At 52.4% G+C, this 115,343-nt stretch carries 91 protein-coding genes and 1 other RNA gene (1 of these 92 running past the window's edge); 43 read left to right on the top strand and 49 right to left on the bottom strand.

Features of this window, described 5'->3' with window-relative positions:
• Positions 1–105: 105 nt before the first annotated feature.
• From AYI87_RS06885 to AYI87_RS06820, 14 genes are all read right to left on the bottom strand, one after another.
• Complete coding sequence (locus AYI87_RS06885) at positions 106–555, bottom strand: Mor transcription activator family protein (RefSeq protein WP_144200711.1); 450 nt, start codon at positions 553–555, stop codon at positions 106–108.
• 55 nt (positions 556–610) lie between these two features.
• On the bottom strand, positions 611–1,120 hold the full coding sequence (locus AYI87_RS06880; protein WP_144200709.1) for a hypothetical protein: 510 nt from the start codon (positions 1,118–1,120) through the stop codon (positions 611–613).
• On the bottom strand, positions 1,117–1,746 hold the full coding sequence (locus tag AYI87_RS06875; protein ID WP_144200707.1) for a gp16 family protein: 630 nt from the start codon (positions 1,744–1,746) through the stop codon (positions 1,117–1,119). The genes AYI87_RS06880 and AYI87_RS06875 overlap by 4 nt, the downstream gene beginning before the upstream one ends.
• Before the next feature lie 155 nt (positions 1,747–1,901).
• Positions 1,902–2,144, bottom strand: coding sequence for a hypothetical protein (locus tag AYI87_RS06870; protein WP_144200705.1), 243 nt, complete (start codon positions 2,142–2,144; stop codon positions 1,902–1,904).
• Between the two features lie 7 nt (positions 2,145–2,151).
• Positions 2,152–2,222: hammerhead ribozyme type II (locus tag AYI87_RS06865), an RNA gene on the bottom strand.
• Positions 2,223–2,224: 2 nt separating this feature from the next.
• Positions 2,225–2,674, bottom strand: coding sequence for a hypothetical protein (locus AYI87_RS06860; protein ID WP_144200703.1), 450 nt, complete (start codon positions 2,672–2,674; stop codon positions 2,225–2,227).
• Positions 2,674–2,907, bottom strand: a complete 234-nt coding sequence (locus AYI87_RS06855; protein WP_186300570.1) for an ANR family transcriptional regulator — start codon at positions 2,905–2,907, stop codon at positions 2,674–2,676. The genes AYI87_RS06860 and AYI87_RS06855 overlap by 1 nt, the downstream gene beginning before the upstream one ends.
• Positions 2,908–2,943: 36 nt before the next feature.
• Positions 2,944–3,564, bottom strand: coding sequence for a DUF3164 family protein (locus tag AYI87_RS06850; RefSeq protein ID WP_144200699.1), 621 nt, complete (start codon positions 3,562–3,564; stop codon positions 2,944–2,946).
• Positions 3,565–3,581: 17 nt separating this feature from the next.
• Positions 3,582–3,860, bottom strand: a complete 279-nt coding sequence (locus tag AYI87_RS06845; protein WP_144200697.1) for a hypothetical protein — start codon at positions 3,858–3,860, stop codon at positions 3,582–3,584.
• Positions 3,861–3,865: 5 nt separating this feature from the next.
• On the bottom strand, positions 3,866–4,072 hold the full coding sequence (locus AYI87_RS06840) for a hypothetical protein (RefSeq protein WP_313955030.1): 207 nt from the start codon (positions 4,070–4,072) through the stop codon (positions 3,866–3,868).
• Entirely contained in the window at positions 4,062–4,607 is a 546-nt protein-coding gene (locus tag AYI87_RS06835; protein WP_144200693.1) for a transcriptional regulator, read from the bottom strand. Before AYI87_RS06835 ends, AYI87_RS06840 begins: the two co-directional genes overlap by 11 nt.
• Positions 4,597–5,172 (bottom strand): hypothetical protein, encoded by a 576-nt coding sequence (locus tag AYI87_RS06830; RefSeq protein ID WP_144200691.1) that lies wholly within the window; start codon positions 5,170–5,172, stop codon positions 4,597–4,599. The genes AYI87_RS06835 and AYI87_RS06830 overlap by 11 nt, the downstream gene beginning before the upstream one ends.
• A gap of 39 nt (positions 5,173–5,211) precedes the next feature.
• The gene (locus tag AYI87_RS06825; RefSeq protein WP_144200689.1) at positions 5,212–5,940 is read right to left on the bottom strand and encodes an AAA family ATPase; all 729 of its coding nucleotides are present in this window, start codon (positions 5,938–5,940) and stop codon (positions 5,212–5,214) included.
• Positions 5,941–6,010: 70 nt separating this feature from the next.
• Positions 6,011–8,236: a DNA-binding protein gene (locus AYI87_RS06820; protein WP_144200687.1), complete on the bottom strand. Its 2,226-nt coding sequence runs from the start codon at positions 8,234–8,236 to the stop codon at positions 6,011–6,013.
• 436 nt (positions 8,237–8,672) lie between these two features.
• Between AYI87_RS06820 and AYI87_RS06810 the strand changes: the two genes are divergently transcribed.
• Positions 8,673–9,395 (top strand): S24 family peptidase, encoded by a 723-nt coding sequence (locus AYI87_RS06810; protein ID WP_222116770.1) that lies wholly within the window; start codon positions 8,673–8,675, stop codon positions 9,393–9,395.
• Between the two features lie 293 nt (positions 9,396–9,688).
• Here the strand turns inward: AYI87_RS06810 and AYI87_RS06805 are convergent, their stop codons facing one another.
• From AYI87_RS06805 to smc, 7 genes are all read right to left on the bottom strand, one after another.
• Entirely contained in the window at positions 9,689–10,321 is a 633-nt protein-coding gene (locus AYI87_RS06805; RefSeq protein ID WP_144200681.1) for a thiol:disulfide interchange protein DsbA/DsbL, read from the bottom strand.
• Positions 10,322–10,515: 194 nt separating this feature from the next.
• Complete coding sequence (locus AYI87_RS06800; protein WP_144200679.1) at positions 10,516–11,415, bottom strand: SDR family oxidoreductase; 900 nt, start codon at positions 11,413–11,415, stop codon at positions 10,516–10,518.
• A gap of 63 nt (positions 11,416–11,478) precedes the next feature.
• Positions 11,479–12,687, bottom strand: coding sequence for an HD-GYP domain-containing protein (locus AYI87_RS06795; protein WP_409928965.1), 1,209 nt, complete (start codon positions 12,685–12,687; stop codon positions 11,479–11,481).
• Positions 12,688–13,186: 499 nt separating this feature from the next.
• Positions 13,187–13,657 carry a DUF2919 domain-containing protein gene (locus AYI87_RS06790; protein ID WP_011866173.1) on the bottom strand — a complete coding sequence of 157 codons (471 nt, stop codon included), beginning with the start codon at positions 13,655–13,657 and terminating at the stop codon, positions 13,187–13,189.
• Between the two features lie 161 nt (positions 13,658–13,818).
• Entirely contained in the window at positions 13,819–15,828 is a 2,010-nt protein-coding gene (ligA, locus tag AYI87_RS06785) for an NAD-dependent DNA ligase LigA (RefSeq protein WP_144200675.1), read from the bottom strand.
• Between the two features lie 68 nt (positions 15,829–15,896).
• Positions 15,897–16,907, bottom strand: coding sequence for a cell division protein ZipA (gene zipA, locus AYI87_RS06780; protein WP_144200673.1), 1,011 nt, complete (start codon positions 16,905–16,907; stop codon positions 15,897–15,899).
• A gap of 23 nt (positions 16,908–16,930) precedes the next feature.
• The gene (gene smc / locus AYI87_RS06775; protein ID WP_144200671.1) at positions 16,931–20,356 is read right to left on the bottom strand and encodes a chromosome segregation protein SMC; all 3,426 of its coding nucleotides are present in this window, start codon (positions 20,354–20,356) and stop codon (positions 16,931–16,933) included.
• A 188-nt stretch (positions 20,357–20,544) separates the two neighbouring features.
• On the opposite strand from smc, the gene cysZ reads away from it, so the two are divergent.
• On the top strand, positions 20,545–21,318 hold the full coding sequence (cysZ, locus tag AYI87_RS06770; RefSeq protein WP_144200669.1) for a sulfate transporter CysZ: 774 nt from the start codon (positions 20,545–20,547) through the stop codon (positions 21,316–21,318).
• Positions 21,319–21,507: 189 nt separating this feature from the next.
• Here cysZ and AYI87_RS06765 read toward each other — a convergent pair whose 3' ends face one another.
• Positions 21,508–22,785, bottom strand: a complete 1,278-nt coding sequence (locus AYI87_RS06765) for an RDD family protein (protein WP_144200795.1) — start codon at positions 22,783–22,785, stop codon at positions 21,508–21,510.
• A 263-nt stretch (positions 22,786–23,048) separates the two neighbouring features.
• Here AYI87_RS06765 and cysK point away from each other — a divergent pair, with 263 nt between their 5' ends.
• The gene (gene cysK, locus AYI87_RS06760) at positions 23,049–24,017 is read left to right on the top strand and encodes a cysteine synthase A (protein ID WP_144200668.1); all 969 of its coding nucleotides are present in this window, start codon (positions 23,049–23,051) and stop codon (positions 24,015–24,017) included.
• Between the two features lie 62 nt (positions 24,018–24,079).
• On the opposite strand, the gene AYI87_RS06755 is transcribed toward cysK, so the two are convergent.
• Positions 24,080–24,736, bottom strand: coding sequence for a TetR/AcrR family transcriptional regulator (locus tag AYI87_RS06755; protein WP_144200666.1), 657 nt, complete (start codon positions 24,734–24,736; stop codon positions 24,080–24,082).
• Positions 24,737–24,992: 256 nt separating this feature from the next.
• Here AYI87_RS06755 and AYI87_RS06750 point away from each other — a divergent pair, with 256 nt between their 5' ends.
• Positions 24,993–26,060, top strand: coding sequence for a methyltransferase (locus AYI87_RS06750; RefSeq protein ID WP_144200664.1), 1,068 nt, complete (start codon positions 24,993–24,995; stop codon positions 26,058–26,060).
• 1,109 nt (positions 26,061–27,169) lie between these two features.
• The gene (locus AYI87_RS06745) at positions 27,170–29,785 is read left to right on the top strand and encodes a TonB-dependent receptor plug domain-containing protein (RefSeq protein WP_144200662.1); all 2,616 of its coding nucleotides are present in this window, start codon (positions 27,170–27,172) and stop codon (positions 29,783–29,785) included.
• Positions 29,786–29,857: 72 nt separating this feature from the next.
• On the opposite strand, the gene yfcC is transcribed toward AYI87_RS06745, so the two are convergent.
• Complete coding sequence (gene yfcC, locus AYI87_RS06740) at positions 29,858–31,387, bottom strand: putative basic amino acid antiporter YfcC (RefSeq protein WP_144200660.1); 1,530 nt, start codon at positions 31,385–31,387, stop codon at positions 29,858–29,860.
• A gap of 343 nt (positions 31,388–31,730) precedes the next feature.
• Here yfcC and AYI87_RS06735 point away from each other — a divergent pair, with 343 nt between their 5' ends.
• On the top strand, positions 31,731–32,645 hold the full coding sequence (locus tag AYI87_RS06735) for a LysR substrate-binding domain-containing protein (protein WP_144200658.1): 915 nt from the start codon (positions 31,731–31,733) through the stop codon (positions 32,643–32,645).
• 300 nt (positions 32,646–32,945) lie between these two features.
• Here AYI87_RS06735 and focA read toward each other — a convergent pair whose 3' ends face one another.
• Complete coding sequence (gene focA / locus AYI87_RS06730; RefSeq protein WP_144200656.1) at positions 32,946–34,472, bottom strand: formate transporter FocA; 1,527 nt, start codon at positions 34,470–34,472, stop codon at positions 32,946–32,948.
• A gap of 961 nt (positions 34,473–35,433) precedes the next feature.
• Here focA and AYI87_RS06725 point away from each other — a divergent pair.
• From AYI87_RS06725 to pflA, 3 genes are all read left to right on the top strand, one after another.
• Positions 35,434–36,966, top strand: coding sequence for a DUF3360 family protein (locus AYI87_RS06725; RefSeq protein WP_144200654.1), 1,533 nt, complete (start codon positions 35,434–35,436; stop codon positions 36,964–36,966).
• A 564-nt stretch (positions 36,967–37,530) separates the two neighbouring features.
• A complete protein-coding gene (pflB, locus tag AYI87_RS06720; protein ID WP_144200652.1) occupies positions 37,531–39,813 on the top strand; it encodes a formate C-acetyltransferase in 2,283 nt (760 codons plus the stop codon).
• A 103-nt stretch (positions 39,814–39,916) separates the two neighbouring features.
• Positions 39,917–40,657, top strand: coding sequence for a pyruvate formate lyase 1-activating protein (gene pflA, locus AYI87_RS06715; RefSeq protein ID WP_144200650.1), 741 nt, complete (start codon positions 39,917–39,919; stop codon positions 40,655–40,657).
• 6 nt (positions 40,658–40,663) lie between these two features.
• On the opposite strand, the gene yfbV is transcribed toward pflA, so the two are convergent.
• Entirely contained in the window at positions 40,664–41,107 is a 444-nt protein-coding gene (gene yfbV, locus AYI87_RS06710) for a terminus macrodomain insulation protein YfbV (RefSeq protein ID WP_011866189.1), read from the bottom strand.
• 195 nt (positions 41,108–41,302) lie between these two features.
• On the opposite strand from yfbV, the gene ackA reads away from it, so the two are divergent.
• The 4 genes from ackA to AYI87_RS06690 all read left to right on the top strand — a co-directional run bounded on the left by ackA (position 41,303) and on the right by AYI87_RS06690 (position 46,452).
• Positions 41,303–42,499, top strand: a complete 1,197-nt coding sequence (gene ackA / locus AYI87_RS06705) for an acetate kinase (RefSeq protein WP_144200648.1) — start codon at positions 41,303–41,305, stop codon at positions 42,497–42,499.
• 96 nt (positions 42,500–42,595) lie between these two features.
• Positions 42,596–44,734: a phosphate acetyltransferase gene (pta, locus tag AYI87_RS06700; protein ID WP_011866191.1), complete on the top strand. Its 2,139-nt coding sequence runs from the start codon at positions 42,596–42,598 to the stop codon at positions 44,732–44,734.
• A 326-nt stretch (positions 44,735–45,060) separates the two neighbouring features.
• On the top strand, positions 45,061–45,492 hold the full coding sequence (locus AYI87_RS06695; protein WP_144200647.1) for a hypothetical protein: 432 nt from the start codon (positions 45,061–45,063) through the stop codon (positions 45,490–45,492).
• Positions 45,493–46,227: 735 nt separating this feature from the next.
• Positions 46,228–46,452 carry a hypothetical protein gene (locus tag AYI87_RS06690; RefSeq protein WP_011866193.1) on the top strand — a complete coding sequence of 75 codons (225 nt, stop codon included), beginning with the start codon at positions 46,228–46,230 and terminating at the stop codon, positions 46,450–46,452.
• Positions 46,453–46,526: 74 nt separating this feature from the next.
• Here AYI87_RS06690 and AYI87_RS06685 read toward each other — a convergent pair whose 3' ends face one another.
• Positions 46,527–47,450: a class I SAM-dependent methyltransferase gene (locus tag AYI87_RS06685; protein WP_144200646.1), complete on the bottom strand. Its 924-nt coding sequence runs from the start codon at positions 47,448–47,450 to the stop codon at positions 46,527–46,529.
• Positions 47,451–47,514: 64 nt separating this feature from the next.
• On the bottom strand, positions 47,515–48,645 hold the full coding sequence (locus AYI87_RS06680) for an AI-2E family transporter (protein ID WP_144200645.1): 1,131 nt from the start codon (positions 48,643–48,645) through the stop codon (positions 47,515–47,517).
• Between the two features lie 75 nt (positions 48,646–48,720).
• Between AYI87_RS06680 and folX the strand changes: the two genes are divergently transcribed.
• Entirely contained in the window at positions 48,721–49,086 is a 366-nt protein-coding gene (gene folX, locus AYI87_RS06675) for a dihydroneopterin triphosphate 2'-epimerase (protein WP_144200644.1), read from the top strand.
• Positions 49,087–49,182: 96 nt separating this feature from the next.
• On the top strand, positions 49,183–50,112 hold the full coding sequence (locus AYI87_RS06670) for a TIGR01777 family oxidoreductase (RefSeq protein ID WP_144200643.1): 930 nt from the start codon (positions 49,183–49,185) through the stop codon (positions 50,110–50,112).
• Between the two features lie 127 nt (positions 50,113–50,239).
• On the opposite strand, the gene AYI87_RS06665 is transcribed toward AYI87_RS06670, so the two are convergent.
• Positions 50,240–52,690: an ABC transporter permease gene (locus tag AYI87_RS06665; RefSeq protein ID WP_144200642.1), complete on the bottom strand. Its 2,451-nt coding sequence runs from the start codon at positions 52,688–52,690 to the stop codon at positions 50,240–50,242.
• Positions 52,690–53,430, bottom strand: a complete 741-nt coding sequence (locus AYI87_RS06660) for an ABC transporter ATP-binding protein (RefSeq protein WP_144200641.1) — start codon at positions 53,428–53,430, stop codon at positions 52,690–52,692. The genes AYI87_RS06665 and AYI87_RS06660 overlap by 1 nt, the downstream gene beginning before the upstream one ends.
• Positions 53,431–53,464: 34 nt before the next feature.
• Here AYI87_RS06660 and AYI87_RS06655 point away from each other — a divergent pair, with 34 nt between their 5' ends.
• From AYI87_RS06655 to AYI87_RS06645, 3 genes are all read left to right on the top strand, one after another.
• Positions 53,465–54,046 carry an arylesterase gene (locus AYI87_RS06655; RefSeq protein WP_144200640.1) on the top strand — a complete coding sequence of 194 codons (582 nt, stop codon included), beginning with the start codon at positions 53,465–53,467 and terminating at the stop codon, positions 54,044–54,046.
• A 584-nt stretch (positions 54,047–54,630) separates the two neighbouring features.
• Positions 54,631–57,282: a parallel beta-helix domain-containing protein gene (locus AYI87_RS06650; RefSeq protein ID WP_144200638.1), complete on the top strand. Its 2,652-nt coding sequence runs from the start codon at positions 54,631–54,633 to the stop codon at positions 57,280–57,282.
• Positions 57,283–57,333: 51 nt separating this feature from the next.
• Positions 57,334–58,569 (top strand): SO2930 family diheme c-type cytochrome, encoded by a 1,236-nt coding sequence (locus tag AYI87_RS06645; protein WP_144200636.1) that lies wholly within the window; start codon positions 57,334–57,336, stop codon positions 58,567–58,569.
• On the opposite strand, the gene AYI87_RS06640 is transcribed toward AYI87_RS06645, so the two are convergent.
• From AYI87_RS06640 to AYI87_RS06630, 3 genes are all read right to left on the bottom strand, one after another.
• Positions 58,566–59,579, bottom strand: coding sequence for a helix-turn-helix transcriptional regulator (locus AYI87_RS06640; protein ID WP_144200635.1), 1,014 nt, complete (start codon positions 59,577–59,579; stop codon positions 58,566–58,568). The two genes, AYI87_RS06645 and AYI87_RS06640, sit on opposite strands and share 4 nt — an antisense overlap.
• 138 nt (positions 59,580–59,717) lie before the next feature.
• A complete protein-coding gene (sohB, locus tag AYI87_RS06635) occupies positions 59,718–60,749 on the bottom strand; it encodes a protease SohB (protein WP_144200633.1) in 1,032 nt (343 codons plus the stop codon).
• A gap of 128 nt (positions 60,750–60,877) precedes the next feature.
• Positions 60,878–63,364 (bottom strand): VolA/Pla-1 family phospholipase, encoded by a 2,487-nt coding sequence (locus AYI87_RS06630; protein WP_144200631.1) that lies wholly within the window; start codon positions 63,362–63,364, stop codon positions 60,878–60,880.
• A 260-nt stretch (positions 63,365–63,624) separates the two neighbouring features.
• Here AYI87_RS06630 and AYI87_RS06625 point away from each other — a divergent pair, with 260 nt between their 5' ends.
• Entirely contained in the window at positions 63,625–64,362 is a 738-nt protein-coding gene (locus AYI87_RS06625; RefSeq protein WP_144200629.1) for a YciK family oxidoreductase, read from the top strand.
• A gap of 202 nt (positions 64,363–64,564) precedes the next feature.
• On the opposite strand, the gene fabB is transcribed toward AYI87_RS06625, so the two are convergent.
• A complete protein-coding gene (fabB, locus tag AYI87_RS06620) occupies positions 64,565–65,776 on the bottom strand; it encodes a beta-ketoacyl-ACP synthase I (protein WP_011866207.1) in 1,212 nt (403 codons plus the stop codon).
• A 355-nt stretch (positions 65,777–66,131) separates the two neighbouring features.
• Between fabB and mnmC the strand changes: the two genes are divergently transcribed.
• Positions 66,132–67,955: an FAD-dependent 5-carboxymethylaminomethyl-2-thiouridine(34) oxidoreductase MnmC gene (gene mnmC, locus AYI87_RS06615; RefSeq protein ID WP_260865093.1), complete on the top strand. Its 1,824-nt coding sequence runs from the start codon at positions 66,132–66,134 to the stop codon at positions 67,953–67,955.
• A gap of 82 nt (positions 67,956–68,037) precedes the next feature.
• Here mnmC and AYI87_RS06610 read toward each other — a convergent pair whose 3' ends face one another.
• The 6 genes from AYI87_RS06610 to prmB form a co-directional block, all read right to left on the bottom strand.
• Positions 68,038–68,562 (bottom strand): RNA methyltransferase, encoded by a 525-nt coding sequence (locus AYI87_RS06610; protein WP_144200625.1) that lies wholly within the window; start codon positions 68,560–68,562, stop codon positions 68,038–68,040.
• A 2-nt stretch (positions 68,563–68,564) separates the two neighbouring features.
• Positions 68,565–68,846 carry a YfcL family protein gene (locus tag AYI87_RS06605; protein WP_144200623.1) on the bottom strand — a complete coding sequence of 94 codons (282 nt, stop codon included), beginning with the start codon at positions 68,844–68,846 and terminating at the stop codon, positions 68,565–68,567.
• Positions 68,847–68,868: 22 nt separating this feature from the next.
• Entirely contained in the window at positions 68,869–70,020 is a 1,152-nt protein-coding gene (locus AYI87_RS06600; protein WP_144200621.1) for an ATP-NAD kinase family protein, read from the bottom strand.
• Positions 70,021–70,043: 23 nt separating this feature from the next.
• The gene (locus tag AYI87_RS06595; protein WP_144200619.1) at positions 70,044–71,231 is read right to left on the bottom strand and encodes an MFS transporter; all 1,188 of its coding nucleotides are present in this window, start codon (positions 71,229–71,231) and stop codon (positions 70,044–70,046) included.
• Positions 71,232–71,406: 175 nt separating this feature from the next.
• A complete protein-coding gene (gene aroC / locus AYI87_RS06590) occupies positions 71,407–72,501 on the bottom strand; it encodes a chorismate synthase (protein ID WP_144200617.1) in 1,095 nt (364 codons plus the stop codon).
• Positions 72,502–72,632: 131 nt separating this feature from the next.
• Entirely contained in the window at positions 72,633–73,577 is a 945-nt protein-coding gene (prmB, locus tag AYI87_RS06585) for a 50S ribosomal protein L3 N(5)-glutamine methyltransferase (protein WP_011866214.1), read from the bottom strand.
• Between the two features lie 79 nt (positions 73,578–73,656).
• Between prmB and smrB the strand changes: the two genes are divergently transcribed.
• The gene (gene smrB / locus AYI87_RS06580) at positions 73,657–74,184 is read left to right on the top strand and encodes an endonuclease SmrB (protein WP_144200615.1); all 528 of its coding nucleotides are present in this window, start codon (positions 73,657–73,659) and stop codon (positions 74,182–74,184) included.
• 173 nt (positions 74,185–74,357) lie between these two features.
• Here smrB and sixA read toward each other — a convergent pair whose 3' ends face one another.
• On the bottom strand, positions 74,358–74,828 hold the full coding sequence (gene sixA, locus AYI87_RS06575; RefSeq protein ID WP_144200613.1) for a phosphohistidine phosphatase SixA: 471 nt from the start codon (positions 74,826–74,828) through the stop codon (positions 74,358–74,360).
• Between the two features lie 211 nt (positions 74,829–75,039).
• Between sixA and AYI87_RS06570 the strand changes: the two genes are divergently transcribed.
• The 3 genes from AYI87_RS06570 (at position 75,040) to AYI87_RS06560 (ending at position 83,550) form a co-directional block, all read left to right on the top strand.
• Positions 75,040–77,829, top strand: a complete 2,790-nt coding sequence (locus AYI87_RS06570) for an insulinase family protein (protein ID WP_144200611.1) — start codon at positions 75,040–75,042, stop codon at positions 77,827–77,829.
• Between the two features lie 637 nt (positions 77,830–78,466).
• The gene (locus tag AYI87_RS06565; RefSeq protein ID WP_144200609.1) at positions 78,467–82,735 is read left to right on the top strand and encodes an EAL domain-containing protein; all 4,269 of its coding nucleotides are present in this window, start codon (positions 78,467–78,469) and stop codon (positions 82,733–82,735) included.
• Positions 82,736–82,884: 149 nt separating this feature from the next.
• A complete protein-coding gene (locus tag AYI87_RS06560; protein ID WP_144200607.1) occupies positions 82,885–83,550 on the top strand; it encodes a hypothetical protein in 666 nt (221 codons plus the stop codon).
• A 417-nt stretch (positions 83,551–83,967) separates the two neighbouring features.
• On the opposite strand, the gene AYI87_RS06550 is transcribed toward AYI87_RS06560, so the two are convergent.
• The 3 genes from AYI87_RS06550 to fadI form a co-directional block, all read right to left on the bottom strand.
• Positions 83,968–84,168 (bottom strand): hypothetical protein, encoded by a 201-nt coding sequence (locus tag AYI87_RS06550; RefSeq protein ID WP_258406413.1) that lies wholly within the window; start codon positions 84,166–84,168, stop codon positions 83,968–83,970.
• Between the two features lie 164 nt (positions 84,169–84,332).
• The gene (fadJ, locus tag AYI87_RS06545) at positions 84,333–86,453 is read right to left on the bottom strand and encodes a fatty acid oxidation complex subunit alpha FadJ (protein ID WP_144200603.1); all 2,121 of its coding nucleotides are present in this window, start codon (positions 86,451–86,453) and stop codon (positions 84,333–84,335) included.
• 4 nt (positions 86,454–86,457) lie between these two features.
• Positions 86,458–87,768, bottom strand: coding sequence for an acetyl-CoA C-acyltransferase FadI (gene fadI, locus AYI87_RS06540; protein WP_144200601.1), 1,311 nt, complete (start codon positions 87,766–87,768; stop codon positions 86,458–86,460).
• A gap of 408 nt (positions 87,769–88,176) precedes the next feature.
• Here fadI and AYI87_RS06535 point away from each other — a divergent pair, with 408 nt between their 5' ends.
• The 19 genes from AYI87_RS06535 (at position 88,177) to AYI87_RS06445 (ending at position 110,676) form a co-directional block, all read left to right on the top strand.
• Entirely contained in the window at positions 88,177–89,133 is a 957-nt protein-coding gene (locus AYI87_RS06535; RefSeq protein ID WP_144200599.1) for an AAA family ATPase, read from the top strand.
• Positions 89,133–90,062: a DUF58 domain-containing protein gene (locus tag AYI87_RS06530; protein WP_144200597.1), complete on the top strand. Its 930-nt coding sequence runs from the start codon at positions 89,133–89,135 to the stop codon at positions 90,060–90,062. Before AYI87_RS06535 ends, AYI87_RS06530 begins: the two co-directional genes overlap by 1 nt.
• Entirely contained in the window at positions 90,063–90,557 is a 495-nt protein-coding gene (locus AYI87_RS06525) for a DUF4381 domain-containing protein (protein WP_144200595.1), read from the top strand.
• Complete coding sequence (locus tag AYI87_RS06520) at positions 90,545–91,564, top strand: vWA domain-containing protein (RefSeq protein WP_144200593.1); 1,020 nt, start codon at positions 90,545–90,547, stop codon at positions 91,562–91,564. Before AYI87_RS06525 ends, AYI87_RS06520 begins: the two co-directional genes overlap by 13 nt.
• On the top strand, positions 91,561–93,633 hold the full coding sequence (locus AYI87_RS06515; RefSeq protein WP_144200591.1) for a VWA domain-containing protein: 2,073 nt from the start codon (positions 91,561–91,563) through the stop codon (positions 93,631–93,633). The genes AYI87_RS06520 and AYI87_RS06515 overlap by 4 nt, the downstream gene beginning before the upstream one ends.
• Entirely contained in the window at positions 93,627–95,267 is a 1,641-nt protein-coding gene (locus AYI87_RS06510; RefSeq protein WP_144200589.1) for a BatD family protein, read from the top strand. Before AYI87_RS06515 ends, AYI87_RS06510 begins: the two co-directional genes overlap by 7 nt.
• Before the next feature lie 84 nt (positions 95,268–95,351).
• A complete protein-coding gene (locus AYI87_RS06505; protein ID WP_144200587.1) occupies positions 95,352–95,915 on the top strand; it encodes a sigma-70 family RNA polymerase sigma factor in 564 nt (187 codons plus the stop codon).
• Entirely contained in the window at positions 95,908–96,612 is a 705-nt protein-coding gene (locus tag AYI87_RS06500) for a DUF3379 domain-containing protein (protein ID WP_144200586.1), read from the top strand. The genes AYI87_RS06505 and AYI87_RS06500 overlap by 8 nt, the downstream gene beginning before the upstream one ends.
• Positions 96,613–97,007: 395 nt before the next feature.
• Positions 97,008–98,459 (top strand): sodium/proline symporter PutP, encoded by a 1,452-nt coding sequence (gene putP / locus AYI87_RS06495; protein ID WP_144200585.1) that lies wholly within the window; start codon positions 97,008–97,010, stop codon positions 98,457–98,459.
• Between the two features lie 381 nt (positions 98,460–98,840).
• The gene (locus AYI87_RS06490; protein WP_144200584.1) at positions 98,841–100,157 is read left to right on the top strand and encodes an OmpP1/FadL family transporter; all 1,317 of its coding nucleotides are present in this window, start codon (positions 98,841–98,843) and stop codon (positions 100,155–100,157) included.
• 105 nt (positions 100,158–100,262) lie between these two features.
• Positions 100,263–100,649, top strand: coding sequence for a VOC family protein (locus AYI87_RS06485; RefSeq protein WP_011866234.1), 387 nt, complete (start codon positions 100,263–100,265; stop codon positions 100,647–100,649).
• Between the two features lie 74 nt (positions 100,650–100,723).
• Positions 100,724–101,434: an SIMPL domain-containing protein gene (locus AYI87_RS06480; RefSeq protein WP_144200582.1), complete on the top strand. Its 711-nt coding sequence runs from the start codon at positions 100,724–100,726 to the stop codon at positions 101,432–101,434.
• Between the two features lie 114 nt (positions 101,435–101,548).
• The gene (locus tag AYI87_RS06475; protein WP_144200580.1) at positions 101,549–102,565 is read left to right on the top strand and encodes an efflux RND transporter periplasmic adaptor subunit; all 1,017 of its coding nucleotides are present in this window, start codon (positions 101,549–101,551) and stop codon (positions 102,563–102,565) included.
• Positions 102,566–102,595: 30 nt separating this feature from the next.
• Positions 102,596–105,850 (top strand): efflux RND transporter permease subunit, encoded by a 3,255-nt coding sequence (locus tag AYI87_RS06470; RefSeq protein WP_144200578.1) that lies wholly within the window; start codon positions 102,596–102,598, stop codon positions 105,848–105,850.
• Between the two features lie 11 nt (positions 105,851–105,861).
• Positions 105,862–106,074: a DUF2892 domain-containing protein gene (locus AYI87_RS06465; protein WP_011866238.1), complete on the top strand. Its 213-nt coding sequence runs from the start codon at positions 105,862–105,864 to the stop codon at positions 106,072–106,074.
• A 92-nt stretch (positions 106,075–106,166) separates the two neighbouring features.
• On the top strand, positions 106,167–106,481 hold the full coding sequence (locus tag AYI87_RS06460; RefSeq protein ID WP_398351624.1) for a rhodanese-like domain-containing protein: 315 nt from the start codon (positions 106,167–106,169) through the stop codon (positions 106,479–106,481).
• A 712-nt stretch (positions 106,482–107,193) separates the two neighbouring features.
• The gene (locus AYI87_RS06455) at positions 107,194–109,605 is read left to right on the top strand and encodes a S8 family serine peptidase (protein ID WP_144200574.1); all 2,412 of its coding nucleotides are present in this window, start codon (positions 107,194–107,196) and stop codon (positions 109,603–109,605) included.
• 99 nt (positions 109,606–109,704) lie between these two features.
• Positions 109,705–110,055: a VF530 family DNA-binding protein gene (locus tag AYI87_RS06450; RefSeq protein ID WP_144200793.1), complete on the top strand. Its 351-nt coding sequence runs from the start codon at positions 109,705–109,707 to the stop codon at positions 110,053–110,055.
• A 144-nt stretch (positions 110,056–110,199) separates the two neighbouring features.
• Positions 110,200–110,676: a hypothetical protein gene (locus AYI87_RS06445; RefSeq protein WP_144200572.1), complete on the top strand. Its 477-nt coding sequence runs from the start codon at positions 110,200–110,202 to the stop codon at positions 110,674–110,676.
• 126 nt (positions 110,677–110,802) lie between these two features.
• On the opposite strand, the gene ribA is transcribed toward AYI87_RS06445, so the two are convergent.
• The 5 genes from ribA to AYI87_RS06420 form a co-directional block, all read right to left on the bottom strand.
• Positions 110,803–111,420, bottom strand: a complete 618-nt coding sequence (gene ribA, locus AYI87_RS06440) for a GTP cyclohydrolase II (RefSeq protein ID WP_011866243.1) — start codon at positions 111,418–111,420, stop codon at positions 110,803–110,805.
• Between the two features lie 234 nt (positions 111,421–111,654).
• Positions 111,655–112,011, bottom strand: a complete 357-nt coding sequence (locus AYI87_RS06435) for a YibL family ribosome-associated protein (RefSeq protein ID WP_144200570.1) — start codon at positions 112,009–112,011, stop codon at positions 111,655–111,657.
• A gap of 158 nt (positions 112,012–112,169) precedes the next feature.
• The gene (gene nrdG / locus AYI87_RS06430) at positions 112,170–112,643 is read right to left on the bottom strand and encodes an anaerobic ribonucleoside-triphosphate reductase-activating protein (RefSeq protein ID WP_144200568.1); all 474 of its coding nucleotides are present in this window, start codon (positions 112,641–112,643) and stop codon (positions 112,170–112,172) included.
• A gap of 121 nt (positions 112,644–112,764) precedes the next feature.
• A complete protein-coding gene (nrdD, locus tag AYI87_RS06425) occupies positions 112,765–114,882 on the bottom strand; it encodes an anaerobic ribonucleoside-triphosphate reductase (protein ID WP_011866246.1) in 2,118 nt (705 codons plus the stop codon).
• Between the two features lie 250 nt (positions 114,883–115,132).
• Positions 115,133–115,343, bottom strand: the end of a protein-coding gene (locus AYI87_RS06420) for a hypothetical protein (protein WP_144200566.1). It continues 524 nt past the right edge of the window; 211 of the gene's 735 nt are visible here — the last part of the coding sequence; its start codon lies beyond the right edge, outside the window; the stop codon is at positions 115,133–115,135.

Here is a 115,343-nt window from a genome sequence, read left to right as displayed (position 1 = left end):
CCCCAACATACAATTTATTGACTATTTTTAAAATCCCTCTCCCCTGTAAAAACAAAAAAACCGCGATATGTGTCGCGGCTTTTAAACATTTATCAAACGGAAGTTTCAAAACAGTCGCCTCTGCTTTCTTGCCACAAACGCCGCCCTTTGCTCGGCAATGATCTGACTCACTCGGCGTTCAGTCAGACCATAATCACGTGATAGCTGCTCTAGGTTATTGCCTTTAAACTCACGCCAGATGCGAATATCACGCAGGGCATCTTTGAGGCGATCACCGTTGGGGATATAGATATCACGACCACCGAGATAAGTACTTAACGTAGTGGCAAGGGCCTCGCTGATCTGCACACTATTACTAACGTCCTGCCCTTCCAGGGTGACACGCATCAGTTCACAAAGGCTTTGCAACGTCGAAGGCCAGCGTTTGATAAAATCTTCTCGCTCATCAGGCTTCAGGTTTTGCAGGGTTTCAAGCGCTTGCTCTAGCTCCTGGTGGCTGGTTTGAATCAGATCCATCTGCGCTTCATGCGACACGTGACCTCTCATATTACTCATGCTCTGCCCCTCCATAGGCTAATACTCACTATAGCCTCAATTTGAAATAGTTCCATCAGTCTGCCTCCTTCGGTGCCATGGCTTTGCCTGGGCGCAACTTGGCCATTTGAGCTTCCCACTTAGCCTGACTTTCGGCCTTAGTTTCCACATGACCAGTGCTCTTTATCTCCAGCGTTGGTTTGGCCTTTGCAGGGGTGGCCGGGGCCACCACGGCCTGCTCATCAATACTACTCAGCACCTTTTTAAGGTAGTTATGGTTAGTCAGCGGCCTCGGCTGCCCCGAGGTTCTGGCGGCGCGCAATGAGGCCACGGTTTGCGACAGTGCCACCCTTAACCAGTCGCGGTTATTGCTGAGCGCCAGCGTTTCGTTAGCTAGCTTAAGTGCCCGGCTAAAGCTGAGGTCACTTTTAGCAGGGCGAAACAGGCCGATATAGGCGACTAACGCTCGTCCTAAGCCACCATCAAGCGGCGCTATTAACGCCAAAAGCTCACTGGCTGCACCATCATTGACCAGCGCATCAAGATGTAGGTTGCTGTGACATACAGGACAACGACTCAATTTCATCGACTTTCCTCGCAAGAAGCAGCCTCACGGGAACAGCCCTCATACTGAGCGACGATCACGTCATAGCCTGCAGGCCGCGTGTTCTTGTCGTTCATCTTTAATCGCTCACCACGGGCGATGATGCGCTCAACCAACACCCGCTTGTGCCAGTTTTTCAGGCTTTCCAGTACCCGCTCGGCTTGTTGTTCAGTCAACCAGGCAGCTGCATCAACGCCTTGATTTTGGCTACGGCAGGTCATACGGCGCACATAGGTATCGAGCGCCGACTCGCTGCTATCTCGAATTACCAGGTGATGGCCCATGGTGATCCAGATGGCGCGGATTTTGTCGATTTGTGCCACCTTGGCACTGCCTGCCTTGGGGCTTAAACGGCGTTTAACGCCAGTTTTACTGGCACCTGAATGCTGTTTGTTCGCCACGGGTTTAAAGCCTTTTTGTTTGAAGGCTTCTAGCGCTTGTTCCAGCTCTCCTACGTTCATGGCCCTTAACGAGTCTTTACCCGTGGCCGCTTTCAGCATGGGGCGATAGACCTCATCATCCAGGCCCAGCTGACCTTTGGCGATATTAATCAAGGTGATCAAGCGCTTCTTGTGAGCGTTAACCTTGGTCGCCGTGTTAGTTTGCATTGCGTTTCCCCCTCTTACTCTGTAGCCAATTAGGGCAGTTTTGATTTAACCAGTCTGTGGCCAGTTCCTGTTTACGATCCAAGCTAGTACGCGGCGGCGCTATCCAGTCCATCACGTACTGCAGCAATTCCCTTTGGCGCTTAGTCTGGCGAGCTCTAGTTTTCATCGACCAACAGATCCTTGTCTTGGGTGATCACCAACTGCACCTGGGTAAGTTCACGCATTCCATCTACAAAAGAGCCCAACCAGATAGCCTCATGATCCTTCGCTCTCCACTTCCGATTACAATCTCGTTTAAAGTCTAAAACTTCCCCCCTTACCAAAGCGGCAAAGGTCGGCGACTCCTTGGCGATTTGCTCTAATAGTTCGTTGTCGTACTCACTATCACTAAATTCCATAACCGCTCCTTAGCTGCTCATCAGTGCCGGCCACTACACCAGGCAGACCAACCGACACGAATGCCGGTGGTTTCGCTTAATCAACTCACCACGGGTTCGCGAAGACATTGCGCCTTAGTCAGTTCCAGTCCCTCTAATTTCTTAAACTGGCGACAGAGCACTGAGGCTTTAGAAAAATAGGGCACTAAGTACTCAATCCTGCTATGCAAATCTGGATACTCTTTTTTAGCGCGGCGCTTACCCCAAATTTTCTCAATATCTACAATGGACTTACGCTTGTAACGCGCCATTGATTTAATAACCCAGACCTTGGGCAAAATAGTCGGCGCATCGACTGGTAGGTCTTTCACCTGACACATCCAAGCACCTTTGATCACCCCATCGAGATAAACCGACAGCACAGTTGTCGACTCACTCCTTCGCTCACGGCGTATTGATAATTCAACCCCTTGATAGCGAAAGGCGACATTAACCCAACTACCTGCAAGTTCATCCTCTACCTGCTGCCATTGTGCTTTGCTGATCGCCATTACGCCGCCCTCATTGCTTGTTTGCCAGCCAGTTCAATGCGCCGTCCAAAGTTGCGGCAAAAATCCTCCCTGAGTCTGGCCCAGGCTTGATTTTCAAAGGTATTGGCGTTCTGACGCGCCACATTCCAAAACTCAGCCGCTTGTGTGTAGCTCCCCTCACGTTCCAACTCTGCCGCTTTTGCAGCCGGTTCCTGGTAGCGGTGATTCTCTTTAAAAGCATTGGTCTTAAACACGATTTAATTCCCCTTAAAACTATGTTGAACTTGCGATTAAAGGCTGCTGATATCCATTGAGATTTGGACGTACTTGCCATTGGGCTGGCGCTCATACAGGCGCAAGTATTCACTGGTACCAGTGATCTGAATGGCATCAGCAATGGCGTCCATGGCTTGCTTCCAGTTGTCATCATCGATGTCGAGCTGTCGTAAACTGAGCACCTGATTGACGTTAATGCGACCCTGCTGGTCGACGCGAAACGCATGCTCGACCATAGCCATTAGGCGAGTATCTGCCCCACCCGACCAGGAGTGGATGCACTCATCGATTAGGGTCTTAGCGGTTTGGATACGTTCATCAAAAACGCGATGCTCGCCCACTGCGCGGCGCACCTGGTACTGACCATCGAAACTAGTCAGTGCCACATTGCCTTTTTTACCGCCATACTTGGCCCCATACTCACTGGCTGACAACTCGACGAAGTCTGAGATCTCTCCCATGGTGGCCAACTTAAAATCCAGCATGGCCTGACGAAGCGCTTTGGCCTTAGTGACGACATTACCCACCACTTCGTCTCGCAACTTGTCCACCGGCTTAATGCGTTCTTCTGCCACCAGATCACCGATGGCGTTACGACGATAACCAGCAGGAATAGCGTTTGTTTGATTATTCATATTCAGTTCACCCTCAATTAATGCATTTTTCTTGATGCTTTATGTTTGGCTAAGGCCTCAGCCAAAGATTGCCCTTGCACGACTTCGGTGTTTACAACCTGGCGATCACCTGCTCGCTCTACGATGGTTTTGGTGATTTCAGGTACAACCGACTTCATGCTCTTCGCCAGCGTTGCAACAACCGCATCTGACAAGGTGCGCTTATCTTCAGCCGCCACCTCAGTCTTCATGTTGACTTCAAACACACCGACATTGCCTGCATCTGCGTCGTTGATTTCTATAATGAGTTTTGCCATCGAATTTACTCCTCATTCCAGCGCACGGTGACGCCATGAAATTGCACCGCGCCAGAGCGACGGCGAATCCCTTTAATGTTCTCGATGATGTCTACCGCCATGGCCTTAAGCTCTTTGGTTGGGCGGTCGATATGTATCACCTTGTTTTTACGACTCAGCACCTTCATACCGCGCAGGCGAAGGGCACTAACAACATTTATGTTATTGGCCATTTTCATCACTCCCATTTGCTTGCTGTCGCAGCAGCTTGTTGTATCTCAGCCCTAGCGCCTGTAATTCGTCCTTTAATAAAGAGCAAAGCTGACTTAGCCCCCCACCATCACTTTGTGATTGACGCTCAAGGCGATTAAAAACAGCATCAGCGCTGTATCGCTTAGGAGCGTTATTGGATGAGTAGTCACTATTAATGGCTATACGCTTGAACTGCTGTATTTCAGGCTGTGTTGAATGAGGGCAACCACCTCGACACGCCCGATAGATACGCAACTTAATGGGGTTGCTAGTTACAGTGTTGTTTTGGTGCTTATCGCATTGATGCAAAGGTATCTCCCCCATAATTGGGCAGATCACAGTGCTATGCATGTAAGCTCCTTCCACCAGTTTTTGCATACGCTGCATATCACCTGGGTAGCACTGATTAATCAGCTGACTAATCACGGTTTTTGATACACCAAGCGTATTGGCTACACGCTTTTGCCCCTGTTCCTTAGCTTTTTCTGCCAGTATCTGCTGCCACTTACTCATCATTCAGCTCCTTGAATGGGTAGAAGGTTTGACTATTTTGATCCCACACTCCCTTAGGTTGTGTCGTGGGGTACAGGCGACCTAAATCTTTAACGAGAATGTATTTCACGCATGAATAGCCATTAGGGTTTAGAAACCGTCCCTGCTTTCGGATCACACCACTTTGCTCTAAATGCCACAGGTAGCTGTGAATTAACGCCAATGAAGCATCAGTGGTCGTTTGTAACAGCTCGACATTAAAGGTCCGGTGAATCCTGATGGTGTTCCATACTTGCTGTGACCGAGTACCGTTTTTTACCCGTCGATCCTTTCGGCGATGGGCCATAGGCAACGGTAATTTCAACGCGCTACGCGCGATACACACTCGATAAAGCGTGCCTTGATATTTGTTCCGCTTATCAACAACCTCAATGGCTTGATTTCGAACTAATGTGCGGGTAAAACCCACAATTTTATGAGTATTGATATTTAAAACTTGCGCAATTTCTTTACAGCAAAATGTTTGCCTACTGCACATCAACCCCCAAGCTTGATGCCTTATAGAACCTTGGGTGACAGGGCTTTTCATAGGTTATCCTTATAATTCTAAGTAGCGCACAAACGAATATTAACGACGGCTATGATTAAGGAATAACTGACCGTCACCCCATACCTCTCGATCGACATAGTCGAGGTCGTTAGATAGAGCGAAGCGTTCAATTTTGTCGAGTGCAATGAGCGTTCGGCGCACCTCTCCACCGCTGCGTTGACGTATGTAATCAAGCATGTCTTCACCGACCTCGATATCGTTTTCAAACAGCTCAGTGGCAAACAAATTAACGTCTTCGATATCCGCTGGCAGAAATTCCACCCACTCGCTAATACGGTTGAACAGTTGTTTACGGTGGCTGATGCGACGGGCTATCTCCTCCATACCAACCAGCACAACTGGCAGCTCGGTGGCGTCATAAATATCGCGAATGGTTTCCATCGTTTTAGACTGACCAACAATATGATCTGCCTCATCAACAAACAGTGCTATTTGCTGCTCGTTCATGGTGTTGATGATGTAGTCGAGCGACTTACGTAGCGGAAATATAGGCTCGCTGCCCAGCTCCTTAGTCACTCTGGCTAAGAAGCTGCTAGGAGTATCGGTTGCACAACAACGAACAAATGCGGGTAAGCTTCCCATGTTGGTGAGCTGGTTCACCATGTAAGTGACTGTGGTGGTTTTACCAAATCCGCTCGCACCGTGAATCAAACCAATACCTGGTGTGATATCGCTACGGCTCTGCAAATTAGCAAACATGTCTAAGGTTCGTAGGACATTTTTTACTTCTACTGTTTTACGCTTCATAATGACATTCCTTTGGTTTACTAGGTGTTGTTAATAAGGCCTGTTAGCCTTGGGTTTGAAAGCTGGGCAGCTATTTCACTTGGCGGTGTGGCTGCTCAGCTTTTTTCAAAATTCTGTCCAATCTATTACGCTGCAATACGTTGTTTAGGCGGTACTTCTTAAGCCACTCCAGCTCTTTTTCGGTTAACGCTCTAAGGAGTGAACTTTCGGTAAGGAGTACGGCTTTTTCATGGTCGCTACGCACGATGCGCGACTCTTGACCTGCCATCGCTTCTTTGCGCTTGGCAAGGGCTTCACGCTGACGCTCGATAGCGGCTAACTCAACCTCGCTCAATTGATGCTGCTTATCGCCTGTCGCGGCCTCCAGCCCAGCTATAGCGCTATTGTTGTGCCCGGCAGTACGTTCGAGATAACTGAGGCTGGCGCGCTGTAACTTTTTCTGAGCCAACTCATCGGCGTACAGAGAATCAATGCCAAACTCTTCCTGCAGGCGCTTGGCCGACTTGCGAAATGCAGCAAGCTCTTTCTGGGTCTGTTTACGGCGCTCACGAAACTCGGTAGGTGCAATGCCTCGATTGACCAAGTCCATGTTGACTGCGTCAACATAGGTATCCCAGGCATCAATGGGATACAGCGTCGCGCGGCCGATATCGCAGGGGTCGATAAACACCCGCACGGTTTGACGCTGCCAGGCTGCCTCCATCAGCTCGGGCGCTGTGTATTGCACCCCATCAGCCTTGACGCTACCGCGAACCACTTTGGCGGTACCGATAAAATTGAGTAGATGATCGAGGGTATGTGTATTTACAATCGTGCGCTTGCGATAACCTGAACTGGCATAGAGTTCAAACGGGGTTTTGCCCGTTTTATCGTGTGGTACATGGTTATAGTCGAACTCAAGGTAATCGTTCAGCGCCTGCTGCAACTGCTCTGGGGTTAATGCCAGACTCAGGCGCTCAGCCTCAGCCTGCTTCTTGCCCTCACCTATGCGCTTGGCGAAGTTATACATGGCTTCGATTTGCTGGCGATCGCTGATGCTATGGCCTATATAGCCAGGCATTTTTTCCATTAACACCCGACTCATGGTGCCGAAAAAACGCTCAATAAAGGGCTTTTCCCAGCCGCTAAAAGCGTTGGCTTTAGATATGTCTAAATCCAGCAGGTTAAAAATGGTGGTTGTACGATTGGACACATAGTCGCTACCGTTGTCGGTACGCATAATCGCGCCCTCTTCTGGCAACCCCCACTCCAGCAGGGTTTTACGCAGCAACAGGCAGATAGCCTCACTGTTAGAAGTGGGGGCCACAATCAACTGTACACGACGGGTAAAAGCATCGATCACTGCAACGATACTGTGACGCTTGAGCTTACCGTTGACGTTTAGCTCTACATCCGTTGGCGTAGAGTCGAACTCCCACACCTGATTAGGCCCATCAATATGCGGATACATACGCGCAAACAGCGGGCGGTATTTATCTGTGTACTGCGTTGGATTAGTGGTAAAGGCATGCTCAACCTCAAACTTAACCGCATACTGTGTTAACCAGCGTTTAAACGAGCTGATTGACGGCAGTTCCCAACCATAATCAGCTGCACGCACCAGTGCCAAATCGCGAACCTTATTGGCCTGTTTGAGCAGGTGTGGCTTTTTGGTGATCAGAGCAGTTAAAAACTCATTGAGGCGAGGCTGTTCGTCTATTTTTGACTGTTTAACGGCCTTGTACTGATCAACTAAGCCGATAATCCCTTGCTCATGATAGGCTTTGGCCCAGTAGTAAACCGATGTTTTTCCCAGCTGTTTAATGTATTGACGAACATGCATGTCAGTCAGAATTAAACTGGTGTTAAAAGCCCGAATAAAAGCATTATTACCATCGGTTTTATTGCCCGCATCAGCATAAGGACCGATGAACTCTTCATAGGCGACCACTACTGATTCACGCGCTTTAGCTTTAGCCTGCTTAGCTTCACTTAAACACATGAACTGCGCCATGCCGTCGGCTTTAGTGGTGATCCGTTGACTACGAGTCTTGCGCTGTTCTGCTTCAACCTGTTTTATCGCCGACTTGGCGGCAACAACTGCAGTGGAGGTACTTTGCTCTACCAATTGAGCTCGAAGATAGGCTTGGGTTTCGATGGGTAAGCTATCGATGTGGTATTCAAAGCCTTTGCCTTTAGAACGTTTCTGCTTTTCCCATGCTTCCTTTTCTGCCTTAATCCTGACATTTCTATCGTTATTCGGAGTATGAGGAAGATCAGCAATTTCTTTCGCTGTAAACCACAATTTAGCCTTCATTACGAGTCTCCACTAGCTGCACACCAAGAGTCTCAGATAGGTCATTCATAATTGAGTTAGCGAGCTTGCGCTTAGGTTTCCTTCCTGTATTTGGAGCAAACCACTGAATGCATTTTTGAACAGTCCTTGGGTTGTACCCATGAGAAATAGCCCACGATCTGCAGCTCATCCCCTTTAAAAGAAGAGCCGCATGAATATGATTTGCTTTTTCTATCTGCATAGATAAATACTCGTGTTACTATAAAAAGTTACGCACCACGAACACTTTTTGGGTACGCTATAAGTTACGCACTGCGTAACTTATTGAGCATGATAGATCCGTTTATTACGCAGTGCAACGTTTTTTACGCGATCCGATACCGTTTTTTACGCACCCATTTAGAACCAAATTTCAAGGCATTGATTTTATTAACAATAAATTCAAATGGATCTACGTATGACTAATAAGATCAATGATCCGTTGTCCCAAAAGGGAACCGGATCCATTGCAGAAAGAGTTGACGAGGCAATAAAACCTCATAGCATCAGGTTGTTTGCGTCAAAAATAGATGTTTCAGAGGGGACTTTGCGTAGAATTTTAAAGGGCGAAGATCCTAAACTGAGTGTTACTGTTAAAATAGCTGAAGAGTCAGGCGTTCTTCTGAACTGGCTGGTGACAGGTGAAGGCCCTAAACATCCAGGTGAAGATCACAAACAAGTGTCATTAGAGCCTGTTGTCGTCCGTTGCGACGAATTCACTGAGGAGTTTGCCCTAATCCCCGGCTATCACATTAGCGCGAGTACTGGTCATGGCGAACTCAACCGTGGTGAGCAAGTAAAGCGCCACCTTGCATTTAGAAAGAAGTGGTTAAATTTCCGTGGGCTTTCACCCGATAAGCTAGCAGTTGTGTTCGCTCACGGTGACTCTATGGAGCCAACCATTCATAGCAACAACTCGCTTTTAGTAAATACTGCGGACACTAAACTAACTGATGGTTCCATCTTCGTCTTGCGTTTTGGTGACGAACTCTACGCCAAGCGCCTGCAAAAACGCTTTGATGGCGATATCAGGCTAATTAGCGATAACAAAGAGTATGAAGATCAGATAGTAAAGGCAGATGAAATCAGCCAACTGAACATCATCGGTAAGGTAATCTGGATAGGAAAAGATCTTTATTAACGAATGGGTCATGCAGGCCCATTCACATTTTCAAAACTAAGCGACTTCTCAAGTAAAGGTGCGGGGAATTTTCAAAATCTAACGATTTTATGATTTTTGACTTTATCTCTCTTCCCAAAATCGCAAACCCGCGCCCAGCCTGAATTTCTCAGCAAATTTTATCTGATCTCGTCTATTCTCGGTTTGATCATCAATATTCAATACCTAACGACTGGTTACAAAAGCCGCCAAGTGGCGGCTGATGGGATAGAGAGGCTTCCCTGTTGAGAGGCCTCACTAATGAGAAGAGTGACCTATTTCAGAGTCGAAAGATAGGCAAGCAGATCGGCCAACTCATCGGCGCTGCGCTGCTTATTGCTCACCAGATATTTACCGTTCACCAGCAACGAAGGCACCCCGCGGATCCCAGATAATTGCGCCTGAGTATCATAGTCGGCGATCGCCAACTTGTTATCTACCGACGCTAGCGCCTTGTCGACCTCTGCCTTAGACAGGCCCTGCTCGACGAAAAACTGACTCAGCTCCTCCTGACGCTTAAAGGCGCCGTTACCCTCATGGATCCGCTTAAACAGATTGCCATGGGTCTGTTCGGTCACATGGAACTTCTTCGCTAGGTAGTAGGCTTCCTGGCTCAGCTGCCAGGCCGCGCGGCCGCCCGCCACCGGTGTGCGCTCAAATGCCAGCTTATCACCCAAATCGGCCTTTAACTTGGCCACGGCCGAGGTGATCAAGCCATCCTGACGATAACAGTGGGGGCAGTTATAGGAGAAGAACTCGCGCACCACAGGCTGATTCACCTCAGGGATCCCCGCCACCTTCACATAATCGACCCCTTCGACATACTTAGCCTGAGCGCTAACCTGAAAGGCGGCCAGGGCGATAAATAACAGACTCACATAACGACATAGATTCACGACTCTTTTCATAACCAACTCTTCTTATTATTGAAAAATGTTTGCTCCCCAGGCTTAGCTGAGGCTATTTATCTTGCAATCTTCTCTTACCATCTTCTCTTACCAGGGCCTGGACTCATAAATTCAATCAAATACGCTTCGGCCTTTTGGACGCTAATCTTCAGGAACATTAGGCTTCACAAACACTGGCTTTCACAAGCATTAGCCTAGCAATGGGCCAGCATAACTAAGGGATCGGTAAACTTATACTGATAGTTTAGCTCCCGGGTGATAAGGCCTCCATCGACGCGTTTATCTTCAGCTAAGTCTCCCTCTATAAAGCTTGGCGGCGTGAGCCCCAACTGAGTCGCCGCCTTTTGATAAAATTCCGCCTTGGTGGGATGCAGCGGCGCGCAGAGATTATAGGCTGGCGATAAAGGCCCCTCAGCTTTCAGCAGCGAGGTCACGGCACCAATACAATCATCGAGATGCACCATATTCACCGCCAGGTTACCACCAGGCACATTCTCTCTTCCCGCCAGGAATCGCCCTGGATGCCTTTTGGGACCTATGAGGCCGGCGAAACGCACGACGACGCAGTTATTGTTAGACTCGCTACCAGCAGAGTGATTGTTAAACACGCCACCTGCGGAGTTAGCACCAGAGAAGAGTACCTCGGCGGCCAGCAAGGTCTCACTCGCCGGGCTGTGGGCCTTAGCATCGTTCTCGACGCAGCCACTGCCTGAACGGTCGCCACCGGCAGGATAGACACCAGACGTGCTGATAAAAATGATGCGCTGATATTCGTGGGTGCCCATTAACACCTTGAGGCGCTTGAGGCGATCCAGATAGCCGTTATCCCCACGGCGAAGTCCGGGGGGAATGTTGATCACTATGGCATCGCAAGCGAGGCCTTGGGTTATCGCTTCACGGGTCTGAGAGGACAAACCCTCACTCTCGAGTGCTTCTAAATCCAGCGCAAAGCCTGCGATTCCATCGGCTGATAAGGCCTCGGCCTCCTGTGGCGAGCGTTTGGAGCCCGTGACCTTTAATCCTTGGCTCACTAACTCCTTGGCCAAAGGCAGACCAAACCAGCCGCAGCCGACGACGGCAACAGAAGTTATCATCTTGAATGCTCTAAATTAAAATATTTTGACTTGAAACCAGACTTCTAAAATAACGCAAGGGGACTAGGGGGTGCCAGCAAAATAAAAACTAATTCCACTGTCGGCCTGTAACACGCGCATTGCACCTTCGGTTAATTCTTCAAGCTTAAGCACACTATCGACAAACACCTCCTCCTGACTGAGGAAACGCAGGCCCGGCTCGCTGCCGTCGGGATGACAGGCCCACACCTGAGGCTGTTTCACCGATTGAGTGGTGACCATCACCTTGCCGACATCGCCATCGCTGAGACGCACCAGAGTGCCCGGCGGATAGATCCCCAGCAATTTAACCAACACGGCGATCAGCGTCTCCGAATGTTTCCCCGCATGGTTCTTAAACAGATAACCCAGGGCTATCTGAGGCGAGCGACTCTCTTCGGCCCACAGCTGACCGTCATAATCGTTCGCCAGGCTCACCAGCTGGGTGATGATGGGGATCTTCTTCTCTGTCAGGCCGTCGGGAAAACCAGAGCCATCGATAAACTCGTGATGATGCAAGACAATACTGAGCACCGCCTTATTAAACAGGCCCGTCTTGTTGAGCATCTCGTAGCCAAAGTTGGGGTGCATCTTGAGGAAATTGGCTTCGGAGGCCGTTAACGGTGTCTTCTTGCGCCGGATAGACTCGGGTACCTTGAGCTTTCCTATGTCGTGGAACAGACAGCCCAGCGCTATGTCGCGCATATCCGATTTTGGCAGCTCCATGGCCCTGGCGATCATCAGCGCCAATACCGCCACCGAGATGCCGTGTTGGGTGACGCTATTGTCACTCTCACCTGCGGTCACTAACGCCAGGTGGGTCTGCTCATACTCAAACATATGCTCGATGAGCGACTCCACCAGCGAGGCGGCCTCACGATAGGCGCCCTCGGGATCGCTGGCTATCTTGCTAAAGGTCGAGCGGCACTCGTTGACACAATCGATGAAGCGTTTCTGACTCAGACGCAGGGATTTACGCACATTGCGTTTGGCTTCTATGATGGGATCCACCACCTCTTCTGCCTTTTCAGCCTGCTCGTCCCCCTCATCATTCTCCTCTTCCAACAGTTCTTCGCCCGACACCAACAGAACATAGGGCACGCCAAGACTCTTGATCAGCTCTATCTGCGCCTCTTCTTCAATCTTGATGCGGTTAAAAAGGAACGGATGGTTTTTCCAAGACAAGGGTAACTTAACAGTGATACCTGTTTGTAACTTAGACAGGGGTAATTGTATCGGCTCAGTTCTGGCCACTCGAAGCAACTCCATTGATTTTCCCCATACCCATTGGGTCCCCTGCTCCAGATCTGGATGCGGGACGATCCCCTAAGAATATGAAAAGCAACCTAACTTTAATAACATAACTATAGTCAATAGCAACTCAATTTGTACAATCTGTCATTAAATTGACCACTTACGCACAGATTGACGCCAAAGTGCACCGAGAGACAATTAGCTGCTGGTTATAAGATATGCAAAAAATCTAAACTAAGATTGAAATTATTTATTGTATACAATATTCAATTGATGTTAGTATGCTTCTGTTCTTTAGAGATACGTAGCAACCCCGGATTATGTTTCTTTAAAGAGTGTTGCTGTCAATTGTCCTTAATATAAGTCCTGTGAATTTGTTGTTTTTCACATTGATTTATAAGGTATTTTGTAACATTCCGATATCTTGAGACTGAATTTTCATTCAATAGAGATATGCTTAGCGCTGCATCTTGCAGCGCTTTTTTTTGGCCGGGACTCACTAATCCGTCTGATTGCGCCAATCCTGCAGGTAGTATTTAAGGTGCTTCGACTTGGCAATATAGAGCAGGCTCCAGAAGAGAAACAGCGCGTCCAGGCCAAAGCTCCAGCTATAGAGAAAATGGTTATGAATCAGGCGCTGCAACAAAAGGCCAGCATCTACCATCAAAAGCGCGATCAGCAGAGGTTTAAGTTGATTAAAGGCGGGTCTTAACCAGAGTGGAGCGCGTTTACGCTCGGCGATCACTAATCCATAGAGAAATAAGCCACCGACGCCTGCGGCCAAGGCCATCAGAAAGTCAGACTTTTGCGGATAGATGAGGGCGACCAAACCGGCTCGATCGCTGGCCTGAGTCAGGGAGGCGATAAACACGCACCATCCCCGGGCGATAAAGGCCAGCATCAGGTACAACATAAGCGGCGGCTTAAAGTGTCCCTTATCGTCTAACCAATTAATATGTCCAAAATTCAATAGTGTTCTCCCTCCCCCGTTTCTCTCTATATGGTGATGATGTCGCGGATTTCAACATCTGATAACAATTGGTGGCGGTGAACGATAAAAAAAGCGCCATCTCTCGATGACGCTCTCGTTTAACTTCGACCTAATTTAGTCGGCTAATTCACACAGCCAATTTAAGAGCCTAGGATTGCCAAGAGCTCGGCCTCATCGATCACCTTCACCCCAAGCTCCTGCGCCTTGGTCAACTTTGAGCCAGCAGCCTCTCCAGCAACCAAGCAATCGGTATTTTTCGAGACGCTGCCTGCCACCTTGGCACCTAATGCCTGCAGCTTAGCCTTGGCATCGTTGCGGTTGAGTTGCGTCAGGGTGCCGGTTAATACCCAGGTCTGCCCCTTCAGGGAGAGCGCCTCTTCAGCAACCTCTTCGATGTCGGGCCAATGCACACCGGCCTGCAGCAGGCCGTCTATCACCTCAAGGTTATGGGGCTGCTCGAAGAAGTGCACCAGATGCTGGGCGACAATCACCCCCACATCGTCAACCTTCATAAAGGTCTCGGCGTCCGCCTGCTTGAGATGCTCAAGAGTCTTGAAATAGTTAGCCAGGTTGGCGGCGGTGGCTTCACCCACCTCCCTGATCCCCAGCGAATAGAGGAAACGGGCAAAGGTGGTTTGCTTGGCCGCTTCCAGGGCATTGACCAGATTGGTAGCCGACTTCATCCCCATACGATCCAGCATAGTGATCGCCGAGGCGGTAAGCTTGAAGAGATCCGCAGGGCTGGCCACCAGCTCCTTATCGATCAGCTGGTCCACCACCTTATCGCCCATGCCATCGATATCTAACGCCTTGCGAGAGGCGAAGTGCTTGATCGCCTCCTTACGCTGGGCCTCACAGTAAAGGCCGCCGGTACAACGGGCAACCGCTTCACCCTCGACGCGCTCCACGTCGCTGCCACACACGGGGCATTGCGGCGGAAACTGAATCGGCTGGGCATCGCTCGGGCGCTTCTCGGGCACCACGGCAACGACCTGAGGGATCACGTCACCGGCGCGGCGGATGATCACGCTATCGCCTATCATCACCCCGAGACGGGCGATCTCATCGGCGTTATGCAAGGTGGCGTTGGAGACGGTAACCCCGCCGACAAAGACAGGTTGCAGGCGCGCAACCGGGGTCACGGCGCCGGTACGGCCCACCTGGAAGTCTACCCCTTCGAGCAGGGTGATCTCCTCCTGGGCCGGAAACTTATAGGCGGTGGCCCAGCGAGGCGCCTTAGCCACGAAACCAAGAGTCTGCTGCTGGGCGATATCATTCACCTTAAGCACCACGCCGTCTATCTCATAGGCCAGCTCGCTACGACGGGTCAGTATATCCTGATAATAGGCCAGCACGGTCGGGATATCCGCACATACCTTGACTTCACTGCTCACCGGACAGCCCCACTCTTTAAGCTGCATCAACTGTTCGAAATGACTAGCTGCCAGCGGCCAGGTTTCCGGCTCCACCACGCCCAGAGCGTAGGCATAGAATGCCAAGGAGCGACTGGCGGTGATCTTGCTATCTAACTGACGCAGGCTACCGGCGGCGGCATTACGCGGATTGACGAAGAGCTTCTCGCCCTTGGCGCGGGCCTTGTCGTTGACCGCCTCGAAGGCCGCCTTAGGCATAAAGACTTCGCCGCGCACCTCGAGTAGTGGCGGGAAACCGCTGCCTCTGAGTCTCAATGGCACAGATTTGATGGTGCGTACGTTCTCGGTGATGTCTTCACCGACGGTGCCATCACCGCGGGTGGCGGCGCGCTCAAACACGCCATCGCGATAGAGGATACTCACCGCCAAACCATCGAGTTTAGGCTCACAGCAAAATGCCGGCGCCTCCGGCAGCTTATCGCCGACACGCTTATAGAAGGCGTTGAACTCCTCTTCGCTAAAGACGTTATCCAGGCTCAACATGGGCTTGAGGTGAGTCACCTGATTAAACTTGCTCAGGGCCTCGCCGCCGACTCTCTGGGTTGGCGAGTCGGCCAGCGCCAGCTCGGGATGCTCGGCCTCCAGCTCCTGCAGGCGACGCATCAGACGGTCATATTCGGCGTCGGGAATTGAGGGCGCGTCATCGACATAGTAGCGATAGTTGTGCTGATTAAGCTCGTCGGTTAACTGTTTAATCTCGTCTTGTATGGCTTGCATGATTTCTTATCCAGTTTAAGCAACAGAGGCCGCTCATGCGGCCTCTATCTTGAATATCCGATTAGGTATCACATCTGCGCGCGAATGCGCTGCAGGTAAGACTGTTTGGTCTGCTCGCTCCAGGCGCCACGACCACCGTCGAGCACTTCGCCGCCGAGATCGTCGGCAAGCTGATGGGCCGAGTTAAGCATGATGGAGAAATTCATCAGAGGATCGCCATAGCAAGGCAGCGTCATAAACAGCACTATGCCCTGAGTGGTAAACTGCTCCATCTCATCTGGGTTGAATACCCCAGGCTTAACCATGTTAGCCAATGAAAACAGCACCTTGCCTGTGCCAGCATTATCCTCATGACGATGGAAAATATCCATGTCACCAAACTTGAAGTTAAGGGTCAACAGGCTAGGTAGTAGCTCGGCGCCATTGAGGGCCTCGCCCTCTTTAGCCACCACGTGCAGCACCAGTACATCCTGTGGATCGCCAAGCGGCGCCTCTTCGGCCACTTCTGGCGCTGGCTCTGGTTCAACAGGCACTGGCTCTACAGACGCAGGCGCTACTGACTGAGTCGCTTCGACTCTCGGCGCGGGGCGCACTGCTTCCTGCTTACGCTCGGTAACTGGGTCTTCAAACAGCGAAGGCTGCGCCGGGGCCTGACCCAGGCCAAGCTCCATCTGCTCGAGATGGGCGTCGCCAACTTCCTCGTTAGGAGTGGCCGACATCACCGGCTCTTGACGTGAACGCGGCGCCTTCTGCTTAGGCTCATCCGACAGGGAGAAACTTGGCGAGACCTCTGCTGGCTCGCTCTCTTGCGCGCGAGCACCGGCAGGTGTGGCACGGCTGGTCGAGGTGGCCTTAGGAATGCTGCGATCTTCGCCGTTATTTTTAATGACTCTTACAGGGCCAACGCCATCGGCGTCGAAACCGTCACTGTCACGTGTCTTATCTGTGTATAGCCCTGTCATGGGCGATTCTTTTAATGATTTAGGTTGCTGCCGCCTAATGGACCAAAAACCATGCACAAGTACCGCGATAATGGCTACCGCGCCTAACACGAACAATACCAGTTGCAAATTTTCCATTGATTACCCTGTTTTTCCCAAAATTATACTGCGTCGGCTAATGCCACCGCCTCATCGATATCGACGGCAACTATGCGTGAAACCCCTGGCTCGTGCATAGTGACACCTATTAGTTGATCGGCCAATTCCATGGTGATCTTATTGTGACTAATATAAACAAATTGCACACTCTGAGACATCTCTTTTACCAGTCGACAGAACCTGTCTACATTGGCATCATCGAGCGGCGCATCGACCTCATCCAACATACAAAATGGCGCCGGATTCAGCCTGAAAATCGCAAATACCAATGATAAAGCGGTTAATGCTTTTTCTCCACCCGAAAGCAGGTGAATCGTACTATTCTTTTTCCCCGGCGGCCTGGCCATGATGGTGACCCCTGTCTCCAGCAGATCATCATCGGTCAGCGCCAGATAGGCACTGCCGCCGCCGAACACCTTAGGAAACAGCACACCAAGATCTTGGTTGACCCTATCGAAGGTCTCCTTAAAGCGCGTCTTGGTCTCGCGGTCGATCTTGCGAATCGCCTCCTCCAGGCTGCCGAGGGCCTTGGCCAAGTCCGCATCCTGACTGTCGAGATAGGCCTTGCGTTGACTCTGCTGTTCGAACTCTTCAATCGCCGCCAAATTTATCGCGCCAAGATGTTCGATCTGCGCCTTTGTGCGCTCAAGCATCTTCTGACGATGGCTCAGGCTCACCGTCAGATCCAGGGTTGCCTGCACCTCGGCGATATCCACCTCCTGGCCCCTGATCTGGGCTAACTGACTGTCAATTTGACCTTTTATCCCTTCGCGACGTAACTTTAACGCGCTGATGGCTTGAGTCAAGTGCTCTAACTTGCCAACTTGTTGTTTTTGCTTGGCGCCGATCTCGTCTGCTTGATTTTGCAGCTCAGCCTGCTGCAGACGCAGGGCATCGAGCGCCGCCTGCGCCTCCCCCTGACGCGCCAGGGCATCATTGAGCTGGGCCGTCATGGCATCGGCTTGCTGCTTACCATCTAGCTTATCCTGCCCCTCGAGTTGCCCCTGAAGCTCGCTCAGCTCTTGGGCCAGCTCCTTCATCTGCCGCTCGAGCTGCTCCCCCTGCTGACGGCTAAGCGCTTGCTCGGTATTGATCGCCTGCAGCGACTGCTGTAGCTGCTGGGACTGCTGCGCCAACGCCTGACGCTCGCGGCCCAGCGCCTTATGCTGGGCGCGGCGATCGGCAAGTCCTGCCACCTGGCTGTCGGCTGAGCGCATCAGCTCAGTCAGCTGCGCCTCGTCTTGATCGCGACGACTTGTCAGCTCACTAATGCTTTGCTCCACGGCTACTAGCTCGCCGCTCTGCTCTTCGAGCAAGGCCTTCAGCCTGGCTTGCTGCTCACCTTGCCGGGCGATACGCTCCTGGGTCGCCTGAGCCTGCGCCATCAGGCGTTCACGCTCAAGCTGCGTCCCCTGCAAGCTGGTATTAAGCTGGGTGAACGCCTCACGCTGCTCATCCAAGGCCTGATTGACCTCGGCCAGCACCGCCCTACGCTCATCGATCGCCTCGACACTGGCCGCTATGCTGAGCTCAAGCGCCTGCTGCTCGGCCTTAAGCTGCACCAGCTGGCTGCCCTGCTCGGCCTTTTGCAGCACAAAGCCGTTACCGACGATGTAGCCATCGGCAGTGACGATGCGCTCGTCATCCTCAAGTGATCCCAGCATGGCCTTAGCCTGACTCAGGCTATCGACCCAGCTAAGCCTGGACAGCCAGGGCGCCAGGTTGACCTCGCTGCTAAGCCCGGTCCACTGCTGAGATCTACTTAACTCAAAGCCGCTCTCATTCTCTGTTTCCTCTGCGCTTGGCTTGTCACTCACCTTCTGGGTGAGCAGACCGTCGAGCAGCAGGTCTACCGCCGCTTCCCAACCGGGCGTGACCTGAATCGCCTGCCAGAGGGCGCGGCCCTGAAGCGCATCTTCCTGAGGTAAGATACGCTTGACCACCGCCAGACGTCCCCGCTCCTCGGCCAGGGACTGCGACAATGCGTCGACCTGGGCCTGGGTCTGGCGCGCCTGCTCTTGTAACTGAGACTGAGTGGCAGCCCCCTGCTCGATCTCGCCCTTAAGCTCATCGACCCGCTCGGCGAGCCGTTCACACTGAGCATGTTGCAGCGCAAGATTGGCGGTTTCATCCTGATGGGATAGCTGCTCAAGCTGGCGTAACGCGCTCTGATGTTGCGACTTTAGCTTAGCCAGGACGCTCTGCTTATGCTTGAGCTCCCCCTTGGTGAGTTCCAGGCGTAGCTGACATTGGCTAGCCGCCTGCTTGGCCTGACTCTCAGCTTCCTGAGCCTGCTCCAGGGATAACTCGACCTCGCCGAGCTGCTCATCGAGTAACTCGAGCTGCAGCTGCAACGCCTGATGGGCCTCCCGGGCACCGTCCTGACGCTCATCGAGATCGCCGCGCGCTAATATGAGCGCCTGATCCTGAGCCTTTAGCAGTGCCAGCTTCTCTTCGTCCTGCTTGATACGCTGCTTGAGATGCGCATCTTGCTGCTGACGATGCTTGACCTCCTGTTCGAGCTTAGCGATCTGATTACCGTTAAGATAGAAGGCCTCGACCTGTTGCTGCTCCTGGCGCTCAAGCTCATCGAGTTTGAGCTTAAGTTCGGTCAAATTGCGCGACAGAGCTTCTCGTCCGGCATCACCCTCGCTCTGGGTCAGCGTCTTGGCTTCTATCTCCTGGGATAACTTATCAGACTGGGCGCTCAGCTCCAGATATTTGGCCACCTCGAGCTGAGCCTGTTGATCCCGCTCCGTCTGCTTCAGCGCCCGATATTGACGCGCCGCCTCTGCCTGCTCGGCCAACTTGTCTATCTGTCGGCCCAGCTCCTGACGGATATCCCCTAAGCGTTCGAGGTTCTCTCGGGTGTGGCGGATGCGGTTTTCCGTTTCGCGTCGCCGCTCCTTATAGCGGGAGATCCCCGCCGCCTCTTCGATGAAGACCCTCAGCTCCTGAGGCTTAGATTCGATGAGACGTGAGATGGTGCCCTGCTCGATAATGGCGTAGCTGCGTGGACCTAGGCCCGTGCCCATGAAGAGATCGGTAATGTCCTTGCGGCGGCACTTTTGGCCATTGAGAAAGTAGCTGGATTCACCTTCGCGACTCACCTGACGTTTTACGGCAATCGCCTGATAGCTGGCGTACTGACCGCCCAGACGGCCCTGCTGATTGTCGAAGCTGAGCTCGACACTGGCCACGGAGACGGGGCGTCTGGCCGAGGAACCGTTAAAGATAACGTCAGCCATGGAGTCGCCGCGCAGGTGTTTGGCAGAGCTTTCGCCCAGCACCCAGCGCACCGCATCGATCACATTGGACTTGCCACAGCCATTGGGGCCGATAATGGCCGTAAGCGGTTGGTTAAAAGGGATTTTAGTGACATCGACAAACGACTTAAATCCAGCAAGTTTTATCTGTGTGAGTCTCATTGTGCCAGTTTGGTCGTCTATTGGGAGGCGCGCTTGGTATCGCTGTTATTATTGCTAGCCACTTTATCAAAGCATGCCGCATTTTGTAACGTTTTTTCTGTTACGTGGCGTGATTTCACCCTTGTTTTTACAACAGGGCTGACACACAATCGGCCTTAAGCACGAAATAAGGATATTCAGATAAGACTATGAATCAAAAAGCAAGCAAGCCCGCTAAGAGTGGCGTGAACTATTTTCTCGACGGCTTTCGGCTGATCAAACAGCCCGGCCTGAGACGCTTCGTCTTCATCCCGCTGAGCGTCAACCTGGTGCTGTTTGCGGCGGTGATCTACTTCGCCATCGGCCAGCTGGAACAGGTGTTTCAATGGATCAATGGTCAACTGCCAGAGTACCTGAGCTGGCTGAACTTCCTGCTCTGGCCGCTGGCGGTGCTTACCCTCTTGGTGGTGCTCTCCTTTATCTTCAGCTCTGTGATGAACTGGATAGCCGCCCCCTTCAACGGCCTGCTGGCTGAGAAGGTTGAGCAATATCTCACCGGCAAAGACCTCAATACCGGCGGCACCATAGATCTGATTAAAGATCTGCCGCGCATCCTGGGGCGCGAGTGGATGAAACTGAAATATTACCTGCCCAGAGCCATACTGTTTCTCATTTTGTTCTGGGTGCCTTTCATCGGCCAGACCGCCGCGCCTGTGCTCTGGTTTCTGTTTAGCGCCTGGATGATGGCGATTCAATATTGTGACTATCCCTTCGATAACCACAAGGTGCCCTTTAATGATATGAAGTTTGCCCTCAATCAGACCAAGGGCAGCAGCTTTAGCTTCGGCGCCGCAGTCACCCTGTTTTCGATGATCCCCATCATTAACTTTATCGTAATGCCGGTTGCCATCTGTGGCGCCACCTCTATGTGGGTAGACAAGTACCGCGCCGCCTACCGCAACGCGCAGATTGCGCCGGAATAGTGCTCACCTCAAGTCTCTTAAACGCAACGACGTTATGAAAATGACTTCAATAAAAAAGGCCTGCAATTGCAGGCTTTTTTAATGGCTTAACTCGACTCAGTCGACTCAGTTATCCCCGGGGCTGCCAGCAGCTTTCACAGGCAACAATTGGCTTATTGGCTAGGCGATAACCCTTACCTAAACAGTTACCTATACGATTGCCTCGGCGGGCTCTTCTCTAGGCATCTCTTTAGGCAGTTCTCTGGGTTTAGAGAGATCGATCACCACTGTCTCGGAGATCTTATCTTGAATCGCCTGACGGTTAGCATCCCAATATATCTGTAGGAATCCGAGTAAACCTGTGGCGAAACCGGCGCCATAGCCGCCATATCGTCCAAAGGCATCCCATAGCGAGATAGACGATGCATCCAGCGGCACCACCCGAATGTTGAGCAGCTTCTTACCCAGTGTCTGGCCATCGAACCAGGCGGTAAAGATAGTGAAGTAGAAGGCGGCCCAGCCAAAGCCGAGCCCGAGATCGTTTAAGATGCCTTTGGCCCATTCCAGCAGGCTGTAGGGCGAAGGCTTATCTTCCTCCTCATCAAGTTTGTCCGGGTCAATCCCTAGCGCTGCTGGCTCATCCATTAAGGCTTGTTGGCTTGGCTCGGCGACCTTGCTCACTTGCTTGTCCAGCACTGCTTCAGTCCCATCTAGCTCCGCCTTAGGCGCCGGGCTTGACTCGCTAGCTTCTTGCTCCACCACCTCTTGCTTCACTGTCTCTTGCTTCAGTGCTTCTTGCTTCATCGCTTCTTGATTTACTGCGTAAGCATTGGGATAGGCCTGGTTTAGGCGCTGCATCAGTGCTTGTTTTTCCTGACTCGGCAGAGACAGCTCGTCGATCAGCTGAGATGCCAGCGCCACTTTCTCCCTGTCGCTTGCCTTTAAGCTGTCCATCGCACCAAGCAGCTTGGTTAACTTCTCGTCGGCGCAGCTTGCCTCCTCACACAGACTAAGGGCTAAGATCTGCGGCATGACCTTTAGTGCATTCAAGGACTCCGCCTGTTGGCCTGTGGTCTGCGCCACTTTCTCCCCGTCCTTGCCTTTATCTGAATCGCCGTAGGAGATGATATTGTCGCTGGTGACCCAGATTGTCATCAAGAGCATGGCAAGATAGAGGCCCCACTTCAGCGCCTTGCCCAGTTGATGGCTGCGACGCTCAATGACTAAGGTTAAGCCGACCAGGAGAATAAACAGGGCGCCGGCCTGCTCGGCCAACACGCTAATCAGCAAACCATCGATCAGCATCGCTAGGCCGCGCTTGAGTGGCGAGGCCAGCGGGGTATAGAGCAGCTCTGGCGCCACATGAAAGGCGAAGGGGGTGACTATTGTCTTAGGGTCTTTGGTCTTAGGAGCTTTCGTTTTAACATCTTTGGTCTTAGATTTTTTAGCTGACTCAGGGCTCGCAGATTGATGCGCTGTGCTCGGCATATTCGCCGCATCCCCTATCCTATCGTTTGTGCTGCTCACTCATCTGCTCCCTGCGAATTATTCTGATTATTTTGGCTAGCGGGCCTGATACATTTCGCTAAGTTATCAATAGGATCCCCATTAGACCAGCCCCCTTAGCGATGTAATTATGATATAAGTGACAGCTTTTATAACAGAAAAGAATAACGAAGATGAAACTATCATTTCTAATGCGCCCAAACCACACTATGATTTAGCTGTATACATTAAGGAGCAAGTAATCCATGAGTAAAATTTTCGAAGACAATTCATATACCATAGGTAATACACCTCTTGTTCGCCTAAATCGCGTCAGCAAGGGAAATGTGCTCGCCAAGGTTGAGGCCCGTAACCCTAGCTTTAGTGTAAAGTGTCGTATTGGCGCGAATATGATTTGGGACGCCGAAAAGAAGGGCTTGCTCACTAAAGACAAAGAATTGATCGAGCCAACCTCAGGCAATACAGGTATTGCACTGGCCTATGTCGCAGCGGCACGTGGTTATAAGCTAACCCTGACCATGCCAAACACCATGAGCCTCGAACGTCGCAAGCTGCTTAAAGCCTTGGGTGCCAATCTTGTGCTGACCGAAGGTGCCAAGGGTATGAAGGGCGCCATCGACAAGGCTGAAGAGCTGCGTCAATCTGCGCCAGAAAAATACCTGATCTTAGGTCAATTCGATAACCCAGCCAACCCTGAGATCCACGAGAAGACCACAGGTCCAGAGATCTGGAACGACACAGACGGTGAAGTCGATGTGGTTATTGCGGGCGTGGGTACCGGCGGCACCATTACCGGTGTAAGTCGTTACATCAAGCAAACCCAGGGCAAGGCGATCACCTCGGTTGCGGTTGAGCCTGCAGACTCTCCTGTCATTGGCCAGACCATGGCCGGTCAGCCTGTACAGCCTGGTCCACATAAGATCCAAGGTATCGGTGCCGGTTTCATCCCAGGCAACTTGGATCTCGACGTAGTCGACCGCGTAGAGGCCGTGACCAACGAAGAAGCGATCGAGATGGCCCAGCGTCTGATGAAAGAGGAAGGTATCCTGGTAGGTATCTCTTCGGGTGCAGCAGTTGTTGCGGCTAACCGTATCGCCGACTTGCCAGAGTTTGAAGGCAAGAATATAGTGGTGATCCTGCCATCTGCGGCCGAGCGTTACCTCTCTTCTGTCCTCTTCCAAGGCCAATTTGGCGACGCGGAAAACGTTCAGTAAGACTCGCCTAATAAGGCAAGTTAACTAACTCGAGGCCCCAATAGTTTTAAACTATTGGGGCTTTATTTTATGGCGCGCAGGATCTTGTCGATACAGGCGCCAAGGGTCTGCTGTAGGAAGTCACTATCCAGATTGCCACTGATAATACTCTGATACTCTACCCAACGAATCAGCCCCAAAAGCTGATGGGCATCGGCATTGGCCGTGGTAGATCCTAAGGCGGTAAAAAACTGCTCGATAGTGCAGACAAAGCCATTGTCCAGCAGCTGAATCGCCTCGGCTAGCGAAGGATTGCGCAGCGCCTCTTCGTGAAACGCCACCTCGAGAATACGATCATCCCTGTGACTCACCTGGGTTTGAATATGTTCACAGAGAAATTCGGTCAGATGCGCCGCCACCTTATCCGGGGCCATCTGGTGACGGTCTGCCTTAAGCGCCTCAAGCAACTGAAAACTCTTCTGCTCCAGAGTGTTGTTCATCCACAGAGTTTTTTCGGCAAAGTAGGTTAAGGCGTCGCTGATCAGATCTTTGATATCTTTAAAGTAATAGGTGGTCGAGGCAAGCGGTACCTGCGCCTCGGTTGCCACGGCGCGATGACGCACGCCGCGAACCCCCTCCTTGACGATCAACCTTAGGGTTGCCTCTAAGATGGCCACGCGCCGCGCCTCACCATCGGCCCTGTGGGTGATACGTCCAACATAACTAAGAGGTTGCTGCATTAATTATATCCTTATCGATCTATGCCGTCGGCGACAGAGCTCGTGCTATGTTAACACCTGAGTAACACTTGACCTAGCACAGCGTCGTTACACGCCCCTTCTCAGTGACCAATAACGCCTTGTATCGTCGATAATTTTGGCTATCTTGGGACTGTTTTCGCGAGCCAGGTCGATAAAACGACATAGACTTGATGTTCTCTGCAGGGGATCGGGCTAGAGTGGATGGCATTTCACTCACTCAAACGTCAGGACTCTGATGGACTTTTACCAATCGCCGAAACAGATATCGGCATTTGATGCCAAATTTGAAGTACAAAAAATCGCATTCGCTCCCATAACCTTCCAGGTTGCCCGTTGCCTGCTGAAATTTGATCTATTAGCCCAAATCGAAGCTAAACCTGGCTCGAGCCGCGCACAGCTCGCGAGCCAGGTTGAACTTTCAGACTATGGCGTTGGCGTCCTGCTGGATATGGCCCTGAGCATGGGACTCGTCTGGCAAGATGATCAAGGCTTCCACCTGGACAAGATAGGCCACTTCCTGCTTCACGATGAGATGTCCAGAGTCAACCTCAACTTCAACCATGACGTTTGTTATCAAGGCATGTTCGAACTCGACAAGGCATTGGAGAATGGCGAAGCCAGTGGGCTTAAGGTGTTTGGCGATTGGCAGACCATCTACCCTGGTTTAAGCCAGCTGCCACCGGCGGCCAAGCAGAGCTGGTTCGAGTTCGACCACTTCTATTCCGATCACGCCTTTGGCACTGTGCTGCCACTGATCTTTAAGGCCAAGCCGAAGACACTGGTAGATATCGGCGGTAACACGGGAAAATGGGCCCTTGCCTGCACCCGCTACGATGCCGAGGTCGAAGTCACCATCATGGATCTCCCCGGTCAGCTGAAGGTCGCCATGGAAAATGCCAAGGACAAGGGCTTGAGTGACCGTATCCATGGCTTCGAATGCGATCTGTTAAAGGCGGATACGCCTTTCTTTAAGGGGGGAGATCTTTACTGGATGAGTCAGTTCTTAGATTGCTTCTCCGAGGAGCAGATACTGACCATATTAAAACTAGCCGCCGCCAATATGGCTTCCCATAGCGAACTCTGTATCTTAGAGACCTTCTGGGACAGACAACCCTGTGAAGCCGGAGCCTATTGTGTCAATGCCACCTCGCTCTACTTCACTGCCATGGCAAACGGCAATAGCCGCATGTACCACTCGAAAGATCTGCTTAAGCTGATCTCATCGGCAGGCCTCTATGTCGACGAGGATATTGATAATATAGGATTGGGCCATACCTTGCTGCGCTGTCGTAGAAAGCCTTGATACTTAAACCTAAAGTCTTAAATCTTTAACCTTAAATCTATAACCTTAAATCTTAGGTAGACCGATGATCTCAGGCATGCGGTCTACCTAGCTCTCTCTGCTCTCCCCTCTTTCGGCTGCCTATGCTCTGTAGTGCGGAGTGTACTCAGGTTCATTAGCGTTAGGTTCATTAGCGTTAGATTAATAAGCGCTTGGTGAATGTACATTAGCCTAACGCCAAATCCGGCGAAGCCACCTGAGTGTCGCTAAGCTCCTGCTCAGCCAACAAACCGTCGCCTGTGAAGGTTACTCCTGTTGCTCTTCCCCTTGCCCCGGTATTTGTCCAGATGTTTGCTCTCGAATAAGACTGTTCGTACTGTTAGTTGGCACAATTCACACACCAACTTTCAAAGCTTGATAATGTTTTTGCCATCGCCATTTTCGCTACTATGTACACTTTCATACATGCAATTAGCCAAGTCAAAAATATCAACACAAATTTAACAAACACATCCCTCAAGCTAAATAAGAACGACTTATCACTGGCGTAAAATAGATCATAAAACCAGGGAAACAGCGCATCTTTATAGTAGCAACTAATAGTCCCGCACTTTTAACTTAACAATAAATCAACAATAAAATAGGTACAAACAGAGGTGATTTTGCTCACAAACAAATCATTTCCACAATATTTTTCATATTTTTTGTATTTTTTTTAAATAACAAACAGCACAACCGTAAAACAAATAGCAACAAAAATAAAAACAAATCAAAAACAATTAAAATCACAAGAGTTAACAACAAACAAACATCTGCGCGCAAAATTAAACATTGTGGCGAATCTTGAAATAAATCGCTTAATTTTTACACTTCGACCGAGGTTATTTGTATATAATTTGTTAATTAAAGGATAAAGAACCAAGCAAGTGAATGAGCGTATCAGCTGTAGCCACCATGTTGCAGTTGTTATCTCTCTATGATTATATCGAGCACGAGGTAAAGATTTATCAATATAAGTAAATATTTGAAAAGTTTTTACTAAATAAAGATCGACACTCAGATCGAATAAAAATCGATCAGTCCATAAGTGTACATATCAAAAATTAAAATAAGTCTCAGGGAGAAACATAATGCAGCCTAATTCTATATTGGCTAAAGCTGTCCGTTTCGCATTAATTGGTGGTGCCGCGACGGCAGCACTAAGCGTACCAGCCGTTTATGCGGCAGACGAAGATAGCGTAGAACGTATCGAAGTCACAGGTTCACGTATTAAGCGTACCGACCTAGAAGGATCTTCACCAGTTACAACTATTAGTGCTGCTGATATTGAAAAAACAGGTGAAATGTCTGTAGCTGACGTTCTTCGTCGTAGCAACATCAACACCTTTGGTTCTTACGCTGAATCTTCAGGCAGTACTTGGCAGAGCCAATCAAACATCTCACTACGTGGTGCTGGCGCAGACCGAACTCTTGTCCTGCTCAACGGCAAGCGTATGCCTGGTTCACCTACTTTAGGTGGTACAGCAGTAAACTTGAACACCATTCCTACTGCAGCTATCGAAAGAATCGAAGTTCTTACTGATGGCGCTTCAGCTGTATATGGTTCTGATGCGGTAGCTGGCGTTGTTAACATCATCTTAAAGAAAAACTTCGATGGTCTTGAGTTTTCTGCAACTGGCACCAACCCTCAACAAGCTGGTGGTGAAGAGTGGAAAGCACACGTAATTGGTGGCGTAACTGGTGACAAAGGAAGCATGACTTTCTCTATGGAGCACCAGAACCGTGAAATCATTTATCAACGCGATCGTTGGTTCTCAAGCTCAACAAACATATTAGCGGACAAATATGCGGATACTACAGGTGTATCTCCATACGCTCGTAACTTCCTGAATATGACCACAGGTCAATTCAGACCTATGGCGGCTTGTAACAACGACAAGATGGTCGGTGGCGGTCATATTTATGACTACGGCGATGGCGACTACATCTGCGGCTATGACTACACCTCTGAAGCGGCAGATCACGCCGCACGTAAATACACCGCAGGTTACATCAATGCCGATTATGAAATTTCTGATGAAGTACGCTTCGAAGGTCAAGGTCTGTTCTCTCGTAACGAAACTTTTGGTCGTTACGCACCAGCAGCTGGTTGGTTCAACGTAGAAGCTGGTCAAGTCGACATCCAAAACATCGATGACAATGGTAACAGCACTGGTACAAGCAAGAACCCTGATGCGGGTCGCGTATATTATCGCTTCACCGATGTTGGTACTCGTGACTCAAAAACTATCGACTACAGCACCGACATCCAGCTAGGTCTGGTTGGCGAACACGACAGCTTCGGTTGGGATTTCACCTACCACTATAACCTAGCTGAAAACAGCAACTACGGTTCTGGTTATGTACACCGCCCAACTGTAGAAAACTTAGTTAAGAGCGGCGACTTTAACTTCGGTCCAGAAGGTAATAGCGACGCAGTTGTTGCGGCGATTAGTCACGACACATTGAAGCAAGACATTATGGAATTCCATAGTGTGAATGCTGGTGTTAACTTCGAGGCAATCGAGCTACCAGCTGGTGATATCGGTTGGTATTTTGGTACTGAGTTCATGCAATACAAGTATGAATCACGTGTCGATGCAGAATCTTCTGCTGGTGAAGTCATTGGTTCATCAGGTAATGGTTCAGCTGGCGATCGCGATGTTTTCGCAGTCTTCGGTGAATCTATTATCCCAGTAACCGAAGCTTTAGAGCTTAACCTTGCCTTCCGCTACGATAACTATTCAGACTTCGGTTCAGCGACAACTCCTAAGGTTGCTCTACGTTATCAAGTTCTAGATAACGTGGTACTGCGCGCTTCATGGGGCCAAGGCTTCCGCGCACCGTCACTATCTGACTTATATGCGGCAGACTCATTCAGCGCGGATAGCGCCACTGACTATCACTACTGTGAGATTCAAGGCACATCACCGTCTGATTGTAAGTCAAAGCAATACGACGTAACTCGTAAGGCAAACCCTAACCTAGATCCGGAAACTTCAGATTTCTATAACCTAGGCGTGATCTGGAACATCACAGACAACTTCAGCACTAAAGTTGAATACTACAACCTAAGCATTGAAGACGTGATCACCTTTGTTTCTCTAGACTCATTGCTAAAAGAAGAGAAGAAAGTGGGTTACGGCAACTTAGCACTTGGTGATATCAAGCGTGTTGGTGATGATCCAAACGGCAAGATCCTGTCAGCTACGACTCCACAAGTTAACGGTAATGGTTTCGACACTTCTGGTATCGACTTTAACCTGACTTATACCGGTCTAGAGACAGCTGTGGGTGACTTCGGTTCTACCTTCGACCTAACCTATGTTATTGACTACAACGAAGAAGAATACTTCGATGGCCCAGTCAACAACAAGATTGGTCGTAACGGTATGCCAGAATTCCGCTTTACATGGGTGATCGATTGGACATATGGTGACCACAATGCGTCACTGTTGACTCAATACATCGATGGTCAGGCAGAAAAGACTGATCCAAATACCTACGAGCAAATTGGCTCGCTATCGTCTCAAACTACGTTTGATGCGACCTATAGCTACAATGCTCCTTGGAATGGTAAGTTCACCCTAGGTGTTCGTAACATTACTAACGAAGACCCAGTGTTAGATTCAAACCTGGAATATGATTCTTCACTGTACAACCTGTATGGTCGTACTTATACAGCATCGTATACTCAGAAGTTCTAATATCACTGAACTTTAATGAAAAAACGGCATCCTAGGATGCCGTTTTTTATTGCCAAAATTAAAGGCTTATTCTTAGACGAAGCCGAGATAGTGAGCAGCAACCACTACAAGGCTAGATACCAGAAACAGCGCCAACATGAAACGCCAGATAAACTTGACCCAAATGCCCCAATCGACGCGACATACACCTAATGTAGCCATCAATGACGCCGACGTCGGTACCAGCACATTGGTAAAACCATCCCCCAACTGAAAGGCCAATACGGCCACCTGGCGGGACACACCGACGATATCGGCAAGAGGAGCCATCAGAGGCATGGTCAACGCCGCCTGACCCGACCCCGAGGTCACAAAGAAGTTGAACACCGACTGAAACAGCAACATAAACCAGGCCGAAGCGACCGCAGGTAACTGGCCAATCAGTCCGCCTGCGCTATTGAGTAAGGTGTTGAGTACGCTTGGTTCATCAGGCTTGCCGCCACCGAGAAGCAGCAAGATCCCCGAGGCGCAGCCAACCAGCAGAGCTGGCTCGAGCATGGTGCCAGCGCCTTGTTTGAAGCTGGTCGCCATACGATTCAGCGTCATACCATTGAGCCCGAAGATCACCGCAATCATCCCCACGACAATCCCCATGGCAAAGAACTGACTGGCAATTTCAGGAATAAACCAGGCGTTAGCGACAACGCCCCAAATCACCCAGATTACCGTGAGCAAGATGGTGAGCAGCACCAGGCTATCGCCAAGGTTAAACCGGCTCTGTAATTCGCTCGCGGCATGATGCTCGCGAAAATATCTGTCCGACTCATAACAGAGTGAGCTTTGGGGATTGGCCTGGATCTTGGCGCCGTAGCGCATGGTAAAGATCACCCCCATCAGAGTGAAGCCTGCCCACATGAGGCCCCTTACCCCAGCGCCCGACAGCACGGGAATGCCGGCGATGCCCTGGGCAATCGCCACGCTGAAGGGATTCATCCAGGAGCTGGCAAAGCCCACCTGAGTCGCCACATAGGTCACCATCACAGTGGTGATGCCATCGAAGCCTAAACGTATCATCAAAGGGCAGATAATGATGGCAAAGGCGATCGCCTCCTCCCCCATACCAAACACGGCGCCACCAAGGGAGAACAGGATAAAGAGCGCGGGAATGAAGAGGCGCTCATTGCCCTGGGTCTTATCAATAAGCCTTATGATGCCGTTATCTATGGTGCCGGTTTCCATCACTATGCCGAAGGCGCCGCCTATCACCAGCATAAACATGATCACCCCAATGGCGGTGCCCCATTTAGAACCCGAGGTTAAGCCTTCGAAGGCAAAGTTAAAGAAACCTACGCCTCCGCCTCCCTCAAACAGGGCGACCGGCAGCTTGAGATGCTCTCCGGCCTCATCCAGGCTAAAGCGAAACGAGTTCGGGTCGACCACACTACGCTGTTTTTCTACGCCATCGGCAAGATAATGGATCTCCTGGGTCTCGAAGGAGCCGACGGGTACTAGATAGGTTAGCAACATGGCGGCCAGGGCCACGAAGAAGATGATCACTAAGGTATCGGGTAAATGAATTTTCTTTTGCGGATTCGCCGCCGGGGAAGGCGCTTGATTTGCCATTGCTTTTCCATGGTTATTCTTGGAATCTAAGTTATTGCCCGCCAATATAAACCAATTCCCTTTTCACTGCACAAGAATCCCCCTTACCAGCGAATAAGGGATAACGCTCAGACCAGGCGACCATAATGACTCAAGCATCCCTAGATAGGATTCACGTATTGGCAAGAAATGTCATGGGGCGCACAAGACGCGGGCAAAGAGTGAGGCAGGTCGAGTAACTTAGATAAAATCAACGCTTTACTTGTGAAAGCACCCGGGCACTCATACAATCAATATCACACAAGCATCAATTTTATTGATAGTTTTCTTTATTGTTCAAATCAGTTAGGACGCCACAAGGTCGATGAAGTACTCACTAAAACAAATCATGGTGTTCGATGCCGTAGCCAGCCTGGAAAGTGTGAGTGCCGCGGCGCGAAAACTGTCGATGACACAGTCTGCCGTCAGCATGTCCCTTGGCCAGCTGGAGAACCTGCTCGGCCGCCCGCTGTTTATCAGACAGGGCAATCGCCTCACCCTCAGCCACTGGGGGAACTGGTTGCGCCCAAGGGCAAGACGCCTGCTGCAAGATGCACAACAGATCGAATTAGGCCTTCACGAACAACACCTTATAAGTGGTCGTTTTCGTTTATGCTCGAGTCAAACGGCCGCCGAACATCTGCTGCCTGAGCTCATCAGTAAAATCGATACCGATTTTCCCGAACTTAGGATCGAGCTCACAGTGGAGAATACTGAGAACGTGGTCGAGGGCTTACTTAATTACGAATATGACTTTGGCATCATAGAAGGCCGCAACGACGACAGCCGTCTCTATCAGGAGCAATGGTTAGACGATCATCTGGTGGTAGTCGCCTCGCCTCACCACCCCTACGCCAAGCAGACCAATATCAGCCTGGCGCAGCTTGAACAAGCAAGATGGGTGCTGCGCGAACAAGGCGCCGGGACCCGCCGCATCTTCGAGGGGGCGATCCATGGCGTCATCGAAAAGCTCAACGTATGGAAAGAGTATGAGCATGTCTCCCTGCTCAAGGCCTTGGTGAAAAATGGCCCCTATCTGAGTAGCCTGCCTTTCTTGGATGTGGAGAAAGAGGTCGCCGCCAGCGAGTTGGTTATCTTACCGACACCGCAGCTCAACATGCAGAGGCACCTCTCCTTCGTGTGGCGCTGCGATTCAGGCGAGAATCCGCTACGTGACTGCGTGATCACCGAGGCCAGACGCCTGAGCAAACATCGCCAGCACGCCAAAAGCAATAAGTAGAGAATTAGGATTAGTTGCCCAACTCACTGCCTGCTTAACTGACAGGTAAAATGAGTCGGCAATTGAAAAGGCAATTGAACTGCAAATCAAACAGACAATTGAGCCAGCAATTCAGTAGACATTAAAAAGGGGCATTCGCCCCTTTCTTTTTGTCGTCTGCATCTGGCCTTATGAGCTATTCAGACAAGCTCGCTATCAAGGCTAGCCCTTTAATATCGAGCGAACATCAGCTTCCGACCTGGCTAATTTCAACCGAAGTCAGATGCTAATCGAATGAAATGCTATTCGAGTGAGACGACACTATTCGTAGATGGCGCATACCTTAGCTACGATGGACTCTCGGTTAATCACCCCAACTAACTTGCCTTCACTGATCACAGGAAAACAGCTGGGCTTACTCGCGCTGGCGTGACGCAGTCGCTCCTCGTAACTGGCATAGGTATGGCCGGTCAGCACGCCCATGTCACTCACGGGAAACAGCTTGTCACGATCTACCACCATCACCTCTATCAGATCGGCCACCGCATCATCAGGGGTTACCGTCAACACACGGGTCTGCATCAGATCGGCCACCTTGTAGCTAATGCCACGGATAAACTCTTCTGACCATAGGCTACGCAGCAGATCTTGCTGGGAGACAAACCCCAGCAGGCGTTGCTTAGCATCAACCACGGGCGCGCCGCGTAGCTGCTTCTCGTTGAGCTGCTTAAGCCCCTCATACACAGAGAGCTCAGGTGCTAGGGTAAAAGGTGTCTGCTCCATCAGCGTACTGACATTTAATTTTTGAATCGATTTAGGCATTTGGGTCTCTCCCCTACAAGCTTTACTAGATAATATTGAGATTGAATGTGCAGCGAGCTCGCTGCCGTTGTCCTGTCTGTTACTCTGATCACTGCGGTTTAACACAGGCTCGAGATGCACCGCCATAGATGTCACCTGAGCGAGTGGGCCAACATGTGCCTTACTTGAATCTATCCACCAGTAACCCAGCCCCACCACTAGGCCACCGCCGACGATATTGCCCGCGGTCACAGGGATCAGGTTATTGGTCAGAAAATGAAGCAGCGTCAGATCACTAAATTGCTGGGCGGTAAATCCGGGGATCTGATACCAGTCCAAGATGGCCAGCTGCTTGATGGCGATCCCCAGGGGCACCATAAAGAGATTGGCTATGCTGTGCTCGAAGCCACTGCTGACAAACATCGCCACAGGTAGCATCAACAAGATGGCCTTAGTCAGCGCCTCCTTACTGGCGAAGGTCATCCAAACCCCCAAACAAACCAGCATGTTACATAAGATGCCCAAGGCGAACGCCTGGCCCCAGGAGTGGTGCAGCTTATGTTGGGCGACCTTCAAGGCATTGAGGCCCCATAACCCGCCATCTAACAGGTACATCTTGGCACCGAGGATCAATGCCAGCATGAACATGGCGCCGCAAAAGTTACCCAGATAGACGCGTCCCCAACAGGCCAGCAGCTCCTGCGTGCTGACACGTTTCTGCGCCCAGGCGACACTGCTCAGCACGCTACTGGTAAACAGCTCGCCACCACAGATCACCACCAACATCAGCCCGAGGCTAAAAGCCAGGCCGCCAACGAGCCGTACCATGCCCCAATCGCCGGACGCCCCCGTAGTGACGGTGAGATAAAACACGAAGGCGAGCGCGATAAAGGCGCCGGCAAACATCGCCTGACCGATAGACTGCATCGCCTGCTTAGTCACCTTCTCCTGACCATAAGTCGCGGCGCGTTGACACAGGCTAGGCTCGCTCGAAGGCGCTGGCTCGATCCGCCTGGCTGCTAATGGCACTAGATTAGGTATCGTCATGGCGCGTCCATCTCCAGCCGAGCGTAAAAGAGGGGTGAAATTTCATTAACGTCATCTCCGCAAGTGCCAAGTCCCGAAAGACGGCTATTGATTAATAAATGTTTTTACAAAGAGTTAGCCTATTGCCTCACTCTCTGATGCCGAGATTAGCCATTAAAAGGAGGGAATAAAATTTGATAATAATGAATGAGACAATCAGTAAAATTGATAACAAAACCTGGAGGTAAGCAAGTTGTTAAATCAGCAACAAACAACCTTTAAACCAAATAAATACAATAATTTATAAGGAGAAAAATGTTACTTAGGAAAATAGAGATAGAAGCGCCCATGAGATGTAAAGGCGTGCGACTCACCAGGGCAAACTGGCAACTAATCACCTATTGCCTAAGCTATAAGGCATCTTGATTAACATCCCTGGCGAGTCCTTTGTGTGGGTGCGCTGGAGACGAAGCGGCAGACCCAGATGAGCATTTGTGAGATACAGAGCACATCGCACAAGCTTTATGTGAGGTCGACCCCAGCCAAAAATATGAGCCGTGCGAGGCATCTCTAATTTGCCGAGAATGGGGGGAGTGGCTCCCAAAAGTGACAAAAGGCGCGATCCATATCCAAACGCAATATATATGCCTAATGTAAAAATTGATCTGAAATGGCGATACAAGATGTTAACTAGCTCCCAAATCATCTAATCACCAGTTTCAAGTTTATTGATAGTTAATGTCAGGTGAAATTCACTATGTTAAGATTTATGAGGTAAATTGGTCAGACCAATTTAAAACAGCGTTAGGGATGCAACTGCTCGCCGGATTTAGGGTGTTTTATCCATTCTAGGGGGCGGACAAGTTACTCGAGTGGCACCTGGGGGTTTTTCAACAAACGACACTCGCTGACTTGCAAGGATTACCTCTAAGTCTTCATCGAATTGATGAGTCAATAAGTTCTTTTCGGAGAATGAGAAATTATGTCAGAAACAGTCAAAAAAGAAGAGATGGAAGCCTCTGAGCTGACTTACAAGGCGCTTCACCGTCCTGCCAGCGAGTTTGCCACTCGTGAAGAATATTTAGACCACGAATTACAGATCATGAAGCCCAGACGTTGGGGCCTCAACCTGCCGGGACGCGACTTCCGCTTCGAGTGGGAAGACTTGGTACCCGCCATTGCTGGTACTATCGGCATCACGGTAATGTATTCCGCCGTAATGGCCGCCTGGGCTTCGGGCCTGAGTGAGCGCTGGGAACACATCAACCTAGGCGCCGAATTCGCCATTCAGGTAGTTCGCGTCGAAATGCTCATCCCCGCCCTGCTCTTCTGTATCATCAGTTCCGGATTTATCAACCCTCGCGCTAACCTTGGCGGCAACCACGGCCCCATGATCCCGCTTATCGGTACCATCGCCTTAGCTGGCGCGCACCCGTTAGCGCTTGCGATCCTTCTGGGTATCTTTGGTCTGCTGCTTAGTTACTTTAAAGGTGGCTCCAGGTTGGTGAACCTCACCTCCAGCGGCGTCGCGGGGGGCCTCTTGGTCTTCCTGGGCTTCATGGGCGCCAAGAGTCAGATCACCTCGCTGTTTGACTGGGCCGGTGGCCTGCAGGCCAAGCACGCCCTGGACTATAGCCTGGGCTATGTTGCCTTCTTCATCCTTTTGGTGAACGTCGTTCTCTACGCCTATCTGGCCAAGGTGGGTAAACGCTGGCTGGCTATTCCGCTTTGTTCTATCGCGGCAATTGCGCTGGCCTTCGCCCTCGGCGCCGGCTTAGATCTGCAATTTGTTACCGCGCCTGGCATCCCTAACCTGAACCCAGCGTACTGGTGGGGCTCTACGGAATACGGCTGGCAGCTAGGCTTACCTAACTTCGAGCACTTCATCGCATCACTGCCTTTCGCCATCCTGGCGGTTGCTATGTGGTCACCAGACTTCCTCGGTCACCGTATCTTCCAGGAGCTGAACTACCCTAAAGGCACAGAAAAAGTGCTGATGGATGTGGATGACACCATGACCACCTGTTCGCTACGTCAAATTGTGGGCACAGCTGTGGGTGGCGGTAACATCACCTCTTCATGGGGTACCTACATGATCCCGGCGGCAATCGCTAAGCGTCCTATTCCTGCCGGCGCCATCTTGCTGGGCAGCCTGTGTATCATAGTCGCGGTACTGGGTTATCCAATGGATGTCACCGTATGGCGCCCTGTGATGTCAATCGCCTTGCTGGTTGGCGTATTCCTGCCACTACTGGAAGCCGGCATGCAGATGGTGAAAGACACCCAAAGCAGCCAAGCGGCGGGGATCTGTATCTTCGCCTCATTCGTTGCCAACCCTGTGCTAGCCTGGGCACTCACCATGCTGCTAGATAATAACGGCCTGATTGGTGATAAAGAACGTGCCGCTAGCCTGAGTCTAGCCGACAGACTGATCATTCCGGGTCTGGCTTTTGTTATCTGTCTCGCCGCCATGTTGGCAGTGGGAATGATTCAAGGGATCCCAGCGCTACTTTAATCGCGCAAACGACGACGAAGAGGGCTTAGGCCCTCTTCATTTTTATCTCCCCTATACTTACATCAAACTTGCTGATAACAGGCATCAATATGCCCTATGGGCATGGCGCTCATAACGCCGGGGAATCACCCTTATCATCGATGTCACAGGTTGTCAGACAAAGGTGTGAACCACCTCGCGCAAATAACCGACTCTTAGGTGAGATGCAAACGAAATTTTGCGCCAAAAATGATAACCCGATAGCAATTTTGGCATTAACTCGGGCAAAAGCAGACCGATTCAGATGCAGCGCCTAGGGAGATATGGTACTATGCATATGGTTAATTGGTCTTACCAATTTAACGATAACCGAATCGATTTAGACAGTGAGTGTCAAATGGCTTCGGATATCGCGTAAAACAGATTTAAATCGACACGGTTTACCGGTTCGATAATTCAGTTCCCATCATCCGGGTAATACATTGAAGGGAGCTGCGAAGAATAGCTATTGGTGTATCGCAACGTCTGCAGTGACAGCCTCTCGATAACCAATAACCTTTATCTCAAACAGAAGGTATTAGTACGATGACCGAAAAAACTGAGCTGTTCACCAAAGCGTGGGAAGGTTTTACTCCTGGTGATTGGAAGTCTGAAGTAAATGTACGCGACTTTATTCAAAAGAACTACAAGCCCTATGAAGGAGACGAATCTTTCCTAGCCGGCCCCACCGAAGCGACCAGCGCGCTTTGGGACAAAGTGATGGAAGGTATCAAACAGGAAAACCGCACCCACGCACCTGTTGATTTCGATACCGACAAAGTCTCTACCATTACCTCTCATGCAGCAGGTTACATCGACCAAGATCTTGAAACCATTGTCGGTCTACAAACAGACGCGCCACTTAAGCGTGCCATGTTACCCAATGGCGGTATCCGCATGGTCGAAGGTTCATGCGCTGCCTATGGTCGTGAACTGGATCCAAACATCAAGTATGTCTACTCAGAACTCCGCAAGACTCACAACCAAGGCGTATTCGACATCTACACCCCTGAGATCATGCGCTGCCGTAAGTCTGGCGTACTGACTGGTCTGCCAGATGCTTACGGCCGTGGTCGTATCATTGGTGACTACCGTCGTATCGCCCTGTACGGTATCGATTACCTGATGCAGGAAAAATTTGCCCAGTTCAGCTCACTGCAAGCGCAGTTTGAAGCGGGTGAAGACCTTTCAGCCACCATGCAGCTACGCGAAGAGATCGCCGAGCAGCACAAAGCTTTGGGTCAGATGAAGCAGATGGCGGCCAGCTACGGCTGTGACATCTCAGGTCCTGCAACCAACGCTAAAGAAGCGATTCAGTGGACTTACTTCGGCTACCTGGCCGCAGTGAAGAGCCAAAACGGCGCCGCCATGTCTCTTGGCCGTACCTCTAGCTTCCTGGACATCTACATCGAGCGCGACATCAATAATGGTGTCCTGACCGAGCAGCAAGCTCAGGAGATGGTTGACCATTTCGTGATGAAGCTACGTATGGTGCGCTTCCTACGTACCCCTGAGTACGACGAGCTATTCTCTGGCGACCCAATCTGGGCTACCGAGTCTATCGCAGGTATGGGTCTTGACGGCCGTACACTGGTGACTAAGTCTAGCTTCCGCTTCCTGCACACCCTATACAACATGGGTCCAAGCCCTGAGCCAAACATCACAGTGCTTTGGTCAGAGAAACTACCACTTAACTTCAAGAAGTACTGCGCTAAGGTGTCTATCGACACCAGCTCTATTCAGTACGAAAACGATGACCTGATGCGTCCCGATTTCGATTCTGACGACTACGCCATCGCCTGTTGTGTGAGCCCTATGGTTGTTGGTAAGCACATGCAGTTCTTCGGCGCCCGCGCTAACCTGGCCAAGACCATGCTTTACGCTATCAACGGCGGTGTGGATGAGAAGCTTAAGACTCAGATCGGTCCTAAGTTTGAGCCAATCAAAGATGAGGTACTGGACTTTGACGATGTGATGGGCCGCCTGGACACCATGATGGAGTGGTTAGCGACTCAATATGTGTCTGCGCTAAACGCGATTCACTTCATGCACGACAAGTACTCTTACGAAGCGGCTCTGATGGCGCTACACGACAGAGACGTACGTCGCACCATGGCTTGTGGTATCGCCGGTCTGTCTATTGCTGCCGACTCACTGTCAGCCATCAAGTTTGCCAAGGTTAAGCCAATTCGTGACGAAAACGGCATCGCTGTCGATTTCGACATCGAAGGTGAATATCCTAAGTTTGGTAACAACGATGCACGCGTCGATGACCTGGCTACCGAGCTGGTTGAGCGCTTCATGGCTAAGATCCGTCACAAGAAGATGTACCGTAACGCGATCCCGACCCAGTCTATCCTCACCATCACCTCAAACGTGGTTTATGGTAAGAAGACAGGTACTACGCCGGACGGTCGTCCAGCAGGCGCGCCATTTGCACCGGGCGCAAACCCAATGCACGGCCGTGACGAGAAAGGCGCTATCGCCTCACTGACTTCAGTTGCCAAGCTACCATTTGCTCACGCACAGGACGGTATCTCTTATACCTTCTCTATCGTGCCAAATGCCCTTGGTAAAGATGACGACGGTCGCCGCGCTAACCTGGCTGCGCTGATGGATGGTTACTTCGCTCACAACGAGACCCGCGAAGGTGGTCAACACCTGAACGTGAACGTAATGAACCGCGAAATGCTGGAGGATGCCGTGGTTAACCCAGACAAGTATCCACAGCTGACTATCCGTGTATCTGGTTACGCCGTGCGCTTCAACGCACTGACACCAGAGCAGCAACAGGACGTCATTACACGTACTTTCACCAAAGGGATGTAATTTCCGTCAATCGAGCGGTCAAACGCTAGATTTTTGGTGAATATAAGCTAGGCTGTGCACTAATTTAGCACAGCCTACTTTAATTGAAGTTTTCGGAGTCACAATGACAGTAAAAGGGCGGATTCACTCACTGGAATCCTTTGGCACAGTTGACGGTCCCGGCATTCGGTTTATCACCTTTATGCAAGGCTGTTTGATGCGCTGCCAATACTGCCATAATCGTGACACCTGGGATCTTCACGGTGGACGTGAAATCGAGGTCGACGAGCTGATGGAACAGATCATCAGCTATCGACCTTTTCTCGAGTCCAGCGGCGGAGGCGTCACCGCCAGTGGCGGCGAAGCCATACTGCAAGCCGAATTTGTTGCGGCCCTGTTCAAGGCCTGCAAAGCGCAAGGGATACACACCTGCCTAGACACCAACGGCTTCGTCCGTAAATACACCCCAGTTATCGATGAACTCCTCGATAACACAGACTTGGTACTGCTCGATATCAAACATATCGATGACGACCAACACATCGCCTTAACCCATGTCAGCAATCATCGCACGCTGCAATTTGCCCAGTATCTCCAAAAACGCCAACAAAAAGTGTGGATACGCTATGTTGTCGTGGGCGGCTATACCGATGATATTGCTTCGGCACAGGGCTTGGCAGAATTTATTAAACCTATGACCAACGTGGAGAAGGTGGAGCTACTGCCCTACCACGAACTAGGAAAACACAAATGGGAAGCCATGGGCGAAGAGTACACCCTCAAGGATATCTCTCCCCCATCGCGCGAAACCATGGAACAGATTAAACAGGTGTTTGTGGAAGCCGGCATAACTGCCGTGTACTAACAAAGATTAGAGCGCTTCCCAGTAGTGTTTATCGAGACGCTCGAAGGCCATCTTCAAGATGACCGCCATGTCCAGATAACAGGCACTGGCACCTAGCGGGGGACAAGCCACCCCCATCCCCTGGAGCTTGGCGGACAAATTATTGCCCCAATCCAGCAGAGAAAGTGGCAGCGGATGCTTAGCTCGCCAACCGAGCCAAAGCAAGCCTTGAATAGGCAAGCTGATAAAGAATAAGGCGATGGTAATAGCCTGAGGTAACCAGGCCCAGCCATACAGATAGAGTTGACTGCCGCCAGCCAGCAGGGCCAGCAGCGGCATCAAGCGAATCGCCAGAGCCGTCGCGCGGATCACGCGATACTCTGGAAAATAAAAACTAAGTTGTCTAACCATAGGCCAGGTCTTCATATAGCGACGACCGACCCCTAAGGTTTTTAACACTTGAACAGTCAATGATGACACCTAACACTTAAGAGACTGTCTTTACCATAGCACAAGGCGAGCGTCAGCCCCAAGCGGCATCGCCTTGGCAGAGACCGAATCTTAATCTCAGGAACGAGAATTTAAAGCGACACCGGCCCTAGGCTTTGTGGTCATTTAATTTTGGTGAATGCCAGTCATTCACTCACTTTGCAAAAGGTTTTAAACATGTCTAACAAACTGGTTTTGGTACTAAACTGCGGCAGCTCATCACTGAAGTTCGCCATTATCGACGCGCTTACGGGTGACGACCAGATCTCAGGTCTAGCAGAGTGCTTTGGTCTGGAAGATTCACGCATCAAGTGGAAAGTCGATGGCAACAAATTCGAGTCTAAGCTAGGGGCCTTCACCGCCCACCGCGAGGCGGTCGAGTTTATCGTTAAAGAGATTCTGGGCCAGTATCCTGACGTCGCCGCCCAGATCCAGGCGATCGGTCACCGCGTGGTTCACGGTGGTGAAAAGTTCACCCATTCGGTGGTGATCGATGACAGCGTGATCGCGGGTATCGAAGATTGTGCCGCCCTGGCACCGCTACATAACCCTGCGCACCTTATCGGTATTCGCGCCGCCCAGGCCTCTTTCCCTGACCTGCCACAGGTCGCCGTGTTTGACACCGCCTTCCACCAAACCATGCCAGAGCGCGCCTTCGTGTATGCCCTGCCCTACAAGCTCTATCGCGAACACGGCATCCGTCGCTACGGCATGCATGGCACCAGCCACCTGTTCGTGAGCCGCGAAGCCGCCAAGGCGCTGGGTAAAGAGTTAGCCGACACCAACGTCATCTGTGCCCACCTAGGTAACGGCGCATCTGTCACCGCGGTTAAAGGCGGTAAGAGTGTCGATACCTCTATGGGTCTGACACCGCTCGAAGGTCTGGTCATGGGTACCCGCTGTGGTGACATTGACCCATCTATCATCTACCACCTGGTAGATCGTCTGGGTTACACCTTAGATGAAGTCAACAACCTGATGAACAAGCAGAGCGGTCTGCTGGGCATCTCTGAGCTGACTAACGACTGTCGCGGCATCGAAGAAGGCTACGCCGAAGGCCACAAGGGCGCGACACTGGCGCTAGAGATCTTCTGCTACCGTCTGGCTAAATATATCGCCTCTTACACTGTACCACTGGGTCGTCTGGACGCCTTGGTATTCACAGGTGGTATCGGTGAGAACTCAGATCTTATCCGTGAGAAGGTGCTTAACCTGCTCGCCATCTTCAACTTCGAAGTGGATCCAGCGCGTAACCAGGCCGCACGCTTTGGTAACCAGGGTCAGATCACCACAGACAATGGTCCAGTTGCCATGGTGATCCCAACTAACGAAGAGTGGGTGATCGCCGAAGACGCCGTTTCACTGCTAAAGTAATGTTATCGCAGCAGTAAATGCTATCGCGGCGCCAAGCGCCGCCACCAATTTTGACAAGACCCGGCCGAGTGTCTGGCCGGGGCATAAGAGGTAACTATGTCTCGCAATATTATGCTCATCCCCAATGGTACCGGCGTCGGCCTGACTTCTATCAGTCTAGGCATGGTACGCGCGCTGGAGCGCCACGGGGTAAAGGTGAGATTCTTCAAGCCTATCGCCCAGCAGCGCCCAACCGATAAGGGCCCTGAGCGCTCGACCACCATCCTTAGCAAGTCGCCGACGGTGAACCCGCTCGAGCCTTTCGACATGGCTCACGCCGAGCACTTGATCCGCACCGATCAGACTGATGTCTTGATGGAGCAGATCATCGCCCGCGCAACCGAGTGTGCCGACCCAAGCGAAACCCTGATCGTCGAAGGTCTGGTGCAAACCCGCAACCACCCTTTCTCTGACGACATCAACTACGAGATCGCCAAGGCGCTGGATGCTGACATCATCTTCGTCGCCGCGCCGGGTAACGAAACCCCGACCGCCTTGATGAACCGTCTCGAAATCGCCCACAACGCCTGGGGTGGCAGCAAGAACAAACGCCTCATTGGCGCCATCATCAACAAGATTGGTGCCCCGGTAGACGATGAAGGCCGCGCCCGCCCAGATCTGTCAGAGGTGTTCGATCACCAGGATGTGCAGCGTCCAGACGCCGCCAGCATGTTCCAGCTTCCTGGCAAGAGCAAGCTGCGTATCCTAGGCAGCGTGCCATATAACCTGAACCTGGTCGCGCCACGCGCCTCAGATTTGGCCAAGCACTTGAGTGCCCGCATCATCAACGCCGGAGAGATGAATACCCGTCGTCTACGCAAGGTCACCTTCTGCGCCCGCAGTATTCCTAACATGGTTACCCACATCAAGACAGACTCTCTGCTGGTGACCTCGGGCGACCGCTCGGACGTTATCGTCTCTGCCTGTCTGGCGGCGATGAACGGCGTCAAGGTGGGTGCACTGCTGCTGACAGGTAGCTATGAACCAGAGCCTGAGATCATGGCCCTGTGTGAGCAAGCCTTTGAGACAGGTTTGCCGGTATTCTTGATTGACACCAACACCTGGCAGACCTCGCTCAACATCCAGCGCTTCGACCATGAAGTGCCTGTGGATGATGCCGTGCGTATCGAAGAGGTGCAGGAATATGTTGCCAGCCATATCGACCAGAGCTGGGTAGAAAGCGTCACCATGAACTCACCGCGTGAGCACAGACTGTCGCCACCAGCGTTCCGCTACAAGCTCACCGAGCTTGCCCGCGCCGCGGCCAAGACAGTGGTACTGCCTGAGGGTGACGAACCAAGAACCATCGAAGCGGCCGCCATCTGCGCCGAGCGCGGCATTGCCCGCTGTGTGCTGATTGGTAACCCTGAAGAGATCCAGCGTATCGCCAGCCAACAGGGGGTAACCCTGGGCGAAGGCGTTGAAATCATCGAGCCTGAAACCGCTCGTGAGCGCTATGTTGCGCCTATGGTTGAACTGCGTCGCCACAAAGGCATGACAGAAGTGGTTGCCCGTGAGCAGCTGGAAGACAACATGGTACTGGGCACCATGATGCTGGCACAGGGTGAAGTCGACGGTATCGTCTCTGGTGCGGTAAACACCACGGCCAACACCATACGTCCGCCACTGCAGCTGATCAAAACGGCACCCGGTTCTAGCCTGGTTTCCTCTATCTTCTTCATGCTGATGCCAGATCAGGTACTGGTTTATGGTGACTGTGCCATCAACCCAGATCCAAACGCCGAGCAGCTGGCAGATATCGCCATTCAGTCGGCCGACAGCGCCGCGGCCTTCGGTATCGAACCAAAGGTTGCCATGATCAGCTACTCAACCGGTAGCTCTGGCACAGGTTCAGACGTCGATAAGGTGCGAGAAGCAACCCGTATCGCCAAGGAGAAACGCCCTGAGCTGGTGATCGACGGCCCGCTGCAATACGACGCCGCCGTGATGCCAAACGTGGCTCAGTCTAAGGCGCCAAACAGCCCAGTGGCCGGTCAGGCAACCGTGTTCGTCTTCCCGGATCTGAACACAGGTAACACCACCTACAAGGCGGTTCAGCGTAGTGCGGACCTGATCAGTATAGGCCCTATGCTACAAGGTATGCGCAAGCCGGTTAACGATCTGTCTCGTGGCGCCCTGGTCGACGACATCGTCTACACCATTGCCCTAACGGCGATTCAAGCCTCACAGAACTAATCAGTACTCGCCATAAGATCGAAAAAGCCTGTCACGAGACAGGCTTTTTTTATACTCAAACGGTTTGGCAAGATTAAAAAATATTCAGAGTGCACAATGCGTCAAAAAATGACCACACAAATTTACCAATTAAGTTCAGTCACTTAAGAGTTATGCATCGACTCTTCAACATACTTGTCCACAGATTCTGTGGATAACCGTAACAATTTGTTCATTCAGATATGCCAGCCCAGCTCCTAAGAGTCAAGTACTTTCGACTGACGCGCCCCGCTTGCCAAGACTTTAGAGAATCGCGATACTAGGCCAAAGCCTTTCGATTAAACCCTATGAAAAAATTACTCTTTATCTTCATTTTATTCTTAACGGCCTGCAGCCCAGACTCGGAAACTATGTCGGGCGTCATGACACCAGAGCAGGTCTCATTAGGATTCTTTCGTGCCATCTATGTCGACAGAGATGTCGAGAAGGCTAAGCAGTTTGTCGATGAGCCTATGCAGAAGGTGTTGTCGCACTACTATATCGCCGCCTCGGTACAGCGCCACGTGTTAAACCTCTCCATGCGCGATGTGACCCTGGAGATCGAAGAGATAGATATCGACTTCTTCCGCAAATTTACCAAGGATGTCACTGTGATCGTCAAGATGACGGGACTCAAGGGCGGCCAACCTTGGATAGACGATCGCACCATACGCCTACACAAGGTGAATAAGCGCTGGGTGATAGTGGAAATTCTGCCGGAGAAAGGCAATCTCAACTAAGCACTCGTCTCTTCATGCGTTAGTCTCAACAAGCGCTAATCTCAATAAATGCAGGCCTCAAGCGGAATAGCCGATACCAGATTTCTAGCTTTAGAAGCCTAGCTTTAGAGGCCTAGCTTAGAGGCCGAGCCTACAATAACATGGCCGATCGTGTCGCCCACAAAGCGGCATTAGAAAGAAACAAACCTACCGACCACAAAAAAGAGCAGCCCTAGGGCTGCTCTTTCTGTCTGAAGACTCTCACCTTAACGCACCCAGCCAGACTCGGCGCCTAAGTGAAAATTCAGTTTGGATATTTCCTTAATCCAAAAACGCTTCGTCATCCATCTCGACAGGTAATGACTCAATTACTTCATCTTGTACTTGGTAATAAGCGCTTTCGTATTCACGGGCTTCCATAACAACTCCAGATTTTTGTGTAGGGTACAGGCATGCTTTTCTATTGGTGCATTTTGCCTTGGGTATAAGCTGCAACTATCTGCTAACTCATGGGCGCTAGTGTACCACTAAAAAAACATGACTTACAGAAAACTTTCAGTATTGTGGTCGCATTTAGCGAAAAAATGCCTAAAAGTGTCAATATTCAATGATCAAAGTGAAAGTCTTTCATTTTTTTACTGCTGCGAAAACTAAAAAACATTTTCTTTACAATAAAACGATCTAATGACTCAAATGCGAACTGCTATCAATTAATTAATAGCGAATCGTTTGCGCAAGCAGGAGTGAGGTGATGCAATGAACACGCTGATCGAATTTGAGGCCCAAAGGCTAGCCGACCTGTTTACGCAGGGAGACACCTTATCTATCCACCTATTCATGGACTCAATGTCCATGCCCTTCGACGTACAAGAGAAACTGTTTAACGAAATTTCGGCGTTAAAAAACCTGGACCACCAACAGATAGCCCAGGTCATCGAATCTCACGGTCAGTCCTTGATTCAGGAACTCTACCGCTACTAACTCTACCCCTACAAATTAGAAGCTCATGGCTTTAATGGATCTAGCCATGAGCACAGCTCATTAGCCCTTAAAGCCTATTCTGATTCTGCTTGGCGCTGACGATAGCGCAGCACCTTCAACGCCTTGTCGGGGTCTTTATCCAAGAACACCTCGGGATTAGCCAGCTGCTCGACAAACTCCAGCGTCGGACTCTGCTCTGTCACCTGCTGTTTGAGAAAATCGATACCAAGCTCGGGCGCGTTAAGACACAGCAGAACTTCGCCTTGCGGCGCCAATAGTTGAGGCAGGCGGCGCAGCAGGCGCGCATAATCCTTAGTCGCCACGAAGCTGCCGCGCTGATTGCTCGGCGGATCGGCGATGATGAGATCATAAGGCCCCATCTTGGTTAGCTTGCCCCAAGACTTGAAGATGTCGTGCCCCAGGAAACGTGCACCATGGGGTAACTCGTTGAGCAGATGGTTCTGCTTGCCTATGGCTAACGCCCCCTTGCTCATGTCGATATTGACCACCTGATCCGCGCCGCCCTGCAGCGCCATCACAGAGAAGCCGCAGGTATAGGCAAACAGGTTGAGCACATTGGCCTGGGCGGCATTAGCCTTTACCCAGGCGCGCCCAGCACGCATATCGAGAAACAGGCCGTGGTTTTGCCCGCGCAGCAGATGGATCAGAAAACGCGCCCCGTTTTCACTCACCAGATGTGGATCGGGTACCTCGCCGTATAGCAGATGGGTCTGGGTCTGCCCTGCACATCTGTGCTGGAATACCAGGTTAAAGCCCTGCTCTCCCTTCTCTGCCCTCCAGCGCGTCTGAATCGACTGGGTCAGCTCCTCGAGTGCGGACTCATCGATCTCTTTGAAACTGGTGAGCAGGAGCACAGGGGGAAACCAGTCGAGACACAGATGCTCGGCGCCCTCATAACGACCACCACGTCCATGAAACAGCCGCTCGGCCTCGTCAGAGAATTGCACCTGCTGTATTGCTTGCTTAAATGACTCCATCTAACGCTATTTACCTATTACTTGAATGCTTTAACTAATGCTAATTGCTTTAACGAATAATGAACTACTTTTCCGCGTCGGCTTGTTCGCCGGCCCCTGCGCTAACTTGAGCGTCGGCGTTAACCCTAGCTTCGTTAACCTGTACCTCGGCGTTAACCAGAGTCTCATCGACGCGATCGGCCAGCAAGATGGCCAGCCAACCACCGCTCTGACTCGACTCCAGCGCTATCTTGACGATCATGGTCAGCGGCACAGAGAGCAACATGCCCACCGAGCCCAACAGCCAGCCCCAGAAGATCAAGGAGAGGAACACCACCAGGGTCGAGAGTCCCAGGCCGCGCCCCATATATTTGGGCTCGACGATATTCCCCATCACGGTATTGGTCGCCAGATAGAGCAGCGCCGTGCCCCCCGCCCCGGCAGGGCCGAGTTGAATAAAGGCCAGCAGCACAGGCGGAATCGCGGCGATGATAGAGCCTATGTTGGGAATATAGTTAAACAGGAAAGCGACAACGGCCCAGAGCAAGGCGTAATCGACCCCCATCAGCGCCAGGCCCGTCCCTACGACGACACCGGTTCCCACACTCACCAGTGTCTTAATCACCATATACTGGTTAACCGACTGTAGGAACTTGTCTATCTGCTTGATGCGCATGTCAGGATCGTCCAGCGCGAAATGCAGTTTCTTGGGCAAGTCCTGGGCCTCAAACAACATAAACACTACGGTTAGTATGATCAGAAACAGGTTAGCCATCACGCCGCCGACACTGGACAACATGTTGGTGGTCATCGACAGCGCAATACCCGGGTCGAAATAAGCCAAGACCTGCTCCTTGGAGACCTCGATATTTAGCGTCTGCAACTTGGTCAATACCCAGGCAAACTGCTCCACCAGCTGATCTCTATATAGGGGCAACTGACGGGAAAATTCATTAATGGAGCTCCCCACCAAGGAGGCCAGCCAGAGCCCCATTAGCACGATAAACACCATCATGATGGCCACCGCCAACGCGCGGGGCAGCTTAAGGCGGGTCATGCCGTTGATGGCCGGATTGCAGATCACCGCAATAAAGGCCGACAACACAAAGGGAACCACAATAGGGCTGGCGGCTTTGATCCCTGCCAGAATCACGACGATAAACGCCATGATGGCAAAGCCTTTAAACGCGACCCCCTGATTATCAAATCGAGTCATCTAAATAAAGTCCTTCTGAATTACCCATAATATTGATAGGCTTAACTTAAATCTTACACAAGAAAAATTACGATCATGAAACCAGAAATCGCCATCATTCGAATTAAAAATCTCCGTCTTCGCACTTACATTGGCATCAAGGAAGATGAGATCAACAACAAACAGGACGTCACCATCAACGCAGAAATCCATTACTGCGCCGCTAAGGCCCGTAACAGCGATAACATGCAAGACGCCCTGAATTATCGCACGATAACGAAAAAAATCATTGCTTTAGTTGAAAACAATCGCTTCTCACTGCTAGAACACCTCACGGATCAGGTATTAAGCATTGCCAGCGATCATGAATGGGTCGAATTCGCCTCGGTCGAGATAGACAAGCCCTACGCCCTGAGATTTGCCGATTCAGTCTCGATGCAGCTCTGCTACCAGAAGGGCTAAGCCTCACCCATTCCCTAATTACCTGCCGCCTAAAAGTGATCCGAATCCCTCGCTATGGTGTATATTTTTGATATCCCCTAAAAAATTGGAGTCGGCATGCGGATTTTGATCACCGGCGGAACCGGATTCATAGGCAAGGCCTTGGTGAAGGCCTTGGAAGGCGAACATCAACTCACCTTACTCACCCGTTCGGCCGGTAAGGCCCACCTCACCCTTGGCAACCAGCATAAGTTACTGGGTAACCTTGGCGCCCTGGCCAATCTCGACGGCTTCGATGCCGTCATCAACCTGGCGGGTGAACCCATTGCCGATAAGCGCTGGAGCCTGGAGGTAAAGCAGAAGATCTGCGACAGTCGCTGGGATACCACTGCGCGTCTGGCCAAACTCTTCGAGGCGAGCAAGACGCCGCCTAAGGTCTTCATCAGCGGCTCTGCCATCGGCATCTACGGCGACCATGACAAGCAGGTGCACTTGGATGAGAGTTTCGATCTCGCCCACTTCAAAGACACAGGCAGGGAGGAGAAATTCCCCCATAGCGTCTGCGCCAAGTGGGAAGAGCTAGCCCTGCAATGTCAAGGGCTGACCCGGGTCTGCGTGATTCGTATCGGTCTGGTGCTCGGCCTAAATGGCGGCGCGCTGAAGAAGATGCTGCTGCCCTTTAAGCTGGGCGCCGGCGGCGTGGTGGGCTCAGGAAAACAGGGGATGAGCTGGATCCACAGAGAAGATCTTATCGCCATCATACTGTTTCTGTTAAATAACGAGCAGTGCCAGGGGATCTATAACGCCACCGCCCCCAACCCGGTCAGCAATCGCGAATTTACCAACTCTTTAGGCACCGCCCTGAGCCGCCCCACCCTGCTGCCCATGCCCGCCTCTGTCCTAAGTCTGGCTCTAGGTGAGATGTCCCAGCTGTTACTTGAAGGCCAATATGTCTACCCCGATCGGCTAACTCAGGCGGGCTTTAGTTTTCATTACACCCATCTGGATGACGCACTGACAAATCTATTTGGCGCCTCCACAAGCTAAAGTCTCACCCCTCGAGCCTTAAAGGCTTAAACCTTGAGCCTTGAACTTTGAACTTTGAACTTTGAACTTTGAACTTTGAACTAGCGGCGCGCTAACCACTCGCGCCGCTCTCCTCTTTTACTTCCCGTTAGCCTTGCAAGAGTTGTCGACAGGACTTCTGCAATAGCTGACGACAACGCCAAGTGCCCAGCAGGGCGACGATGGCCGCGCCGGCAAGCGGTGCCAACAGCCACCAGTCCCAATGCATATAGACCACCAGCTCAAACACCTGGGTCTTCAGCAGGTAGATGGTAAACTCGGCGACTATGGCGGCCAGCAGGCCGGCGATAAGCCCTAGCAGGGCAAACTCCAGTGCGGTGGCCATGCGCAGCAACCAGCCAGAGGCGCCGAAGGTGCGCAGCACCGCTAGCTCGCGCTGACGTGTCGCCATCCCCGCCTCGGTCTGCGCTATCATCACCAGGCTGCTGGCCAGCAGGACCAGTACCAGCACCAGGGTCAGCGACAGAGAGACCTGGTCGATGATCTGTCTAAGCTGCTTCACCATGGCGCCGACATCTATGATGGATACCGTGGGGAAGCGTTTGATCAACTCGATCACCATGGGTCGCTTGCTGTCGTCAAGATAGAAGCTGGCCATAGAGGTATAGGCAAAGGGTGCCAGGGCGTCGGGATGGAAGATCATGAAGAAGTTTGGCTGCATCGTCTCCCAGTGTACGGCGCGAATGCTGGCCACCTTGACGGTCAGCGGCTGGTTATCTATCACATAGCTAAGCTCATCTCCAAGCCCTATTCCGAGGCGCTCAGCCACGCCTGACTCCACCGACACCTCATCGGCCTTTTGGTTAAAGTGACCCGACACCAGCTCATTATTAGGCGGCAGAGAGGTCCGCCAGGTCAGATTCAGCTCGCGGGAAATCCCCACTCGGCCATCGATCCCCTCATCGGCCTGCTCGGCAGAGATCAGCTTCTCGCCATTGATCGCCACCAGACGGCCGCGGATCACAGGATAGATATCGGTCGCCTTGACGCGGTTGTCACTAAAATAGGCCTCCAGCGGCGCCTGCTCCTCGGGCGCTATGTTCACCAGGAAGTAGTTGGGCGACTGCTCGGGCAGCTGTTTATGCCACTCATCGAGCAGGTCTTGCCTAAGCGCTATGATGGTCAGCAGCAACACCAGGGCGCTACTAAAGCCCACCAACTGCACCGCATTTTGCCTGGCGCGGCGTCTGAGCCCCGCCAAGGCTAGCTGCATAGGATTGGTGGTCTTCATGCCTACGCTGTGACCTGCGCGGATCAACAAGAAACCAAACAGACTCAGCAAGACGCCGAGCAGCATCACGGCAGCAACTACAGTCAAGGTAAGTACCAGACTCTGTGAATAGAGATACCCCAGCAGTGCCATCGCCGACAGGCTGAGTACCAGATGCAGCCACATCCCTAGCTGGATCCCCTCTAGCTGACGCTGCAACACCCTAAGGGGAGGAATGGCGAGCAGTCTCATCAGCGGATAAGCCGAGAACATGAAGGCCGAGATAAGCCCGGTAGCGACCCCTAAGGCGATAGGCCTAAACAGCGGCGGCGAGTATGCCGAAATTGATGCTGGCAGATAGGCGCTGATCAACGTGTCGAGTAGGAAACCACCGATGAGCCCCAATGCGATGCCCGCGAGGGTGACCAACAGCAGATGTAGACCAAAGAGAATGCGGATCTGCCGACTCGATGCGCCAAAGGTCTTGAGCATGGCTACAACGTCAAAATGGCGCTGACAGTAGCGCTGCGCCGCAATCCCTATAGCCGCGCAGGCAAGTGCTATCCCCAGTAGACTGGCAAGCAGCAAGAATCGCTCGGCCCGTTTGACCGCGCCGGCGATGGGAGAATCCCCCGACTGCACATCGACCCAGCGCTGACTGTTGTTAAGCAGCGGCTTAACTTCGGCCTCGAAGGCCTTGAGCTGACCAGCCTCTCCAGCGAACTGATGGATATAACTCACTCGGCTGCCAGGTTGGATCACCCCAGTCTTGGGCACATCTTGCAGACGCATCAGCACCACAGGCGATGAGGCGAAGGGATTAAAGCCCGCATCGGGCAGCCTGGCTATCTCGGCGCTCAGGCTGAAATTGGCATTACCTAGCTCGAGCTGCTTAGGGTAACCCAAGATCCCACCCAGGCGGGTCTCATACCAAATCTGATCCGCCTTGGGCAGCTTATCGGTCGGGCCATCGCTCAGCTCTATCACCCCTTTTAAGGGGTAACCGTCGCCGACCGCCCTTACCGTCACCAGCTGAAAGGCATCACCGGCGTAGGCCATAGAGTTAAACTGCATGCTGGCAACGTGTCTTAGCCCCAGCGCCTCGGCCTTGGTTAAGATCTTTTCGTTCAGCGGAACCGGCGAGTTGATGATGCGATCGGCGGCGATAAATTTAGAGGCCTGGCCGTTAATGGCCAGCTGCAGGCGCTCACTGACCCGCGCTAGGCCTGATACCGACAAGACCGCCAGGGTGATCGCCAAAATGATGAGTAACAGCTGCCCCTGTAGCAGCTCTCGTTTAAACAATTTCCATGCGATGCGAGACTCCATTAACTCGCCTCCGCTGCGCTCGAACGGGCCATCTCTTGCTCGCCGCTGTTGTCAGTTTCGCTCACCACCTCACTCAACTGTCCCGCCTGCATGTTCAGGCGGCGCTGACAACGATTAGCCAACTGGAGATCATGGGTCACCAGCACCAGGGTGGTGTCGCTCTCGCGGTTGAGCTCAAACAGCATGTCCGCCACCCGGTCGCTGTTGGCGCCATCCAGGTTTCCCGTCGGCTCGTCGGCAAACAGCACCTTTGGCTCGCAGATGAAGGCCCTGGCGATGGCAACACGCTGCTGCTCGCCGCCCGACAGCTGGTTGGGGAAATGGTTGAGTCTGTGGCTTAATCCCACTCGCTCCAGCATCTGCTGCGCCTTCTGCTTGGCGTTACTGATCCCAGACAGCTCGGCCGGTAGCATGACGTTCTCCAGGGCGTTTAGGGTATCGACCAGCATGAAAGACTGAAAGATAAAGCTGACTTTCTGTTTACGCAGTGCGGCCTTGCCTTCCTCATCCAAACCATTGAGGGTCACGCCATCGAGGACTATCTCCCCCTTGGTGGGCGAATCGAGCGCGGCCAGCAGTCCGAGCAGAGTCGACTTGCCCGAGCCAGAGGGGCCAAGAATCGCCACACTCTCCCCCGACTTGACATCCAGATTGATGCCATTGAGGATAGTAAGCTCTCCCTCTTGGGTAGTTACCGATTTATAGAGATCACTGACCTTGATAGCACTATTTTCTAACATAAATTCCTTCTCGCTTCGTCGCTTAAGCCGTTTGGTGCAAGCCACTTGCCTGCTTGTCTTATTCTTGATCCCCCAGGCCCATGCTAACCCGATATTGATCTTAGGTGATAGCCTAAGCGCAAGCTACGGCATGGAACAAGACAAGGGCTGGGTGCATCTTTTGCAGCAGCAATTCCCCGATGTCACCATCATCAATGGCTCGGTGAGCGGTGAGACCTCGGCCGGCGGCCTACGCCGACTGCCCGCCCTGCTTGACTCGACCAAGGCCAAGCGGGTCTTTATTGAGCTCGGCGGCAACGATGGTTTGCGCGGATTTTCGCCTAAGCAATTGAAAAATAATCTTACAAAAATGATCCAGCTGGCAAAGGACTCGGGCGCCGAGGTGTTGCTCAGCGAGGTGATGGTACCGCCCAACTATGGCCCGCGCTACGCCAAGCAATTTACCCAGGTCTATCAGGAGCTATCGAGCGAGCATGGGGTAACCTTAGTGCCCTTCTTCATGACAGAGATAGCCATTCATCCCGAGCTGATGCAGGCCGACGGCATACACCCCAACGAGCAGGCGCAGGCACAGATCGCCAGCTTTATCCGCCCCTGGCTTATCGATACGCAGTAATCGAGTGAATAGGATCACCTCGGGCACGCATTTGGGCAGACTATCCCGGTATGCTGATCTGTCTGCCCGAGAGATGAGTTATTACGCCGAGTACTGACCGTCTTCTCCGACTGTACACTTGGCGTTTTCCTTCCTGTTTTGCACCAACCTGCGGCCCAATATCTCCCCAGGCTCTGCTTGCTCAAACTCCTTCTTGCTCAAACCCGTGCTAAATCCCCTCTGCCTATCTGTGCCTCGCCACGATTGACCGCAAGCGGCTTACGCCCATGCCACCAAGCTCTAAGCTCTAAGCTCTAAGCTCTAAGCTCTAAGCCCTAGGCCTCAAGACTAAAGGTTTAGGCTCCCTATCAGGCTTGAATGCTAAAAACAACTCCTCCTACCAGTTAAGTGTGGCAAATGTTACCGTTTGATAAATCCCACACCTCACTGTTTTCCCTCAATTTTATCTCAAACACCTGTTTAATAAATGTACTAAGCCACTGATTGTTACGGATGTTAATGGTTTGTTGGCCGGATTTCACATTGCTTATCTAGTACGCCAGTGCAATCTAGAATGGGAATAATAACAATAAGTAGGAGATACTATGTTCAACAAGATGCCTTCGTGGCTGCTCCCAAGTCTAGTGGCCAGTGCAGTGGCCCTCTCCATCACCGCCTGTTCCTCAGATGATGAAGATACACCTCAAGTAGAAACACCACCTGTTACCACCACACCAACGGATCCCGGCCCAAGCTTTCCAGTCGGTGCCATCATCATCGAAGATGGTGAGAACCTGACCACACGTATCCAGGAAGCCCTGATCAACGCCCAAAGCAATGATGTGATCGTGCTGCCTAAGGGACACTTTAAGATAGAGTCTACCCTGCTATTTGACGGCGACGTGGACGGTGACGGCGCCTATGCCAAGAACATCACCATCATGGGCTACGGCATGGAAGAAACGGTTCTGGACTTCTCCGAGTCGATCACCGGCGACGGTATCTTCGTGCAGAACGCCGTTAACATCACCATCCAGGATCTGTCGGTCAATGAGGCCAAGAACAACGGCATCAAGCTGAAAAACACCAATGGCATCATCTTGAGACGCCTGGCCACAGTATGGGAAGGCGCGCTTGATGAAGATAACGGCGCTTATGGCCTCTATCCTGTAGAGTGTGAAAACATCCTCATCGAAGACACCTATGTGCGCGGCAGCGCCGATGCCGGCATATATGTAGGTCAGTCTGAGTACATAGTGGTTCGCCGTAACATCGCCAAGGAAAACGTTGCCGGTATCGAGATTGAAAACTCTAAATACGCCGACGTCTACGACAACGAAGCCATGGGCAACACGGGCGGCATCCTGGTATTCGATCTGCCGATCAACAACCACAGATATGGCTCCAGCGTGCGTATCTTCAACAACAAGGTGTATAACAACAACACCCCTAACTTCGCCAACGCCTCCTCTAACCCTGCCGGGGTGCATATCGTGCCGCCTGGCACTGGGGTGATCATCCTCTCCACTAACGATGTGGAGATCTTTAACAACGAGATCACCGGCCACGACACCTTAGGGGTGACCGTCTCCAGCTTCTTCATCGCCGAGCCGGATATGACCAGCTTTGTGGGCAACTATGGCCAGCCGGGCCAACCGATAGAAGATGGCTGGCGCCCGACACCACGCAACATCTATCTGCATGACAACGTCATCACAGACTATGGCAAGAAGCCTAATGGCTATCTGATCGAAGATATCATCAAGGCCTACCTGCTGAGCCACGGCGCCTTCCCGGGGATCCTCTACGATGGCTTGGGCGAGATGCTCTCCAACAACGGCACCGCCGCCTACCTGGGGCTTAAGGAGTTGCCATTTGCCGACGATGGCAGCGACAACATCTGTGCCCGGGATAACGGCGATGTCTCCTTCGGTCGTCTCTATGCCAACAGCAACACAGATATCAGCATCGCCGACGTCCTCTATGAGAAGACCCAGGATAAGATCATGAACTGTGCCCAGGTCAGTTTGCCTGTGCATACTGTTACCTTTGGCGATCAGATCTTCGGCTGCGGCGTGGATGACGATGTCGAGGGCTGTGACGGCGGTAACCTAGTCGGTGGTGGCGGCACCATAGGCGAAGGTGAAGGTGGTCTGGTGGGCGATGGTGACCTTAGTCTGTGTAGCACCACCACCCCTGGCGTAAATTGGGATGCCCTGCTGGGCGCCAACTGCCCGAACCTCTCAGACTATCAGCTGTTTGCCGATACTAAGGATCCGAGTACCGGGGCGAACTCAGGCGGTATCCCTTACGATCTCAACACTCAGCTATTTACCGACTATGCCAGCAAGTATCGCTTCGTCTTCGTGCCAGAGGGCAAGGTGGCCAACTACTCTGCTAACGAGAGTATGGACTTCCCGGTCGGTACTGTGATCACTAAGACCTTCGCCCTGCCTAGCGACACCAGCAAGCGCGGTGTGGCCAACGAGACACTGGTCGAGACCCGACTGCTTATTAAACGCACCACCGGCTGGTCAGCCCTGCCCTACGTGTTTAACGCGGAGCAGACAGATGCCGTGCTGGCCAAGGCCGGTGCCATCCAGGCCAAGCAGGTGGTTCACAATGGTAAGACGCTGGACTTCGACTATGTGGTCCCCAGCATGAACCAGTGTAAGCAGTGTCACCAGTTCAAGAGTGACGACGCCAGTAACGCGGTATTCGTGCCCATTGGCCCTAAGGCGCGTCATCTGAACAAGGACTATGCCTATAGCGACGGCACCATGAACCAGCTGATGAAATGGCAGTCCGCCGGTATCTTGCAGGGTGTGCCAGACACGGCAAGCATCCCGACAGTGCCCGCCTTCCACGATGGCGATGAGGCCAAGTTAGCAACCATGACAGATGCCGAGCTGATGCAAACCGCTAAGGGCTACCTGGATATCAACTGCGCCCACTGTCACCGCCCAGAAGGCAACGCCTCTAACACAGGCCTGAAGCTGGAGTACTGGCGTACCTACGAGGAGGATAGCGGTTATTCTCACGGTACCTGTAAGTCGCCAATCGCCTATGGCGGTGGCTCGCTGAGCTATGACGTGGTGCCTGGCTCGAGCGAGACCTCTATCCTGCACTTCCGCATGGATAGCACGACACCTGGCGATCGCATGCCAGAGATTGGTCGCAGCCTGTCCCACACCGAAGGCACGGCCTTGATTGCCGAGTGGATCAAGCGACTGCCGCTAGCCACCTGCTCTCAATAACCCCACCCAAGGGCTGCCATCTGGCGGCCCTTTTTCTCACGAGCCGAAATTATGTTAACCAGCCCAGAAAAAGGTTTGCTGCCGCTTTTGAGCCCAGTTCTAATAAGCCTCTTGCTGCTATGCCTCACGGCCTGCGGCGGCAGCGATGACTCCTCGACCAATCAAACAGGCACAGACACCAACCAACCTGGAACGCCTGTGACCCCACCGACGGGCGGCACAGATCCCTCCACGGATATCTGCGATAGCCAGGAGGGGGAGATCAACTGGCAGGCGCTGATGACACAAGACTGTCAGCTACTGTCCCAATATCGGCTATTTCAGGAGCCTGATAAACCAACAGCAGGCCCTAATGGCCCAGGTTTTAGCTATCAACTCTCGAGCCAGCTGTTTACCAACTACGCCCATAAATACCGTTTCATCTTCCTGCCCGATGGCAGCCGAATCGACTATCATCCGAGCGACACCTTCGACCTGCCGGTAGGCGCCGTACTGGTTAAAACCTTTGCCCTGCCGAGCGACACCCAGCTCACCGGGGAAGCCAACGAGACCTTGGTCGAGACCCGGCTGCTTATCCACCGCGAAAACGGCTGGACGGCGCTGCCCTATCTCTGGCAAGGCGGCGAGGCGCGTCTCGCCATTGCCGGCGCCAATCAGGCCCACAGCCTGACGCGTCAGGGCGAGCAGCTGGAGTTCACCTACCATGTGCCCAGCCGGGCGGAATGCAAGGTGTGCCATCAACGCGCCGATAACGGTGGCGCCCAGATCTATCCCATAGGCCTCAAGCCCTACCTGCTTAACCATGAGGTGTTAGTCGAGAATCAGACGGTGAATCAGCTCGAACATTGGCGCGACCAGGGGCGCTTGAACGGCCTGCCACAGCACGGTGCCCCAGATTCGGCGCCTGCAATCACAGATGAGAGCGGCGATCTGACCATTAGAGCCAAGGGATATTTGGATATCAACTGCGCCCACTGTCACAGGGCCGAAGGCTTTGCCAGCATCTCAGGCCTGCGCCTGGGTTTCTATGTGGATCACACCAGCTATCAATATGGGATCTGCAAACAACCACCGGGCTGGGACGGCGGCGAAAAGGGTCTCTCCTACGACATCATTCCCGGCGATGGCGAGCACTCCATCTTGCTCTATCGCCAGATGCTAGATGCGCCCAAAGATCGCATGCCGCCTATTGGCCGAAGCCTGAGTCATGTGGAGGCATTGACCGTGCTGCAAAGCTGGATAGATGGCCTGTCGCCAAGTTTAGGCAACTGCCAGCATGCTGGCTAGATCTTGCGAATAAACTGGCCTGGTGGCAAGCCAAGCCAGTGTTTGAAGCTCTGACGGAAATGGCTCACATCGCCGAACCCCATGATATCGGCGATATCCACTATGCTCTTGTCGCCCTGAACGATGAGGCCGATGGCCGTCTGGCAGCGCACCTGATCCACCAGCTTCTGATAGCTGGTGCCGGCACTCGCCAGGTGTCGCCTCAAGGTGCGATCGCTCATGTTGAGTCTCAGCGCCATCGACTCCAGCTTAGGGTTATTGGGAAAATCCTGGTTTAGGATGGCCAGCACCTTCTCGATCAAGGAGGTGTCATGCAGAGCCTGCTCATCAAGTTGTAGTAGGGAGAAATCATACACAACAGGCAGCGAAAGCATTTCATGGGAGATGGCCCACTCGAAGAACTCGCCGTCGAAACCAACATCGGCCTGACAGAACGCCGCCAGGAACTCACAGTCGTGGGGAGTTGTGGCCAGCTGCACCCGCTCGAGTGTCACCATCTGACCCGTGAGTTGACGCGCCAGGGCTAACATGGAGCAGACGCTGTTTTGAAACTGCAGGCTGAAATAGGGCGCCGAGATCTTCGCCGTATTGAGCCATCGAAAATAGAGGCATCGCTCACCATGGCTCACCAGGGTATCGGATACGCTGCCCACCAGCTCGGGATGGGCGATAACAAACTCAAGGCACTCTCCTAAGGTCTGACATTTAGCTAGATAGGGCCAAATAAGCGCCAGCTCTTCCACCTTGTAGGTCTCACCGAGCCGTGCACCTATCTGAGGGTCATTGCCTAAGCGCCCCAGAAAGGCCATGGCGTAATCCACCTGCCAGACATAGACAAAGTTTAACTTGGCCAGCTCGTTTAGCCCCAGGCCTATCTCCTGACATAGCTGCTCGGCATGATGCTCGCCGTAACGCTCGGCCATGAAATGAACCAGGCTTCTCAGTTCATAGGCAGGATAAGATTGATCGCCGACTTTTAATGTCGCCTGATAGCGGGTATTACTCGTCATCTCATCATTACAAAATCTAAGGATAATAGTATGTTGTATAAGATTTTAGAGACGAGTAAAAGCCTAGCAGGGATAAAAAGTTACAAATATGTAAAAACCCGCCGAGGGCGGGTTTTTATCCGGTGAAAGTCACAACCCTTAGTTGAGGGGTTGATTCTTTTCCGCCAAGCGATTGAACACGGCATTGACCGCCAGTGAGGCGCTGTGGGCAAACTTGTCAGCAATCTTCTTCTTCAGCTGATAGCGAACCTTGATCACCGTCTTCTCTTCGGCGAGTTTCATCACCACATCGTCACTGGTAGAGAGGCCATCGACCAGACCAAGATCAAGCGCCTGCTGACCATACCAGTGCTCACCGGTCGCCACCTTGGCAATGTCCAACGTAGGACGATACTTGCTGATGAAGGCTTTAAACAGTACATGGGTCTCTTCCAGCTCTTCCTGGAACTTCTGTCTTCCTTCGTCGGTGTTTTCACCAAACAGGGTCAGGGTACGCTTGAAGTCACCGGCGGTGTGTTGCTCATAATCGATATCATGCTTCTTCAGCAGACGATTGAAGTTAGGGATCTGCGCGACCACGCCGATAGAACCGACGATGGCAAAAGGCGCGGCATAGATGGTATTGGCCACACAGGCCATCATATAGCCGCCGCTCGCGGCCACCTTGTCGACGCAGATGGTCAGTGGGATCTGGGCGCCGCGCAGTCTGTCGAGCTGGCTGGCCGCCAAGCCATAGCCATGCACCATGCCGCCGCCACTCTCGACATTGACTACCACTTCGTCGCCTTGCTCGGCAATGGCCAGGATGGCGCTGATCTCTTCTCGCAGTGACGCCACCTCATGGGCATCTATGCTGCCCTTAAAGTCGATAACAAACACCCGAGGCGTAGGGGCGGCTTCGCCATCTGCCTTCTCTGCCTTCTCCTTGGCTTTGGCCTCGGCCTTGAGGCCCTTCTCGTAGGCCTTAAACTGCTTCTTGCTCAGCAGTTCTTCCTTTAAGTCATGTTTGAGGTCCTTAAGCTCCTCAGACACATTGGTCAGCTTAAGCTCACCCTTATCGGCCTTCTGCTTTACCGCCGATGCCAACACCAGCACCACAACGGCGACGATAGCCACCACTATGGTGACGGCTTTTGCCAGAAAGAGTCCATACTCGTACAAAAATTCCAAAATTCAGCTCCGTGATCAGGCCTTTAAAATCTGGCCGCTATTCTATCAGCCCTGAGGGCAATAACAAATCCAGCCATAAAAAAACCCAGCCAGGCTGGGTTTTTATTTAGTCCTTTTTGGATTTAGGCTTAGTTAGCTGGCACCGCGCAAGGCTGAATCACTGAATCATCCTGCACCAGTACGCTTGCCTGGCCCTTACCCGCAGTCAGGGCAAACGCGGCAACTTGCTGCTGCATCTCAACCGTAGCTGCGGCGGCGCTACCATCTGTCACACCAGGGACCTCACTTGGGCTAATCAGCGAGCTGTGATGACCCTTGCTAAAACGCACGGCGCCAGAGCCAACTGTCGTGGTATCTATACACTCAAGACCCAGGTTGGCAATCAGCGGCTCGGTACCCGCCACAGGGAACTTGTCTACGCGATTCGGCAGTACCTGATCCCCTAAGTTGCTGCCATCCCCCACGATTTCAATCAGATGTACAGGTAGACCAGTCGATTTAAGCGTCGCTGCATGGTTAATAGGATCCGCACCATCTACCGCCGTCTGCACCGCGAAGGCGAAGGTTGGAATGAACTCGGCATACACAGCCTGAACCAGGGCCGCATATTCTGGCGTACCTGGCTCATAACCGGCAACGTTTGCCTCATCCACTAGCGCCTTGAAAGTATCGCTGGCGGTCACATTTGCAAACAGCAGCGGGCCGAAGGTGGCAGAGCCGATGAAGGTGCCCGATAAGCCGCCGGTTGGCGCTACCAGAGAAACCGCATTGAGCTTATGCACATAGCTCAAATCCGCGCCGTTAGCCGGATGGCTCAGGCCAGAGTTAGCATAGGTAGCAAAGTCGGTACCGACGATGGCACCAAGGCTCAGACCCTGTGCACTGATCTTAGTGATATCGAACATCTGCGGCATCTGCGCGGCGGCCAGGCCACCGGCAAGCCCAGTAAGGGCGGCGCGAAGCGCTAGATGATCAACCGTTGCCTGTCTGAAGTTATCACGAACTGCCAGAGTGCTCTCTAGGTTAACAAACACCAAGGGATTACCATTCTTAAACGCATCTGGGTTACCTATAACAGCGCCAAATGCTGGATCTGAAGCCGATACCTCATAGATGCCATCACCGTTGGCGTCGAATGAGCGAGCGCCGTGAAGCGGCATATCGATGGCGATTGTGGCAACGCCCATGGCAGCATAACTACCGGCATAGGCCAGTGACATCTCTTTACCACCGCCCAGGCCATGCATGGCGATGGTGGTCGGCCAACCACCAGTTGGCGGCGTAAAAGGTAATCCCTGAGAGGCGTAGAACTGCGCCAGACGCTCGGCGTTTGGCATAGAGATCAACACAGGGACCTTCTCTGCACCAGTCGGAGCAGGAATAGGGTTAAACTTAGTCAGATGCTTGGCCTTATCGGCCGGTGTGCCATCATCGAGTAGCCAGGCCTTACCCGCCAACAGGGCAGGATCGGCCAGACCCGCTGCAGGGTCGATACCGTGTGCCACGGCCTGAGCGCCGTAATTTTGCTGACTCAAGGTACCCGATTGCAGGGCTAGCAATACGGCTACAGGGCTGTCGCCCAGCGCATGCCAGTTACCATTGATGCCATTACACATCACAGAGTTACAGGCGCCATAAGTAGGCAGGGTCAGCTCGGCAACATAAACATCGGCCAGGCTAGAGACCACATAGGCCACGCCATCGGCAGGTGTCAGGCCAGCCGCCTGGGCAACTGTGATCCCCAGCGGATGCGGTTGAGGCACAGAGATAGACGGCGCAAAAGGTGTGCCCTCTTGCAGCATCAGTAACTTAGTCGTCTCATAGACATCGCTGATCGCCTGGGTAGTAAACAGGCCCGCATAGCTGATAGTCGCGCTATCTACACCGTGAGCAGCAGCCATGCCCTTCTCATAACTGTTCACCAGCGTTTGCAGCATCAGCTGATCGGGTGTCTGCAGCGGCTTGGTCTCGATATCGAGTTTCAGCGTGGCATAGGTAGTCGACGGCGCAATAGGACGACCTGCCGAGTCTTGAATCAGGTCTGTGGTCGCATACACATAAGATTGGCCCGCCTTAAGCGGCTTGAGCGGTACGATAGCGATAGTGTTGCCCGAGGCGCTGGCGACAAAGTCGACGCCAAACTGAAGCTCGTTGCCTATCTTACAGGCTGACACAGATGGCGCAGACTGACATTCGGGATCCGATGATAGCGGACCACCTACAGTGGCTTCGAACATACGCACCGCGCCAGGCTGTGCCACAGAGGCCGCCGCCAGCGTCAGCATGGTGCCGTCATGGTCGGTGGCAGGTTCAACCGTGATAGAGATAGGAGAGGTGGTAGACCAACCGTCCAGTGCGCCCAGCGCCATCTGAGGGTCGGTGTAATCGCTTGAGCCGTCGGCTTTTTCGCCCGGCATGGTCAGGGTACCGTCAGTGGTGCCGCTAAAGAGTAGATCGTTGGGTAATGGTACCTTGCTGTTAGCAGGATCGAATACCATGTGTGAAAGAGGGATTAGCGGCTCAGTCTTCTCTGCGAGTTGATCGACGCTATCTTCGCTACAACCAGCCATTCCCAATGCGGATGCAATTGCGACACCCAAAAAGAGTCTTTTCATCTTTTTTCCCCAAATCTTGTTGTAATAATTTTGTTTTCCCCAAAAATTGGTCACAATAGTCTTCCTTGCGTGACCAATAGGACTTTTAGAGTCCTTATTGCTACTCAAGTTAACGCAAAATTATTGAGTTAGCTACAATTTTGTCACACACAAACAACAGAACGATGGTCATTAATCAGTCATTTGTTTTAAACATTCGTTTCAGGCTCAAATAAATCATAGAAATGGCGGGGAATTCCGCTAACAGGAAAAATTGACTCATGTTGGAATATCAGGCAGCAAAAGATTTACTTAAAGATAAAACGATACTGGTCACAGGCGCCGGAGATGGTATTGGTCGCGCCGCTGCTCTGGCCTACGCTGAACATGGTGCCACGGTGATCTTGCTGGGCAAGACAGTCAAGAAACTGGAAGCCGTCTATGACGAGATAGAACAGGCCGGCTACCCTACCCCCGCTATCGTGCCTCTAGATCTAAAAGGCGCCACAGAGCAAAACTACCAGGACATGGCCGAAACCATAGAGCAGCAGTTTGGTCACCTCGACGGCCTGCTGCACAACGCCAGCCTGCTAGGCGTGCTAGGCCCGTTCGAACATATCTCGATGGATTCAGTCAAGGAAGTGCTGCAGGTTAACCTCGTCGCCGAGATCATGATGACCAAGGCGCTGCTTCCCGTGATGAAGAAAGCCCCTGCAGCCTCTATCCTGTTCACTTCCAGCAGTGTTGGCCGTCAGGGACGCGCTTTCTGGGGCGAGTATGCCATCTCAAAATTTGCCACCGAAGGCATGATGCAGTCTCTAGCCCACGAATATGAAGACAGCAACCTGAGAGTCAACAGCATCAATCCTGGCGCCACCCGTACCAAGATGCGCGCCAATGCCTACCCTGCCGAAAACCCACAGGATCTCAAGGCGCCAGAAGAGATCATGGCGACCTATCTCTATCTCATGGGAGACGACTCTAAGGGCGTCACAGGCCAGCAGTTTAACGCCCAGTAGTTTAAGGCTCGGTAGTTTAAGACTTGGTAGTTTAAAGCTTGGTGGTTTAAAGCTTGGTGGTTTAAGCCTAAGTCATCAGAAACACGCCCGCTTTTATGGGCGTGTTTTACTGTCTATCAGTAAGATGACCAGCTAAAGCTAGACACAAAAAAGGGAAGCATCTGCTTCCCTTTTCTAATGACTGTCAAAAACAGCTGAGCGATTACTTGTACTTGCGCATGACCAATGTAGCGTTTGTGCCACCGAAGCCGAAGCTGTTGCTCATGATAGTGTTAAGCTCGGCATCGCGATATTCGGTCACGATAGGCATACCTTGAGCCTTCTCGTCGAGAGTATCGATGTTGATGCTCGGTGCGATGAAGCTGTTCTCCATCATGATCAAGCTGTAGATCGCCTCATGCACACCCGCGGCGCCCAGAGCGTGACCAGTCAGAGACTTGGTCGATGCGATAGCAGGCAGGTTGTCACCGAAGGTTTCGGCCAAGGCTTCCAGCTCACGCATGTCGCCAACAGGCGTTGAAGTACCATGAGTGTTGATGTAGTCGATTGGTGTGTCTACACCTTCGAGCGCCATCTTCATGCAACGCACCGCACCTTCGCCAGATGGTGCAACCATGTCGTAACCATCTGAAGATGCGCCGTAACCGATCACTTCGGCATAGATCTTAGCGCCACGAGCGAGCGCATGCTCAAGCTCTTCAACAACCACGATTCCGCCGCCACCAGAGATAACGAAACCATCACGGTCCGCATCATAGGTACGAGAAGCCTTCTCAGGGCAGTCGTTATACTTAGTCGACAGTGCGCCCATGGCGTCGAAGCCCATGGTCAGGGTCCAATCCACCTCTTCCGCACCACCGGCGAAGACCATGTCTTGCTTACCCATCTGAATGAGTTCCACCGCATGGCCGATACAGTGAGCACTGGTGGCACAAGCCGAACTGATTGAGTAGTTCATGCCCTTGATCTTAAATGGCGTGGCCAAACAGGCGCTGGCCGTGCTCGACATGATGCGTGGCACGATATAAGGACCAACGCGCTTCACACCTTTCTCACGCAGAGTATCGGCAGCCTGAACCTGGTTAGCCGATGACGCGCCGCCAGTACCGGCGATGATACCGACGCGGTGATTTGAATATTGTTCTTCGGTGAGGCCAGCATCGGCTATCGCTTGCTCCATGGCAATATAAGCGTATGCGGCTGCATCACCCATAAAACGTAATGCTTTACGGTCGATATGTTCTTTAGGGTCTAACTTAATGTCGCCCCAAACATGGCTACGAAGCTTCATTTCTTCAAACTGATCTGAGTGGGTAATACCACTGCGACCCGCTTTGAGTGACTCGGTGACTTCTTGCTTGTTGTTACCGATACTTGACACTATGCCAAGGCCGGTGATCACGACTCTTTTCATTATTTACTATCCATTCCGTACGTCTAGTACCAATTTAGCTGCGCCAATAGTATCGCTTTTACTGCATTTAAGTGGTCAGCTTTCCATAAAGGCAGGTAAAATAATGCCTAATATCCCCTTGAGAGTAAATTCATTGGCCACCGAACACCCGAATAACGCACAAAATAGTGACAAAATGCCTACATTCGACGCAATTTTCAGCCGTTTATCGGCGATAGCGAGTCAAAACTCTCACCAAATTATCGCCCTACTCCCAAGCAGTGATGCCTACTGGCCAGCCGCACTTATAGCTGAGCGACTAACACAAGCCGGTTCAAAGCAGCACCTTCAAAAGCCACACCTTCAAAAGCAGCACTTGCATCTACACCTGTTTGCCCAGCATCAGGCAAGCTGGCTTAAGACCCTTGCCGAGAGTGAGCCCCTGGCGTCACCAGCCAAAGAACAGATTAAGGCAATTTACGACGCTAGGGTGTCGGGCTGTCACAGGCTCAAGCTGGCAAACGCGCGGCTTATCATCGACATCCATCTTGGCAATCCGCTTTCCCCACTCAAGGCCTTAGTTGCCCCAAGCTCACCGAAACAAGCTATTCAAGGCTGGCTGGCCGATACCCAGGCTACCGATGAGTCGCTTATCTGGCAGATGGCGCGCCTCAGCCAAGATAGCGCCGAGTTTCTCCTTCTCGAGAATGTCGATGTTAATCTAGACAAGACCTCAAATAACGCCAATACCAACTTACTGACCCAGTTGATCATCAAGGCGGGTTTTACCTGCTATCGCCTTAACTTATCTTTAGAAGATGACCAGCTCGTGACTCTACTCGAAAAACCAAGTATCGCGTCGCAGGATATCGCTTTGGCGGAGCGGCGCGCCCTCAGACGCCAACAATTAGATAAGTTCGCCTTCAACCCCTTAATACAAGGCCGTGATGGGGAAACCGCCATCATAGGTGGTGGGGTCGCCAGCGCGAACCTGGCCCTCTCACTGGCCGAGCGCGGCAAAAAGGTTAGCTTCTTCTGTATGGATAAGTCGCCGGGCGAGCAGGCATCTGGCAATAAACAAGGGGCCATCTATCCCCTCCTCACCCCAGAACATGGCAGCCTGAGTCACTATTTTCTGCAGGGTTACCTCTTTAGCCGTCAAAGGATCATGCAACTCCTTGAGGCGGGCCATGAGATCCCCCATGATTTTTGCGGCGTGCTACAGACCGGCCACGATGAGCGCAGCCATAAGCGCCTCGCCAAGATAATCAATGCTCAGCCCTGGGCGGAATCGATCGCCCGCTCCATCGATGCCTCCCAGGCCACGGCGCTCGCTGGGGTCAGCATCGAGCACCAAGGGATCTACTATCCTCTCGCAGGCTGGGTGTCGCCACAAGCCTTTACCCGCGCGGCCATCAGCCAGGCCGAACGGTTAGGTAAACAGACCAGCCACTACCAATGCCAAGTCACGGCAATTCGATTTGAGAACCAGAAGTGGTATCTGAGTGCGGTTCAAGATGATCAAGAAGTTAAATTTGGCCCCTTTGCCAATCTGGTGCTGGCCAATGGGCGTCACCTGACCGATTTCACCCAAACCGACCACTTACCCATCAGCGGTTTTCGTGGTCAGGTTAGCCATATTCCGGCAAGAGCGCCACTTAGGGATCTTAAGACGGTGCTCTGTGCCCACGGCTACCTCACGCCTGCCCACGATAAGCTGCACTGCACAGGGGCCAGCTATGTGAAAGACGCCAGCAATCTCGACTACAGCGCGGTGGAGCAGGTGGAGAATTTAGACAAGATCCGCACCAGCTACGACGGGGAGTGGACCAAGGCGGTGGATATCACAGGCCATAGCGCCCGCGTAGGAGTGCGCATGGTCACACGGGATCACGCCCCCATGATGGGCTGTGCCCCGGACTACGAGGCGATATCGGCTACCTATCTCAACCATCAGCAAACCAAGAAGAGTACCAAGGAAAGCGCCAAGTATTGGCAGACGACACCAGCACCCGTTCATCAGGGATTGTTTATTCTCGGCGGACTTGGATCGCGGGGCCTCACCTCTGGCCCGCTGGCGGCAGAGATCTTAGCCGCCCAGCTTTGCGGCGAGCTCCTGCCCGCCACTCAGGATATATTAGCCCTGCTCAACCCCAACCGTATGTGGATGAGAAAGCTGATTAAGGGTAAGGCGCTGTAAATGCTAACTTGAGAGATTAAGGGGAAGCAATGAGTACCAAGGGCTAGTCGTTAAGCCCTTGGTAAGTGATCCACCAGATGAGTTAGGCTTTGACCTTGACGCGGTTGTTGGTGTCACGACTGGCGCGAATGAGGTCATCGCCCGAGAGATGCTCCCCCTTGGCCAACCTGTCATAGAGCAGCACATTGACCGAAGATGCCAGATTCATGCAGCCCACGGTCGGGACATAAACCACCTCATCGGCGCTATCGATAAGCCCTTGGTCTAGGGTGCCATCTTCAGGGCCAAAGAGATAGATGGCCTTCTGCGGATGGCTAAAGGCCGGCAGCGGCGTGGCGCCTTCCACCAGATCGACACAGATCACCTTGGTATCGGCATCGAGTGAGTCAAGCAGCGACTCTACGCCATTGAGGGGAATATGCTGACTCACCCGCTTGGTGTCGGTATTGTACTGCTCGCCCCTGTGCTGGGCGGCCAGCGCATAACGTTTACCGGTGTAACGCACCTCATCGGCGCGATAACAGCCAGCGGCGCGCATCACGCCGCCCACGTTGGTCGGGCTCTTTGGGTTTTGCAGCCCTATGATCACCTTGCTTGCATTAGCCATGACTAGGCGTTTGCTACCTGAGCCATCTTCTCGCGCAGCTCAGCCCAGGCATTGACCACCAGGGCATGATCGGCAGGCTCGAGCTCAGACTTGGCCGTTTCCAGACAGACCTGCATCTTAGCCTCCAGCGCCTCACAGTCTTGCACCGTTTCCTGCTCGAGCTCTGACAGCACCACAGCCACATGCCCCTGTAGGTAACCACTGGCAAAGAGTTGGTCGTCATCACCGCCTGCTACTTTGGTGGCGATCCACTCGTCTAATGCTTGCTCATACTGCTCTAACATTGTGTCTCCAATTGTCTTCTTGCTATTCAGGCTGCCCGATCACATCTGGGCTGATTAAGTCAGGATTAGCCACCTGATACATCACATAATCGTGGTAGCCGGTCACGACTTTATAATAACCACATAATTCGCTGTCTAACTCTGGGTCGCCACTATCCACAATTAAGGGCCGACCTTCAAGTGCTTTTAACTTAGTTTTTGTCGCCAGGATGATAATATTCTCTTTGCCCACCTGACGAATAAGCGCCGGCGACAACTGTTGGTTGCCCCGCCCCAGGATATGCCCCTGGCCGCCGATGAGGGTGATCACTAACTTACACTCACGGCCTGTGGTTGCCTCGAGCAGCGACTGGGCGCTGAGATCGCTGGCAAGCAGCTCGCCCGCGTCAATCAGATCAACCCCGAGCAGGGTGTAATCCAGCCCAAGTTCCTCCATCACGGCGGCGACTGTGCTGCCCGAGCCCATGATGGCGAGCCCATCGTCTATCTGCTCAATCGCCTCGGCGGCGATATCCGCCAGCACCAGCTCGTCGACCTCTTTGCCGCCCATCTTAACCGCCTGAATGTAGCGTGGCTCGGCAGGCACCTGCATCTCGCCGAATCGGCGCGCCCTTACCACACCTTGCCTGAAGGCCACCTCATCGATATCCATCACATCGGCCGACATCAGGCTCACCAAAGCCCCTTCGAGCAGCAACTTGACCACCATGCCCGAGGCGTGCGGCGTAATACCATAGACCCCCGAGTGAATCTTCACCCCGGCCGGTACGCCCAGCACAGGCTGAGCCTCATCGACCACCTCAAACAGATCACGCGCCGTGCCGTCGCCACCGGCAAACAGCAAGAGATCCACGCCTGCGGCCTGCAGCGCCTTGGCGGCGGCTTGGGTATCGCTGGCCGCGGTGGTATCACCCGCCTGAAAAACCACCTGATGGTTAAATCCCATCTGCGCGGCTAAATCGGCGCCCATGGCACCGGAGGCGGTAACGACAGTGATCTTATCCAGATAAGGGGTGATCACTTCCAGCGCCTGGGCCATTCTCAGATGGGCCTTAGGCTCGGCGCCGCGGGCTATCGCCTCATCAGCCACGCCATCGCTTCCCTTGAGTGCCACACTCCCTCCAAGGCCTGCCAGAGGATTGATGATCACGCCGAGGCGAAATGTCTGTTTCATGGATATTTCCTTATCATCTCTTATTATTTTGCGATTTCGCGCGCCTTAGGGATTAACAATACCGCAAGCATGGACAGCAGGGCACAAACGGCGGCCGCCAACCAACTCAGCCAAGCCTGGGAACCATCCCCCCAGATAAAGCCACACAGCCAGGTACCCAGCGCGCCGCCGACACCGAAACTCAGGCTGGCATAGAGCGCCTGCCCCTTACTGCGATGACGCACGTCGAATCTTTGATGAACGAACTGAATCGAGGCCGCATGCACCAGACCAAAGGTGAAGGCATGCAGCAGTTGGCTGACCCCGAGCCATATCATGCTGCTGGCACAAAAGGCCATGAGTAGCCACCGCATCGCCGTAAAACCGATAGAGATCACCAACAAGGCACTGACCCCATATCGCCCCAACAATCTCGGCGCAAACATAAACATGACAATCTCGGCCAGCACCCCAAGAGCGACATAGATGCCGGCGCTGGACTCGCTGTAACCCACCTGTTTAAGGTAAAGCACAAAAAAACCGTAGAAAGGTCCGGCGCTCATCTGCAGCAACATGGCCGATAGCAAGAACCAGATGATACCCGTATCTAGCTTTAGAGGCGTGGGCACCTGGCTCTTGTCGACCTTCACCCGGGTACTTGGCAGAGACAGGGAGCAGCCCAGCAAGCCAAGGAACAGAGCGAGACCGACGAAGGGCAAGATCTCTGTGCCGAACTGGCTAATGGCAAAGCCTACGCTGACCACGAACACCAGATAACCCAGGCTGCCGAAGCTGCGGATCTTACCATAGCCCCCGGTGTTCTCCCCCAGGGTCTCTAGGGTGATCACCTCAAGTTGGGCCAAGATAGCGTTCCAGAAGAAGGTATAGATGCTGAGGCTGACGGCCAAGTAGAGAAAGCCACCATGATAGAAGAAACTCATGAAGGTGACCGCCGAACATGCTGCCCCCATCTTCACCAGCTGGCCGCGCATGCCCGTCTTATCGGCCACCATGGCCCAGATATTGGGGGCGATGATGCGCGTCGCCATCAGGATGGCGAGCAAAAAGCCAATCTGCTGCGCATCGAAACCCCGATTCTCGAAGAAGACCCCGAGATAAGGCACCAGCACGCCGAGGATCGCGAAGAAGAAAAAGTAACAGGCGCTAATCCAATGCAGTTGGTGTTGTGAATCTGGCAGCATATCAATGGATGACTGGGCGTTGGACGACATTTGTGTAGGGCGTTTCCTATGTGTAGAGCGATTTCTAGCAGGGTTACTATCTGCTCACGATATGACTCGGAGCGACTTCTTATAATGACTTTTTATTCTGACTGGAACCCATAGCATTAATGGCTCCCATAAAAGAAGGCACATTTCTGTGCCCTCTTATTCGCTCAATTGCGTCTTACTTCATCCCAATCACAGGGGTGATGCTCTCGACATTCATGTTTTGTGCCCTGTGCCTGAGGAGATGGTCCATCAGGACGATGGCCAACATGGCCTCGGCGATCGGCACGGCGCGAATGCCTACACAGGGATCGTGACGGCCCTTGGTAACCACCTCGGCACGCTCGCCCTGCACCGTCATGCTCTCTCCTGGCACGCTGATGCTGGAAGTCGGCTTCATGGCGATATGCGCAACGATAGGCTGACCCGATGAGATCCCGCCGAGAATACCGCCAGCATGGTTAGAGGCGAACCCCTCGGGCGACATCAGATCTCTGTGCTCTGAGCCCTTCTGATTTACCACGGCAAAGCCATCGCCAATCTCCACCCCTTTGACGGCATTGATCCCCATCAGGGCGTGAGCGATATCGGCATCGAGGCGATCGAACACCGGCTCGCCCAGTCCCACAGGGACATTGGTCGCCACCACAGACACCTTAGCGCCTATGGAATCACCGCTCTTTTTAAGCTCACGCATATACTCGTCGAGTTGCTCTAGCTTAGCGGCATCGGGAAAGAAGAAGGCATTGTGCTCAACCTGATCAAAATCCAGGGTCTCGGCGCAGATAGGCCCAAGCTGCGACAGATAACCCTTGATCTCTATGCCGTGCACCTGTTTTAGATACTTCTTGGCCACAGCGCCGGCCGCTACACGCATGGCGGTTTCCCGCGCCGATGAGCGCCCGCCACCGCGATAATCCCTAAGGCCATATTTTTGCTGATAGGTGTAGTCGGCGTGGCCCGGACGGAACTGATCTTTGATGTTGGAATAGTCCTGGCTACGTTGATCGGTATTCTCGATCACTAAGCCGATAGAGGTACCGGTAGTCTGCCCCTCGAACACGCCTGAGAGGATCTTCACCTGATCTGGCTCGCGTCTGGCTGTGGTATAACGCGAGGTGCCCGGACGGCGCCTGTCGAGATCATGCTGCATATCGGCTTCATCGATCGCCAGACCCGGAGGGCAGCCATCGATAATACAGCCCAGTGCCTTACCATGGCTCTCACCAAAAGTCGTCACCACAAAATTTTGACCGATACTGTTACCCGACATTCGCTTACTTCACCTCTACTTGATTATTTGCCTCAGCATAACCTAAAGCCGCCACTGGCTATATTCCGAAATCGGCTTAGTCATTCTAAGCCGACAAAACATTCGCCAATCAGGCTTTAGCCGACCATACATTATTCACTATCTTTGTAGATGGCGAAAAGTGATTCATTTTCAACTAACTGATCGCGAGTCAGCACAAACACGCCGTCACCGCCATGTTCGAAGTTAACCCAGGTAAATGGCACCTCGGGGAACTGTTCCATAAGGTGAACCATAGAGTTACCCACCTCGACCACCAGCAGACCATCTTGAGTCAAGTAATCCGCCGCATTGGCAAGGATGCGCTTGGTGAGATCCAGACCATCGCGCCCCGAGGCTAAGCCTAGCTCTGGCTCGTGGTGATATTCCTCTGGCATGTCACCGATATCTTCGGCATCCACATAAGGCGGATTCGAGACAATCAGATCGTATTGCGGCCCCTTAGGGATGGCGGCAAACATGTCAGACTCGATAGGGAATACCCTGTCCATCACGCCTAATGACTCAATGTTGATCTGCGCCACTTCCAGGGCATCGCTGCTGATGTCGATAGCATCGACCTCGGCATCTTCAAACTCATAGGCACAGGCGATGGCGATACAGGCGCTGCCGGTACAGAGATCCAGAATACGGTTGACCGGCTTATTATAGAGCCAAGGGCTGAAACGGTTAGCGATCATCTCGGCGATAGGCGAGCGCGGCACCAATACCCTGTCGTCCACATAGAACTCCAGGCCGGCAAAGAAGGCGCGGTTGGTCAAATAAGGCACGGGCAGACGCTCGCGTACCCGGCGAATGATGAGCTCGACAATCTTATGCTTTTCGCTGCTGGTGAGGTTGCTATGGATCACCTGCTGACCAATCTCTTCAGGCAGATGCAGCGCATGGAATACGAGAGCGATGGCTTCATCCCAAGCGTTATCGGTACCATGACCATAGTAGATATTGGCATCGTTAAAGCGGCTCACCGCCCAACGTAACATATCGCCGATTGTACGTAATTCCGTCACGGCTTCATCAACAAAAATCTTGTCCAAAACTGGCTCCCGCTAGATAGTTCCGCCTCATTGTAACTGAACTCTATTCATATGGCATCGGATTCAATAAAATAGCGCCATGAATAAAGAAAATGATGATGAATTGGCGCTTTTTTCGGCGTTAACCAAAGGGATAAAGCCGCTTAAACAAGATAAGCGTCATTTCGCCGCGCCGCAAAAACCTAAGCGAGAGCTGGAGATAGCCACCACCCAGCTGCACGCCGACAGCTACTTCTCCGATACCTACCAGCCCCTGCTGCCCTTGGAGGGCGCCATGCGCTGGTCACGGGATGATGTCGACAGCCACGAACTCAAACGGCTCAGACGCGGCGACTATCAGCCGGATCTGCTGCTGGATCTGCACGGCATGCGTCAAACCGAGGCCAAACTCGAACTTGCGGCCCTTATTCAGGCCTGCGTTAAACAGCACAGCCACTGCTGCTGCGTCATGCATGGCCATGGCACCGGCATCTTAAAACAGAATCTTCCCATGTGGCTTGCCCAGCACCCTCTGGTTAAGGCCTTTCACAAGGCGCCTAAGGAATGGGGCGGCGATGCAGCCCTCCTGGTGTTGATTGACGTTGGCGAGTTGCCGAGTTGGGATTAGTCCTTTGTCTTTTGAGAATGTGACCAGCGGAAACGTTAAAGCTCACAGGTTGATTGACGAGCTGACTGAATAGCCGCCTTCTTATTTCAGTAGAGATCAAAAAGGACGCCTCGGCGTCCTTTTGTTTATGTGATCAACGGTTACGCAAATGCGTTAATGCATTTTTCTCTGAGTTAGCTCACCGTGTGAGGCGTATGCTGCCAGCTGAGCGAACCACGCTCGCCATGGCGATCGATCAGGGTCACGCCAGAGGTGGCAAACAGCGGCGGCTCTATGCCTGGCACCAACTCGCTCACCATATAGCCCAGCAGCGGCATGTGGGCAATCACTAACACACTGTCCGCCTTATACTGTTCGGCATAGGCCAGGGTCAGATCGGCGGCCAGGGTCGGCTCGGCCGATGGGGTTAGCTCATCTAATACCAACCACTTTCTCGGTTCGGGGAAGTGCTTACTCACTTCCTGCCATGTTTGCTGCGCGCGCAGATAGGGACTCACCAACACGAGATCGAACTCGGTCACATCACGGGCCAGCCAATTACTCATCAATTCAGTCTGATAACGGCCGATTTCTGTCAGTACACGTTCTCGATCTGAGTGGGCGTGATAACCCGCCTCACCATGTCGCATCAAATATAGCTTCATACTACTCTCGCTATGATTATTCTTGTTCTACTATGAATTGTAGCGTTAAAGTGCAGCGCAACAAACCTTAACCCTGTTATTAATTAGTCGAATAATGGATAAGATATTTGCCAAAGTCTTTTTTGAGGCTCAATATGTAGGCTTACCGCTTTAGTCGCCTAAACTCCGATGAATATCATACGTTTGTCCAGCATAAGGATGGAGCCAGCCATTGCAAACATCTATGCCGATCACTAAAAGTCCCAACGATCATCGCCAGTATCAGTATCTGCAGCTGGACAACGGGCTACGTGTATTGCTAGTGGAGGATCTCCAGGCGCAACAAGCCGCGGCATCAATGGCGGTCAACGTCGGTCATTTTGACGATCCCGCTTCGCGTCCTGGCATGGCGCATTTTCTCGAGCATATGTTGTTTCTGGGCACGGAAAAATACCCCAAGTCTGGCGAATACCATGCCTTCATCAATCAACACGGCGGCAGCAACAACGCCTGGACTGGCACGGAGCAGACCAACTTCTTCTTCTCCATCGACGCCGAAGTGTTCGAGGAGTCACTGGATCGCTTTAGTCAGTTTTTTATCGCGCCCTGCTTCGATCTTGAGCTGGTCGATAGAGAGCGCCACGCCATCGAGTCTGAATTTAGCCTAAAACTCAAAGATGATATCCGCCGCACCTATCAGGTTCAGAAGGAAACGGTTAATCCGGCTCATCCCTTTTCAAAGTTTTCGGTTGGCAATCTCAAGACCTTGGACGGCGATGAGAAAGCCCTGAGACAGGAGCTGCTGGATTTCTATCAAACCCATTACAGCGCCAACCTGATGACCCTGTGTCTGGTTGCGCCCTTGCCACTAGCAGAACTCTTGGCATTGGCCGAGAGCTATTTTGCGCCGATTGAAAACCGCAAGCTGGCAAAGCAATACCCAAATGTGGCCATCTATGAAGCAGCTCAACTTGGCCAACAGATCAACATAGTACCGCTGAAAGAGCAGCGCCGCGTGGCGATCACCTTTCCCCTACCCGCCATCGACCGCTTCTATAAGCGCAAGCCGCTGACCTTTATCAGTCATCTATTGGGCTATGAAGGCAAGGGCAGCCTGCTGAGTCACCTAAAGGATCAGGGGCTGGCCATCAACCTCTCGGCCGGTGGCGGGGTCAATGGCTATAACTTTAAAGACTATAACATCAGCATTCAGCTGACCGAGAAAGGCCTGCTACAGCTCGACGATGTGATTCAGGCAAGCTTCGAATACCTGAAACTGATCAAGACCCAGGGCATGCAGGCTTGGCGCTATCAAGAACGAGCCAACCTGCTCAAGCTTGCCTTTAAATATCAGGAACAGATCAAGCCGCTGGATCTGGCCAGTCATCTCAGCATCAACATGCACCACTACGAGGTATCAGATCTCATCTATGGCGACTATCGCATGGATGGTTTGGATGTAGCTCAGGTCACCGAGTTGCTGGAGTTGATGAGCCCGGATAATTTGCGTATTCAGCTGATCTCACCCGACTTAGACACAGAGAAACAGGCCGCTTGGTATCACTCGCCCTATCAGATGAAACCCATAGATGCACAGAGGCTCAAGCATTGGCGCGAGCCTGAGATTCGAGAGGCGCTGAAACTGCCGGAGCCTAACCCCTTTATCATCGAAGACTCGATCGCCAGAGACGTTAAGAGTGACCATCCGGTGCCAGTTGTCGTCTGTCAGGAAACTGGCTACCGAATTTGGCATAAGAAAGATGATGAATTTAACGTGCCAAAGGGACATATGTACTTGTCCCTCGATTCGCACCAGGCCGCAGCGACCCCAAAACATGCGGCGCTGACCCGCCTCTATGTGGAAATGCTGCTCGATTATCTAACCGAGTTTACCTATCCAGCCGAAGTCGCCGGACTCAGCTACAACATCTACCCTCACCAAGGGGGGATCACCCTGCATCTAACCGGCTTGACCGGTAAACAAGAGGCCCTACTGTCACTGCTGATCAACAAGGCCAGGGAACGTAACTTTACCCAGGACAGGTTTAAGCAGATAAAGAAGCAGATCCTACGCAACTGGTTTAATCAGAGCCGCGCAAAGCCTATCTCCCAGCTATTTACCAGCCTGACGGTGACGCTGCAGAAACGCAGCTTCGAGCCGCAACGTATGGCTGAGGAGCTAGAAGACATTACCCTGGACGATCTCCACAACCATGTGCGGGCCTTCTATGAGAAGATCCATCTCGAGGGTCTGGTCTATGGCGACTGGCTGACCGAAGAGGCTCAGGCCCTGGGTAAACGATTGGATCACATACTCTCTCTAGTATCCTCACCCAGCGGCGAGTCGGAGCGAGAGCTGATAAAACTTGAGAATGTCGGCACCCTGATGCGTGAGGTCAGCGTTAATCATCAGGACAGCAGCATCATAGTCTACTACCAGTCGTCCCAGGCAACACCGCTAAAAATGGCCCTGTTTAGCCTGTTAAATCATACCATGTCGTCGACCTTCTTCCACGAACTGAGAACCAAGCGTCAACTAGGTTACATGGTGGGCACGGGTTATCTGCCACTGAATCGTTATCCTGGGATGATCTTCTATGTGCAATCGCCCACTGCCGGCCCCTTAAAGCTACTGGAGGCCATAGACGAGTTTATCGCCGACTTTAATTACGCCGTCATGCAGATCACCAATGATCAATGGGAGCTCACCAAGCAAGGGCTGATCAACCAGATCATGGAACACGACCCCAACCTTAAGACCCGGGGGCAGAGATATTGGTCGAGCATAGGAAACAAAGACTACGACTTTAATCAGCGAGAACTGGTCGCCGAGCAAATTGGCGAACTCACCCGTTCGGATCTGATTAAGTTTATGATGCAGAAGATGCGTACCAAACACGGCGACCGCCTGATCCTCTTCACCACAGGGGAGCAACACAGAAATCAGGAACAGCTAACCTCAGATAATATGATCACAGATCTGAGAAGCTTTAAACAGCGAGCCGCCAAGTTTAGCTATTAGGCTAGTGCCCTCCCCTAAAGTCTGGCACCATAGTGTACAAGGCTTTGGGCTTTGGGCTTTGGGCTTGGGGCTTGGGGCTTGGGGCCTAAATAGCCACAGTGTTTAAGGCGCAACTCTTGAGGTAGTTTTTTCAGATATGATGCTTAAGCGCATACTTTTGAAAAGAAGTCGTTCACTCTGCGTGTTTATGACAGCATTGCTAGCCTCATTACTTGATACATTCATCTTAATCCTTTGGTGAGTCCTTATGATTTAAGCGCTAATCCCCCCTATCTGACCCACTATCTGGCCCACTATGAAATTACTGGGTAGAATCGTTAACAGATCAAACCTGTTTTTATCTCACAGCGCCGACCCAACATTACCCCAACGCCAGGACACTGATTCTTAGCATCTTTTTTGCTCTAATCGCCAAAACACTCGATATAGTACAAACGCCTAATTGGCACCCACACAACAGACAAAGCCTAATCACTAAGAAGATTCAGCAGTACAAAACCCTAAAAGACAATGAAAATGAAAGTAATTTGCAAACAAGAAAATTCAGTGTTCTTTTGACAAATCCCCCTATTTCTGAATAAAGTAGGTTAAATAACTGTTGCCTATGCATTATTGGCTAATAATCAGACTAATAATTATGCCTAAATACCTTATAAGATTTGCACTATCTTTCCTGCTGGCTGCCTCATTCTCTAGCCAAACTTTAGCTGTCGGATCTCAAAATTCTTCTATTGTCTTGAAAAGCAAATCCTTCAGTATTTCTGAAGGCTTGTCACAAATTGACGTAACATCAATAGAAGAAAGTTACACAGGCCATATTTGGGTTGGCACTGTCAACGGACTGAACCGGTTTGATGGCAAAAAATTCAAACACTATTTCGCAGGCGAAGCGTCTGGTTTACCGAGTTCTTTTATACGCAGCTTAATACAGACCGAAGAATCACTTCTAGTTGGTACAGACAAAGGTCTAGCTCGGTACATTGAAGAAAAAGATTTATTCATGCCAGTGGCTACACTTTCAAATATTGCTGACAGCCCTATCTGGTCAATAAGTAAATTAGAAAATTTTTACGCCATTGCAACTGACAAAGATATATATATCGTTGACAAAAATCTAATCATAGTAAAAAAATATATAGGAGAGTTTAACGGAATAAAAAAAGTATTAAGATACAATAACAATTATTACGTAAGAGAATACAATGGTAAAGTCACTAACATTGATCAAAACCAAGTAATTACAGAAACATCAAATGACATCTCTATCTTTAATGACACCTTATGGATTTTCAAAAAAGAAGGCTCTTACAAAACATTAAACAATACACTTGAAAAAGTTAACGACAACATCATTAATGTAACATCAACAAACTCCTTACAAAAAATAACGCTTGAAGGGAATAATTTATACTCCCATAAAAACAATACACGACAAAACATTGGGAAAGTAAATTACAGCGCAATCAATGCGATATACTCAGGAAATAGCAATACTTATATATCAATAAAAAATTCCGGATTCATTGTAATACCAAAACACCTAAACATAGTATCTCAAGTAGATTTAGGAAGTGTGGACGGAAACATTTGGTCAATATCAAGCGACAATGAATCTAAAATCTCTATAAGTACTGACTCGCCAAACATTAACATTTATGACTTTAACTTCAATAAAGTCTCATCAATAAATAGTGGGACTCAAGGCCCAAAATCCACGTTGATTTTAGAAAATAATCTATATATGGGAACAACCCATGGAATCTTTGTCACTCACTTAGAGAGTAATGAAACGCAAAAAATTAGCGATGAAAAAGTATTTATTTTAAAATTTGATGGGAACAAAAAACACCTCTACGCAGGAACGATCAACGGCAAACTAATAAAAATAGACATAAAAAATGGTGAACAACAAGAAACCGTTGTCGATGCAGGAAATCCAATTTTTGATATTTTAGTTACAGAAAATACCACTTATACTGCCACTCAAGGTGGACTCTACAGAGTACAAGGGAAACGTATTGAGCATATTTACAATAAAGGTTTCGTCGTAAGTCTCGCATCTAATAAAGATGAAATATTTTTTGGAACAAGTAGCTCCTTAAAAAAGTACAACAACAGCACTGGAAAAATTGACAACATTCACACCAACAAAAAACCAATTTTCTCCATCACATTACACGGCGATTATTTAATTGCCGCATCAATAAAAGAGATTGTTGTAACAAACTTAAAAAACAATAAAAAGTACACACTAACAGATAAATACGGAAGCCAAGATGAATACAACTCTCAATCTGCATTTATTGTTAACGGAGACTTATTGCTTGGTGGCACATCAGGCCTAAGCAAAATATCGATCAAAACATTAGAGGCGCAACTATCAACAGCCAATTCTCCTGACACCAACCTAGATGAACTCCTTGTATTCAATGTTCCAGAGAAGCTAGATGGAACCGTATTGTCAAAACCAATTTCTCTTACTGAAAAAATTAAGCTTAAGTATTCAGACTATCCTTTCACTATAAAGTTTAATAGTCCAAGCATGGCTTTTGACAATATAAATTATAAATACCAAATGAGTGGGCTTTCTGACTCTTGGATTGATTCACAAGGAACTAACTCTGCTACATATACCAACCTGTCGCCAGGAGAATATACATTTAATGTATATGCAATTGAGCCTCTTACTCAAAAGGCTGGAGATGTAAGGAGTCTGTCTATTGAAATAACTCCTCCTTGGTGGTTATCGATTCAGGCTAAACTCGTCTACCTACTTATTACCCTCTTGATCACGGGTACCATAGTCAAGGCAGCACTTAGAAGAAGAGAGGTACAGCGCCAGATAGCTAAGTCGGAAGAACGGTTGAAACTCTCCCTGTGGGGGAGTGGTGATGAGATGTGGGACTGGGATATCGAAACGGGTCAAATCTACCGCTCAAATATCTGGGGGTCTCTCGAGTTTCCACGGGATGGTCAGCGCTCCGGTGAGGAAGGTGAAGAGAGTAACATTCACCCTATGGATCAAGAACGTGTTAACACGGCACTGAATAAACACTTCTACGGTGAAACCGATCACTTCGAGGCAGCTTATCGCGTTAAGGGCAAAGATGACCAATGGGTCTGGATCTTGGATAGAGCAAAGATCGTTGAACGCGATGAAGAAGATAAAGCCCTGCGTATGACAGGTACCATCAAAAACATCAGCAACTTCAAACAAGCAGAGGAGCAGCTAAGACTGTTCGAACGCGCCATCGAGAACATCTCAGAAGGCATGTTCATTCTGGACAACAAATTTAAATTTGTTGAAGTCAACGAGGCCTGCTGCGATCTGTGTGAGAAGAGCCGTAATGACTTTATTGGCGAGCTGTTCAAATTTGACCTTTATCCTGAGAGCTACTCAGAGCAGATTCGCCATATTCTGCAGCAGCAAGGCAGCTGGAGTAACGAAGTCGAGTCTGCCAAGGGCGACGGCAGCAGTTTCTTGATGGAGCTAACCGTCGATGCGATTTACGATGAACAAGGTGTTCTCTCCCACTATGTAGGGGTGTTCTCTGATATCTCCCGTCGTAAACAGCAGGAAGAAGAGTTACGTAAACTAACCAACAACGATCTACTCACCAGCCTGCCAAACCGCTCGAGTCTCATGGTTACCCTGGGTAACTTAGTGAAGAAAGATACCCATCACACCCTGATGGTATTGGACTTAGATAACTTTAAGAAGATCAATGATTCACTTGGGCACCAAGTGGGTGATGAGCTATTGATCAAAGTTGCGAGACGCATCGAATCCACCGTACCTTACCATACGAGTATCTATCGTTTGGGCGGCGACGAGTTCGCCATACTGGTCGATAACAATCCAGATATCGGATCCAGCGCCGTCATCGCCAATCATGTAGTCGATGCCTTCTCAAGCCCATTCGAGCTCACCAAAGACAGAGTCGTTGTAGGGGTGAGTATAGGCATAGTGCTCTACCCAGAAGACGATCAGAATGAACAAGCACTTCTGCGCAAGGCGGACATTGCCATGTATCACGCAAAATCTGCCGGTGGCAATCGTTATCAATTCTATTCGGAATCTCTCAACCGCAATGCCATTCGCCAGCTGGAAGTGGAGAACCTTATCCGCGAAGGTTTAAGGGACGATCTCTTCGAAGTCTACTATCAACCTAAAATTGACCTCAGAACCAGCAAGATGGCCGGTATGGAGGCCCTGGTAAGATTAAATCACCCTGAACACGGTCTCATTCCGCCGGGCGACTTTATCCCACTGGCCGAGGAGAATGGACTCATCGTCGAGATTGGCGAGGTCGTTCTACGTAAAGCCTGCTTTGCGGCACAAAATTGGCGTCGTCAAAATTTGTTCAACGGCCGGGTCGCCGTCAATTTATCATCACAACAATTCGCTCTTCCGGACCTACAACAACGGATAGAGTCAATTTTACGTCTAACTCAACTGCCTGCAGCCAACCTTGAGCTTGAAATTACCGAAGGCACCGTCATAAAACAGCCAGAAAAGGCGATAAAGGTGATGATGCAACTCTCTAAGATGGGCGTCAGCCTTGCGTTAGACGACTTCGGCACCGGATATTCGTCACTGTCATATTTAAAGCGCTTCCCTATTGACACCCTAAAAATCGATAAGGCTTTTGTTGACGACATAGATAAGTCTGACAGAGATCTAAAGATGGTCGACTCTATTATCACTATCGCCCATAACATGGGTCTATCTGTGGTCGGCGAAGGCGTCGAGGAAGCTTCTCAACTCAGTATATTAAAAGCTTTAAAATGCGAGGAAATACAAGGATTTATATACAGCAAGGCGGTAAATGAAACCAGCTTCACCGAGCTACTAAAACAGGAGAGTTTTACCTATACACCTGTCTCACAACACAAGAAAGCCTAGTCTCGAATTAGAAAATGACAGGCTAACGAGGAAAAATATACACTAAAAAAACACTTAAAATAAAAGTTGGCATAACACCTGCAGAATATCTCTCAAGCGTCAGAAAAATGTAGACGTAATAACTTCAACAATACTGAGAGATTAAGACAATGATTAACGGACTAGTTACTGCCATCGCTTTTACACTAGCTTGCTCAACAGGCTCAAGCGTTCAAAATGAATTTGCAAGTATTCCCCATATTAAATTCAGCGAGAGTCAAGTAGCTAGTATCCCGCACATTAAATTCGGCGAGACCCAACTAGCCAGCATCCCGCACATTAAATTCAGCGAGACCCAACTAGCCAGCATCCCGCACATTAAATTCAGCGAGACCCAACTAGCCAGTATCCCGCACATTAAATTCAGCGAGACCCAACTAGCCAGTATCCCGCACATTAAATTCAGCGAGACCCAACTAGCCAGTATCCCGCACATTAAATTCAGCGAGACCCAACTAGCCAGTATCCCGCACATTAAATTCAGCGAGACCCAACTAGCCAGTATCCCGCACATTAAATTCAGCGAGACTCAACTAGCGAGCATCCCACACATCAAGTTCAGCGAGACTCAACTAGCAAGCATTCCACACATCAAGTTCAGTGAGACTCAACTAGCGAGCATTCCGCATATCAAGTTCAGTGAGACTCAACTAGCGAGCATTCCGCATATCAAGTTCAGTGAGACTCAACTAGCGAGCATCCCACACATCAAGTTCAGCGAGACTCAAGTAGCTAGTATTCCACACATCAAATTCATCAACTCAGCCGTTGCTTAAGTCTTAAGGAGAATGATTATGTTAGATTCATTGAAAAAAGCTCTAGGACTTACTCACAAACCAGAGCGCAAAAAAGTACAGCTTCCAGAAGGCCTGAATCACTTAGAGGTGATCCCTGCAAAAGGTTGGTGGAACTAATTGACTTCAAACGTCTTTCGAAAACCAGACACATAAAAAAGGAGCTCTAAGAGGCTCCTTTTTTGATCTGACTTATCTATCTGATTTTTTTTTTAATTAATTATTTATATGAACTGACTTTTGTCCGAGATGTAGATATCTAGGCCAGTACCCAGACAACTCTGAACGAGCAGAGAAGATGGCAGCTACTAACATTTCAAACTTGCCGATACACCGCTTATATTCACTGCCGCTCTGCATCTTGATAGCGCTATACGATAGCCTTATACCTTAATGGCTTTATACCTTAATTGACATGCTTTGCTTGCCCTGTACCCGCTTCTGCGCAAATCGCTTGTGAGTACTAAATAGCGGATAGGCGACCGGCCCTATGATGAGCCCTAGCATGGCCCAGCGTTTCACCCCTAGCCCGGCGCGAAAAGCCATATTGCCCATCGCCACACTACTTACCATCAGCACACCAAGAATGTAAATCACCACAGACACTACCTCACTACAACGGCGCCAATAAGGCTAAAAACAGCCAAAACGAGCCCAGCATGATAACCGAATCCACGCCTTTGATGAACAAAAAACAGGCAAAAATAATCCTAAGGCAAAAAAAATGCGGCATTATGTTGCCGCATTGTTAAATATGGAGAGGGCTATTCGTAGAACCTACTGCCCGATTCGGCCATCTCGACTAAGCGATCACAAGGCGCGAAACGCTCCCCGAATTGATCTTGATAACGTTTCAAGGTCTCAACCAAGTGCTTGGCACCCAGGGAGTCCATGTAGCGGAAAGGTCCACCCAAGAATGGCGGGAAGCCGATACCAAATATTGCGCCGATATCACCGTCTCGTGGCGAGGCAATAATCCCCTCCTCCAGACAACGAACCGCTTCATTGAGCATCTGCACCACACATCGCTCGGCCAACGCTCTTGGCTCGCCGTCGGCGCCAGGTGTTAACCCAAGCACACCATAGACGCTCTCATCCACCAGCTTCTTCTTCGACTTAGCGCCATATTGATAGAAGCCCTTACCATTCTTACGGCCTTTACGGTCATCGGCCAACAGCTTGTCAAAGGCGGCGGGTGCCTTGAAGCGCTCACCCAACTCCTTCTCCAGAATCGGCGAGATCTTGGCACCCACATCTATGCCGACCTCATCGAGCAGCGTCATAGGACCTACCGGGAAGCCAAACTTCACCAGCGCTTTATCTAGATGATCTACACTCTGACCTTCCAGCAGCAGATTCGCCGCCTCGTTCATGTAGAGCGCCAGAATACGGTTAACATAGAAACCGGCACCATCTTTCACCACGATAGGTGTCTTACCCTGCTTGCGGGCAAAGGCAACCGTAGTGGCGATAGTCTGTGGCGAGGTCTTGTCATGGGCGATCACCTCGACCAGTGGCATCTTCTCTACCGGTGAGAAGTAGTGCAGGCCGATCACATTCTCAGGACGCTCGGCGGCCTCGGCGATCTGCTTGATGGGTAAGGATGAGGTATTAGAGGCGAAAATCGTATGCTCGCCACATTCACGCTCGACATCCTTCACCATCTGATGCTTGAGGTTTAGATCTTCAAACACGGCTTCCACCACCATGTCTGCATCCTTGATCCCTTTATATTCGGTGGTGGTGGTCATCAGCGCCATCAGGTTATCGCGCACCGCAGGCGTCATGTGACGACGTTTCACCCCTTTGGCCAGCAGCTTATAGGCATAGGCCAATGCGTTGCTTAAACCAGTCTCACTGATATCTTTCACCCGCACAGGGATCTTCGCCTTGGTGGTGGTCACAGAGGCGATACCGCCTCCCATCAGGCCACCGCCCAGTACCATCACCTTGTTGACGGCCATTGGCGATACATCACCGGCACCAGTTTCTTTCTTCATCTCAGTGGTTGCAAAGAAGATGCTGCGAAGAGCTTCCGATTCGCTGGAGACCACTAGGTCGCCAAAGTGCTGCGCCTCAACCTCTAGGCCTTTCACTATGCCTTTGGTCACGCCCTGACGCACACAATCGATGATCTTCTCTGGCGCAGGATAGTTGCCCTGAGTCTTCTTATTGACCTGCTTAAGCGCCTGTTCGAAGATGATGTTGCGACCAACAGGTGTGCCCTCGAGCAGCTTCTCTACCGTCGACAGCTTAGGCTTCTTCGCCGGACGCGCTCCGGCCAGTGCCATCTCTATCGCCGTCTGCAAAAGAATCGATTCCGGCACCACATCGTCAACCAGCCCCATCTTCAACGCCTGCTTGGCGCGCAGCTGCTTGCCGGTGAGCATCATATCCAGCGACTTGGCAATACCCACTAAACGCGGCAGACGCTGAGTCCCGCCGCCACCTGGCAGCAGGCCAAGTTGCACCTCGGGCAGTCCCAACATGGTCTTGTTGCTGTCGGTACAGACACGCTGATGACAGGCCAGGGCCAGTTCGAGCCCCCCACCGAGACAAGCGCCATTGATGGCGGCTACCACGGGAATCGAGAGCGACTCCAACGCAAAAAACACCTCGTGGCCCTGCTTGGACAGCTCCCTGGCATCTTCGGCGGTAGCGCAGGCATCCAGCATAGAGATATCGGCGCCCGCCACGAAGGAATCCTTCTTACCCGAGATGATCACCACACCGCGAATTCCGGCATCGGCCTTTATCTCGGCCAACATCTCACAGATCTCGGGGCCAAACTCGGCTCTGAGGGTATTCATAGTCTCGCCAGGCACATCCATGGTCAGCACGGCAACACCGTTGTCGAGACGATTTAATGTAAAACTCTTATCCATGAGATCACTCCACTTCTACTATCATTGCTGCACCTAAACCACCCGCCGCACAGGCCGTTGCCAGGCCGGTACCGCCGCCACGGCGTTTCAGCTCGCGACACACCTGAGTGATCAAACGCGTCCCGGTCGCCGCAAAGGGGTGACCATAGGCTAAGGAGCCGCCCAAGACGTTGAACTTAGTCATATCGATCTCGCCTATGGCGCGATCGCGGCCCAGTTTCTCTTTGGCAAACTTCTTCGAGGCAAACATCTGCATGTTGGCGAGTGTCTGCGCCGCAAAGGCTTCGTGCATCTCGATAAGGGTAAGATCATCAAGCTCCATGCCGGCACGCTTAAGCGCCAACGGCGTCGCATAGGAAGGCCCCATCAACATATCCTGCCACACGTCGATGGCGCTAAAGGCGTAACTCTTAATATAACCAATCGGCTCATAGCCCAGGGCCTTGGCACGGCTCTCGCTCATCAGAAGTACCGCAGAGGCGCCATCGGTCAGCGGCGTACTGTTGGCCGCGGTCACAGAGCCGTGTTTACGGTCGAAGGCTGGACGCAGCTTGGCGTAAGAGTCGAGCGAAGAGTTCTCGCGAATGTTGTTATCTCTGTCGATGAAAGATTTGTATGGCGGCACGTGCGCCACCATCACCTCATCACGCAGGTGGCCCGAATCCCAGGTCTCTGTCGCCAGGGTATGTGAGCGATGCGCCAGGGCATCTTGATCGGCGCGGCTAATGTTATAGGTCTTGGCCATCTGCTCGGCGGTCTGTCCCATGGAAAGGCCGGTTGAGTATTCGGCAACCGCAGGGGGCACAGGAAGCAGATCTTTCAGTCCAAGGCGACGAATGATGGCCCACTTTTGACCAAAGCTGCGCGCCTTATTGAGATCCACCAGGGCGTGAGCCAACTTCTTCGACACACCGATTGGCAGTACGGATGATGAATCGGCGCCGCCGGCAATCCCTATCTCGATATTGCCCGTCATGATGGACTCGGCCACATTGACCGTCGACTGGAAACTGGTGGCGCAGGCACGTGTCACACTATAGGCGTCGGTGGACACATTCATGCCCGTGCCTAGCACTATCTCGCGGGCGATGTTGGGCGCCGCAGGCATCTGTACTACCTGACCATAAACGAGCTGTTCAATCTCTTTCGGGTCGAGTTCTGAGCGAGACAGGAGTTCGTTCACCACCATCTTACCCATATCCAATGCAGACACCCCATGAAACGCGGTCGCCTGCTTAGCAAAGGGGGTTCTTAGCCCCATCACTATCGCGATGCGATCGCCCTTCGCGTTCCTTACTTGCTGTAATTCACTCATCTTTTGCCCTCGTGACGCGTCTGATAGAAACGCTTCTACTAACGCCGTTATTATTCTTCCCTACCCCGTTGCCGGGTATCTCGCTACACTCTCGCAACAGGTCAGACCATCAAAGTGTGATCTGATTCTAACTTCTTATTTCAAGGTTTTAAACACCTGTTTGGTTTTTAAACGACAATTATCGAAAAAGATGTTGATTAACAATGTTTAATAAAAGCAAAATTAGCCATTAAAGCCAGTTTAAATCCCGGTTTAAGCATGCTAACTTATTTTGCTGATTGAAATTTGGCGCCGCCAAGCCCCCAAGGTCATCCAACACACCTAAGGCTGAGGTAAGGCGTTTATCACTGAATTTTTTACCCGATACGCTGTCTACAGCTCACATAATAGATAATACCGAGTAGCATCATGCCCTTAAGTCGATTTCATGCATTACGTGAATACCTGGATAAAGTGATCCTAGGTCAACCCACTCTTACCGAAAACTTATTGATCGCACTGATTGCCGATGGTCACTTACTGGTTGAGGGCCCGCCAGGCCTGGCCAAGACACGTGCAGTCAAGGCGCTGAGCGATGGCGTAGAAGGGGACTTTCACCGTATTCAGTTTACCCCGGATCTACTCCCTGCGGATCTCACCGGCACCGACATCTATCGCGCCCAGACGGCCACCTTCGAGTTTGAGGCAGGCCCTATCTTTCACAATCTGATCCTGGCCGATGAGATCAACCGTGCACCGGCCAAGGTACAGTCGGCGCTATTGGAAGCCATGGCCGAAGGCCAGGTTACCGTGGGTAAACAGAGCTACAAGCTGCCTAAGCTATTTCTGGTGATGGCAACACAAAACCCGCTGGAAAACGAAGGCACCTATCCCCTGCCCGAGGCGCAGCTTGACCGCTTCCTGATGCACCTGAATCTTGACTACCCCAGCGCCGCCACCGAATTTGAGATCATGCGCCTATCCCGCAGTGAAGCCCTCACCCAAGAGCTGCCAAAGGTCGAACCGATCCCTCAACAAGAGGTGTTCGCCGCCCGTAAGGCCGCGCTGGATATCTATCTCGCCGAGCCGCTGGAGCAATATATAGTCAACATCGTCATGGCCACCCGCCAGCCGCAGCAATACAGCGATCAACTGGCCAACTGGCTGGAATATGGCGTCAGCCCACGCGCGACCATCTCCATCGAGCGCTGCGCCCGCGCCCGCGCCTGGCTAATGGAACGTGACTTCGTCTCACCAGAAGATATTCAGGCCGTGGTCCCCAACGTACTGCGTCACCGCCTGCTGCTCAGCTATCAGGCCCAGGCCGAAGGCGTGAGCAGCGATCAAGTAATAAACCATATTCTGAGTCAGGTAGCGGTGCCTTAATGGGACAGAATGCTTTACCCCTATTTGCCGATGGCGTCTCCCTCAGTCAGAAAGAGCTGTTAGCCTGCCAAAATCTCGCCCGGGCCCTGCCACAGCGCAAGACCAAGGCGCGCGCGGCGCTGGCCGGCCACAGAGCCAGCAGCATCAAGGGACGGGGGATGGAGTTTGCCGAGGTTCGCCATTACCAAGCCGGCGACGATGTGCGTACCATAGACTGGCGAGTAACCGCCAGAACCGGCAAGGCCCATACCAAGCTGTTTGTCGAGGAGCGTGAGCGCCCGGTATTATTGCTACTGGATCTCAGCCACAGCCTCTATTTCGGCTCGAGTCTGATGCTGCAGTCGGTGCAGGCGGCGCACCTGGCAGCCACCCTAGGCTGGGCCGCCGTCGGTCACGGCGATCGCTTAGGCGCACTGATCGCCAGCGAGGCCGAGCATCTCGAGCTTAAGCCCCGCAGCCGACAAACAGGCATGCTGGCACTCATCTCGGCCATAGAGCAGGTGCACCAGCAGCAACTTCATCAGCTAAATCAGCCGGTGAAACAGCCCGAGCATATTTACAAGGCCTGTCAGCGCCTTAGGCGAATCGCCAAGCCTGGCTCGCTAATCTGGATCATCAGCGATGGCAGCCATTTCAGCCCCCAGTGTCTGGGGCCACTGAGCGAGCTTAAACGCCACTGCGATATCGGCGCCTTTCTGATCACTGACCCCCTCAGGCAAGGCACCCTTAAGCTGCCGCCCCAGTTTCAATTTCCGGTGAGGGATGGCGATAAGGAGCTGATGTTAGACAGACGCAGCTACGATGCCTGGCTGGCTCAGCAACAAACACAGCAACAGGGATTTATCACCATGATGAATCAGATCAACGCGCGGCCAAGACGCATCGACGCGGCCCAGCCGTTAAACCAACAAATTGGAGCCCTGAGGTAGATGCAAGCGGCAAGTCAACCTGCGCTCGCCAATCTGCAGGATATCATCACCCCGCCCCCGGTCGGCGTCTGGCCCCTCGCCTATGGTTATTACCTGCTGGCGCTACTACTGCTTATGCTGATAGCGGCCCTGTTCATCTATGTTAAACGCAGAGGCAAGCTGCTGGCGGCCAAACGCGAGGCGCTTAATCTTCTCGCTAAGGTGACGCCAGAGGACCCTCAACTGCCGCTGGCGGTCAACAGCCTGCTAAAACGCAGCGCCATGAGTTATCTGCCCCGGGAGCAGGTCGCCTCACTACAGGGCGATGCCTGGTATGCCTGGCTAAGGGCCCAGGTGCCGAGCATGGATCCTATGCTGCCAAGCCTATTGGAGAAGCGCTTCCAAGCGGATAAGCTCTCACCCAGCGAGGCCACGCAACTCCTCGATGGCGCCAAAGCCTGGCTACAGCAGGCGCTGCCGCTCAAGGCTGGTAAGGAGGCGTCATGTTCACACTAGCCTGGCCCTGGCTACTCATATTACTGCCGCTGCCGCTGATTTTTTCTCTCGGCAAAGCAAGCGGCAGCAAACAAGCCACGCAGACGGGCGGTGGTCATCTACAGATGCCCGGCGTCGCTGAAGCGCCAACGACAAGATTCGATCACTCCCCTCGCCGCAGCCGCTGGCCCTATTGGCTCATCTGGACGGCGCTGGTATTTGCCGTTGCCCGCCCGCTATGGGTTGGCGATGCCATAGAGCTCCCAAGCAAGGGACGAGACCTCATGCTGGCGGTGGATCTGTCCGGCAGTATGCAGATAGAAGATATGGTACTGAATGGTAAGACGGTCGATCGTTTCACCATGGTACAGCAGGTGATGAGCGAGTTTATCGAGCGTCGCAAGGGCGATAAGCTGGGGCTGATACTCTTTGCCGATCACGCCTATCTGCAGGCGCCGCTCACCCAGGACAGACGCTCGGTGGCCCAGTTTCTCACCGAGGCGCAAATCGGCCTAGTGGGCAAACAGACCGCCATCGGCGAAGCTATCGCGCTGGCGGTCAAACGTTTCGACAAGGCCGAGCAGAGTAACCGCGTGCTTATCCTGCTTACCGATGGCTCAAATAACTCGGGTAGCATCACGCCGGAGCAGGCCGCCGATATCGCCGCCAAACGAGGCGTAACCATCTACACCATAGGGGTGGGCGCCGAAGTGATGGAGCGCCGCACCCTGTTTGGCAAGGAGCGCGTTAATCCGTCGATGGATCTGGACGAGGCGCAGCTTACCCTGCTGGCCCAGAAGACCAAGGGGCGTTACTTCAGGGCGCGTAATTCCGATGAACTCGAGCAGATCTATCAGGAGATAGACAAGCTAGAGCCCACCGACAGCGACCAACTCAGCTATCGACCGCAGGCGGAGCTCTTCTACTATCCCTTGGCCATTGCCCTGCTTGTCAGTGTGCTCATGATATTAAGTGGCTTCGCTGCCGTACAGGCCTTGGTTCAACGTTTACCACGGAGCGCCTCATGATCCATTTTCTCCGTCCCGAATGGCTGCTAGCCCTCATCCCCCTGGCGCTATTGCTCTGGTTGCGAAAACGCCAGCGGCATCAGGCCTCGAGCTGGAATCGCTATATCGCGCCGCACCTGGCTAAGGTGTTGGTGAGCGGTCAGGCAAGCAACAATAAACAACACTTGGGCCTCATCGCCTTTATCTGGCTCGTTAGCGTCCTGGCGCTCTCTGGCCCGGCGCTGACCAAGCAGCAACTACCTGTATTTGAAGCCAACCTGGGCCGGGTGATAGTGATGGATATGTCGCTCTCCATGTACGCGACCGATCTGGCGCCTAACAGGCTGACTCAGGCCAAGTTCAAGGCTACGGATCTGCTCAAGAGCCTCAAGGAGGGTGAGACGGGTCTTGTGGCCTACGCCGGCGACGCCTTTACCATCAGCCCGTTGACCCGGGACAAAGCAACTCTACTGAACCTGCTGCCAACCCTGTCGCCGGAGATAATGCCGGTGCTCGGCTCCAACCTGCCAGCGGCGCTAGAGCAGGCCAAGCAGCTGCTTGTCCAGGGCGGTCACCTCAAGGGCGAGATCATCTTGCTGGCCGATGGCGTCAACCCGGACCAAATCAGCGAAGCCAAATCGATACTGGAGGATACTCAATATCGCCTCTCCATCATCGCCATGGGCACAAACCAGGGCGCTGCCATCCGCTTACCGGATGGACAACTGATGCGTGACCAAAGCGATCAGGTGGTGGTCAGTCAAACGGATCTCGCTCAGCTTAATAGTGTAATTGGCAACAGCGGCGGCAAGTTATTTGCCTACCGCGCCGATGGCAAAGATCTTGAGGCACTGACCCAGAGCTTAAGCCAGGAGAGTGATGCCAAGACCTCAGATCTTCAGGGAGAAGCCTGGCAAGATCTCGGGCCCTATCTGGCCCTGTTCCTACTGCTGCCGGCGCTGCTAAGTTTCAGACACGCCTTCGCCGCACTGGCCTGCCTGGCTATTCTCGCCCCAAGCCCAGAGGCCCAGGCCGCCAGTTGGCAACATCCCTTCTCCACAGACGATCAGAGAGCGATGCAGGCCTATCAGGCGCAAGACTATCAAGGCGCGGCCGAGCAATTTACCTCACCCCAATGGAAGGCCGCCTCCCTATATAAGAATGGCGATTATCAAGAGGCGCTCGAGCTTTTCGAGCAGGATGATTCGGCGAGCGGCCTGTTTAATCAGGGCAACAGCCTGATGCAACTCAATGACCTCGATAAGGCCATCGAGCGTTATCAGCAGGCGCTCAAGAAAGACCCTCAGCTTACTCAGGCCGAGCAAAATCTTGAGTTGGCCGAGCAGCTAAAGCAGCAACAGCAAACTAGCCAAGATCAAGGCCAATCTGATAAAGACCAGTCGAATCAGGACTCAAATAAGCAAGAGCAGTCCCAACAAGAGGGCACCGGGCAAAATCAAGGTCAGCAACAAGGCCAAGGCGATCAGCAATCGGGCCAGGGATCGAGAGGCCAGCAGTCTCAAGGCCAGAATGATCAGGGCCAGAATGCTCAGGGAGAGAATGGGCAAGACTCAAACCAGCAAGGCTCTGACCAGCAAGGCTCTGACCAGCAAGGCGCTAGCCAAGAAAGCCCTGAGCAAGAAACTCCCGAGCAACAAGCCTCTGGCGAGCAGGATGCAGGTAAAAATGGTCAGCCGCAAGACCAGCAGACAGGCGCCGCTAATGACGCTCAGATGAGCGCCGATCCGGGCAAGGACGCCAAAAACCAAATGGAGGCCAACGCAAATCAATCTGACGCTGGCCAGCAGATGGGACAAGGCCAACAGACGCAAGACGAACAAGAGAGCGCTCAAGCCCAGGCCCAGGCCGCGAATATGACCCAGGGCAAACCCGGCGAGGGCGATGAGCAAGGCGAGCCAGTCGCGGCCGCAACCAACGCCATTGCGCCAGAGGATCTGCCCCCCGAGATGCAGCGCGCCCTTACCGGGGTGATAGACGACCCTCAGGTCTTGCTGCGCAACAAGATGCAATTGGAATATCAAAAACGCCGCCGTCAAGGGGCGACCATAAAGGACAATCAACAGTGGTAATACGACGCTTTTTGACCTTAGCCTGTTTGGCGCTCTGCCTGTCGGCGCCGGCCTATGCCTTAACCAAGCTAGAAACATCGGTAGACAGAAATCCCGCCATCCAGGGGGAATATCTGGTGCTCAGCATCAAGGCCGATGACGATGTGGACAACGCCAGCCTGGATACCAGCGGTCTGTTAAAAGACTTTATCGTCGGGCGTACCAGTGTCAGTCGCAGCACCCAGATCATGAACTTCGACGCCAGCAAAGAGACCCGCTGGCAGATCCTGCTGGCGCCCAAGAAGATCGGCACTGTGATCATCCCCGCCATGACCATAGACAACATCAGCTCAGATCCCATAGAGCTCAAGGTGGCCGCCCCCGGCAGCCAACCCGAGCAGATGAAGAATCTGTTTATCCGCAGCAGCGTCTCGACCGAGACCGCCTATGTGGGTCAGCTGATCACCTATAAGGTCAAGCTCTACTTGGGCGTCGAGCTGCAACGGGGCGTGCTCAGCGCACCTAATGTCGAAGGGGCGCAGCTTAAGCAACTGGGGGACGATGTCGATGGCACAGAGATCATCGATGGTCGCCGCTACCGGGTGATCGAACGCACCTATAGCCTGATCGCCGACGAGCCCGGCACGCTGTCGCTCTCCGGCGCCAGCTTCTCCGGTGATGTCTTAGTGGAATCTTCCCGTCGTGGCGGCATGTTCTCCTTCAATGAGAGCCGTCCGATGCAGGCCAAGGCGGCCCCGAGTGAGATCGAAGTGTTGCCTATTCCCGCAGGCTATCAGGGCGACTGGCTGGTCAGCGATCTCGTGGTCTTAAAAGAGGACTGGAAAAAAGATGTCCAATATCAGGTAGGCGTGCCCATTACGCGCAACATCAGCCTGCTGGCCTCCAACGCCGACGACACCAGCCTGCCCAGCATCAGCCTGAGCCTGCCTGATTCCTTTAAGGTCTATCCGGAAAAACCCCAGCGCAAGACCTATGTACGCGATAAGCAGGTGGTCGCCCAGCTCAACCAGACCACGGCGATAGTCCCGACACAGCCCGGCAGCTATACCCTGCCCGAGATCCGTATTCCCTGGTGGAACAGCCGCACCCAGAAGCAGGAGTTCGCCACCCTGCCCGCGCGCAACATCAGCGTCGCGCCGGCAAGCGCCGGCCAGGAGAGTCCGCAGCTCACCGCGGTAACTTCTCCTGCCGATTCGAGCGGTCTCTGGCCCGCCCTCAGTGCCCTGTTTGCCCTGCTGTGGTTGGCGACTAGCTTGCTCTGGTACCGTCACTACCAAGCTTATCGTTATCGCGCCGCGCCAAGCGGTGCAAACGAAGGGACTGCGAGTCACGCGCCCGAAGCCACGGATGCATTACGCCAATTTGAAACCGCCTGCCGGAATGGCAAAACGGGTGATGCCCTGGTCGCCCTGCAGCGTCACATGAGCCAGCAGGCGGGCAAGCCGATGACCCTGACCGATATCGCCGCCGTAAGCTACGATCTCGACCAGACGATTCAAGCCATTCAGCGTCAGGGTTACAGCCCTGATGGCCAGGGGCTAGAGGTTGAAAAAGTGATCACTGCGGTGAAAAATGCCCCAAAAACTGCGCCCCACAGCACACCATCTGCTTTAAGGCCCTTAAATCCGCTCTAACAACTTGCCTCAGGCGCGCCAATGGCGTTAACGTAGTCGAAACAATTGACGCGCCTCCCCTCCTTTCTATGCTGCGAGTAAAAAATGTTTAGCGTGATACGAAATAAAAAACCGAAAAAGTCGGTCAATAGAGACATGCTGAATAAACAACGACGATACGATAGCCTTGTCAGGGCACTTCATGGCGACCTGTTCCGTTACGCCTTCTGGTTGTGCGGGGATAAACATATCGCCGAAGATATCACTCAAGAAACCTTCTTACGCGCCTGGCGCTCCTTGGAGTCACTCAAAGATGACAAGGCCGCCAAGGCTTGGCTGATCACCATATTACGGCGTGAAAATGCCCGCCGCTTCGAGCGTAAGCAGTTTGACTACTCGGATGTAGAGCAGGCCGATATCGCCGACCATATCTCTTCCTCCAGCGAAGAGAACATGGAGCAGCATATGCTCAGGCGCCAGATAGCCAAGCTCGAGGCCGAATACCGCGAGCCCTTGATCCTGCAGGTGATCGGCGGCTTCAGCGGCGAAGAAATTGCCGATATCTTAGATCTGAATCGTAATACCGTAATGACTCGCTTATTTCGCGCCAGAAATCAGCTAAAAGAGATACTCGATGACACGCAAACCAGGGGGCGCTCTAATGGATGAGCTCAAATTCCGCCGCGAGGCCTATGAAAATCCAAACCGTCAAGACGACGAGTTTCTTGCGTCGATGCACGAGTCGAATGAGCGCACTGCCTTTGTCAACGATCTCAAACTATTAGACAAGAAACTCGAGGCCGCCCTCAAGATAGAGGTGCCAGAGGATCTCGAGGCTAAACTGCTGCTCAACCAACAGCTACATCAGCATCAGGTGGATCGCCGCAAGACAGGCTTTACCCTGGCCCTGGTGGCCTCTATCGCCTTCATCGCCGGCATCAGCTTTACCCTGCTGCGTCTCGCCCCGGTGGATCTGGGACAGCACGCCCTGGCCCATGTCTATCATGAAGAGATGGCGATGAAGAGTGAAGAGAACATCAGCGTCGATGAGGTCAATACTCAGCTGGCCTCGCTGACCAGCCTTAAACATGCCCACTTTACCGAGCAGCCCGGTCGCGTGCTCTACAGTACCTATTGTGACTTCCAAGGGGTGAAGAGTATCCATCTGGTGATGCAGGGCAAGCAGGGCAAAGTCACCCTGTTTATCGTGCCGCTGGAGGATCGCATGGTGCTCGAGGAGGCCTTTGCCGACAACCGCTATCAGGGGATGGGCTTCAAGTCTGACAACGCCTACGTCCTGCTGGTCGGCGAGCATGCCACAGATCTGGACTTTGTCAGAGACGAAGTGAAAGAGTCTTTCATCTAAGGCTGCTATCACTAGACCAGTGACTAGACCAGCATCCAAAGCGAATTCTAGTCGCTCAGGTGATCTGGGATACTACATACAGGGAGTCGACCTCAGGTTGGCTCCCTTGCACTTGTACTTGCACTTGCGAACTCTGTTTTAACCCGACGGCCACTAACATATACGAGCCGCAATCTGCCAATATGACCAACAAAGCCACAACATCTCCGCATAACTTGGCAATTAATCGACCGATAAAGCCTAGATCTTGATCACATTTCACGGCAAATTTGGGCTAGCGCTCAAACATCTGCTAGCATACAGGCTCATTTAAAACAGACATGTCAGCGCGCTTTGGCTCTGGGCTCACATCCCGGCTAACAAAGACATTGGCATGAGAACAATATGGCGAAAGCATGAATATTGAATTACCGATATTAATTACTTTTTTCGGCTACCTCATCCTGATGATGGGCATTGGCCTTTGGGCATATAAAGCAACCGACTCTGTCGACGATTATATTTTGGGTGGCCGCTCCATGGGACCGGCCGTCACCGCACTCAGCGTGGGTGCCTCGGACATGTCCGGCTGGCTGCTACTGGGGCTCCCCGGCGCCGTCTATCTCGGCGGCCTGGGGGAAGCCTGGATCGGCATAGGCCTAGTATTTGGCGCCTGGCTAAACTGGCTATTCGTGGCCAAACGCCTGCGGATCTACACCCAGTTTACCGACAATGCCCTCACCCTGCCGGACTTCTTCGAGAAACGCTTCGAAGACAAGCAATCTGTATTAAAACTGGTCTCGGCGGTCACCATCCTGGTCTTCTTCACCTTCTATACCTCGTCGGGCATGGTGGGCGGCGCCATACTGTTCGAGAAGGTGTTTGGCCTGGACTACAATCTGGCCCTGCTTATCGGCTCTGGCATCATAGTGGCCTACACCTTCGTCGGTGGCTTCTTCGCCGTGAGCTGGACCGATTTCTTCCAGGGCTGTCTGATGTTGATTGCCCTGCTGATCGTGCCGGTCACCATCTTCAGCCAACCAGAGACTCAGAACGGCATCCATAGCCTGGATCCTGCCATGCTGTCACTGCTGAGCGACGACACCACTATGATAGGCCTGGCATCGCTGCTTGCCTGGGGCCTTGGTTATTTCGGTCAGCCCCATATCCTGTCGCGCTTCATGGCCATCGGCAGCGCCGACGACCTTAAGGTTTCGCGCCGTATCGCCATGAGCTGGATGATAGTGGCGCTGATGGGCGCGCTGGCAACAGGCCTTGCCGGCAGCCTCTACTTTGCCGATCAGCCTATCGACAACCCAGAGACCATCTTTATCCACCTGGCCCACGCTGCCTTTAACCCGTGGATAGGCGGCCTATTGGTGGCGGCGATCCTCTCGGCCATCATGAGCACCATCGACTCACAGCTGCTGGTCTGCTCTAGTGTGATCACCGAGGACTTCTACAAGAAGTGGCTCAGACCCAATGCCAGCAGCAAGGAGCTGATGATGATTGGCCGTATCGGCGTGCTGACCATAGCCGTCATCTCTGGCGTCATCGCCCTGAACCCTGAGAGCAGTGTGCTGAGCCTGGTGAGCTATGCCTGGGCAGGTTTTGGTGCGGCGTTTGGCCCTGTGGTGATCCTGTCTCTCTTCTGGCGTGGCTATAGCCGCAATGGTGCGGTAGCCACTATCGTCGTTGGTGCCATCACAGTGGTGCTATGGAAACAGAGCACCGGCGGCATCTTCGACCTGTATGAGATCTTGCCTGGCTTCCTCTTCGCCACCCTGACCGGTGTCTTAGTCAGCCTGGTCTCGGCGCCAGCAGACAGCACCCGCGAACAATTTGAGCAATTTAGCCAGAAACTCTGAGGCAAGGCTCCCACTTCGCTGACGTAAAAATGAGCGGCAGATAAAAAAAGCGTACAAGTGTACGCTTTTTTTATACCGCATAAATTTTACTTACAATTTGCCATTTCACAACCCGTTAACCTTTAGCAAAACCTTAATCAAACCCAGAAGCTACGTGGCATAGCGCCATCAAGCATCTCTTCAAACAACAGCTAACTTTCCTGCATAAAACCAGCCTTCCATTTAACACAAAATCAACAAAAAGTTGCATCTGGTCGGAGTTGTTGAGGTAACACCTCATCCCTACTATGCACGGGAATTATAAAATGGACCTGGCCGCCACGACTCAGGCACAAGCATGAGCGCAGTATGCAGCCGGGCCGACAATAACGAGAACAAACTATGAAGCGTTTCAACAAGACAATACTCGCAGTAGCCGTCACACTCGCTAGCTCACAGGCGATGGCCGCCGGTTTCCAACTCAACAGCCAGTCAGCCACTGGTGTCGGCCGTGCATTTGCCGGTGATGCCGTGATCGCTGACAACGCCTCAGTGCTGTCTCGCAACCCAGCGGCCATGGCCCTATTTGACGAGAAGCAACTTTCTATGGGTCTGACCTACGCCGATGTCGAAGTCAGCGTAAAAGATGTCTATATAGATTCAGCTCTTGGACAGATCCACTATGGTCACGTCGAGGATGCGGCAGAAGCCAAGATCATCCCTAACTTCTACTATGTCAGCCCAGTTAACGACAAATTTGCCTACGGTGTTGCCATGTTCAGCAACTTCGGCACAGGCACAGACACTACCCCTATGTCACAGCAGCTGGTTAACGGCCTGCCTGCGCCGCTGGATCTTTTGGGTAAGACAGAAGTGACCACGCTCAACTTCAACCTGAGCGCCTCTTACCGCTTTAACGACCACTTCAGCGTCGGCGCCGGCGTCGATCTGATCTATGGTCAAGGCACCCTGACCCGCGGCGGCCTGGTACCGACTCAAGCCGGTGCAGTACAGCAAGATCTTGTGGATGTTGACGCCGACGGCGTAGCATTTGGCGGCATCATAGGCGCTGTGTATGAGATCAATGCCGATCACAGATTCGGTATGAGCTACCGTTTGAGCCCAGATTTCAAGGCGACGGGCGACATCAACATGTATAACCCAGTTGCCGGTGCCAACGTGGCCTTCGATGAGATCAACATCCCTATGCCGGATATCTTCCAGGTGGCGGGTTTCCATCAGCTGACCGAGAAGTTTGCCCTGCACTACACGGCGCAGCTGACCACTTGGGGCGATTTCAAAGAGATCACTGTGACCGACGGTACCATAGGCGGCGTGCCTGTGGCGCCTGAGGCTAGCCTCAAGACCTACGCCTGGGATGACTCTTGGCTATTCAGCGTCGGCGGCACCTACACCCTCAATCAGGACTGGACACTGCGCGCTGGTTACATGTTTGACCAAGGCGTCGTTGGCGAAGTCAGCTCTATCTCTATCCCTGACTCTGACCGTCAGTGGTTCACCGCCGGTGCCACCTATAACCTGGGCAAGCACGCGAGCCTAGACTTCGGTGTCGCCTTCATCCGTGGTGAAGATGTAGACCTTATCGAGCACAGCGCCATCACAGGCGGCCTGCCAATCGGTCCTGATACTGGCATGGTTCACGCGACCACACGCTCGAACGCCACTTACTACTCTATGCAGTACAACTACAAGTTCTAACTTGTACTACTGTCCCCAAAAAGCCGCAGCCTACTGCGGCTTTTTTGTAGTTATCGGAAAACTTTTCTACAGTTAATATAAAGTTCCCGTGACGACAGATGGACAATGGCAAAAGTAATTGGTTTAGGTGGCATATTTTTCAAGAGTGACGATCCCCAGCGGCTCGCACAGTGGTACAAAACCTACCTGCAGGTGCCGGTAGAAAACTGGGGCGGCGCGGCCTTCTACCTCAACAATCTGATGCCGATGGCTGCCACCGGCTACAGCGTCTGGACCCCAATGGGGAGAGACACAGATTATCTTCACCCCTCAAGCAAAGAGTTTATGTTTAACCTGATCGTCGACGATCTCAACGAGGCCCTGTCTCAGGTGGCCGAAGGCGGCGCCGAGCTGCTGGCCGAAACCGAGGACTCAGAATTTGGCCGATTCGGCTGGTTTATCGACCCCGACGGCAACAAGGTCGAGCTCTGGCAACCCAGCACCCAAACCTAAGCGCTGTTTCCCTGGAAAACCAAACGAAACAAGCATATGCTGGCGTTACCCCATAGCAAATCGGACGCTTATCCATGCAAAAATCACTGGCAAGTATTCTCTTAGGCGGCTTCATCTGCGCCGGTCTCTATCTATTAGGCACTAGCCTTGGCGACAGCATCATCAAGATGCGCGCCATGGAAAGAACCGTCACGGTCAAGGGCCTCGCCGAAGTCGAAGTAAAGGCTGATACCGCCATCTGGCCCATCCGCTTCACCCAGGTCGACAATGATCTCAATAATCTCTATCAGGAGGTGCAGAGTAAGACAGATAAGGTGATCGCCTTCCTGATTAAACAAGGCTTTACGCAAGATGAGATCTCAAGCTCCCTCCCCTCTATCGAAGACAGGCAGGCCCAGGGTTATGTAGATCCTAACGTCAAGTATCGCTATGCGGCGCAGGTCACCGTATCCCTCTACACCAAGCGGGTAGACCTGCTGCTAGGCACCCAACGCAACCTTATCGAGCTGACCAAGGAAGGGATCGCCATCTCCAATCAGGATTACAACGGCCGCACCGAGTTTCTCTTTACCGGCCTGAATGATCTCAAGCCGCAGATGGTGCAGACGGCCACGGAAAATGCCCGCCAAACCGCCGAGAAGTTTGCCAAGGACTCCGCCTCACAGCTTGGCAAGATAAAGCAGGCGTCTCAGGGGCAATTTACCATCAGCAACCGTGACAGCAACACCCCGAGCATCAAGAAAGTCAGGGTGGTGTCGACCCTGACCTATTACTTAAACGATTAGTTTTAAAGGGGCAAAGGATTTTCGCCCCTTCAATCGTATTTTTCTAATAAAAGATTGCACAAGCTTAAAAAGTCCATTAGAATTTTCTTATGAAGTTTTAAGAGGTGATCTTCCATGCAAGTACAACACACGTTTTCCATCGGCATTTTGCTGTCACTCGTCAGCCTGGTCTCTGGCGCCAGCGAACTGCCCACCATGACGGTAGCCAAACACTCTCAGCCCCAGTGGATCACCTTAGATGCACAACTTGAGGCGGTAAAATCGGCGACTGTATCGGCTCAAACCTCTGGCCGTATCATCAAGATCAACTATGACGTCAACGATATCGTGCCCCAGGGCGCATCCCTGCTGGAGATCACCAGCAAGGCCCAGGGCGCCGAGCTGGCGGCCGCCGAGGCCGACTTTGCCCGCGCCCAAGCCCAAAACGAAGAGGCGCAGAAACAGCGTAAGCGTTATGAGCAGCTGTTCCCACAGGGCGCCATCTCCCAAGGCGATATGGATCAGGCCATCGCCAACGCCCGCGCCTCGGCTCAGGCCGTCAGCGCTGCCAGGGCCCGTATCATCCAGGCCAACGAGTCTCTGCAGTACACCACGGTCAGCGCCCCCTTTGCTGGCGTGGTCACCAAGCGCCATGTGGAAGTGGGCGAAACCGTGTCACCCGGCCAGGCACTGCTGAGCGGCTTTGCCACCGAGCATATGCGCGCCGTCACCCATGTGCCCCTGCGTTACATAGATGCGCTGCGTGCCAATCCTAAGATGAAGCTGGTGCTGACCAACGGCAAAGAGCTCGAATCGGACGCTCTAACGATCTTTTCTTTCGCCGATGCCAAGAGCCACAGCTATAAGACACGTATCAACCTGCCGCCTCAGGAGCCCAACCTGATGCCGGGCATGTGGGTCAAGGCCAGCTTCAACGCCGGCGATCGCAATACCCTGACCATCCCTGAGTCTGCGGTGATCTACAACAACGAGCTGAGCGCGGTCTATCTGATGCAGAACCATCAGTTTATGCTCAACCAGGTGCGCCTGGGCAACAAGCAGGGCGATAGCTTCGAGGTGCTGTCGGGCCTGAGTGATGGCGATACCATCGCCGTAGACGCCTATCAAGTGCTACTGAAGCTGAAACAATAGATCTGGTGATCGAATAGGAGCCGTATAGATATGAATCAGCAAGATCGACACCAAGATAATCAGCACAGCCCAAAACGTCTGGGATTTTCCGGGCGCCTGGCGGCCATGTTCCAGCTGAGCGCTATCACCCCCTTGCTGGCCCTGCTTGGCCTGCTGCTGGGTCTGTTCGCCGTCATGGTGACCCCAAAAGAGGAAGAGCCGCAGATAGATGTCACCTTTGCCGACATCTACATCCCCTTCCCCGGCGCCACGCCGAGCGAGGTCGAACATCTGGTGACCCAGCCCATGGAGGAGGTGATCTCGCAGATCAAGGGAATAGACACCCTCTACTCCTTCTCACAGCCAGACGGCGCACTGATCATCGCCATCTTCGAGGTGGGGATCCCGCGCAACGAGGCGATCGTCAAGCTCTACAATCAGGTCTATTCCAACAAGGACAAGGTTGCCAGCCAGGCAGGCGTGGGCGAGCCACAGATCAAGCCCCGCGGCATCGACGATGTGCCCATCGTCAGCCTGACCCTATGGTCGAAAGACAGGGCGCAATCTGCCGAGCAGCTGACCCATATCGCCAAGGGGCTGGAGAGCGAGCTGAAACGCATTCCGGGCACCCGCGAGATCTACAGCGTCGGTAGTCATGAGATCAGCCTCAACGTGCGCATCGATCCCGCCAAGATGAGCTTCTATGGCCTCACCTACGACGATATCAACCGTAGCCTGTCGAGCAATAACCATGTATCCATGCCGGTATCTCTGGTGCAGGATAATCAAGAGATCAAGGTTCAGACTGGGCAGTTTTTAAAATCGAAACAAGAGGTTGAGCAGCTGGTTGTCGCCGTGTATCAGGACGAGTCGGGCCAGAGCGCCCCCGTGTATCTGGGCGATATCGCCAAGATAAGCCTCAACAGCGACATCCCGGTCCAGCACGCCTGGCACGGCGATAAGTCGGCCATCTATCCTGCGGTCACCATCGCCATCGGCAAGCAGCCGGGTGAGAACGCCGTGGATATCGCCAATGTGATCCTCGAGCGTCTGGACAAGATAGACAACATACTGGTACCCGACGATGTCAACATCACAGTCTCGCGCAACTATGGTAAGACGGCGGGCGACAAGGCCAACACCCTGATCCTCAAGCTAGTGTTTGCCACCTCGGCCGTGGTGATCTTGGTCTTCCTCACCATGGGGCTACGCGAATCTGTGGTGGTGGGCATCGCCATCATCATCACCCTGGCGATCACCCTGTTTGCCTCCTGGGCCTGGGGCTTTACCCTTAACCGTATCTCATTGTTCGCCTTAATCTTCTCTATCGGCATACTCGTAGATGACGCCATTGTGGTGGTGGAGAACATCCACAGGCATATGGCGCTGGGCAAACGCTCCTTCGTGGAGCTGATCCCCGTCGCCGTCGATGAGGTGGGCGGGCCGACTATTTTGGCAACCTTTACCGTGATCGCCGCGCTGATGCCGATGGCCTTCGTATCCGGCCTCATGGGCCCCTACATGAGCCCGATCCCCATCAACGCCAGCATGGGGATGCTGATCTCCCTAGCCATCGCCTTCATCGTCACCCCCTGGCTGGCCACTAAGCTGCTCAAGGCTCATCAACACCAAGGCGGTGATGGTGAGCATGACGTGGACGATCGCATGCTGAGGCTGTTTACTAGGCTGATCTCCCCCTTCGTCAGAGGCAAACAGGCCGGTAAGGCGAGGATTGGCCTGGGCGCCGCCATCGCCCTGCTGATCATGCTCGCCGTCTCTCTGCCGATAGGTCAGTTGGTGGTACTCAAGATGCTGCCCTTCGATAACAAGTCGGAGTTTCAGGTGATGCTGGATATGCCAGAAGGCACGCCGGTTGAACAGACCCAGCGCGTACTCAAGGCCCTGGCCATGGAGCTGGATAAGGTCGAAGAGGTAGACAATTACCAGCTCTACGCCGGCACCGCCGCGCCGATGAACTTTAACGGCCTGGTGCGCCACTACTTCCTCAGACAGAGTCAGGAGCTGGGCGACATTCAGGTCAATCTGGTCGATAAAGGCGATCGCGACAGAGACAGTCACAGCATAGCTTCCGAGGTGCGCCGCGCGCTGCAGGCCACCGCCAAGCAATACAATGCCAACGTCAAGGTGGTGGAAGTGCCCCCTGGCCCACCTGTGTGGTCCCCCATCCTGGCCGAGGTCTATGGCCCTAACGCCGAGATGCGTGAGACCGCAGCCAAGGCACTTCAGCAGCTGTTCCACGATACCCAGGATGTGGTGGATATTGACATCTACCTGCCCGCCGCGCAGCAGAAATGGCAGGTCAATATCGACCGCGCCAAGGCCAGCCTGATGGGCGTGCCCTACAGCAATATCGTCGATCTGGTGGCCACCTCGGTGGGCGGCAAGGCGGTGAGCTACCTGCACAAGCCAAATCAAAAGTCGCCTGTGCCTATTAAACTTCAGCTGGAGGAAGGCGCCAAGGTAGATCTCGAACAGGTACTCAACCTCAGGCTCACCAACGCCTCGGGTAACTCTGTGCCCGTCTCTGAGTTAATCGCCATACACAAGCGGGCCATAGACGCGCCTATCATACGCAAGAACATGATCCCTATGATCATGGTAGTGGCCGACATGGCAGGTCCGCTGGACAGCCCGCTCTATGGCATGTTTGAGATCGCCGGCAGCATCAATCAAGAGGGTGGTCTGGGCTTCGATCAACACTATGTCAACCAACCCTCAGGGCTGGACAGCATAGCTGTGCTCTGGGACGGCGAGTGGAAGATCACCTATGAGACCTTCAGAGACATGGGTATCGCCTATGGCGTGGGCATGATCGCCATCTACCTCCTGGTGGTGGGTCAGTTCCGCTCCTACAGCGTGCCGCTGATCATCATGGCGCCTATTCCGCTCACCATCATAGGCGTGATGCCGGGTCACGCTCTGCTTGGCGCTCAATTTACCGCCACCTCTATGATAGGCATGATCGCCCTGGCGGGCATTATCGTGCGTAACTCCATCCTCTTGGTGGACTTTATTAATCAGGAAACCGCCGCAGGTGTGCCCTTCGAGCAGGCGGTGATTCATTCTGGCGCCGTCAGGGCCAAGCCCATCATGTTGACGGGACTGGCCGCCATGATAGGCGCCCTGTTCATCTTAGATGATCCGATCTTCAACGGCCTGGCCATCAGCCTGATCTTCGGCATCTTGGTTTCAACCCTGTTAACCCTGGTGGTGATCCCCGTGCTCTATTACGCCGTGATGCGTCACCGTCCCGAATACTTTGCCGCGGTTAATCCGCAATCTTAAGGAGATACAGTATGTCTGTCGAACGTAGTATTTTCGCCTTTGCAGGCTTTATGGTCATGTTGTCTTTACTGCTCACGACCTTTGTCCACCCTAATTTTATCTGGCTAACGGCTTTTGTAGGCGCTAATCTATTTCAAAGCGCCTTTACCGGCTTCTGTCCGGCCGCCATGTTAATGAAGAAGATGGGGATCAAGACGGAAGCGGAATTGGCCCGCATGAAATAACTCACAGATCACAAGGAGCCAACGTGAGACAAGCCAATAAGATGCTACCCAAATCAATCATCAGCCTGATGGCGCTGCTTTTTGTCGCCATCATGGGCGTATCGGCGCCAAGCTATGGCGAAGAGAAAAACCCTAAGGTTGCCTGGGAGCATATACAGCAAGGGGCCATGGTCGTTGATGTCAGAACCCCGGAGGAGTTTGCCGAGGGACATCTAGAGAACGCGATTAATATTCCCTTTGAAAACATTGCCGAAGAGTTTACCAAGCGCGGCATCGCCAAAGATCAGTCTGTGGTGCTCTATTGTCGCAGTGGGCGTCGCAGCGGCATCGCTCAGGAGAGTCTGGTAAAACTCGGCTACAGCAACACCTATAATGGCGGCGGCTATCAGAGCCTGGCTAAACACTAGGAGAAGAAGAGCTTAACGCTCAGACATCCCTAAACCGACTAAGGCACCCCAGGGTGCCTTTTTCATTAGCTGCCTTTTTCATTAGCTGCCTTTTTCATTAGCTGCCTTTTTCATTGGCTGCCTTTTTATTCCCAATATTATTCACTAGTAGCCGTGTTCACTAATAGCCTCGTTCAATAGCAGCCTTGTTGACTAGCAGCCTCGCTCATTAGCAAGCTGGTTCGTTAGCGACCTTTTTAAACAGGCGCAAATTTACACTTAAAGCATGCCTCACCCAATAGAAGGCTAAGGATTTCGCTACATTAGGACGCTGCCCAATTGTAACAATTGAAACAACATATAACTATTCGCTATATGTTATTACAATTGTGGAATAACGATTATTCTATAATTACAATAAGTTATAAATTAAGGTCAATTTTACGTCGCTGGCGATCAGGCACCAACCCAGACAAATAAACAGTCTTAAAATTCGAATAAATACTCAAAAACACACTATCCCATCGGCGAAACAATCGTATTCACTGAATATTTTCTGCATAAAAATGCTCAAACAAGATCGCTTCTTTTACCCAAACACCAACTTAACAGCTTGTTTACAAATGTTTCATCACCAGATAAATTCACTGTCGAGTAACGCATATGATGGCAGTCATGCTGCTATGCACTCCAATAATAATTATTAATTCTAACTTTTAAAATGGAAGACAATATGACAGTTAAAAAGACAACTGCGGTCGCTATGTCTTTGTCTGCGCTTGCCCTGGCAATTGCAGCAAACGTCAATGCGGCGCCTACGAAAGGACTCCACCTTCAGGCAGATAATGCTCGTATCAATCAAGCATCTCCCCTGCCTAAGCGCTATATCGTCAAGTTTAAGAATGCCCAGGCCGCTGCACAGGCCGATGCCAACAGCCTGAACGACTATCAGCCAAGAGCCAACGAAGTCTTTTCTCAGCACAGAGCACTGAACAGCGTTAAGGCCAAGCAGATGAAGCGCATCGGTCGCTCAAATGCTTACTCGGCCCAGCTGGATAACAATGGCGTTAAAGCCCTGAAATTGCGCGCCGACGTTGATTATGTCGAAGAAGATATGCCGCGCCACCTGCTGAGCGAAACCACACCTTGGGGTCAAACCTTTGTGGGCGCCACCAGCCTGAGCGACAGCATGGCCGGCAACCGCACCATCTGTATCATCGACTCGGGTTACGACCGTAGCCACAGCGAGCTGAGCGGTAACAATGTCACAGGTACCAACAACTCAGGTACGGGTAACTGGTATGAGCCAGGCGCTCATAACGCTCACGGTACTCACGTAGCGGGCACCATAGCTGCAATCGCCAACAACGACGGCGTGGTCGGTGTGATGCCAAACCAGAACGCCAACATCCACGTGGTGAAAGTATTTAACTCTGATGGTTGGGGCTACTCATCATCCTTGGTTTCGGCGGTTGACACCTGTGTGGCTAACGGCGCGAACGTAGTAACCATGTCTCTGGGTGGCTCTCAGTCAACCACCACAGAGAAAAACGCCCTAGCCGCTCACGCCAACAACGGCGTGCTGCTGATCGCAGCGGCCGGCAACGACGGTAACAACACCCACAGCTACCCAGCATCATACGATGCGGTTATGTCTGTAGCGGCAGTAGATAACAACAAAGATCACGCGGCCTTCTCTCAGTACACCAATCAGGTGGAAATCTCAGGTCCGGGTGAAGCGATCCTATCAACCGTTACACGCGGTGAAGGTCGTCTGGCTAACATCACCGCCGGTGGTCAGTCATACTTCGACAATGGCGTAGTGCCCCATAACCGCTATGTGAAAGACAGCAGCGGCAACTATGTTGGTACCCCTATCACAGGTTCTGTCACTGCCGAACTGGCCGAGTGTAGCGTATCGGGCGGTGTCTTTAACTGTGGCGACATGACTGGCAAAGTCTGTCTGGTTGAGCGTGTTGGCAACCAAGGCGCCAGCTATCCAGAGTTCGATGCGGTCAAGGCATGTAACAACGCCGGCGCCCAAGCAGCTATCGTGTTCAGTAACACTGCGCTGCCAGGTCTGCAAAACCCCTTCCTGGTTGACACCAACAACGAAGCCCCAATGGTTTCTGTGTCAGTCGATCGCGCCACGGGTCAGGCACTACGTGCTCACCTAGGCACTAACGTCACAGTAGCCAACACTAGTGGTGAAGACTACGAGTACTACAATGGTACCTCTATGGCGACGCCACACGTATCGGGTGTTGCAACACTGGTGTGGAGCTACCACCCAGAGTGTAGCGCCGCTCAGGTGCGTGCTGCGCTAACAGCAACGGCTGAAGATCTCGATGTTGCCGGTCGCGACGACAAAACTGGTTACGGTCTGGTTAACGCGGTTGCCGCCAAAGAGTACCTAGATGCCTCTTGTAATGGCCCAACCGATCCAGGTACAGGCAGCGGTGGCAACGTGCTGGAAAATGGCGTGGCAAAGACCAACCTGACTGGCGTGAAAGGCGACGAGCTACACTTCTCTATCGACGTACCAGCCGGTGCCAGCGATCTGAACTTCGCCATGAGCGGTGGTACAGGTGATGCCGACCTTTACGTCCAGTATGGCGCGGCGCCGACTCTGAGCAGCTACGACTGTCGTCCATGGAAAGGCGGCAACAGCGAGTCTTGCCCAGTGAGCACGCCACAGGCGGGTACCTACTATGTAATGGTTCAAGGTTATAGCGACTTTAGCGGTGTTAGCCTAACGGCCAGCTACACAGAGCAGAGCACTGGCGGTAACACAGGCGGCCCAGCCACCTATACCAACAACACCAGCTATGCGATCCCTGACAACAACACTGCGGGTATCAGCAGCCCAATCGATGTGGCTCGCAGCGGCGACTCAGGTACGGTAACGGTAACGGTTAACATTACCCACACCTACATCGGCGATCTGCAGGTTGAACTGCACAGCCCAAGCGGTCAGGTAGCCGTGCTACATGACAACAGCGGCGGCAGTGCCGACAACATCATCAAGAGCTACACAGTCGACATGTCTGGCGTTGAATCTGCCGGCACCTGGACACTGAAGGCAGTTGATAGCGCCCGTCGCGACACAGGCACTATCGATGCGTGGCAGCTAAGCTTCCAATAATCGCATCATCAAGATAGGGGACCTCAGGGTCCCCTTTTTTATCGAAAACGCCTTGGATAAGCTGATATAATGGGCCAAATTTTTTACTCAGCTATCACCATGACTCAGGCGAATAATCCACTACATGGCATCAAACTCGAAGCCCTACTCACAGACCTTGTCGACCACTACGGCTGGGAAGAGCTTGGCAGACGCATCGACATACGCTGCTTTAACCACGACCCATCCATAAAATCCAGCCTCAAGTTCTTGCGTAAGACCCAGTGGGCCAGGGAAAAGGTGGAGCGCCTCTACCTCAAGATGATTGGCGAGCCTATCCCGGCGCACCTACTCGGCGATCCCAGTCGTCCTATAGATGCCCCCAAGCCTAAACCCACTGCTGGCGATGAGGCGGAAAGCTCAGGCAGCAGCGGCGTCAACCAACATATTTGGGGCAAATCTAACGACTAAGCCAGGTGATTTCACCAGAAAATCGAGCCTCATCAGATTAATCACATCAAAATCCGCTTAAGCTTCAGCCCTGCCTGCCGATACTAACGTCAGGCATACTTTTAATTCCATCTATTTAATGAAGTAACAAGGAAGGTTAAGCTGATGAATGTGAACGGTATAAATTCCTTCGGCGCCCAAAGTCTGGGCCCCCAGAGCCTAAGTTCAGTCGAGGTGCGCGATCCCAATGCGCCCGAGGCGGCTCAAAACCCAAGCAACCGAAACCAGAGTGAACAAACTCAGTCCAGTAGTGACAGAGTCAGCCTGTCTGAGGCCGGCAAGAAGGCCCTCGCCGATGCGACCGGCAAGGCACTGCACAACAGCGAAGCCGCCAAGACTGACAAGGCGCGCAAGACTGAGGAAGCAGAAGACGATGAAAACTTGTCTGAGATCGATAAGAAGATCAAAGAATTAAAACAGAAACTCGAAGAGCTACAGCTAGAGCTTCAGGCCCTGCAGGGGGACGATTCTGAGGCGGCGGAGCTGGAGCGCAAGCAGATACAAGATCAGATAGCCATCACCACCAACCAGCTGATGGCCCTGCTTAAAGCCAAAGAGAAACAAGTTCAACCCAGAGAATAGAATCCATAGAGGAAGAGTTGTCAGCATGTAGGCCGTGGCGACACATTAAGGTCACCACGGTGCTAACTCATATGTAGGGGTTATCCCAAAGCCTATACCGTGAACTTAGCCACGGCAAAAGCAGGATTAGTCTTGATGCTCTTCGGTGAAGTGATATTCAGACATCATGTGACCCAGCTCGGTCGACTTGGTCTTAAGATAGGCCTCGTTATAACGATTCTTACCCACCTGCAGTGGCACACGCTCGATAACCGCGATGCCAAGTTCCTTCATCGCCTTCACCTTGCGGGGATTATTGGTCATCAGCTTAACCTGCTGCACACCAATTTTCTCAAGCATGGGCTTGATCATGTCATATTTGCGCATATCGGCGGCAAAGCCCAGACGCTCGTTGGCTTCTACCGTATTGGCGCCTTGATCCTGCAGCTCATAGGCACGGATCTTATTGAGCAGACCGATACCACGGCCTTCCTGACGCAGATAGAGAATAAATCCCTGACCCGCCTCGGCGATATTTTGCATCGCGGTTTGTAGCTGAAAACCACAATCGCAGCGCAGACTGAACAGGGCATCGCCGGTCAGACACTCGGAGTGAATTCTGCCCAGGATGGGCTGGCTCGCATCTAACTCGCCAAAGGTGAGCGCCACATGTTCTTTGCCCGTCTCTGTATCTTCGAAACCATGCATGGCAAACACTCCCCAAGGGGTGGGAAGCTTTGAGGTGGCGACATACTTAATCGACATGAAATAACCTTTACAACTCGCTCTGTCTGAGATGCGAACGAAAAATGAAAACCAGGTGGAGAGATTCTCCCCTTTCTCAGACCGAGCATTCTATGTGTTTTTGCCTAACAGTGAAATACCCGAGTGATGAAATCGGTTATTGCTTCACCGCAACCGCTTTGGCTTATAAGGATACGCCCTGAGTGGCAGCAAGGCTATGAAGTCGCTCACGCCGCCATCAAAATCCTCTATGGCCTAGAAGGCCTTAGGCGCGTATCCAGTCACCTGAGTCAGTCCCATCTGACGTCCAAGGGCCGTCATGGGATGCACAACGATCAAGCCCTTCACCGAACGCTTGAGCTTACCCATATCGGCCTGCTCGGCCTTGGTCAGCGCACGGCTAAAGGCAAGTTCGCTCACCTCTGTGCCGCGCTTGTTCAACTGACGGCTCTGCTGCTGTTTAACATGGGTAAGTTGCTTAGTTACCGCATTGATCTCTTGCTTAAATTGCAAAATCACCGCCTGATCGCCACGCTTCTCCGCCGCATCTAATTTACGACGATACTTGTCGAGACGATCGTTTAACTGCTGTAACTCTTGCTTTAAATTCATTAACTTGCCTTAAAAATCTCGCGAATATACAAATGCCACTCAGATAAAAATAGGCAGCATTTGCCAGTTTGGCGAACATTATACCACTAATGAGGAAGGTACGAACAAGTCATCCGGCATCGGCAGCATCCTAGCCACAGCAGTATCTGCTGCTAAATTCAGCGTTTTTCGGTGAGATAGTGAATAACCTGATTACTGCTGCCGCGAAACACCAGACTGGGATCGGCGAGCGACTGCTCAAACTTGCCATCCACCAGCACATCCACATGGGCGATAACCGCTTGTTGGGCCGGGCTGAGTTCATCGAGTCTATAGCCGGTCCACAGCCAGATATCCTTGCCCCGGCACTCCTGCCTTACTCGTTTCACCAGAGTCAGAATGACATCGAGATTGCCCGGATGCAGCGGGTCGCCGCCAGAGAGCGACAGGCCGCGGCGTACAATGCGGGTATCATTGAGATCCTTAATCACCTGCTCGAGCATAGCCTCGTCGAACAGATGGCCCGAGTCAGGATTCCAGGTCGACTGGTTGTAGCAGCCCCGGCACTGATGCTCGCAACCCGAGACAAACAGGGTCACCCTGGTGCCGGGTCCATTGACCACGTCGATGGGAAAATATTGATGATAGTTCATGTGCCCCTCATACAAAGATAGCAAGTGCCCCGGGGCGCCTTGCTATCTTCATCTTTTCTTTCACTTTCAATATTCACTTTACGCCAGCAGCAAAAACCTTGGTGCTGCTACCCTCATCTCATTAGAGATGCTTCACCCGGCGTTTAACTTCTTCCTGCTTACCATAGTTGAAAGGTCTGGCATCCGGGCTACCCAGGTAGCCACACACCCTGCGGGTTACAGACACTCGGCTCGGCTCATGGTTGCCACACTTAGGACAGGTAAAGCCCTTGCTGGTACAGCTAAACTCGCCGGTGAAGCCACAGTCGTAGCACTCATCAATCGGGGTGTTGGTACCATAATAAGGCACCCGGCTGTAACTATAATCCCACACATCTTCCAGCGCCTCGATATTGTGCTGCATGTTAGGGTATTCGCCGTAGCAGATGAAGCCGCCACTGGTGAGTGCCGGATAGGGCTGCTCGAAATCCAACTTATCGTACGGATTCACCTTCTTCTCCACATCCAGGTGGAAGCTGTTGGTGTAGTAGCCGCGATCCGTTACGCCGTCGATCACCCCAAAGGCCTCGGTATCCAGCTTGCAGAAGCGGCTACACAGGTTCTCGCTCGGTGTGCTGTAGAGGCTGAAGCCATAGCCCGACTCCTCGCGCCAACGCACGGTCGCCGCCTTGAGGTGTTCGATAATGGCAAGCGCCTTGCCGCGTAGAGCCTCGCTGTCATACACATGGGTCTCGCTGCCATAGAGGGCATTGATGGTCTCATGCAAGCCGATATAACCCAGGGAAATAGAAGCGCGGCCATTCTTAAAGATGCCGCTGATCTCATCATCCGCACGCAGACGCACGCCACAGGCGCCTTCCATATAAAGAATTGGCGCTACCCTCGCCTTCACGCCTTGTAGACGCTCGATGCGAGTGTCCAGGGCGCGGCGGGCCACCGCCAGACGCTCATCCAGCAGCTGATAGAAGCGGGTCTCGTCGCCCTTAGCCTCGATGGCGATACGCGGCAGGTTCAGGCTGACCACGCCAAGGTTGTTACGCCCTTCGTGCACCAGCTCGCCCTCCTCCTCGTAGGTACCGAGGAAGCTGCGACACCCCATAGGCGTCTTAAAGGAGCCGGTGACCTTTTCCACCTGTTCATAGTTGAGGATATCCGGGTACATGCGCATCGACGCACACTTGAGCGCCATCTGCTTGATATCATAGTTGCAGTCGCCCGCCTTGTGGTTGATGCCGTCGCGAATGGCGAAGACCAGCTTAGGGAAGACCGCCGTCTTACGGTTCTTACCCAGGCCCGTCATGCGCACCTTCATCATGGATGACTGGATGAGACGCGACTCCCAGGAGGTGCCTAGGCCGAAGCCGAAAGTCACAAAAGGCGTCTGGCCGTTAGCTGTATGCAGGGTGTTGACCTCATACTCCAGCGACTGGAAGGCGTCGTGACACTCTTTCTCCGTCTGCGCCGTGGCAAAAGCCTTGGCATCTGTGATCCCCCAGGTCAGCGCGACCTGATAGTGCTTGTCATAGCTCTTGGCGACGAAAGGCGCGAGCACCTCGTCGATACGGTTGATGGTGGTGCCGCCATAGATATGGCTGGCCACCTGGGCGATGATCTGCGCCGTTACCGCAGTCGCAGTCGAGATTGACTTAGGAGTCTCGATCTCGGCGTTACCCATCTTGAAACCATGGGTCAACATGCCGGCCAGATCGATCAGCATACAGTTAAACATGGGGAAGAAAGGCGCATAGTCGAGATCGTGATAATGGATCTCACCCGACTCATGGGCCGCCACCACATCCTTAGGCAGAATATGGCGTGTGGCATAGTGTTTGGCCACAATGCCCGCCAGCAGATCACGCTGGGTGGGGATCACCTTGGAATCTTTGTTGGCGTTCTCGTTCAGCAGCGCCGCATTGCTCTGCTCGACCAAGCCACGGATCTCGCGGTTGAGGCGGCTGCTCAACTCACGATGGATATCCCTATCATGGCGATACTCGATATAGACCCTGGCGAGTTGCTTATAGGGACCTTCCATCAACTGATTTTCTACCGCATCTTGCAGGTCGTGAATATCCACCTGCTCGAGTTCGGCCACCGATTGGCGTACTTGTAGGGCCACCTCGGTGGCATAGGCAACATCATCAATACCTGCCGAACTTGCTGCAGCAACCACTGCATCTCGAATCCTTGTTTCGTCAAAAGGCGTGCGGTAACCATCCCGCTTAATAACCACTGGCATTGTTCAATATCTCCTCAAGTAACGGCCAAATTAACACCATATATAGTGTTAATATAGACGATGAACACAATATGTAGCGCATTAAGCTACAAGTTAGGCTCAAGTACCTTGATCCAGATCATTAATTTGCGGATGGAATTTTGTGACACAAGATTACTGCCAACTGGGCCACTTATCGTTAAAACTTGCCTTGACCCAGTCGGAAAAGGGAGCTAGATGCGGGATAAAAATGGGACAAACTGTGAATAAATTACGTAATTCGTTTAGATAGTGCCAGATAACGCTGTAATTGCCCGGAAGCCTGTTGCGAACTTCCCGACGCGGCCGCCAATTGCATGGTAGATTTAAGCCCCTGCCACATAGACTTATCACTTGGCGTCAGCCCCTGATCGCCCTGTACGAACACAGACAACTGTGCCGATACCCGCGCCGCCTTCTGGTTCAGTCCCTGAGTGTCGAGG

Origin of the sequence: Shewanella sp. KCT (genome assembly GCF_007636505.1) — a bacterium.
In the GTDB taxonomy this organism is placed as follows: Bacteria; Pseudomonadota; Gammaproteobacteria; order Enterobacterales; family Shewanellaceae; genus Shewanella; species Shewanella halotolerans.
The sequence above is the reverse complement of the archived record's forward strand: the minus strand, read 5'-3'. Positions and strand labels throughout refer to the sequence as shown.

Excerpts from the sequence above, each read along its gene's own strand:
- fadI (WP_144200601.1), bottom strand. The coding sequence starts at position 87,768 with ATGAGTGAATTACAGCAAGTAAGGAACGCGAAGGGCGATCGCATCGCG.
- AYI87_RS06645 (WP_144200636.1), top strand. The coding sequence starts at position 57,334 with ATGTTAACCAGCCCAGAAAAAGGTTTGCTGCCGCTTTTGAGCCCAGTT.
- AYI87_RS06810 (WP_222116770.1), top strand. The coding sequence starts at position 8,673 with ATGACTAATAAGATCAATGATCCGTTGTCCCAAAAGGGAACCGGATCC.
- AYI87_RS06520 (WP_144200593.1), top strand. The coding sequence starts at position 90,545 with ATGTTCACACTAGCCTGGCCCTGGCTACTCATATTACTGCCGCTGCCG.
- putP (WP_144200585.1), top strand. The coding sequence starts at position 97,008 with ATGAATATTGAATTACCGATATTAATTACTTTTTTCGGCTACCTCATC.
- AYI87_RS06455 (WP_144200574.1), top strand. The coding sequence starts at position 107,194 with ATGACAGTTAAAAAGACAACTGCGGTCGCTATGTCTTTGTCTGCGCTT.
- AYI87_RS06525 (WP_144200595.1), top strand. The coding sequence starts at position 90,063 with ATGCAAGCGGCAAGTCAACCTGCGCTCGCCAATCTGCAGGATATCATC.
- pflA (WP_144200650.1), top strand. The coding sequence starts at position 39,917 with ATGACAGTAAAAGGGCGGATTCACTCACTGGAATCCTTTGGCACAGTT.
- AYI87_RS06450 (WP_144200793.1), top strand. The coding sequence starts at position 109,705 with ATGACTCAGGCGAATAATCCACTACATGGCATCAAACTCGAAGCCCTA.
- sixA (WP_144200613.1), bottom strand. The coding sequence starts at position 74,828 with ATGAAGCTATATTTGATGCGACATGGTGAGGCGGGTTATCACGCCCAC.
- pta (WP_011866191.1), top strand. The coding sequence starts at position 42,596 with ATGTCTCGCAATATTATGCTCATCCCCAATGGTACCGGCGTCGGCCTG.
- pflB (WP_144200652.1), top strand. The coding sequence starts at position 37,531 with ATGACCGAAAAAACTGAGCTGTTCACCAAAGCGTGGGAAGGTTTTACT.
- focA (WP_144200656.1), bottom strand. The coding sequence starts at position 34,472 with ATGACGATACCTAATCTAGTGCCATTAGCAGCCAGGCGGATCGAGCCA.
- AYI87_RS06685 (WP_144200646.1), bottom strand. The coding sequence starts at position 47,450 with ATGGAGTCATTTAAGCAAGCAATACAGCAGGTGCAATTCTCTGACGAG.
- smrB (WP_144200615.1), top strand. The coding sequence starts at position 73,657 with ATGAATAAAGAAAATGATGATGAATTGGCGCTTTTTTCGGCGTTAACC.
- AYI87_RS06445 (WP_144200572.1), top strand. The coding sequence starts at position 110,200 with ATGAATGTGAACGGTATAAATTCCTTCGGCGCCCAAAGTCTGGGCCCC.
- AYI87_RS06750 (WP_144200664.1), top strand. The coding sequence starts at position 24,993 with ATGGACTTTTACCAATCGCCGAAACAGATATCGGCATTTGATGCCAAA.
- ackA (WP_144200648.1), top strand. The coding sequence starts at position 41,303 with ATGTCTAACAAACTGGTTTTGGTACTAAACTGCGGCAGCTCATCACTG.
- AYI87_RS06840 (WP_313955030.1), bottom strand. The coding sequence starts at position 4,072 with ATGGCCAATAACATAAATGTTGTTAGTGCCCTTCGCCTGCGCGGTATG.
- AYI87_RS06640 (WP_144200635.1), bottom strand. The coding sequence starts at position 59,579 with ATGACGAGTAATACCCGCTATCAGGCGACATTAAAAGTCGGCGATCAA.
- AYI87_RS06695 (WP_144200647.1), top strand. The coding sequence starts at position 45,061 with ATGAAAAAATTACTCTTTATCTTCATTTTATTCTTAACGGCCTGCAGC.
- AYI87_RS06860 (WP_144200703.1), bottom strand. The coding sequence starts at position 2,674 with ATGGCGATCAGCAAAGCACAATGGCAGCAGGTAGAGGATGAACTTGCA.
- AYI87_RS06600 (WP_144200621.1), bottom strand. The coding sequence starts at position 70,020 with ATGAAACAGACATTTCGCCTCGGCGTGATCATCAATCCTCTGGCAGGC.
- fadJ (WP_144200603.1), bottom strand. The coding sequence starts at position 86,453 with ATGGATAAGAGTTTTACATTAAATCGTCTCGACAACGGTGTTGCCGTG.
- AYI87_RS06875 (WP_144200707.1), bottom strand. The coding sequence starts at position 1,746 with ATGCAAACTAACACGGCGACCAAGGTTAACGCTCACAAGAAGCGCTTG.
- nrdG (WP_144200568.1), bottom strand. The coding sequence starts at position 112,643 with ATGAACTATCATCAATATTTTCCCATCGACGTGGTCAATGGACCCGGC.
- AYI87_RS06500 (WP_144200586.1), top strand. The coding sequence starts at position 95,908 with ATGGATGAGCTCAAATTCCGCCGCGAGGCCTATGAAAATCCAAACCGT.
- ligA (WP_144200675.1), bottom strand. The coding sequence starts at position 15,828 with ATGCAAGCCATACAAGACGAGATTAAACAGTTAACCGACGAGCTTAAT.
- AYI87_RS06870 (WP_144200705.1), bottom strand. The coding sequence starts at position 2,144 with ATGGAATTTAGTGATAGTGAGTACGACAACGAACTATTAGAGCAAATC.
- AYI87_RS06560 (WP_144200607.1), top strand. The coding sequence starts at position 82,885 with ATGATTAACGGACTAGTTACTGCCATCGCTTTTACACTAGCTTGCTCA.
- AYI87_RS06885 (WP_144200711.1), bottom strand. The coding sequence starts at position 555 with ATGAGTAATATGAGAGGTCACGTGTCGCATGAAGCGCAGATGGATCTG.
- AYI87_RS06800 (WP_144200679.1), bottom strand. The coding sequence starts at position 11,415 with ATGATAACTTCTGTTGCCGTCGTCGGCTGCGGCTGGTTTGGTCTGCCT.
- AYI87_RS06765 (WP_144200795.1), bottom strand. The coding sequence starts at position 22,785 with ATGCCGAGCACAGCGCATCAATCTGCGAGCCCTGAGTCAGCTAAAAAA.
- AYI87_RS06850 (WP_144200699.1), bottom strand. The coding sequence starts at position 3,564 with ATGAATAATCAAACAAACGCTATTCCTGCTGGTTATCGTCGTAACGCC.
- nrdD (WP_011866246.1), bottom strand. The coding sequence starts at position 114,882 with ATGCCAGTGGTTATTAAGCGGGATGGTTACCGCACGCCTTTTGACGAA.
- smc (WP_144200671.1), bottom strand. The coding sequence starts at position 20,356 with ATGAGACTCACACAGATAAAACTTGCTGGATTTAAGTCGTTTGTCGAT.
- AYI87_RS06485 (WP_011866234.1), top strand. The coding sequence starts at position 100,263 with ATGGCAAAAGTAATTGGTTTAGGTGGCATATTTTTCAAGAGTGACGAT.
- AYI87_RS06825 (WP_144200689.1), bottom strand. The coding sequence starts at position 5,940 with ATGAAGCGTAAAACAGTAGAAGTAAAAAATGTCCTACGAACCTTAGAC.
- yfcC (WP_144200660.1), bottom strand. The coding sequence starts at position 31,387 with ATGGCAAATCAAGCGCCTTCCCCGGCGGCGAATCCGCAAAAGAAAATT.
- AYI87_RS06610 (WP_144200625.1), bottom strand. The coding sequence starts at position 68,562 with ATGGCTAATGCAAGCAAGGTGATCATAGGGCTGCAAAACCCAAAGAGC.
- zipA (WP_144200673.1), bottom strand. The coding sequence starts at position 16,907 with ATGGAAAATTTGCAACTGGTATTGTTCGTGTTAGGCGCGGTAGCCATT.
- AYI87_RS06605 (WP_144200623.1), bottom strand. The coding sequence starts at position 68,846 with ATGTTAGAGCAGTATGAGCAAGCATTAGACGAGTGGATCGCCACCAAA.
- AYI87_RS06435 (WP_144200570.1), bottom strand. The coding sequence starts at position 112,011 with ATGAATTTAAAGCAAGAGTTACAGCAGTTAAACGATCGTCTCGACAAG.
- cysK (WP_144200668.1), top strand. The coding sequence starts at position 23,049 with ATGAGTAAAATTTTCGAAGACAATTCATATACCATAGGTAATACACCT.
- AYI87_RS06805 (WP_144200681.1), bottom strand. The coding sequence starts at position 10,321 with ATGAAAAGAGTCGTGAATCTATGTCGTTATGTGAGTCTGTTATTTATC.
- cysZ (WP_144200669.1), top strand. The coding sequence starts at position 20,545 with ATGAATCAAAAAGCAAGCAAGCCCGCTAAGAGTGGCGTGAACTATTTT.
- folX (WP_144200644.1), top strand. The coding sequence starts at position 48,721 with ATGAAACCAGAAATCGCCATCATTCGAATTAAAAATCTCCGTCTTCGC.
- AYI87_RS06515 (WP_144200591.1), top strand. The coding sequence starts at position 91,561 with ATGATCCATTTTCTCCGTCCCGAATGGCTGCTAGCCCTCATCCCCCTG.
- AYI87_RS06595 (WP_144200619.1), bottom strand. The coding sequence starts at position 71,231 with ATGTCGTCCAACGCCCAGTCATCCATTGATATGCTGCCAGATTCACAA.
- AYI87_RS06680 (WP_144200645.1), bottom strand. The coding sequence starts at position 48,645 with ATGACTCGATTTGATAATCAGGGGGTCGCGTTTAAAGGCTTTGCCATC.
- AYI87_RS06565 (WP_144200609.1), top strand. The coding sequence starts at position 78,467 with ATGCCTAAATACCTTATAAGATTTGCACTATCTTTCCTGCTGGCTGCC.
- AYI87_RS06535 (WP_144200599.1), top strand. The coding sequence starts at position 88,177 with ATGCCCTTAAGTCGATTTCATGCATTACGTGAATACCTGGATAAAGTG.
- AYI87_RS06670 (WP_144200643.1), top strand. The coding sequence starts at position 49,183 with ATGCGGATTTTGATCACCGGCGGAACCGGATTCATAGGCAAGGCCTTG.
- AYI87_RS06475 (WP_144200580.1), top strand. The coding sequence starts at position 101,549 with ATGCAAGTACAACACACGTTTTCCATCGGCATTTTGCTGTCACTCGTC.
- ribA (WP_011866243.1), bottom strand. The coding sequence starts at position 111,420 with ATGTCGATTAAGTATGTCGCCACCTCAAAGCTTCCCACCCCTTGGGGA.
- fabB (WP_011866207.1), bottom strand. The coding sequence starts at position 65,776 with ATGAAAAGAGTCGTGATCACCGGCCTTGGCATAGTGTCAAGTATCGGT.
- AYI87_RS06490 (WP_144200584.1), top strand. The coding sequence starts at position 98,841 with ATGAAGCGTTTCAACAAGACAATACTCGCAGTAGCCGTCACACTCGCT.
- AYI87_RS06755 (WP_144200666.1), bottom strand. The coding sequence starts at position 24,736 with ATGCAGCAACCTCTTAGTTATGTTGGACGTATCACCCACAGGGCCGAT.
- AYI87_RS06745 (WP_144200662.1), top strand. The coding sequence starts at position 27,170 with ATGCAGCCTAATTCTATATTGGCTAAAGCTGTCCGTTTCGCATTAATT.
- AYI87_RS06845 (WP_144200697.1), bottom strand. The coding sequence starts at position 3,860 with ATGGCAAAACTCATTATAGAAATCAACGACGCAGATGCAGGCAATGTC.
- AYI87_RS06480 (WP_144200582.1), top strand. The coding sequence starts at position 100,724 with ATGCAAAAATCACTGGCAAGTATTCTCTTAGGCGGCTTCATCTGCGCC.
- AYI87_RS06725 (WP_144200654.1), top strand. The coding sequence starts at position 35,434 with ATGTCAGAAACAGTCAAAAAAGAAGAGATGGAAGCCTCTGAGCTGACT.
- AYI87_RS06465 (WP_011866238.1), top strand. The coding sequence starts at position 105,862 with ATGTCTGTCGAACGTAGTATTTTCGCCTTTGCAGGCTTTATGGTCATG.
- AYI87_RS06650 (WP_144200638.1), top strand. The coding sequence starts at position 54,631 with ATGTTCAACAAGATGCCTTCGTGGCTGCTCCCAAGTCTAGTGGCCAGT.
- AYI87_RS06460 (WP_398351624.1), top strand. The coding sequence starts at position 106,167 with ATGGGCGTATCGGCGCCAAGCTATGGCGAAGAGAAAAACCCTAAGGTT.
- AYI87_RS06835 (WP_144200693.1), bottom strand. The coding sequence starts at position 4,607 with ATGATGAGTAAGTGGCAGCAGATACTGGCAGAAAAAGCTAAGGAACAG.
- AYI87_RS06820 (WP_144200687.1), bottom strand. The coding sequence starts at position 8,236 with ATGAAGGCTAAATTGTGGTTTACAGCGAAAGAAATTGCTGATCTTCCT.
- AYI87_RS06470 (WP_144200578.1), top strand. The coding sequence starts at position 102,596 with ATGAATCAGCAAGATCGACACCAAGATAATCAGCACAGCCCAAAACGT.
- AYI87_RS06690 (WP_011866193.1), top strand. The coding sequence starts at position 46,228 with ATGAACACGCTGATCGAATTTGAGGCCCAAAGGCTAGCCGACCTGTTT.
- AYI87_RS06880 (WP_144200709.1), bottom strand. The coding sequence starts at position 1,120 with ATGAAATTGAGTCGTTGTCCTGTATGTCACAGCAACCTACATCTTGAT.
- AYI87_RS06830 (WP_144200691.1), bottom strand. The coding sequence starts at position 5,172 with ATGAAAAGCCCTGTCACCCAAGGTTCTATAAGGCATCAAGCTTGGGGG.
- AYI87_RS06735 (WP_144200658.1), top strand. The coding sequence starts at position 31,731 with ATGAAGTACTCACTAAAACAAATCATGGTGTTCGATGCCGTAGCCAGC.
- AYI87_RS06630 (WP_144200631.1), bottom strand. The coding sequence starts at position 63,364 with ATGAAAAGACTCTTTTTGGGTGTCGCAATTGCATCCGCATTGGGAATG.
- AYI87_RS06625 (WP_144200629.1), top strand. The coding sequence starts at position 63,625 with ATGTTGGAATATCAGGCAGCAAAAGATTTACTTAAAGATAAAACGATA.
- aroC (WP_144200617.1), bottom strand. The coding sequence starts at position 72,501 with ATGTCGGGTAACAGTATCGGTCAAAATTTTGTGGTGACGACTTTTGGT.
- AYI87_RS06505 (WP_144200587.1), top strand. The coding sequence starts at position 95,352 with ATGTTTAGCGTGATACGAAATAAAAAACCGAAAAAGTCGGTCAATAGA.
- AYI87_RS06665 (WP_144200642.1), bottom strand. The coding sequence starts at position 52,690 with ATGGAGTCTCGCATCGCATGGAAATTGTTTAAACGAGAGCTGCTACAG.
- AYI87_RS06530 (WP_144200597.1), top strand. The coding sequence starts at position 89,133 with ATGGGACAGAATGCTTTACCCCTATTTGCCGATGGCGTCTCCCTCAGT.
- AYI87_RS06660 (WP_144200641.1), bottom strand. The coding sequence starts at position 53,430 with ATGTTAGAAAATAGTGCTATCAAGGTCAGTGATCTCTATAAATCGGTA.